At 58.6% G+C, this 85,194-nt stretch carries 73 protein-coding genes; 28 read left to right on the top strand and 45 right to left on the bottom strand.

What is annotated here, in order from left to right; translation table 11 throughout:
• Nucleotides 1-477: 477 nt before the first annotated feature.
• From GTU76_RS26510 to galE, 6 genes are all read right to left on the bottom strand, one after another.
• Nucleotides 478-2,556 (bottom strand): YjbH domain-containing protein, encoded by a 2,079-nt coding sequence (locus tag GTU76_RS26510; protein ID WP_180699974.1) that lies wholly within the window; start codon nt 2,554-2,556, stop codon nt 478-480.
• Nucleotides 2,553-3,311 carry a capsule biosynthesis GfcC family protein gene (locus GTU76_RS26505; RefSeq protein ID WP_180699973.1) on the bottom strand — a complete coding sequence of 253 codons (759 nt, stop codon included), beginning with the start codon at nt 3,309-3,311 and terminating at the stop codon, nt 2,553-2,555. Before GTU76_RS26505 ends, GTU76_RS26510 begins: the two co-directional genes overlap by 4 nt.
• Nucleotides 3,311-3,976: a YjbF family lipoprotein gene (locus GTU76_RS26500; RefSeq protein WP_180699972.1), complete on the bottom strand. Its 666-nt coding sequence runs from the start codon at nt 3,974-3,976 to the stop codon at nt 3,311-3,313. Before GTU76_RS26500 ends, GTU76_RS26505 begins: the two co-directional genes overlap by 1 nt.
• An 11-nt stretch (nt 3,977-3,987) precedes the next feature.
• Nucleotides 3,988-5,103 (bottom strand): polysaccharide biosynthesis/export family protein, encoded by a 1,116-nt coding sequence (locus GTU76_RS26495; protein WP_174244467.1) that lies wholly within the window; start codon nt 5,101-5,103, stop codon nt 3,988-3,990.
• A 90-nt stretch (nt 5,104-5,193) separates the two neighbouring features.
• Complete coding sequence (locus tag GTU76_RS26490) at nt 5,194-5,430, bottom strand: hypothetical protein (RefSeq protein ID WP_007910552.1); 237 nt, start codon at nt 5,428-5,430, stop codon at nt 5,194-5,196.
• 230 nt (nt 5,431-5,660) lie between these two features.
• Nucleotides 5,661-6,677, bottom strand: coding sequence for a UDP-glucose 4-epimerase GalE (galE, locus tag GTU76_RS26485; RefSeq protein ID WP_175553691.1), 1,017 nt, complete (start codon nt 6,675-6,677; stop codon nt 5,661-5,663).
• A 390-nt stretch (nt 6,678-7,067) separates the two neighbouring features.
• On the opposite strand from galE, the gene galU reads away from it, so the two are divergent.
• Nucleotides 7,068-7,901, top strand: coding sequence for a UTP--glucose-1-phosphate uridylyltransferase GalU (gene galU / locus GTU76_RS26480; protein WP_007910549.1), 834 nt, complete (start codon nt 7,068-7,070; stop codon nt 7,899-7,901).
• Nucleotides 7,902-7,948: 47 nt separating this feature from the next.
• On the top strand, nt 7,949-8,362 hold the full coding sequence (locus GTU76_RS26475) for a phosphohexomutase domain-containing protein (protein WP_016985644.1): 414 nt from the start codon (nt 7,949-7,951) through the stop codon (nt 8,360-8,362).
• Between the two features lie 114 nt (nt 8,363-8,476).
• Here GTU76_RS26475 and GTU76_RS26470 read toward each other — a convergent pair whose 3' ends face one another.
• The 8 genes from GTU76_RS26470 to GTU76_RS26435 form a co-directional block, all read right to left on the bottom strand.
• Nucleotides 8,477-9,607: an SGNH/GDSL hydrolase family protein gene (locus GTU76_RS26470; protein WP_180699971.1), complete on the bottom strand. Its 1,131-nt coding sequence runs from the start codon at nt 9,605-9,607 to the stop codon at nt 8,477-8,479.
• Nucleotides 9,608-9,825: 218 nt separating this feature from the next.
• On the bottom strand, nt 9,826-10,872 hold the full coding sequence (locus tag GTU76_RS26465; protein ID WP_016986716.1) for an acyltransferase family protein: 1,047 nt from the start codon (nt 10,870-10,872) through the stop codon (nt 9,826-9,828).
• Between the two features lie 12 nt (nt 10,873-10,884).
• Nucleotides 10,885-11,988 (bottom strand): hypothetical protein, encoded by a 1,104-nt coding sequence (locus GTU76_RS26460; protein ID WP_064117878.1) that lies wholly within the window; start codon nt 11,986-11,988, stop codon nt 10,885-10,887.
• The gene (locus GTU76_RS26455; RefSeq protein WP_180699970.1) at nt 11,979-13,211 is read right to left on the bottom strand and encodes an MATE family efflux transporter; all 1,233 of its coding nucleotides are present in this window, start codon (nt 13,209-13,211) and stop codon (nt 11,979-11,981) included. The genes GTU76_RS26460 and GTU76_RS26455 overlap by 10 nt, the downstream gene beginning before the upstream one ends.
• The gene (locus tag GTU76_RS26450) at nt 13,208-14,320 is read right to left on the bottom strand and encodes a polysaccharide pyruvyl transferase family protein (protein WP_016986719.1); all 1,113 of its coding nucleotides are present in this window, start codon (nt 14,318-14,320) and stop codon (nt 13,208-13,210) included. Before GTU76_RS26450 ends, GTU76_RS26455 begins: the two co-directional genes overlap by 4 nt.
• 15 nt (nt 14,321-14,335) lie before the next feature.
• On the bottom strand, nt 14,336-15,418 hold the full coding sequence (locus GTU76_RS26445; RefSeq protein WP_175553687.1) for a glycosyltransferase: 1,083 nt from the start codon (nt 15,416-15,418) through the stop codon (nt 14,336-14,338).
• A gap of 40 nt (nt 15,419-15,458) precedes the next feature.
• The gene (locus tag GTU76_RS26440) at nt 15,459-17,687 is read right to left on the bottom strand and encodes a polysaccharide biosynthesis tyrosine autokinase (protein ID WP_180699969.1); all 2,229 of its coding nucleotides are present in this window, start codon (nt 17,685-17,687) and stop codon (nt 15,459-15,461) included.
• 39 nt (nt 17,688-17,726) lie between these two features.
• Complete coding sequence (locus GTU76_RS26435) at nt 17,727-18,167, bottom strand: low molecular weight protein-tyrosine-phosphatase (RefSeq protein ID WP_180699968.1); 441 nt, start codon at nt 18,165-18,167, stop codon at nt 17,727-17,729.
• A 293-nt stretch (nt 18,168-18,460) separates the two neighbouring features.
• Between GTU76_RS26435 and GTU76_RS26430 the strand changes: the two genes are divergently transcribed.
• Nucleotides 18,461-19,417, top strand: a complete 957-nt coding sequence (locus GTU76_RS26430) for a cellulase family glycosylhydrolase (protein WP_180699967.1) — start codon at nt 18,461-18,463, stop codon at nt 19,415-19,417.
• Nucleotides 19,418-19,619: 202 nt separating this feature from the next.
• Complete coding sequence (gene tal, locus GTU76_RS26425; protein WP_180699966.1) at nt 19,620-20,546, top strand: transaldolase; 927 nt, start codon at nt 19,620-19,622, stop codon at nt 20,544-20,546.
• 203 nt (nt 20,547-20,749) lie between these two features.
• On the opposite strand, the gene rssC is transcribed toward tal, so the two are convergent.
• The gene (gene rssC / locus GTU76_RS26420; RefSeq protein WP_003226553.1) at nt 20,750-21,232 is read right to left on the bottom strand and encodes an anti-sigma factor antagonist RssC; all 483 of its coding nucleotides are present in this window, start codon (nt 21,230-21,232) and stop codon (nt 20,750-20,752) included.
• Nucleotides 21,232-22,413 carry a two-component system response regulator RssB gene (rssB, locus tag GTU76_RS26415; protein WP_016986724.1) on the bottom strand — a complete coding sequence of 394 codons (1,182 nt, stop codon included), beginning with the start codon at nt 22,411-22,413 and terminating at the stop codon, nt 21,232-21,234. Before rssB ends, rssC begins: the two co-directional genes overlap by 1 nt.
• A gap of 275 nt (nt 22,414-22,688) precedes the next feature.
• On the opposite strand from rssB, the gene GTU76_RS26410 reads away from it, so the two are divergent.
• Nucleotides 22,689-22,988: a PilZ domain-containing protein gene (locus GTU76_RS26410; protein ID WP_016986725.1), complete on the top strand. Its 300-nt coding sequence runs from the start codon at nt 22,689-22,691 to the stop codon at nt 22,986-22,988.
• Nucleotides 22,989-23,040: 52 nt separating this feature from the next.
• On the opposite strand, the gene GTU76_RS26405 is transcribed toward GTU76_RS26410, so the two are convergent.
• Nucleotides 23,041-23,730 (bottom strand): MlaA family lipoprotein, encoded by a 690-nt coding sequence (locus tag GTU76_RS26405; RefSeq protein ID WP_064117869.1) that lies wholly within the window; start codon nt 23,728-23,730, stop codon nt 23,041-23,043.
• Nucleotides 23,731-23,928: 198 nt separating this feature from the next.
• Between GTU76_RS26405 and pcrP the strand changes: the two genes are divergently transcribed.
• Entirely contained in the window at nt 23,929-24,549 is a 621-nt protein-coding gene (gene pcrP / locus GTU76_RS26400; RefSeq protein WP_180699965.1) for an HAD superfamily inactivated hydrolase PcrP, read from the top strand.
• A gap of 108 nt (nt 24,550-24,657) precedes the next feature.
• The gene (locus GTU76_RS26395) at nt 24,658-24,921 is read left to right on the top strand and encodes a DUF4404 family protein (RefSeq protein WP_180699964.1); all 264 of its coding nucleotides are present in this window, start codon (nt 24,658-24,660) and stop codon (nt 24,919-24,921) included.
• Between the two features lie 187 nt (nt 24,922-25,108).
• Here GTU76_RS26395 and queF read toward each other — a convergent pair whose 3' ends face one another.
• Complete coding sequence (gene queF, locus GTU76_RS26390) at nt 25,109-25,939, bottom strand: NADPH-dependent 7-cyano-7-deazaguanine reductase QueF (protein ID WP_016986729.1); 831 nt, start codon at nt 25,937-25,939, stop codon at nt 25,109-25,111.
• A gap of 61 nt (nt 25,940-26,000) precedes the next feature.
• Nucleotides 26,001-26,534, bottom strand: coding sequence for a copper-resistant cuproprotein CopI (gene copI, locus GTU76_RS26385; RefSeq protein WP_180699963.1), 534 nt, complete (start codon nt 26,532-26,534; stop codon nt 26,001-26,003).
• A 164-nt stretch (nt 26,535-26,698) separates the two neighbouring features.
• On the opposite strand from copI, the gene GTU76_RS26380 reads away from it, so the two are divergent.
• Entirely contained in the window at nt 26,699-27,379 is a 681-nt protein-coding gene (locus GTU76_RS26380) for a heavy metal response regulator transcription factor (RefSeq protein ID WP_016986731.1), read from the top strand.
• The gene (locus tag GTU76_RS26375; RefSeq protein ID WP_180699962.1) at nt 27,379-28,728 is read left to right on the top strand and encodes a heavy metal sensor histidine kinase; all 1,350 of its coding nucleotides are present in this window, start codon (nt 27,379-27,381) and stop codon (nt 28,726-28,728) included. The genes GTU76_RS26380 and GTU76_RS26375 overlap by 1 nt, the downstream gene beginning before the upstream one ends.
• Nucleotides 28,729-28,850: 122 nt before the next feature.
• Here GTU76_RS26375 and GTU76_RS26370 read toward each other — a convergent pair whose 3' ends face one another.
• The 3 genes from GTU76_RS26370 to GTU76_RS26360 form a co-directional block, all read right to left on the bottom strand.
• The gene (locus tag GTU76_RS26370) at nt 28,851-30,095 is read right to left on the bottom strand and encodes a lipoprotein-releasing ABC transporter permease subunit (RefSeq protein ID WP_016986733.1); all 1,245 of its coding nucleotides are present in this window, start codon (nt 30,093-30,095) and stop codon (nt 28,851-28,853) included.
• A gap of 63 nt (nt 30,096-30,158) precedes the next feature.
• Nucleotides 30,159-30,857: a lipoprotein-releasing ABC transporter ATP-binding protein LolD gene (gene lolD / locus GTU76_RS26365; RefSeq protein ID WP_016986734.1), complete on the bottom strand. Its 699-nt coding sequence runs from the start codon at nt 30,855-30,857 to the stop codon at nt 30,159-30,161.
• On the bottom strand, nt 30,850-32,100 hold the full coding sequence (locus tag GTU76_RS26360; RefSeq protein ID WP_077573829.1) for a lipoprotein-releasing ABC transporter permease subunit: 1,251 nt from the start codon (nt 32,098-32,100) through the stop codon (nt 30,850-30,852). Before GTU76_RS26360 ends, lolD begins: the two co-directional genes overlap by 8 nt.
• A 94-nt stretch (nt 32,101-32,194) precedes the next feature.
• Here GTU76_RS26360 and GTU76_RS26355 point away from each other — a divergent pair, with 94 nt between their 5' ends.
• Together GTU76_RS26355 and GTU76_RS26350 are read left to right on the top strand one after the other, a co-directional pair.
• On the top strand, nt 32,195-32,776 hold the full coding sequence (locus GTU76_RS26355) for a PilZ domain-containing protein (RefSeq protein WP_016986736.1): 582 nt from the start codon (nt 32,195-32,197) through the stop codon (nt 32,774-32,776).
• A gap of 14 nt (nt 32,777-32,790) precedes the next feature.
• Nucleotides 32,791-33,513: a glycerophosphodiester phosphodiesterase gene (locus tag GTU76_RS26350; RefSeq protein ID WP_007910500.1), complete on the top strand. Its 723-nt coding sequence runs from the start codon at nt 32,791-32,793 to the stop codon at nt 33,511-33,513.
• A gap of 42 nt (nt 33,514-33,555) precedes the next feature.
• Here the strand turns inward: GTU76_RS26350 and sthA are convergent, their stop codons facing one another.
• Nucleotides 33,556-34,950 carry a Si-specific NAD(P)(+) transhydrogenase gene (sthA, locus tag GTU76_RS26345; RefSeq protein ID WP_016986738.1) on the bottom strand — a complete coding sequence of 465 codons (1,395 nt, stop codon included), beginning with the start codon at nt 34,948-34,950 and terminating at the stop codon, nt 33,556-33,558.
• A 197-nt stretch (nt 34,951-35,147) separates the two neighbouring features.
• Nucleotides 35,148-36,092, bottom strand: coding sequence for an FAD:protein FMN transferase (locus GTU76_RS26340; RefSeq protein ID WP_246376152.1), 945 nt, complete (start codon nt 36,090-36,092; stop codon nt 35,148-35,150).
• 162 nt (nt 36,093-36,254) lie between these two features.
• Here GTU76_RS26340 and tcuC point away from each other — a divergent pair, with 162 nt between their 5' ends.
• Complete coding sequence (tcuC, locus tag GTU76_RS26335; RefSeq protein WP_016986740.1) at nt 36,255-37,556, top strand: MFS transporter; 1,302 nt, start codon at nt 36,255-36,257, stop codon at nt 37,554-37,556.
• 169 nt (nt 37,557-37,725) lie between these two features.
• On the opposite strand, the gene GTU76_RS26330 is transcribed toward tcuC, so the two are convergent.
• Entirely contained in the window at nt 37,726-39,189 is a 1,464-nt protein-coding gene (locus tag GTU76_RS26330; RefSeq protein ID WP_016986741.1) for a glyceraldehyde-3-phosphate dehydrogenase, read from the bottom strand.
• 354 nt (nt 39,190-39,543) lie between these two features.
• Between GTU76_RS26330 and mfd the strand changes: the two genes are divergently transcribed.
• The 3 genes from mfd to GTU76_RS26315 are packed head-to-tail and all read left to right on the top strand — an operon-like array spanning nt 39,544 to nt 46,272.
• Entirely contained in the window at nt 39,544-42,993 is a 3,450-nt protein-coding gene (gene mfd, locus GTU76_RS26325; RefSeq protein ID WP_016986742.1) for a transcription-repair coupling factor, read from the top strand.
• A gap of 10 nt (nt 42,994-43,003) precedes the next feature.
• Nucleotides 43,004-43,570: a CsiV family protein gene (locus GTU76_RS26320; RefSeq protein ID WP_016986743.1), complete on the top strand. Its 567-nt coding sequence runs from the start codon at nt 43,004-43,006 to the stop codon at nt 43,568-43,570.
• Nucleotides 43,571-43,581: 11 nt separating this feature from the next.
• On the top strand, nt 43,582-46,272 hold the full coding sequence (locus GTU76_RS26315) for a DEAD/DEAH box helicase (RefSeq protein WP_180699961.1): 2,691 nt from the start codon (nt 43,582-43,584) through the stop codon (nt 46,270-46,272).
• A 78-nt stretch (nt 46,273-46,350) separates the two neighbouring features.
• Here the strand turns inward: GTU76_RS26315 and GTU76_RS26310 are convergent, their stop codons facing one another.
• The 4 genes from GTU76_RS26310 to GTU76_RS26295 form a co-directional block, all read right to left on the bottom strand.
• Nucleotides 46,351-49,644 (bottom strand): DEAD/DEAH box helicase, encoded by a 3,294-nt coding sequence (locus tag GTU76_RS26310; protein ID WP_180699960.1) that lies wholly within the window; start codon nt 49,642-49,644, stop codon nt 46,351-46,353.
• Between the two features lie 9 nt (nt 49,645-49,653).
• Nucleotides 49,654-50,391, bottom strand: a complete 738-nt coding sequence (locus GTU76_RS26305; RefSeq protein ID WP_016986745.1) for an S-methyl-5'-thioinosine phosphorylase — start codon at nt 50,389-50,391, stop codon at nt 49,654-49,656.
• Nucleotides 50,392-50,403: 12 nt separating this feature from the next.
• Nucleotides 50,404-51,414 carry a beta-N-acetylhexosaminidase gene (gene nagZ / locus GTU76_RS26300; protein ID WP_016986746.1) on the bottom strand — a complete coding sequence of 337 codons (1,011 nt, stop codon included), beginning with the start codon at nt 51,412-51,414 and terminating at the stop codon, nt 50,404-50,406.
• Nucleotides 51,415-51,572: 158 nt separating this feature from the next.
• Nucleotides 51,573-52,280, bottom strand: a complete 708-nt coding sequence (locus GTU76_RS26295) for a TetR/AcrR family transcriptional regulator (RefSeq protein WP_016986747.1) — start codon at nt 52,278-52,280, stop codon at nt 51,573-51,575.
• Between the two features lie 229 nt (nt 52,281-52,509).
• On the opposite strand from GTU76_RS26295, the gene lexA reads away from it, so the two are divergent.
• Together lexA and sulA are read left to right on the top strand one after the other, a co-directional pair.
• On the top strand, nt 52,510-53,118 hold the full coding sequence (gene lexA / locus GTU76_RS26290) for a transcriptional repressor LexA (RefSeq protein WP_180699959.1): 609 nt from the start codon (nt 52,510-52,512) through the stop codon (nt 53,116-53,118).
• A 10-nt stretch (nt 53,119-53,128) separates the two neighbouring features.
• The gene (sulA, locus tag GTU76_RS26285) at nt 53,129-53,602 is read left to right on the top strand and encodes an SOS-induced cell division inhibitor SulA (protein WP_116030904.1); all 474 of its coding nucleotides are present in this window, start codon (nt 53,129-53,131) and stop codon (nt 53,600-53,602) included.
• 96 nt (nt 53,603-53,698) lie between these two features.
• Here the strand turns inward: sulA and GTU76_RS26280 are convergent, their stop codons facing one another.
• The 7 genes from GTU76_RS26280 to GTU76_RS26250 all read right to left on the bottom strand — a co-directional run bounded on the left by GTU76_RS26280 (nt 53,699) and on the right by GTU76_RS26250 (nt 62,097).
• Nucleotides 53,699-53,932: a hypothetical protein gene (locus tag GTU76_RS26280; RefSeq protein WP_003226592.1), complete on the bottom strand. Its 234-nt coding sequence runs from the start codon at nt 53,930-53,932 to the stop codon at nt 53,699-53,701.
• Between the two features lie 106 nt (nt 53,933-54,038).
• Nucleotides 54,039-54,563 (bottom strand): DUF6586 family protein, encoded by a 525-nt coding sequence (locus GTU76_RS26275; protein ID WP_007910470.1) that lies wholly within the window; start codon nt 54,561-54,563, stop codon nt 54,039-54,041.
• Nucleotides 54,564-54,706: 143 nt separating this feature from the next.
• Entirely contained in the window at nt 54,707-57,337 is a 2,631-nt protein-coding gene (gene topA, locus GTU76_RS26270) for a type I DNA topoisomerase (protein WP_180699958.1), read from the bottom strand.
• 114 nt (nt 57,338-57,451) lie between these two features.
• Nucleotides 57,452-57,688 carry a DUF1653 domain-containing protein gene (locus GTU76_RS26265; protein ID WP_007910467.1) on the bottom strand — a complete coding sequence of 79 codons (237 nt, stop codon included), beginning with the start codon at nt 57,686-57,688 and terminating at the stop codon, nt 57,452-57,454.
• Nucleotides 57,689-57,786: 98 nt separating this feature from the next.
• Nucleotides 57,787-58,962, bottom strand: a complete 1,176-nt coding sequence (gene fadA / locus GTU76_RS26260; RefSeq protein WP_007910465.1) for an acetyl-CoA C-acyltransferase FadA — start codon at nt 58,960-58,962, stop codon at nt 57,787-57,789.
• Between the two features lie 32 nt (nt 58,963-58,994).
• Nucleotides 58,995-61,142 carry a fatty acid oxidation complex subunit alpha FadB gene (gene fadB, locus GTU76_RS26255; RefSeq protein ID WP_016986751.1) on the bottom strand — a complete coding sequence of 716 codons (2,148 nt, stop codon included), beginning with the start codon at nt 61,140-61,142 and terminating at the stop codon, nt 58,995-58,997.
• Nucleotides 61,143-61,659: 517 nt separating this feature from the next.
• On the bottom strand, nt 61,660-62,097 hold the full coding sequence (locus GTU76_RS26250; protein ID WP_175553675.1) for a hypothetical protein: 438 nt from the start codon (nt 62,095-62,097) through the stop codon (nt 61,660-61,662).
• A 103-nt stretch (nt 62,098-62,200) separates the two neighbouring features.
• Here GTU76_RS26250 and GTU76_RS26245 point away from each other — a divergent pair, with 103 nt between their 5' ends.
• A complete protein-coding gene (locus tag GTU76_RS26245) occupies nt 62,201-62,638 on the top strand; it encodes a universal stress protein (protein WP_016986753.1) in 438 nt (145 codons plus the stop codon).
• 174 nt (nt 62,639-62,812) lie between these two features.
• On the opposite strand, the gene GTU76_RS26240 is transcribed toward GTU76_RS26245, so the two are convergent.
• Nucleotides 62,813-64,735, bottom strand: a complete 1,923-nt coding sequence (locus GTU76_RS26240) for an ATP-binding cassette domain-containing protein (protein ID WP_016986754.1) — start codon at nt 64,733-64,735, stop codon at nt 62,813-62,815.
• 214 nt (nt 64,736-64,949) lie between these two features.
• Between GTU76_RS26240 and GTU76_RS26235 the strand changes: the two genes are divergently transcribed.
• Nucleotides 64,950-66,878 carry a transglycosylase SLT domain-containing protein gene (locus GTU76_RS26235; RefSeq protein WP_180699957.1) on the top strand — a complete coding sequence of 643 codons (1,929 nt, stop codon included), beginning with the start codon at nt 64,950-64,952 and terminating at the stop codon, nt 66,876-66,878.
• Between the two features lie 82 nt (nt 66,879-66,960).
• On the opposite strand, the gene GTU76_RS26230 is transcribed toward GTU76_RS26235, so the two are convergent.
• A complete protein-coding gene (locus GTU76_RS26230) occupies nt 66,961-68,766 on the bottom strand; it encodes an ABC transporter transmembrane domain-containing protein (protein ID WP_180699956.1) in 1,806 nt (601 codons plus the stop codon).
• Between the two features lie 255 nt (nt 68,767-69,021).
• Here GTU76_RS26230 and GTU76_RS26225 point away from each other — a divergent pair, with 255 nt between their 5' ends.
• The gene (locus GTU76_RS26225) at nt 69,022-69,201 is read left to right on the top strand and encodes a PA1571 family protein (protein WP_038369402.1); all 180 of its coding nucleotides are present in this window, start codon (nt 69,022-69,024) and stop codon (nt 69,199-69,201) included.
• A gap of 168 nt (nt 69,202-69,369) precedes the next feature.
• Here the strand turns inward: GTU76_RS26225 and pdxB are convergent, their stop codons facing one another.
• A complete protein-coding gene (gene pdxB, locus GTU76_RS26220; protein WP_016983725.1) occupies nt 69,370-70,512 on the bottom strand; it encodes a 4-phosphoerythronate dehydrogenase PdxB in 1,143 nt (380 codons plus the stop codon).
• A gap of 159 nt (nt 70,513-70,671) precedes the next feature.
• Between pdxB and GTU76_RS26215 the strand changes: the two genes are divergently transcribed.
• Nucleotides 70,672-72,081, top strand: coding sequence for an MATE family efflux transporter (locus GTU76_RS26215; RefSeq protein ID WP_180699955.1), 1,410 nt, complete (start codon nt 70,672-70,674; stop codon nt 72,079-72,081).
• A 133-nt stretch (nt 72,082-72,214) separates the two neighbouring features.
• Here GTU76_RS26215 and tusA read toward each other — a convergent pair whose 3' ends face one another.
• Both tusA and rlmM read right to left on the bottom strand, forming a co-directional pair.
• A complete protein-coding gene (tusA, locus tag GTU76_RS26210; RefSeq protein WP_007910424.1) occupies nt 72,215-72,466 on the bottom strand; it encodes a sulfurtransferase TusA in 252 nt (83 codons plus the stop codon).
• A gap of 163 nt (nt 72,467-72,629) precedes the next feature.
• Nucleotides 72,630-73,703, bottom strand: a complete 1,074-nt coding sequence (rlmM, locus tag GTU76_RS26205; protein ID WP_038369412.1) for a 23S rRNA (cytidine(2498)-2'-O)-methyltransferase RlmM — start codon at nt 73,701-73,703, stop codon at nt 72,630-72,632.
• 222 nt (nt 73,704-73,925) lie between these two features.
• Between rlmM and acnA the strand changes: the two genes are divergently transcribed.
• On the top strand, nt 73,926-76,667 hold the full coding sequence (gene acnA, locus GTU76_RS26200; protein WP_180699954.1) for an aconitate hydratase AcnA: 2,742 nt from the start codon (nt 73,926-73,928) through the stop codon (nt 76,665-76,667).
• Between the two features lie 289 nt (nt 76,668-76,956).
• Here acnA and GTU76_RS26195 read toward each other — a convergent pair whose 3' ends face one another.
• Entirely contained in the window at nt 76,957-77,772 is an 816-nt protein-coding gene (locus GTU76_RS26195; protein WP_180699953.1) for an aminoglycoside phosphotransferase family protein, read from the bottom strand.
• On the bottom strand, nt 77,759-78,247 hold the full coding sequence (locus tag GTU76_RS26190; protein ID WP_016983720.1) for an SRPBCC family protein: 489 nt from the start codon (nt 78,245-78,247) through the stop codon (nt 77,759-77,761). Before GTU76_RS26190 ends, GTU76_RS26195 begins: the two co-directional genes overlap by 14 nt.
• Nucleotides 78,248-78,444: 197 nt before the next feature.
• On the opposite strand from GTU76_RS26190, the gene GTU76_RS26185 reads away from it, so the two are divergent.
• A complete protein-coding gene (locus tag GTU76_RS26185) occupies nt 78,445-79,365 on the top strand; it encodes an ADP-ribosylglycohydrolase family protein (RefSeq protein WP_016983719.1) in 921 nt (306 codons plus the stop codon).
• A gap of 56 nt (nt 79,366-79,421) precedes the next feature.
• On the top strand, nt 79,422-79,826 hold the full coding sequence (locus tag GTU76_RS26180; protein ID WP_016983718.1) for a lysozyme inhibitor LprI family protein: 405 nt from the start codon (nt 79,422-79,424) through the stop codon (nt 79,824-79,826).
• A 73-nt stretch (nt 79,827-79,899) separates the two neighbouring features.
• Here the strand turns inward: GTU76_RS26180 and GTU76_RS26175 are convergent, their stop codons facing one another.
• Nucleotides 79,900-80,340, bottom strand: coding sequence for a MerR family transcriptional regulator (locus GTU76_RS26175; protein ID WP_016983717.1), 441 nt, complete (start codon nt 80,338-80,340; stop codon nt 79,900-79,902).
• Nucleotides 80,341-80,454: 114 nt separating this feature from the next.
• On the opposite strand from GTU76_RS26175, the gene GTU76_RS26170 reads away from it, so the two are divergent.
• From GTU76_RS26170 to GTU76_RS26155, 4 genes are all read left to right on the top strand, one after another.
• The gene (locus GTU76_RS26170) at nt 80,455-81,093 is read left to right on the top strand and encodes an NAD(P)H-dependent oxidoreductase (protein WP_016983716.1); all 639 of its coding nucleotides are present in this window, start codon (nt 80,455-80,457) and stop codon (nt 81,091-81,093) included.
• 300 nt (nt 81,094-81,393) lie between these two features.
• Nucleotides 81,394-81,999 (top strand): hypothetical protein, encoded by a 606-nt coding sequence (locus GTU76_RS26165; protein ID WP_175553669.1) that lies wholly within the window; start codon nt 81,394-81,396, stop codon nt 81,997-81,999.
• A gap of 9 nt (nt 82,000-82,008) precedes the next feature.
• Complete coding sequence (locus GTU76_RS26160; RefSeq protein WP_016983714.1) at nt 82,009-82,215, top strand: helix-turn-helix domain-containing protein; 207 nt, start codon at nt 82,009-82,011, stop codon at nt 82,213-82,215.
• A gap of 85 nt (nt 82,216-82,300) precedes the next feature.
• The gene (locus GTU76_RS26155) at nt 82,301-82,972 is read left to right on the top strand and encodes a hypothetical protein (protein ID WP_180699952.1); all 672 of its coding nucleotides are present in this window, start codon (nt 82,301-82,303) and stop codon (nt 82,970-82,972) included.
• A gap of 58 nt (nt 82,973-83,030) precedes the next feature.
• Here the strand turns inward: GTU76_RS26155 and mrdA are convergent, their stop codons facing one another.
• Complete coding sequence (gene mrdA, locus GTU76_RS26150) at nt 83,031-84,923, bottom strand: penicillin-binding protein 2 (protein ID WP_180699951.1); 1,893 nt, start codon at nt 84,921-84,923, stop codon at nt 83,031-83,033.
• Nucleotides 84,924-85,194: the final 271 nt, after the last annotated feature.

Here is an 85,194-nt window from a genome sequence, read left to right as displayed (position 1 = left end):
AAAGGAGGAGGGTGAAAATCTCCCACGGTCTGTACTGCGCTAACAGTCAGAATCGAGCCTTGTACCTCCTCCTCCCTTCAAGTCCTACCATACAAGCGAGCCTGCTCGCGATGGCGGTGTGTCAGGCAATGGGGATGTCGACTGAACGGACGCTATCGCGAGCAGGCGAAGGCCTACAGGGGATTTGTGGTTGGCTCGGGAGCTGTGGTGTGACAAATAGCCAATGTGGGAGCGAGCCTGCTCGCGATGGCGGTGTGTCAGGCAATGGGGATGTCGACTGAACGGACGCTATCGCGAGCAGGCGAAGGCCCACAGGGGATTTGTGGTTGGCTTGGGATTTGTGGTGTGACAAATAGCCAATGTAGGCCTTCGCCTGCTCGCGATGGCGGTGGGTCAGGCAACAGGGATGTCGACTGGTCGAACGCTATCGCGAGCAGGCTCACTCCTACAGGTTTTCGGGTGTTCGGAGATCCGCGCTTACTCCGTGATCTTCTCGAAATTCCGATAAAACATGTCCCCTTCCCGGCTATCGGTCATCGAGTGCAATTGGTAGCTGCGGCTCAGTCGCGCGCCACCGTCACGGGTCAGCGGGGCCCAGACCAGGTTGGCGCGACGCATGGTCGACATGCTCATCATTTCGTCGAACGGGATCGACAGGTAGATGCCTTTGTCGAAACTACCTTCGCCATACTCCGCACTGCCCGCCGTGGTGATCGTCGCCCACGCACCAAAACGCACGCCATTGAAGAATTCGCGCGAGATGTCCAGCGTGCCGCCCCAGTCTCCGGCCAGATAACGCCCGACGCTCACCGCCGCCAACGTATCGAACGGCAGATCGGTATACGCCGTGACATGCCCGGTCACCACCGAGTAATCACGCAGCGCAAAGCCTTGATCGAAATCACGCTGACGCACCCAGTTCAGATCCGCCCCCACCGACCAGCGCTCACCGGTCGGGCGGAACAACACTTCACCGCCGACACCGGCAAACATCGACTCCAGATAACCGCCATACACCATGCCATACCAGTCTTTATCCAACTGCTCGGCATGGCTGACCTGGAACAACGGCATGGTGGTGTTGGACGTGGTCAGGTACTGACGCAAATCCGTGCGCACACGCGGCAAACCGCTCGGCGCGTCGTAGCTGAATTTATCGAAGTTGTTGGCCAGGTTGGCGCTGAGCAACCCGCTCCACCAAGTGTTGCGGTTGAAGCGGTATTCAGCGTCGGCATCGGCACTCAATTGATAGAGCAAACCATCCGGACCGCCGACGTTCTGCTTGAAGCCCAACCCCACGCCATAGCTGAAATGCTGCGGCGCTTCGGTGTAGAGGGTCTTCTCGTTGTGCGGCATCGCCGGGTTGATCTCGGTGGTGCGGTGCAGCGACTCCAGTGGCTCTTCGTTGTTGATCACTTCGCGGAAGGTCTGGCGCGGCAAACTGGTTTCTTCCAGCGGCAAGTCGTAGCGCTTGTTGACCACGGTGAACCAGTCGATGTCGTCGTTAACGCTGTTGTCAAGAATCCGGCTCGCCCGCCCGACAGCCTTGGAGGAATGGAAGTAACGCTGCTGCTCGCCGTAGACGATCAGCTCGGAATCACGCTGGGTGATGCGCTCGACCTTGTAGCCGGCATTCTGCTGCAAGCGTTGCGAAACGTTGGCCCAGTTGACCTGATCCATCGCCGTGGTCGGCGCTTTCGCCGGCAGCGGTTCCGGGGTCGGATCGTAGGTCTTCGCCGGTGCTTTGCGGCTGACGAAATTGGTGTGGAAAGTCACGCCGAACATCGCCGTATTACCGCGCTCCCACGCCGCGCTGACATCGACCGAATCGGTCACCTTGAATACCGCGCCGAGGTTGATCGGCGAGTCCTGCTTGATCTCGTTGTCCTTCGGTTCGTTTTTGTAATCGTTGCCTTCATATTCGAGTTTCAGGCTGAGACGATCCCACGGCGTCTGATAGCTCACGCCACCGAAGAACGACGGCCGGCCACGAAAGTACGAACCCGAGTTGACGTCACCGGTGCCTTCCAGGGCCGGCCGGGTATCGAAGCGATCGCTGACGTAGCCCAACGGGTTGTCCATGTCGCCGCGATTACCGAGGTAACCCCAGGCAATACCGGCGCTGAAATCGAAGTTGTCGTAACGCTTGTTGGCGACGAAAAATTCACTGGAGAACAAACCGGTACCACCGATATCTCGGAAGCCCAGCGCCACGTCGGGCAGCCAGTGACTTTCCTGCCACAGCCGGACTTTGACGTCGACCGCCTTGTCCTTATAGCTTTGACTACCGCTGAGGGCCTCCGAGCCGTACGGCCGGTTGGTGATCGCGGTGTAGCGAAACGAGCCTTCAAGCCAGTCCAGCGGCTGCAACGACACGCTGTAGCGGCTGTACGGATCGGTGCGGTTGGCGTTGACGCTCAACTCGCCGGCCGGCGCCATGCGCGCGGTCGGCGTCTGCAACAGACCGGTGCCACCGAAGTCATTCTGGGTAATACGCGGCTCGGCATGAGCCAGACCGCAGGGCAATAACAACACAGCTGCAAAACGTAACTTCAACGAACCACCTCGGCCAGCTGCGTGGCAATGAATTCGGCCAACTGCTGATTCAGTTCAGGTAGAGGCGGATCAAGATCATCATTTTTCACCGGCACCAGAATCTTGCTGCCGGCCACCGGGAATTGCCCGGACTCACGATTCCAGTGGGCGATGCCGACGCGCCGCGACACACCGTTGGGCTGGATCAGCCACAGGTAATCGGCTTCGGCATCGGCCAGAATCGAACAGCCTTGCAGGTATTCACGGGCCTCCTGCAACGGCTGATACGGCAAGTGGCACGGCTCGGCGACCGCGCCCAACACTTGCACCTCGTCGACGCGCTTCGGATAAACCAGGCGATCACCGTCATCGAGACGAATGTTGCGCGCGAAGCCAACCTCCAACGCGACCGGATCGAGATCGGCAATTTGCCGTCCGGTCACCGGCATCCGCCGCACTTCTTCGGCAATGCGCTGCGCCAGTGCCGCCCGACTCGGCAGATCGAACAGCATCGACATGCGTTGCAGCACATCCAGATCAAACAGCACACCGACCTTGAGCCGCGTCTGCTCCTCAATCAGCGACTGCCGCAACAACCCGCCCGCCAGCCAATAGCCTTCGGCATTCGGTACGGCTTCGCTGATCACATCGAGCAAGCGCCCGCCGGGTGGCAACTTGACCGGCCCGGGATTGGCGACATCGCCCGACACCGTGACAGCAGCCTGACTCAGACTCGCGACCAGCAATAAGCTCGCCGACAACATTTTCAGGCGCATCACGGCAGGTGCCTGCGATCAGGGGTGAGCTGCACAACCTTGACGCGCAACTGCGTCGTCAGTTGCTGCTCGCTCTGCAAGATGAAGCCGTCACGCGGGTCGACCCAGTAACGATTGGTCGCGCTCAGGCCGATGGCCGGGACGTCAATGTGTTCATCGACACGCAGCACGGTGTATTCCTTGTCGAGAATCTTCAGGGTCTGTTCGGAGCGGCGGGAGAAGCGGCTGTTGACGATCACCCCGACTTCCTGCCCCTTGTAGAGGTCGATCCAGCGCCGCGTGGTGAAACCGTCCGCAACCTGATGCAGGCCTTGTTTGAACGGCGCGTCATCGGCCAGCCGCGTGCCATCGAGATCGCCTTCCAGGCCCAGGCCAATGGTGCGCACGGCGAGGCCATTGCGCAGCAGCAGCACTTGCTTGCCGGAGGCGACCCAGAACTGCAGGTCTTCGCGCTCGCGCACCAGCGCCAGCACCCCGGAGCCGGACGGCGTGGTCAGTTTCAGTTGCGGATAATTGACCCCGGCCACTTCAGCCGCCGACACGTCGACTTCATCCGGGCCGACGACTGCCGCTTTAAGGTTATTCAACGAAGCGCTCATCAGCGGGTTACAGCCGCACAGCAACGAGGCCGCCATCAGGCACAGGCCAACTTTCAAAATGTTCAAAGTCGGCGACCTTATTTGCTGTTGTTACTGTATTCGCTCCAGTTCTTCGCAGCGGAAGCGCCAGTGCCGACAATCGATGCCGACGGCACCAATTGGCTGATCAAACGGTTCCAGCGAGTCACGTTGGCAGGCCCGACATACACCACGTCCTGAGGACGCACTTCGAAGTGCGAAGCGAGCGCCATGGCGGTCGGCGATTCGGCTTCCAGCTGGTAGATCTTGGCCGGTTCGACATCGAGGTTTTCCACGCCACGAATGACATAGACCGCGTTGCCATTGGAGGTGGTCTGGGCCAGGCCGCCGACCGAACCGAGCACGTCGGTGAGGTTCATCGTCGCGGTCTTGAAACTCAGTGCACGCGGTTGGTTGACCTCGCCCATCACGTAGATGCGCTTGTTGTCGTTGTACGGCAGATACAGCTGATCGCCACCCTTGAGGTAGACGTTCTGCAACTCGGAATCCTGCTGATTGAGCGAGTCGAGATTGAGCGGATAAGTGCGCCCCTTGCGCGTCAGCAACAGCCCGGACAGATCCGCATTGTTGGTATCGATACCGGCCGAACCGAGGGCTTCGACCACGCTCAGCGGATTGGTGGAAATCGCTTGCGGTCCAGCCTTGGTTACCGCGCCGGTGACCACGACTTTCTGGCTGGCGAAACGCAACACCGCGACATCGACCTGCGGCTCGGCGATGAATGCCGACAGCCGTTGTTCAATGTCCGAGCGCAGTTGCTGGATAGTCCGGCCGGTGGCCTGGACTTCCTTGATGAACGGGTAGTAGAGCGTGCCGTCGGAACGCACCAGTCGGCCGTTGGCATCGATCTGTTGTTGCGCGCCGGACGGGGCCGTCAGCTCAGGGTGATCCCATACGGTGATGTACAGAACATCGTTGTTGCCGATGCGGTATTCGGCCGGGGTCGCCAACAGTTCCGGCGGCAGCGACTCACGCTTTTGCGTGGCGCGGTTCATGGCAATCAGCTTGGGCGTGATCGGGATCAGCTCGACCCGGCTGCTTTCACTGGCACCCTGGCGGGTGATGTCACTGGTGCTGAGGTATTGACCGGGGGAAAACATGCAACCTTGCAAAGCGAGACTTGCCAACATTAAAAGATAAACACTACGAGTCATAATGGCACTACGCTATTCAAGGGCGAATCCAAAAACAAAGTCACCCGACTTGCGTCGGGCGACCTTGTACTGCACTAACAGAACTTCCTGTTAGTTATGCGTGCCGGTTGTACCGGTGGTACCCGTCGTACCGGTGGTACCGCCGTTGGCACTGCCACCGCTGTTAGACGCCGCTACAGCACTGGCAACCATTGCAGTACTGGCTGCGGGCGCTTGAGAAGCCGCCACGTTGCCACCTACATTGGTTACCGCTGTCAGCGGTGCTTCAGCGGCGGCAGCCCAGTTGCTCAACATCGTCAACAGGGCAACTGCCATCACTTTTTTCATATCAACTCCTTTCTAACATTCGACCTGTTATAAAACTGGCCTGAGTTAGCGGTGGTGAGTTCAAGTCCGCAAAAAGCGCGAACAAGATCCGTTGTTCTTTCACAGTCTTACCCAACTGATAAAAGTCGAACGGCAGGTTTATATCTACGGACTTGCAAAAGGCATTGCCAGTGTAATTTCCCGACGTTATCTAACAAGCTGACTGAAAATAACATTGGACTAAATGGCCATCATCGCAAGTAGCCTTTGGGATGGTTCGATTGCCAGCGCCAAGTGTCAGTGACCATGTCCTGCAAGTTGCGCGTGGCTTTCCAGCCAAGTTCCTTCGCAGCCTTGGAGGCGTCGGCCCAACTCTCGGCGATATCCCCGGAGCGACGCGGCATCATCCGATACGGCACCGGTTGCCCACAGGCCTGCTCGAAGGCGTGGAGCACCTGCAGCACGCTGTAGCCATCGCCGGTGCCGAGGTTCCACGTATGAATGCCAGTGCGCTCGGAGATCGACTGCAAGGCCTTCAAATGCCCGTCCGCCAGATCGACGACGTGGATGTAATCGCGCACGCCGGTGCCGTCGACCGTCGGGTAATCGTTACCGAAGATCGACAGCTCTTGCAGGCTGCCGACCGCGACCTGGCTGATGTAAGGCACCAGATTATTCGGGATGCCGTTGGGGTCTTCGCCCATATCGCCGCTATGGTGGGCGCCGATCGGGTTGAAGTAGCGCAGCAAGGCGATGCTCCAGCGCGGCTCGGCCAGGCTCAGATCACGCAGGACATTCTCGACGATGAGCTTGGACTGGCCGTAGGGATTGGTCGGGTTGCCGGTGGGGAAATCCTCGCGGATCGGCATCTGCTCAGGCTCGCCGTACACCGTGGCTGACGAACTGAACACCAGCCGGAACACCCCCGCCGCCGCCATCGCCTGGCACAGATTGATGCTGCCGCTGACGTTGGTCTCGTAGTACTCGAGCGGCTTGCGCACGCTCTCGCCGACCGCTTTCAGGCCGGCAAAATGCAGCACCGCTTCGATGTTGTGTTCGCGGAAAATCCGGTCGAGCAGTGCCCGGTCACAGACATCGCCGCGGATCATCCAGGCACTCTTGCCGCAAATGCCCTCAACGGCGTGCAACGCGGCTTCACTGCTGTTGCAAAGATTATCCAGTACGACAACTTCATAACCTGCTTCAAGCAATGCAAGTGTGGTATGCGAGCCGATATAGCCGGCACCACCCGTTACCAGAATCTTCATAGTGCTATCCGTCTTTGGATGAGTGACAAGTAGCGTGTCAAGCCTGATTTATTGAAGATGTGTCACAATCCACACAAACAGGCGACAACAACCGAAAACAAAACTAGTTCAATGACTGGCAATAAATATTTTTGCAGGTCACACTGTATTGCTTGGTACTTATTAGCACTCCCTGTGCACTCATCACTATCAACAGATACCGACTAAAAATAACTAATAACGCACTTACCGACATCTCATAACATTGTCGTGTTTTACCGTCACTCGCATTTGCCATTAATAACCTGACTCAGGTATTAAAGTAAGCCTTCAATCCAACATTGAACTTGCACGCCCTTTATTAGTGCGCGCATCTGTCGCCTGTGTTCCATGACTGTCCAGGATACTTTTATGATTCGTAAATGTTTGTTCCCCGCTGCCGGCTATGGCACGCGTTTCCTGCCGGCGACCAAAGCCATGCCGAAAGAGATGCTGCCGATCGTCAACAAGCCGTTGATCGAGTACGCCGTCGAAGAAGCGCGGGACGCCGGTCTGCAACACATGGCCATCGTCACCGGTCGCGGCAAGCGTGCACTGGAAGACCATTTCGACATCAGTTACGAACTCGAACACCAGATCCGCGGTACCGAGAAAGAGAAGTTCCTCGCCGGCACCCGCGAGCTGATCGACACCTGCACCTTCTCCTACACCCGTCAGGTGGAAATGAAAGGTCTGGGCCACGCGATTCTCAGCGGTCGTCCGCTGATCGGCGACGAACCCTTCGCCGTGGTGCTGGCTGATGACCTGTGCCTGAACCTCGAAGGTGACGGCGTGCTCACCCAGATGATTGAGCTGTACAAGAAATTCCGCTGCTCGATCGTCGCCATCCAGGAAGTCCCGGCCGACCAGACCCACAAGTACGGGGTGATTGCCGGCGAGCTGATGTCCGACGGCATTTACCGGGTCAACAACATGGTGGAAAAACCGGCCCCGCAAGATGCGCCGTCGAACCTGGCGATCATTGGCCGCTACATCCTCACCCCGGACATTTTCGACCTGATCGCCGACACCCAACCGGGCAAGGGCGGCGAGATCCAGATCACTGACGCGCTGATGAAACAGGCGCAGAACGGTTGCGTGCTGGCCTACAAGTTCAAAGGTCTGCGCTTTGACTGCGGTGACGCCGAGGGTTACTTGCAGGCAACCAATTTCTGCTACGAAAACGTTTACCTCAAGGGCCGCTGAGACGGCTCCAAAACCCCACGCCCACTCTTCATTTCAGGCAGGCCACCATGAACATTGCACAACATTCCGTAGAGATTGAACGCGAGGTGGGTAACCTCGGGGTGATGAGCTGGTTGTCACGCCATCAGCCGTTGCCCAGCGCCAACGAGTCCTGGCTGGGCACGATTCTGCTGGTGGAGCGGATTGGTGTGTTTCCGGCGTCCGGTGATATCCGCCGGCCGCTGCGCGATCCCTATCCGCTGCTCGCACATTTGAAAAAGCTGTATGGCGAGCAGGCGCTGGAAATGGATGACCAGGATGGTCTGAAGGTGATCTTCAGCGACTGGCGTTTTCGCGTGCGGATTTGCTGCAACGACCCGGCGATCATCATCAACGTTGAGACTCGGTGCGATACGCGGCTGATGCCGCAGAAGATTGCGGAATTGCTCGAGCAGGTCGACGCCTTCACGCAAGACGTCTAATGCCTGACACATCCCCAATGTAGGAGCTGCCGAAGGCTGCGATCTTTTGATCTTGATCTTAAAAAAAGATCAAAAGATCGCAGCCTTCGGCAGCTCCTACAGTGGGTCTGGTGGTTATTTCGGGAGGGTGTCGCAACGATCCTTGGCGCCCATGATCCAGCCATAGAAGTAATCAGCAATCACCTTCCCGCCCGTGGTCGGCACCGGGTGAATCTTGTCCGGGCCAATCATTGCCGCCGCGTAGCGTTTAACGTCCGGCCCGAACGCACACTGAAGATTGGCGTACCCCAGATGCTGCTCCCGCGCCCACGGTTCAAGCACCTGCGCATACGCCGACATCGGGTAAGCGCTGGAGCGTGTGGTGTCCTGGCGCATGATCAAGTTAATGCTCGCCTGCGGCTGAATTTCGCGGAGCATGCCCACCAGACCCTGAACATTCTGCAAGTACTGTGCGGGCTTCACGCCAAAACCCTGATCGTTACCGCCGAGCATGATCAAGTAAACATCAGCCGGGATCTTCGACACGGCAGCTTTCCACTGCACTTGCCATTGCGGGTCCTTGTGATAGAAGTCCGCAGAGGCCGCGCCGGAGGCCGCCAGTTTCGAGACGCGAACGCCGTTCTGATCGTTGCTCATCCACACGCCGAATAACGTCGGTGCGCCCTTTACCACTTCCAGTTTGAAGGACCAGTCTTTCGCTGCCGAGAGACCTGTCAGCGGTACTTCCTGAACGCCAGAACCTTGAAGTTTCAACGGTTGCCATTCTTGTGCGGGCGTCCAGCGGTAGCGGATTTCGCTGGATTCGCCATTACCCAGATAAAGAAGTTTCGCCTGAGTGACAGCGGTATCGATGCGCGGCGTCGGACTCGCATCCACTTGCAACCATGCACCGGGCCGGCCTGTCACCGTGCGGCTGTCCGGGCTGGCTTGCCCCAGGTTTGAAACCTTCCAGTCGCCGCCAAAGTATTTGTCACTGCTGCGGGTGTATTTGAAATGTGTGCCGCCCAGCGCCGCGCCGTGGTTGAAACCGACATAACCCGGCCCGGCAAAACCCACCTCCCCGGCCACGCGCTGCACCAGTTTGTTCAGGTAGAAATCCTGCCCGGCGCTGTAGCTGTCGCCGATCACCGAGACCGACAACACCTTGCCCGCATTGCCTTCACGCCACTGCGCAAAACGCTCGCGGGCATCGCCTACCTGAACCACCGACGCTGCCACGGGTTGCGCGTCATCTACTGCCAACATGCAAAATTTCCTTCAGTCTGGAATGGCCCACTGAATGCTTGGGTGTACAGAGATCAACTGTAGGCCTTCGCCTGCTCGCGATAGCGGTCTATCCAATACAAATGCATTGACTGACACAACGCTATCGCGAGCAGACGAAGGCCTACATTTATCGCGGTCATCCGCTAAATCTGTGTACACCAAGAAAATTTGTGGGAGTGAGCCTGCTCGCGAAGCTTTTAGCTGTTTTGCGTCTGCACCACAGGGACGATGGGCGCCACCGGTTTCTTCTTCGCCACGCGCTCGCCGAGGAACAGCACCGAAGTGAAATTGAACCGACTGAAAACCATCGACAACACCACCGGCCCCAGCAAGCCAAAGCTCAGCCCACCGAGCACCAGCAAGCTCTCATCCTTCACCCCCAACCGCCCCAGCACAAATCGCGACGTCGCCGCGAACAACACATGAAACAGGAAAATCGCATAGGAATAACCGCCCAACCAGGTGAGCGCCTTCGAACGCATGTCACTCGACAGCAACGCGATACAAGACACACAACCCACGGTCAGACCGATCAGACTGCGACGATCGACTATCAACTCACGATCAATCGCCGCGACGTACAGCAACGTCAACGAGATCAACACAAACACCAACGGCCCGATCACCTTGAAGCGCTGTTTCAACGCGTCGACGTTCTCCTGGCCAATCATCCCCGCCACGAAAAACGGCAGCAGGTAAATCGCGCCGTTGATCCCGAACGCATCGAACTTGAACGGCGGCAACAGAAATAACACAGCCGCAAACGCAAACAACCCATACAACCGCGTCGCCGAACGCAACATCCCGCGCCACTCCAGCAGCCCGACGAACATGAAAATGATGAACACCGCCTGCAAGAACCAGAAGTGGTTGATCGGCACCCAGAACGACAACAACGCGTCGATCACGCCGACGTCCTTGTTCACCCCCGGCCCGACAGCCTGCAACACCGAGAACGGCACGCCGACGCAAAACAGCGGCACGATCAAGCGCCGCACCTTGCCGCTGAAGAACGCGGAAAAGTCATTGCCACGGATTTTGTAGATCGAATAGATGTACCCGGAAATAAACGTGAACAACGGCATGCGCACGTACACCATCGAATCGGCGATCACCCGGAACGGCGAGCCGATGTCGATCTTCAACCCGCCACCCAACGGCCCGATGACGTGATAGAGCACCAGCAACAGGCACGCCAGGCCACGCAGGGTTTCAATCTCCAGGGACTTTTTCTTGCTCGACATAAAGCACCTGCCTCAATTCAGAATTCTTGATTCAACCTGCACCGGTTTGTTCGCCCGCAGCATCAAGCCCAGGCCAACGAACAACACCGGCACCACCATCGAGAAGTGCCGGGCGAAGGAGCCGAAGTCCGGCTCGAACAGGCCTTGCACCAGCAGAAACGCCAGCGGGATCGCGATCAGTTCCTTGGGTTTGGTCTGGATCGGCGCGCCTTTGTAATCGGTCGAGGTGATGACTTTGAACAGCAGCAACGCGGTCATGATCATCAACGCGACAAAGATCACCTGCCCCGGCCCGGACAGCAGAATCAGTTCCACCGGGAACGACAGCCGGAAGAAGATGATCATCGAGTCCAGCGCCTGCGAAACGAAATCGCTGCCCGTCAGCCACGAGACGATCAACGATTTCGAGCCCTCCTCGCCCGCCGTGCGCAGTTCGTTGTTACTGGCGCGAATCGACGACACCGGAAAGCCCAGAGCGAGCTGAATCGACATCGCCACCGCGAGGTAGAACAAAAACAACATCAGGAAAAACGTCGTGCGCGACACGTACTTTTTCATCACGCAGACGCCAACCCACGACAGCGAAAACAGAATCCAGTACGGCCGGATCAGCACGCCGTAAATCACCGCCGAGAGAAAGAAGCCGCCGCGATATTTGCGCGTCAGCGAGCTGAGCAGAATGCTCAACACCGCCACTGACACAATGATTTCCTTGGTCAGGTTCTCCAGGAAGAACGAGCGCACAATCCCCCACAGACACAGGGTGCCGAAGATCGCCAACGGCATGCGCCGAAACACCACCACCGGGATCGCCGTGAGGAAAAAATTACAGAACATGCCGTAGGCCCAGGCATTGGTCAGGTTGATCCCGGTGGGCCGCAGCAGGAACGCCGAACACTCGTAGGACGAGCGATCGGGCGAGAATGGGTTCCAGAAATTGCAGTTGTCGGCGCGGGCGTAGGAGGACCACAAGGTCATCGCATCGGGGCCCGGATCACGGGGGATCAGCAGCGGCATCGCCACCGAGAGAAACAGCCCGGTGAAGAGGATCAGGAACGAGACATACGAATCGAGTCGCTTGCCGCGAAACTCGATGCACGGCAGTTTCAGGCCCATGACAACGCAGCCTTTTTCGCACCGGTTGCGCGGGTCAGCACGGCAATCACCACGAGCTGCACGATGATCGCGAAGACGTTGCCCCACGCCGCGCCGTAGATCGAATAGTGCTTGATCAACAGATAGCTGACCGGCACCGAAATCAACAAGCAAATGGCAGCGCTTGCCAGTGACACCCGACTGTTTTTCGAGGCAATCAGACCGCCCCAGACGATGTCGCCAATCGCACGCAAGGCGAAGGAGAAAATCAGCACGCCGAGGATTGCATTGTCCGGACGCGGCACGCTGGTGGCGACGTAATCGAGCACCACGTTGAAGAACACATAGATCGCCACCGCCACCGCCGCCGACACCAGCAGCGAGCGCATCACCCACTTGTTAATGAACAGTTGCTTGACCGTGAACGCCTGCTGATCGGCCTGAAACCGCTTGGCCAACACCGGAATCCCGACCACCGCCACCACCGCGTACGACAACGCCTGCAAAGTGTTCGCCGCCGACCATGCGTACACGTATTTACCGAGGCTGGCATAAGGTTCCAGATCGATGATCAGAAAGCGCTCGGCGTACTGACTCAATGCGATCAATCCAGTGCCGAGGTAAAACGGCAACCCGGCCTTCCACACCGTGGCCGTGGCCAACGTGCCGGCGACTCGTCCCTTGTGCACGTTCACCACGATCAGGTAACCGGCGATGATCACCAGCACGTTGGCGGCGACCCACAACCACAACACACTGGCGATTCCCGCGACCCAACCGAGCATCATCCCGCCCACGGCCAACACGGCCCAGAGGCCGGTCTTGATGAAAAATAGCAGCGCGCCCGCCGTGGCTTTCTGCGCGGAAAACACGAACGAGTTGATCTCGAACGACAGGTGTTCGGTAAGCAACACCAGCGTCACACAAAGGATCAGCGCGGCACCCGCTTCAACTGTCTGGAACAGTGAATAGATCAGCACTGTCGCTACCGACAACAACAGCCCCACCGCCAGATACAGCAACAGGACCTTGTCGACCACGCGGCGCGAACTGCCGCCGACGCTGATCAACCGATTGATCTCGGAACTGAAACCGACGCTGTAGAACTTCGACGCAATCAGCGACGCTGCGACCACCACGCCGTAAAAACCCAGCGCCTCATACCCGAGGTAATGGGTGATCGCCAACACCAGCAAAAACTTCGCGCCCAAGGCTCCGCCGCGAAGCAGCAGCCGAAATATCATCGAATGACACCCTTGATGATGTCGTCCATGGCCACGGTTTTCGCTTCGATTTCACGGCAAGTGTCGGTCAGGCGCTTGCCGAAATTCGACAACGCATTCGGCGCGTAAACCGTGTCGATGATGGTGTCGACATTGATGTCGCCGCCGTTGATCACCCAGTCGTCCACGCCCATGTCCTGATAGGCGCCGAAGCCTTTGCGCTCGTAGCTGATGTGGTACGCCGGCACGCCGGAAAGCAGCGATTCGATGGCGCCGTGCAGACGCACGGAAATCACCAGGTCCGGTTGGTATTTGGCAATCGTCGCTTTCAACGACAACAAGTCTTCGGTGATGCCCAGTTCGCGATAGAACGCACCGTCATCGTTACCGCGCACCGCGCTCTGTACCGCACAGACGACTTTGCTTTTGTTCTTCAGGCGCTGCAGCAGCAACTTCAAGTTGGCCACGTAAGCGACCTTTTTTTCCTTGCTCCACTCCGGCGGCTTGCGCAGCACCACGCAGACCGTGGCTGGCGACGACGCGCAGCGGGTGAACTTCGCTTGCTGAAGGATTTTGCTCGCCAGCGACTGCACCGCCAGATCCGGTGCGCGGTAGACGTTGGCGCAGGCATCGAAAATCGCCGAGGAGCGGTTGTCACGCACGAACACCGCGTCGGCGCTGGCGTAGTGCTCGACGATCTTGCTGCTTTCGCCATGGAACGGGCCAATGCTTTGCGGCAGGTACACCGACGGCACTTTGCTGAGAATCGCGGTTTCCAGTTGCTTGGCGTGGCCAAGTTTCAGCTTGATGTGTTCGAAGGCACTTTTCGAGCGCATGTAGCCGCCACCGACGCCGACAATCAGGTCGGTTTTCTTCAGCAGATCCGCCAGCCCCGCATAGGACTGATTAAGGAACACCGCTTGCTTGACCCGACCCAAACCCTTGGCCGCCATCACCGGCGCATCGAAACGCGGGTGCGGCAGATAGCTGAAAGAGTCCGGATCGGACGCTACCACACTGATCGCGGTGTCTTCGCCAAAGTTGCGTTGCACCAGGGCGATGGCCAGATCGACGAGCAGGCCGTCACCGGAGTTGGACGCACTGTAGCCATGCAGAATCGTTACGTTCATATGCTTGAGTTCTACTTAAAAAGTGGGAGCGCGATACAGGTCGTAGGTCTGACGAATCATCAACGCGGCGCTGAAACGCTCGCGGACGATGCTCCGTCCTTGGTTGCCGAGATCGAGCAGGCGAGGCTTCTGGATAATCGTCAGCACATCGGCCAGCGCCTGGTGATCACCGGACGGAAAGACGTAGCCAGACACTTCGTTGGTGACCAGTTCAGGCAGTGACGTGCAATTGCTGGCGATTACCGGCAAGCCCATGGCCATGCCTTCCAGCGGCACCATGGCGAAACCTTCCCAGCGGCTCGGCACGATCAGCGCATCGGATTGTTGATACAGCGCCTGCACTTCGCTCGGGGTGACCCAAGGCAGGTACTCGACGCCGTCCATCGGTGGGCACTCGACCGCGTCCTCGTTGACGGCACTGCCGACCACGGTCAGCTTCATGTCGCTGCGCTGCACCTTGGCGTAAGCCTTGAGCAGCACATCGAAGCCCTTTTGATAGTCGAGGCGGCCAACGAACAGCAGCTGAATCGGCTCGTTGCCAACCGCTTTCTGTGCGTCTTCCTTGCGATGAATGCCGTTGTAGATCAGCGTCATGCGCTTGCGCTCGATACCGAAGCGCGCGGCTTTGTCGAGTTCGTACTGGCTGACGCAAATGATCACGTCGGTGACTTTCTGCAGCACCCGCTCGATCCACGCATAGACTTTCTGCTTGGTCGGCGAGCTTTCCATCAAGAATGAAAACGCGTGCGGGCAGTAGACGATTTTCGGCTTGCGCCACGGTCGCAACAGCACACACACGCACCGGCCGATCACCCCGGAAAAGGTGCTGTGCAAATGCACCACATCGGGTTTTTCCTTGAGCATTACCTGAGTCAGGCGCCAGGCAAAACGCAGCAACGACGGTACATTGCGCCCGGTGCGGGGAAAGGTGCGGATCTGCTGCGCGCCGATGCCGTGCAACTCTTTGGCCTGATCCTCCGGAACCAGATACACCAGCTCGTAGTTCGCCGCATCGCCTTCAGGCGAAGCCGAAATCGTCCGGATCACCGTCGCGACGCCACCTTTGATCGTCTCTGCCACGTGCAGTATTTTTTTCACAAATCACCCACTTCAAAGAGGAAAAAACAGTCGCTGACAGTCAGGATTTGTCGGACGCGTATTCGTAGTTGTAATAGCCGTAGCCGCCATTGCCGTAGTAGCTGGCGGCGCGCTTCTCGACGCCGTTGAACACCGCGCCTTTCAACTCGATACCGTTCTGCGCGAAGCGGCGAATGGTCAGTTCAATCTCTTTGGCCGGGTTCACCCCGAAGCGCGTAACGATCAGGCTGATCCCCGCTTCACGACCGACAATCGCCGCATCGGTCACCGCCAGCAGCGGCGGCGTATCGATGATCACCAGGTCGTAGCGCTCGCTCAGTTCCGCCAGCAGCTCGCGGAAGTTGGCGTGCATCAACAGCTCGGACGGATTCGGTGGCACCTGGCCACGGCTGATGAAGTGCAGGTTGTCGATTTCGACTTTGTTGATCGCCTGATCGATGCTGCAGCGCTTGACCAGCAGGTCGGACAAACCGTTGGTGATCGGCGTGTTGAGGGTTTTGTGCAGGTGACCTTTGCGCATGTCGGCATCGATCAGCACCACGCGCTGACCGCTCAACGCCATGACCGCGGCGAGGTTGGACGAGACGAAGGTCTTGCCGACCTGCGGGCTCGGCCCGGAAATCATGATGCGGTTGTTGGTCGAATCGAGCCCGGCGAAGTGCAGGCAGGTGCGCAGGCTGCGGATCGATTCGATCGACAGATCCGTCGGGTTACGCAGGGCCAACAGGTACGCCGGCTTGTCGACACCATCGCGGGCGCGGCCTTTTTTGTTGTCTTCTTCATCCTGCAAGGCGCTGTACGGAATCGACGCGTACACCGGCAAGCCGAGTTGCTCGATAGCTTCCGGGCCTTCGAGGCCACGGCTCAAGGATTTGCGCAGCAGCACCAGCGCTACACCAACGAAGGCACCGAGGAATGTGGCGATGATAACGATCAGCGCTTTTTTCGGTTTGACCGGGCTGGTCAGGTCGACATCCGCCGCATCGACCAGACGCACATTACCCACGGCGCCGGCGCGGACGATGTCCAGCTCCTGGGATTTGTTCAGCAACTGCGTGTAGATCTGCGAGGCCACTTCGACATCGCGGGTCAGGTTGAGCAGCTCTTGTTGCGTGGCAGGCAGATCGCCGACTTTGCCTTCCAGCGACTTCTGTTGCTGGGTCAATTCGCCGATCTGGCTCATCAACGCGCGATAGGCCGGGTGCTGTTTGGTGAACTTGCGGTCCATCTCCGCTTGCTGCATTTTCAGCTCGGAAATCCGCGTTTCCAGCGCCACCGACTGACCGAGCACCGACTGGGTTTCCAGCGAGATGTTCACGGTTTTGCCGTGAGTCTGATAGGCGTTCAGCGCATCGCTGGCCTTGGCCAGATCACGCTTGACCTGCGGCAGCTGGCTTTGCAGGAAAGCCAGACTTTGCGCCGCTTCCGCCGAGGTGCGGCGCACGTTCTGATCGACGTAAAGCGCGGCGATCTTGTTGAGGATCTTCACTGCCTCAGCGGCGTCGCTGCTGGCCAGCGCCAGTTTGATAATCCCCGATTCCTTGCCCTGCTCGGAGATATCCAGCGCGTCCTGATAGCCCTGAATGGTCACGATTCGCGGGTTGCGCACCACCTCGAAACGCGTGCCAGGGTTGGCCAGCAGCTGGGTGATCTGCCCTTCTACGCCGTCCTGCGCGAAGGCTTCGCCGGCGATGCCTTCGACCAGCAGGTTGTCGTTGTCATCGAGTAACTGGAAGTGCTTCTGCTCACCGGCGATCAGGGTGAGCTTCTTGCCGAGCAGTTCTTTCGGCAGATTGAGCCGGGCAAACTCCAGACGCTCGCCGCCCCAGGCGTAACTGTTCAGGCCGAAACGCGGCGCAGCAACGCTGGTTTCGGTCTCACCGCGATAACGCCGGGCGAGAAAGCCGCCAATCATCGGGAAGGTGTTGGGGGTGACATCGATGTCCAGACGCAGGTCGTCGACGGTTTTGCCGATCACCGCGCGGGATTTGATGATGCCGATTTCGGTCACCGACGGCGATTGCCCACCGAGCATGCTGTTGAGGTCGGAGAAGCCGAGCATGTCGTTCTTCTTCGGCTCGACCTGCACCAGCGCATTGGCCAGGTACACGGGCGTGGCCAACACTGCGTAGGCCACGCCGGTGACCATGAAGGCGCCGGTGAGCGCGCCGATCAACCATTTCTGGTCGATCAAACTGCCGAATATGCCGAGAAGATCAATACTGTCTTGATCATTGTCGCGGGTGCCGATGACGGACGGTAACTGCATAAGTCTGTTCTTACCATTCATTGATCTGAAGAATATTCATCAACGCGCGAGGCGTTGTGCCCATGAGCTGACAGCATCTTCAATCAATGCATGGGCATGAATAAAAGCGGCCTTGCCTTGACGATACGGATCTTGTATTTCGCGCTCGCTCTGCCACTTGCCGAGCAGAAATACTTTGCCCCTCGCATGAGAGGCAATCTTCAATACTTGATTAACATGCTGTTTTTCCATGACCAGAATCAGGTCTGAGTCATTGACGATGTCCGCGGTCAATTGCCGTGCCGTGAAGCCTTCGGCGCTATGCCCATGGTCTTCGAGCACCTGCCGTGCGGAAGTTTCGACGCCCTCGCCCACCCGCGCCGACAGGCCTGCGGAGGAAACGGTGATCGCTGAAGGCGCTAGCGCGTTGCGCAGCATCAGTTCTGCCGTCGGACTTCGGCATATGTTGCCCACGCAAACAACAAGGATCTTTCTGAACAAGGTTTTACTTTCCTGTGTAATGTCAAACGGCCAACATCCCGAGAGCAATTGAATGAACCCTCAAGATCTTCCTGCACTCAGAAATAGATTCGCCCTGTTAGTACTGGAGCATTAAGTACCACAGCGTCTAAAAGTCCCCCAACCACAATTAGCGGACTAAAAATAACTGTGATTTTCGGCTGTTTTATTTCCGACAAAAAATAACATTCGCGCACTAAGTGCCATCATCTTGTTCGAAAACCGAGTAACGAGATCAATATTCGTAGTTGTCACTTCTCTTCGGGAGAGCAGACATGAAATCAACACATCTCAAACGACTCGGCGCGCTGGCGCTGATGACACTGGGTGCAACGACCGCGCTGCACGCCAGCGAAACGTTCCCCAACCTTCCGGCGAAGAACATCGGTGTTCAGGTGAAGATTCAGAACTTCACGGCTGCGGACGCCGCGCAGATCAAATCGGCCGGCTTCGGTTTTGTTCGCTTCGGCGTGTGGAGCGACAGCCTGACGGCCAAGGCTTATCAGCAACAAGTCAGCGATGCTTTTGCGGCGGCCAGATCCGCCGGGCTGCCGGTTCTGCTGACGGTTCGCGCCATCAAACCGTTGCCCGCCGGGTCTTCCGCCGATCTGGCCACGGCCGGTGAAGGCTTTGCCAAAGCGGTGACCGGATTGCAACAGTCGTACAGCACACAACTGGTCGCGATCGAACTATGGAATGAACCCGATCTGGAAACCTATTGGCCGACAGGCAAGTTCGACACCACGTTTGTGCCGTTCATGAGTGCGGTGTGCAAGACGCTGCAAGGACAACCGCAATCGACGCCGGTGGTTGGGTACGGTTTCGCCCGGCCACCCAGCGCAGGCTCGGCTTCAACCGTGGCGCTGAACCGCATTGTCAGCGAATACCCCAAATGCCTTAACGCCGTGTCCTATCACCCCTACGGCATGACAGCCACGCAGATCAGCAACGCACAAAACTTCATTCAGCAGAACTTCCATCTGCCGGGGGTCATCAGTGAATGGGGCATCTCGGCGCTCGCCTCCAATGGCGGGCCTGAAGGGCAAGCGAGCAAGATCAACGCGTTTATTGGCGATGTTAAAAAGCTCAATATTCCGCTGACCTCCATTTACGAATGGAAGAACAGTGATTCGGGCAGTAACGACCGCGAGAAGAACTTCGGCCTGCTGACCTCTGACGGCCAGCCAAAACCGGCGCGAATGTCGGTCGAAACCCTGTTGAATGCCCAGTAGCGCATACACAACCGACCTGTACGCAGGTCGGTTGCTTTGAACCTGTTGGCTGTTTTGGCATCGTATTCATCGATACCGCGCCCCGCCTTTCAAACAATCGTTTTCAGGTTGTTGCCGCAGGGGCCATCGATACACGCACCTACCCTTGAGTGGCCGTCAGCGCTCGGGTAATGTCATCAGACCCATAGGACAGAGCACGCCCATGACTTCCAAGCTGGAACAACTCAAACAAATGACCACCGTTGTTGCCGACACCGGCGACTTCGAAGCGATCGCCCGAGTCAAACCGGTCGACGCCACCACCAACCCTTCCCTGCTGCTCAAAGCTGCGGCCATTCCCGCTTATGCCGAATTGCTGAACGCTTGCGTCAGCGACTGCAAGGGCGATGTCGGCCTGGCCAGCGACCGTTTCGGCGTCGCGGTCGGCCAGGAAATTCTCAAAGTCATTCCGGGCCGTATCTCCACTGAAGTGGATGCGCGCCTTTCGTTCGACAAGGACGCCGTGCTGAAACGCGCGCATCGCTTGATCGAGCTGTACGACAAGGCCGGCATTGGCCGTGATCGCGTACTGATCAAGATCGCCTCGACCTGGGAAGGCATTCGCGCCGCCGAAGTGCTGGAGAAGGAAGGCATCCAGACCAACCTGACCCTGCTGTTCTCCTTCGCTCAGGCGGCCGCTTGCGCCGACGCTGGCGTGTTCCTGATTTCGCCATTCGTGGGCCGCATCTACGACTGGTACAAGAAGGCCAACGGCAACGACTACACCGGCGCCGATGATCCGGGCGTGCAGTCGGTCACCCGCATCTACAACTACTACAAGTCCAATGACTACAAGACCGTGGTCATGGGCGCGAGCTTCCGTAACCTCAATCAGATCGAGCAACTGGCCGGCTGTGACCGTCTGACCATCAGCCCGGACCTGATCGATAAGCTGGCAGCCGACACCGGCAAGCTGGAGCGCAAACTGGCCCCGGGCAACGCCGGTGAAGCCCGTCTGAGCCTCAACGAAGCGCAATTCCGCTGGTTGTCCAACGAAGACGCAATGGCCACCGAGAAACTGGCCGAGGGCATCCGTCAGTTTGCCCGCGACCAGGAGAAGCTTGAGGCGCTGTTGCAGGCCAAGCTGTGATTTGAGTGGGTGAAATGCAAAAAGGGCGAACCCGTTAAGGTTCGCCCTTTTTTATTCAGTCAGCCATGGAAAATGTAACAGTCTGATCTGACGCCTTCGCGAGCAAGCTCGCTCCCACAAGGGGATTTGTGAACGACGCTGATCCAGTGTGGGAGCGAGCTTGCTCGCGAAGGGGCCAGCCCAGACAACATCACTTCATGAGATCAATGCCGCTCGAGGGCATTCACCAGATCATGGAACGCTTCACGATTGGAGTCGTTGAGGCCCATGAGGATCTTGTGCGCTTCGAGCACCTTGATCCGTACCACTTCTTCCGACTGGTCCTGATCTGGCAGGTCGTCCAGGCACTCCGGGCATGGCACCGGGTGGTTGACGATGTTGAACACCTGCTCGAACCCCATCGACTGCAGCAGACGGGTGATGTCTTCGTGGGTGGTGACGACAGTCGGCAGCAGGCCGACCTTCTGCCGCGACAGGATCGACAGTTTGGCCAGCAGGCCCAACGTCGTGCTGTCGATGCTGCGGGTTTCGGTCAAATCGATCACGATCGCGTTGAAATTCAGCGCGGTGAAGATTTTCTCAATAGTCGCATCCAACGCCGAACACAGGGTCAGGCGAACTTCACCGACGAATTTCAGGACGAAAGTGCCGTCCTGCTCGGCGAACTGGATTCTACCGGTACTCATTAAAGATTCCTGCTCAACACCAACAGGGCGATATCATCCGGCATCTCCCCTAGCGTGGCCAATCCAAACACTTGCCGCAGACCATCCAGGCTGCCGCCCGCCGACTTCACCCGTTGAGGCAAAGCGGCTTCTTTTTCCTTGAGCGTAGGTTCTGGCAAAAGATCCAGAATGCCATCCGACATCAGCGTCAGGCTGAACGTCGGCGGCAGCTCAAGCACGTGATCTTCGTAGGTGGCTTCATTGAAGAGGCCCACCGGCAGACCACGCCCTTCGAGATAACGAACACTGTCAGGCGTGTACAACACAGGCAACGGCAGATGGCCGCCGATGCTATAGGTCAACAAACCGGTCTCCTCGTCGATGACTCCACCGACCATTGTGACGTGTTTACCCAGCTTACAACTGATCAGCCCCCGGTTGATATGACCAAGGACTTCGGAAGGCTTGAATTCCGGCAAGGTGCCGTTGCGCTTGGATTCGAACAGCAAGCGTGTGGTCATGAACTTCAGCAGCACGGTGACGAAGGCTGAAGAGGCGCCATGACCGGATACATCCGCCAGATAAAACGCGACCCGGCGCTCGTCGACACGGAAATAGTCGACAAAATCACCCGACAGGTACAACGACGGGATGATCTGGTGGGCAAACTTGAACTCGTCGATGCTCCACGGGCTTTCCGGCAGCATGTTCATCTGCACCTGGCGACCGGCGTTCTGGTCTTCCTGGAGCAGGTTCAGGCTGGCCTCGAGCTCGCGGTTGGCCTTTTCCAGCTTCTCGCGGTAGCGCTGGTTTTCCAGCAGCAGGCGCGCACGATCCAGGGCCCGGCGCACAGAGTGCTCGAGCACAGCCAGATCTTCGAGAGGCTTGATCAGGTAATCCGCCGCGCCCAGGCGCAAAGCCTCGACCGCGTCGTTCATCACGCCGGCACCCGACACCACGATCACTGGCGTCTGCGGCGACCGCTCGGTGACCTGACGGATCAGTTCGAGACCGCCCATCTGCGGCATGCGCAGATCGCAGATGACCAGGTCGGGCGTGTCTTGCTCGAATACCTGAAGACCCTGCTGGCCATTGCTGGCCTGCAGGACGCTGAAACCACTGTCTTCCAAATAGGCCGCGAGGCTCGCGCGCACTACTTCGTCATCATCGATTATCAGCAGCGTGGCACTGGTTTTTGGCATGTGGGCAAACGGCGCCAGAATTAGGTTGGCGTAGTTGGCGAGGCATTTGGCCCTGCGCAGACTACTGGATTCGCTTTCTAGCCTCTCTGCTGCACCGCTTTCGAGCATTGGCTGCAAACGCGGTTACACCAGAGGTGCCCTTCTAAGGCGCAGACGGTACTCCCATCCGCAGAGCGTTTCAAGCATGCGCCGATGGTCGCTTGACGACTTTACTTGTCAAATCACCGAGAGTTATAAGAACAGCTCAAACCGTAACCCAATGGAAGGACGAAGCCATGAGTCAAACCGGTCGGGACTACAGCGAAAAGCGCGATTTCATCCGCATGCGGGTCGATGCCGATGTCGTGTTGATTCATGAAGGGGATGAGGTTTCAGGCGTTTGCATCGACCTCTCCAGCAGTGGCATGCAGGTCGAAGCGCCGCGCCAGTTCGCAGTCGGCGACCGTTTGAGCGTGCGTATCGACTCCGATCACGCCGCACTCAGCGGCCTTGAGGCCGACACTGAAGTAGTCTGGATCAGACCGCAGGATGGTGGCGGTCAGAAGCTCGGCCTGACCATCCTGAAGATGAAATAGCTACACACAAAAAAGGCGACCCTGAGGTCGCCTTTGTTTTTACCGGTCGAGATTAAAAATCGTCTTCGACCTGGCCATCCTTCACCTTGAACTCGCGGTTCTGTAAGTAGGCATTGCGGATGAAGGTGTACTTGTCGCCACTGATCAGCTTCTCGCTCGACAGCAGGCTGGCGCGGGTGTCGACGATGTTCAGACCAAAGATCGAGTTACGCACCGGCACATCGTTGATGTAGCGATACATACCGGTGTAGCTGTCGACGTACTTCGAAGGCGCATCACGCAAGGTGCTTGGGCCCATCAGCGGCAGCATCACGTACGGACCACTGCCCACGCCCCAGTAACCAAGAGTCTGACCGAAGTCTTCATCACTGCGATTCAAGCCCATCTTGGTGCCGACATCGAAGAAACCGAGCAGACCGAAGGTGGTGTTGAAAATCAGGCGGGCGGTGTCGACACCCGCAGCAGCCGGTTTTGCCTGCAGGATGTTGTTGGCAAGGTTGGTGACGTCACCGACGTTGCGGAACATGTTGTGGATGCCGTCTTCAAGGAACTGCGGCGTAACGAACTCATAGCCCTGCGCCAATGGCTTCAGCGCGTAAGTGTCAACAAAGTCGTTGAACTGGAAAATCGGGCGGTTGACGCTTTCCCAAGGGTCTTCTTCCGTTGCGGCCTGAGTGGCGAACGGCGCCAGCAACAGGCCGGCACATACACTTAGCTGAGCGAGCGGATAGCTCCAGCGCATAGAAAAACTCCTTGGATGTGTACTGTCGCGGACATCGGGGCCCGGGCATTAAGGCCGCTAGTATAAGCGCAAAAGCCCGTTTGGGCAGTCAGCCAATTGTGCAAAGTTGTAGGACGCCTCCCACACCGCGTTTCACATAGCCGTCACGCAACTGTCACTTGGAATGACTAGCCTTAACGCTATTTCAGGGACGCTGCCATGACTCATGCCGAAACCTTGCCCGTCGCCGCGTCCAGCCTGACGGCCGTACTGTTTGGACTCAGCGGTTGTCTGGTGGATTTCGGTGCTCGCGCCCGCCAACAGGCGATCGCCCTGCCCGAGCATGCCGAAGCCACACCGGGCGCGCTCGACAGTCTGCACAATTTGCAGCGCCAGCAGATTCCCTGCGCCTGGCTGGATGAACTGCCCCCTGCCCTCGCCCAATCGTTGTCGGCCTCACTGCCGGCGTCGATCAAACCTGCGCAACATTCGGCAACACTCAATCCGTGGCCTGCGCCAAATGCCTGCTGGCAAGCCTTGATGGACTTGAACGTCGCCAGTCTGGACGGTTGCGTGCTGGTCAGCGGTGAGCCGCGTCTGCTGCAGGCCGGCCTGAATGCCGGGCTGTGGACCATCGGCCTCGCTTCCTGCGGTTCGCTGTGCGGCTTGGCGCCGGAGGAATGGCAAGCCTTGAGCCAGAAACAACGCGAACAACTGCGTGGCAAGGCCACTGTGAAGTTATTCGGCCTGGGCGTGCACTCGGTGATCGATCATCTGGGCGAACTCGACACTTGTCTGGCCGACATCAACCTGCGCCGCCTCAAAGGCGAAAAGCCCTGATCGGGATCATGCAGGTTTGCCGGGAGTGGATTAATCTAAAGGTCAGCCATAGACCTTTGGCGCGCGGCTGCGGTCAATGCCAGTGCCTATTGATAAAAGGAAACCACCATGCCCGCCCAAGAACTGCAAAAACAGCTCGATACCCTGCGCGAGCAGCTGGAGCAGAATCCGCCGCTGTCGGAAGCCGAGCGTGAGGATTTGCATGCGCTGATGGCGCAGATTGAACTGGAACTTGAACTCGAAACCAAGACCAAAGATTCGAACATTGCCGACGGCGTGAATCTGGCCGTTGAACGCTTTGAAGTTGCCCATCCCACCATCGCGGGCACCCTGCGCAACATTGTGCAGTCGCTGGTCAGCATGGGAATTTAAGATTTTCGAAATACAAAAAAGCCCTGCCATCACTGGCAGGGCTTTTTCATTTCCGGACTTGAAACTCAGTCCCTGTGGGAGCGAGCTTGCTCGCGAAGGCGTCGTGTCAGTCGACATCTTCCTTGAATGACACACCGTATTCGCGAGCAAGCTCGCTCCCACATTGGATATCGCACATTCTGGAACTTTATTGACGCACGAGGCGGTGGTTCGGCAGCTGTACGTTTTCGGTGCTGCGATACGGATTGATATCCAGACCACCGCGACGCACGTAGCGCGCAAACACCGTGAGTTTCTCCGGTTTCAGCAAGCGCTGCAGATCAAGAAAGATCCGCTCCACACACTGCTCATGGAAGTCCGAGTGCTGACGGAAGCTGACGATATATTCCAGCAAGCTCGCGTGATCCAGCGCCGAACCACGGTACTCCACCACCACGCTGCCCCAGTCTGGCTGGCTGGTCACCGGGCAATTGGATTTGAGCAGATGGCTGTGCACGCTCTCTTCAACAATCCGCGAATCATCGCAACGCAGCAGTTCCGGGCGCGGATGCTCATAGTTGCTGACGCTGATATCCAGATCGTCGATGCACAGGCCCGGCAACGCCACAACACCTTCCGCTTCCACGTCTTTCAGACTTCGAACCCGCACTCCCACCGGTTTGCCGGCAGCGGCCGACAAATCCTTGACCAGCGTCGCTTCCAATGCGGCAACGTCGGCAAACGCCGTCTGGTTCAGCGAATTCAAATACAGCTTGAACGACTTCGATTCGATGATGTTCGGCGAATCCGCCGGAATGCTGAATTCGCCGATCGCCACCACCGGCTTACCCGACGGCAGCAGCCACGACAGTTCAAAGCAGTTCCAGAAATCCACACCTTTATACGGTAGGGTTTCGGCGGTCAGGCCCAACTCAGCCCATTTCGCGGTGCGCGGAATCGGGAACAGCAGGGACGGTGTGTACGTGGCGATGTATTCGCTGGATTTGCCCAGCGGCGAATGTTCGGCTGCGGGATGCATGGCGGAAACCTGACTGAATAATCAGCGGATTCTACCAGCCTTTGCCCGCGCCTTTGAGTGCTTACTGACTGACAGTCAGTTTGCCGACCATACCCGCCTGATAATGCCCGGGAATATTGCAGGCAAATTCCAGACTGGTGGCCTTGCTGAAGGTCCAGGTCAGTTCGGCTGTCTTGCCCGGTTCGACCAGCACACTGTTCGGGTCGTCATGCTTCATGCCATGGCCCATCGCGGCGTGATCCATGCCGGCCATGTCGTGGGACATTTCCTTCATGCCGGTAGGCGTAAGCATGCCGCTTTGCTGCATCTGCAACATTTCCTGCTGGTGTTTGGCGTGCATCGACGCGTCACCGAGGTTGAATTCGTGCAACAACTGGCCTTTATTCACCAGCACAAAGCGAACGGTCTCACCGGCCTTGATCTGAATGGTCTTGGGATCGAACGACATGTCGTTCAACACCACCTCAATGCTGCGCGTGGCTTTGGCGGCCGGTGCAGGCTGGCCAAAATCGTAAGTGTGTGCCGGCGCGGCCCACACTGGCGAACTCAGCGCCAACAGGCAGGCAGCCAACGTCAGGGATTGGCGTAAAAACATGGTCGTTCTCCAACAAGATAAGGTTCAGCCTGTGGGAAACTCTAGCCGGCCTGCGCTGGCATCTAGCTGACAGGCAGATTACAACTTTGTCAGGTTGGCGCTTGCCGCGTGCTCTCACGGTATAAAGCTTTCAATCGAATCCCCCCGAATAACCCGAGTCGCCCATGAAACTGTTGATCGTCGAAGACCAAGCGAAAACCGGCCAATACCTGCGCCAGGGCCTGACCGAGGCCGGGTTCAATACGGAACTGGTGGCCGACGGCAACAGCGGTCAGCAACTGGCACTGACCGGTGATTATGCGCTGTTGATCCTCGACGTGATGCTGCCCGGTCGCAGTGGCTGGCAGATTCTGCAAGCGGTGCGCAGTGCCGGGCTGGATACGCCGGTACTTTTTCTCACGGCCAAAGACGCCGTGGAAGACAGGGTTCACGGCCTCGAACTGGGCGCTGATGATTATCTGGTCAAACCCTTCGCCTTCTCCGAGTTACTGGCGCGGGTGCGCAGTCTATTGCGTCGTGGCAGCGCCACGCCGCAGGAAACCAGTCTGCAAATGGCCGATTTGCGTCTGGATCTGATTCGCCGCCGGGTCGAACGCAGTGGCCAACGCATTGATCTCACCGCCAAGGAATTCGCGCTATTGGAAATGCTCCTCCGCCGTCAGGGTGAGGTGCTGCCAAAATCGCTGATCGCCTCACAAGTCTGGGACATGAACTTCGACAGCGACACCAATGTCATCGAAGTGGCAATCCGCCGTTTGCGCCTGAAGATCGACGACGAATTCCCCAACAAACTGATCCACACCGTGCGCGGCATGGGTTACGTGCTCGAAGAGCGTGGCGCCTGATGCGTCGGTTGTCCCTGAGTTCGCGCCTGGCCTTGTTGTTTGCCGCGTGCACCGCCGTGGTTTCACTGTTCGCCGGCGTGTTGTTCGACCGCGCCAGCGAGGCGCACTTCATCGAACTCGACCAACAGCAACTGGACGGTAAGCTGATTGGCCTGCGCCGCGCCTTGCAGGATGTTCAACCCGCTCAACGTGAGGCGCGGCTGGCGGATGAGCTGAGTCGTCAGGCCGATCTGTCGCTGCGCATTACCGGCACTGACGGCCAGCGCTGGTATGACAGTTCGACGCAAATCCCCAAGGATTTGCCGCAACAATCCGGCCTGTCGACCATAAGCCATGACGGCACCGATTACCGCGTGCTTAACGCCCAGCTCTACCCGGACAAAGCCGATTCACCGCAACTGTCCTTGTTGCTGGACATCACCCATCACCAACACTTCCTGCAACGCATGCAGCATTTGATCTGGCTGACCGTCGGCCTCTCGGCGCTGGCCACCGCTTTGCTCGGTGCCTGGGCCGCACGCAGCGGCTTGCGTCCGTTGCGGCGCATGAGCGCGGTAGCGCGTGGGATTTCCGCACAATCGCTCAACGCCCGACTGCCGGAAGCGCAAATGCCACCCGAGCTTGCGGAAATGGCCCACAGCTTCAACGCCATGCTCGCACGCCTCGACGACTCGTTTCAGCGGCTCTCGGCGTTTTCCGCCGACATCGCCCATGAACTGCGCACACCGCTGTCGAACCTGCTCACTCACACCCAAGTCACCCTCACCCGCCCACGGCCGATCGAGGATTACCGCGAAGCACTGCACAGCAACCTCGAAGAGCTGCAATGGATGGCGCAACTGGTCAACGACATGTTGTATCTGGCCAAGGCTGACCATGGCTTGCTGATGCCCAAGCGTGAACCGCTGGAGCTGGCGGATGAGAGCGACGTGTTGCTGGAATTTTTTGCACCATTGGCGGAGGACGCCGGGGTCAAACTGAGCCGCGCGGGCAATGCGCGGATTGAAGGTGACCGCAGTATGTTGCGCCGGGCCTTGTCGAATTTGCTGGATAACGCGCTGCGCTTTACCCCGATTGAGGGTTATGTGAGCTTGCGGATCGTTGATCAACCGAACGCCGTGGGCATTTCAGTCGAGAACAGTGGCGAAGGGATTTCTGCAGAGTTGTTGCCGCGGCTGTTTGACCGGTTTTACCGGGCCGATCCGGCGCGGCAGGAAGGCAGCAGTGAGCATGCGGGGTTGGGGCTGGCGATTACTCAATCCATCGTCCGTGCCCACGGTGGGCAGATTCGTTGCGAATCGGAGGCGAAATGGACGCGGTTTGTGATTGAGCTGCCCAAGCAGAATTGAGGCCAGCCATTCAGGCCCCTTCGCGAGCAAGCTCGCTCCCACAGGTATCGAGTTGAATCACAATTGGTGAACGACCCAAAACCCTGTGGGAGCGAGCTTGCTCGCGAAGACGGACTTGAAACTCAGGAATATCTCAGCGCATGAGCCGGCTCGATCTTCGCCGCCCGCCACGCCGGATACACCGTCGCCAAAAAGCTCAGAATAAAGCCCGCCGAGCAGATCAACAGCACATCCCCACCCTGCAATTCCGACGGCAGATTGCTGACGAAATACACGTCCGAGCTGAAAATATGCTGCCCGCTCACACGCTCGACCCAGCCGACCAACTCACTGACATTCAGCGCGGCGATCACGCCCAACACACCGCCAATGATGGTGCCGACAATCCCGATCACCGTGCCTTGCACCATGAAGATCGCCATGATCTGCCGTGGCGTGGCGCCGATGGTGCGCAGGATGGCGATGTCCGCACCCTTGTCGTTCACCACCATGATCAGGGTCGCGATGATATTGAACGCCGCCACCGCGACGATCATCAGCAACAACAGGCCGATCATGGTTTTTTCCATTTTCATCGCGCTGAACAGGCTGCCCTGGGTGTGGGTCCAGTCATCAGCCTTGAAATCGGCGCCCAGGCCGGCGGCGATATCCGAGGAGACTTTCGGTGCGGCGTACAGGTCTTTCACCGCCAGACGCACGCTCTGTACCTGATTCGGCTCCCAGTGCTGCATGGTTGCGGCGTCAGCCACATGGATCAGGCCCATCGAGCCGTCCAGTTCAGCGCCAACCTTGAACACGCCGACCACGTTCAGACGCTGCATACGCGGGGTGATGCCACCCGGTGCGGTGCTGACTTCCGGCACGATCAGGGTGATTTTGTCGCCGACGTTGAGGCGGAAGCGTCGCGCGGTGATTTCACCAATCACCACGCCAAACTCGCCCGGTTTCAAGGCATCAAGACGACCCTGCACAATGTGCTGGGCAACAATCGACACTTTGCCTTCCTGCGCCGGATCAACGCCGCTGATCTGGATCGGCTGCATCAGGCCCTTGTAGGACAGCATGCCTTCCATCTCAGTGAACGGCACGGCCGCAGTCACTTCAGGATTCTTCATCGCGGCAGCAGCCACAGGCTGCCAGTCATCAATAGGCTTGACGCCAACGATGGTCGCGTGCGGCACCATGCCGAGGATGCGCGAGCTCATTTCGCGCTGGAAGCCGTTCATCACCGACAACACCACGATCATCGCCAGCACGCCGAGGGCGAGGCCGATCATCGAGGTCATCGAAATGAACGAAACAAAGCGATTGCGGCGCTTGGCGCGGGTATAGCGCGTGCCGATAAAGATCGATAACGGTCTGAACATTCGCTGGGGCACCGTATAAAAATAAAAGACCCGACGCCGTTTCCGGCGTCGGGTTTCAGCCAATCAGATAGGCGTGAGGCGACCTTCTTGCAGGTGCAGTACGCGATCCATCTGGCGGGCCAGGTTCATGTCGTGGGTCACCACCAGGAACGCCGTGCGCATCGAGGTGCTGAGTTCCAGCATCAAATCCTGAATGCCTTGCGCGGTGTGGGAGTCGAGGTTGCCGGTTGGCTCATCGAGCATCACCAGACCCGGCTTGTTCACCAAAGCACGGGCGATGGCCACACGTTGACGTTCACCACCGGACAGTTCCGCCGGTTTGTGCTCCAGGCGATGACCGAGGCCGACGCGCTCCAGCAGTGCCGTGGCACGCTGACGGGCTTCCGGAATCGGTGTCTTGCCGATCAGCAGCGGCATGCAGACGTTTTCCAGCGCAGTGAATTCCGGCAGCAAGTGGTGGAACTGGTAGACGAAACCGAGCGAACGGTTACGCAGCAGGCCACGTTTCTTCTCGCTCAGCGCCGACAGTTCTTCACCGTCGAGCCAGACGCTGCCCTTGGTTGGCGTATCGAGGCCGCCGAGCAGGTTGAGCAAAGTACTTTTGCCCGAACCCGAAGTGCCGACGATCGCGACACGCTCGCCCGGGTGCAACTCCAGTTGCAGGCCGGCGAGTACTTCTACCGATTCCGGGCCTTCCTCGTAGGATTTGCCCAGGTTGCGGCAGCTCAAGATTGCTTGTTCACTCATGCCCGACTCACTCATAACGTAGCGCCTCCGCCGGCTGGGTGCGCGCGGCACGCCAGGCGGGATACAGGGTGGCGAGGAAACTCAGAACCAACGCCGCCGCACAGACCATGACCACATCCTGGCTCTGCACCTGCGACGGAAGATAATCAATGAAATACACGTCAGCATTAAGGAATTTGTGGCCGATCAGGCCTTCCAGTGCCGAAATCGCCGCGCTGACGTTAAGCGCGGCGAGAATCCCGAGCACCGCGCCAATCGCCGTACCGACCACGCCGATCACCGTGCCTTGCACCATGAACGTGCGCATGATCGTGCCCGGCGTCGCGCCCAAGGTGCGCAAAATGGCGATGTCGCCCTTCTTGTCGTTGACCACCATCACCAGCGTGGAAATGATGTTGAACGCTGCGACGGCGACGATCAGCAGCAACAGCAGGCCGATCATGGCTTTTTCCATACGGATTGCCTGATACAGATTGCCGTGGGTGCGCGTCCAGTCACGGGCGTAGTAATGGTCTTCGCCGAGTTGCTGGGCAATGTTCCATGCCACACGCGGCGCCTGGAACAGGTCGTCGAACTTCAGGCGGATGCCCTGCACCTGATCAGGCTTCCAGCGGTGCATCTTCGCCAGATCCTGCAGGTTGGTCACACCCAGATAACCATCGAGCTCGCCGGCGCCGACATGGAAAATGCCCACAACGGTGAAGCGCTTCATGCGCGGGAACATCCCGGCCGGGGTCACACTGACCTCCGGCGCAACAAAGGTGACTTTGTCACCGATGCCCACGCCGAGCTTGGTCGCGGCCTTGTCGCCAATCACGATACCGAAGCTGCCCGGCGTCAGATCGTCGAGTTTGCCCTGCTTCATGAAGTTGTCGATGATCGACACATTGCGCTCGAGCGCAGGGTCGATGGCGTTGAGCAACACCTTGGACACCTGACCGTTATTGGTCAGCAGGCCCTGCATTTGCGTGAACGGCGCTACCGCCGTCACCTGCGGGTTCTGTTTGACCTGGGTCGCCAGGCTTTGCCAATCGTTGATCGGCTCAGTGGATTCAATGGTCGCGTGGGGCACCATGCCCAGCACGCGGGTGCGCATCTCATGATCGAAGCCATTCATCACCGACAGCACGACGATCATCACGACCACGCCAAGGGCGAGCCCGATCATCGAAGTCAGGGAAATGAATGACACAAAATGATTGCGACGCTTTGCACGGGTATAACGCGTGCCGATAAATACGAAGAGAGGTCTGAACATGTCGGGGCTTGTTCGGAGGGAAAAGGAACGTCCTTGTGGCGGGGGTCGATAACCAGCTTTACACTCAGACCACCGCCGCTACCATGGGTTCGCCATGTCGACATTAGATGAAGAAGATCGCCGCGAATACTACCGTATCGAGGACACGATCGCACTGGAAATTCGGCCCCTGTCCGCTCCCGAAGCCGCAGGCCAGGAAGTGTTGCAGGATGCTTCCCCACTCTTCAATCTGCTCAGCGAACTGCACCTGAGCGAATTCGAGTCGCAGCACTTGTTGCGCCAGATCAGCGAGCGCGATCGGGCCATCGCCGCGTTCCTGAAATCCCAGAACAAGCGCATTGACCTGCTCAGTCAGGTGGTCGCCCTGACCGTGCTCGGCCATATCGGCGAGCCGCAACCGGTGATCATCTCCGAGGGTGGAATCGACTTTCAGTACCCGACGCCGATTGCCACTGGCGCACACCTGTCGGTGAAACTGGTATTGATGCCGCAAGCGCTGGGCCTGCTGCTGCGCGCCCGCGTCACCCATTGCGACCGCAAGGGCGAGGGTTATGACGTCGGCACCGAGTTCGAACACTTGACCGATGCCCAGCGCCAGTTGCTCGCCCGCTATATCTTGCAGAAGCAGGCTCAGGAACGACGTCTGGCCCGCGAACAGAACGAATCAGGCATTTAATTTAAGGAAGAACCGTGACCCTCATCTACGGCCACCGCGGCGCCAAGGGCGAAGCACCGGAAAACACCCTGAGCAGTTTTCAGGAATGTCTCAAGCACGGCGTGCGCCGCTGCGAACTCGATCTGCACCTGTCCAAGGACGGCGAGTTGATGGTCATCCACGACCCGACCCTCAAACGCACCACGGAACGCCGCGGCAAAGTCGTTGAACACACCGCCGCCGAACTGGTGACGTACGACGCGCGCAAGGGTGGTCCGGGCTGGATCAAGCCGTGCCCGATTCCGACGCTGGAAGAACTGTTCGAGAAATGTGATTTCGAGCATTGGCAGCTGGAGGTCAAAAGCGCTTCACGCACCCGCGCGGCAACCACCGTGCTGGCGATTCGTGAAATGGCCCAGCGCCATGGTCTGCTCGACAAGGTGACGATCACCTCGAGTTCGCGGGAAGTGTTGAAAGCGGCGCTGGATCTGGTGCCGGACGTGTCGCGCGGACTGGTCGCCGAATACGCCTGGCTCGACCCGTTGAAGGTCGCGGCGAGCTATGGCTGTGAGATTCTTGCGCTGAACTGGACCCTGTGTACGCCGGAACGCCTGCAGAAGGCGCAGCGTCAAGGGCTGCATGTGTCGGTGTGGACCGTCAACGAACCTGCGCTGATGCGCAGGCTCGCCGACTTCGGCGTTGACAGCCTGATTACAGACTTTCCCGGTTTGGCCACTGCCACGCTCGAGAATTGCTGAAATCGGTCTCCCCGGCCGGCTCAGGCCACCGGCCGGAGCCCGTCAAAAAAGCCGGTTGAGGCCGTCGTACGCCGCTACCCGATAGGCTTCGGCCATGGTCGGGTAGTTGAACGTGGTGTTGACGAAGTACTTCAGCGTGTTCAACTCGCCCGGCTGGCTCATGATCGCCTGACCGATGTGGACGATCTCCGACGCCTGATAACCGAAGCAGTGAACGCCCAGCACTTCCAGGGTTTCACGGTGGAACAGAATCTTCAGCATGCCTTGCGGCTCGCCGGCGATCTGTGCACGCGCCATGCTCTTGAAGAACGCCTTGCCGACTTCGTAAGGCACTTTGGCCTGAGTCAGTTCCTGCTCGTTCTTGCCGATCGAGCTGATCTCCGGAATGGTGTAAATGCCGGTCGGCACGTCATTCACAAAGCGCCAGCTACCGTTATCAACGATGCTGCCAGCGGCCGAACGGCCCTGGTCGTGGGCGGCACTGGCCAGGCTCGGCCAGCCGATCACGTCACCGGCACCGTAGATGTTCGGCACGCAGGTGCGGTAAGCCTCGTCGACCTCGATCTGACCACGGCTGTTGACCTTGACGCCGATGTTTTCCAGACCCAACTGATCGGTGTTACCGGTGCGGCCGTTGCACCAGAGCAAGGCGTCGGCCTTGATCTTCTTGCCGGACTTGAGGTGCAGGATCACGCCGTTATCGACGCCTTCAACGCGATCATAATCTTCGTTGTGGCGCACGGTGATGTTGTTGTTGCTGAAGTGGTAGCTCAACGCCTGGGAGATTTCCGAGTCGAGGAAGCTCAGCAACTGACCACGGTTGTCGACCAGCTCAACCAATACACCCAGACCGCTGAAAATCGAGGCGTATTCGCAACCGATCACGCCGGCGCCGTAAACGATCAGTTTGCGCGGGGTGTGATTGAGGCTGAGGATGGTGTCGCTATCGTAGATACGCGGGTGGTGGAAATCGATGTCCGCCGGGCGATACGGGCGCGAGCCGGTGGCGATGATGATGTGCTTGGCCACCAGTTTCTCGACCACGCCGTTGGCGCAGACCACTTCGATGGTTTGCTCGTCGGCGAAGCTGCCGGTGCCGAAGAACACGTCGACGCGGTTACGGGCGTAGTAGCCGGTACGCGAAGCGACTTGTTTGGAAATAACCTTTTCGGCGCTTTTCAACACGTCCGGGAAGGAGAACCAGCGTGGCTCGCCGATCGCCCGGAACATGGGATTGGTGTTGAACTGCATGATCTGCCGCACCGAATGACGCAGTGCCTTGGACGGGATGGTGCCGAGGTGGGTGCAGTTGCCGCCGACCTGGCGACGGCTGTCGACCATCGCGACCTTGCGCCCTGCTTTGGCGGCGTTCATTGCCGCGCCTTCTCCCGCCGGGCCGGAACCCAGTACCACCACGTCGTAGTTGTAGACAGCCATGCGTACTCCTCAGAACAGGCCGCGGTGCCAGCAGCACCGGCGGCTAAATCACGCCGAACGGCGGCGCGAAGGAACAATTGGGGGTCAATCAAGAACCCGGACACAGTCTATAGAAGCGTCAACGCCGCGCACATTAACCCTTGGTCGCGTCGTAGGCTACTTTTGCCTGCACTACAACGCCAGCTTTCGTATTGTTCTCAGTCAGTTTTCTTGCCACTGAGGCGTTCGAAAGCCGTGTTGGTGCGGACGACAAAACCTGTATCGGCACGAATCACAAAGAATGCACCAATCTCATGTTTTTCGGCATAGTCCCACGCCCTTTCCGGGCCAAGAATCAGCAACAACGTCGATAGTCCATCGGCCATCAGCGCTGAAGGATGAATCACCGTGACTGACGCCAGGCTGTGTAGGACCGGTGCCCCCGTGCGGGCATCAAAGGTGTGGGAATAGCGCCGACCGTCCTGCAGGAAATAGTTGCGGTAGTCGCCGGAGGTGGAAACGCCGTAGCCGTCGACATTGATGATGCGCTCGGCGACCTGTTGATCATCACGGGGTTCTTCCAAAGCGATGCGCCAGGGTGAGCCGTCGAGTTTTCTGCCTTTGGCCTTTAATTCACCTGTGGCTTCAGCCAAGTAGTCTTGAATGCCCATGGCGTCGAGCCTCGCCGCGATAGTGTCGACGGCATAACCGGCAGCGATGCTGTTGAAATCGACTTCGACGGCGGCGTCTTTGCACAACTGATCGCCATTGATGCGCAAGTGCTGATGACCGACGCGCGACATCGCCTCGGCGAGTGCGGCGGCGCCAGGGACTTTCTCTTCGCGCCCCTGCGGGCCGAATCCCCAGAGATTCATCAGCGGTTCGACAGTGAGGTCGTAGGAGCCTTCGCTTTGCACTGACAGCTGTTCGCCTGTGCGGACCAATTCGAGTACCGACCCAGGCATTTTCTGACAGCTGTTGGCGGGCAAAGCGTTGAAGCGCTCGATGTCCGAATCATTGCGATAGGTGGATAACTGCCGATCGACTTCGCCGAGGATACCCTCCACTTCACTGCGAACATGCGCTGATTCAGGCATGCCGGCGTGGCGCACGTACTTGAGCGAATACGTGCTGCCCATGGTCGGCCCGCCGAAGCTTTCCATGGAGTCGCCATTGCCGCAGCCAGCCAATAGGCCAGCCAAAATCACAAGCCCAAGCAACCGTCCAGTGAACAATTATTCATCTCTCCGTAAAACCACGGCGGCCATTATGAATTAAAGGATCTGCAACATCTTTATACAAAATCCAATAGTGAGTACCTGAACATGTCCTCCACCACGGGCAAAGGCAAAGCGATCTTTCGCGTTGTCAGCGGCAACTTTCTCGAAATGTTCGACTTCATGGTCTATGGCTTCTACGCCACAGCCATCGCCAAGACCTTCTTCCCCACTGACAGCGCTTTCGCGTCGTTGATGTTGTCGCTGGCGACTTTTGGCGCCGGCTTCCTGATGCGACCGCTCGGGGCAATCTTCCTCGGCGCCTACATCGACCGTCATGGCCGTCGTCAGGGACTGATCATCACCTTGGCGCTGATGGCTGCCGGTACGGTGCTGATTGCCTGCGTACCGGGCTATGCCACCCTTGGTGTCGCTGCGCCGCTGATCGTACTGTTCGGTCGCTTGCTGCAAGGCTTTTCGGCTGGCGTGGAGCTGGGCGGTGTCTCTGTCTATCTGGCAGAAATCGCCACACCAGGCCGCAAGGGCTTCTTTGTCAGCTGGCAGTCTGCGAGCCAGCAAGCAGCGGTGGTCTTCGCCGGTTTGCTCGGCGTCGGCCTCAATCATTGGCTGAGTCCGGAACAGATGGGTGACTGGGGCTGGCGCGTGCCGTTCCTGATCGGCTGCATGATTGTGCCAGTCATCTTCGTCATTCGCCGCTCGCTGGAGGAAACACCAGAGTTCCAGGCCAGAAAACACCGCCCTACCCTGCGGGAAATTGTCCGCTCGATTGGTCAGAACTTTGGCATCGTCATCGCTGGCATGGCGCTGGTAGTGATGACCACGGTGTCTTTCTACCTGATCACCGCGTACACCCCGACCTTCGGCAAGGCTGAGCTGCACTTGTCGGACTTCGATGCGTTGCTGGTGACGGTGTGTATCGGTCTGTCGAACTTCTTCTGGTTGCCGGTGATGGGTTCGGTGTCTGACAAGATCGGACGTAAACCCCTACTGCTGGCGGCGACGATTCTGGCGATTCTCACCGCATATCCGGCGCTGTCGTGGCTGGTGGCGAACCCGAGTTTCAGCCATTTGCTGATCGTCGAGTTGTGGCTGTCGTTCCTGTATGGCTCGTACAACGGCGCGATGGTGGTGGCGCTGACCGAGATCATGCCGGTGGAAGTGCGTACGACCGGGTTCTCGCTGGCCTATAGCCTGGCGACGGCGACGTTTGGCGGGTTTACCCCGGCGGCGTGTACGTATCTGATTCATGTGCTGGATAACAAGGCTGCGCCGGGGATCTGGCTGAGTGGCGCGGCGGTGTTGGGGCTGATTGCGACGCTGGTGTTGTTCCGTGGCAATAAACATGAACTGCGCACGGCGCAGGCGGCCATACCCGGCGGCGCTCGATAGGACGCTTTCGCGAGCAAGCTCGCTCCCACAGGGGATTTTCTAAGCGCCACAGATCCAGTGTGGGAGCGAGCTTGCTCGCGAAGGGTCAGCACTGACAACACAGCTCTAAAAGGCACACAAACAAAAACGCCCCGACCTAGGTCGGGGCGTTTTCATGTGCAGCTATCGCTTAGCGCGGGAACGCTGGCGGATTCACATCAGCCATATCTTCCATCACGCGGATAACCTGGCAGCTGTAACCGAACTCGTTGTCGTACCAGACGTACAGAACAACGCGGTTGTCCTGCACGATGGTCGCTTCAGCGTCGACCACACCGGCGTGGCGCGAGCCAACGAAGTCGGTCGAAACCACTTCCTGCGAATTGACGAAGTCGATTTGCTTGTGCAGATCAGAGTGCAGCGCCATGTAGCGCAGGTACTCGTTCATCTCTTCACGGGTGGCGGCTTTCTCAAGGTTCAGGTTGAGAATGGCCATCGACACGTTTGGCGTTGGAACACGGATCGCGTTACCGGTCAGTTTGCCGGCCAGCTCAGGCAGGGCCTTGGCAGCAGCGGTGGCAGCACCGGTCTCGGTGATGACCATGTTCAGCGCGGCGCTACGACCACGGCGATCGCCCTTGTGGAAGTTGTCGATCAGGTTCTGGTCGTTGGTGTACGAGTGAACGGTTTCGACGTGACCATTGATGATGCCGAACTTGTCATTCACAGCTTTGAGCACCGGCACGATGGCGTTGGTGGTGCAGGAAGCGGCGGAGACGATCTTGTCGTCAGCGGTGATTTCACCGTGGTTGATGCCGTGAACGATGTTCTTCAGCTTGCCTTTGCCAGGCGCGGTCAGAACGACGCGGTCGATACCCGGGCACTGCAAGTGCTGGCCCAGGCCATCGGCGTCACGCCATACACCGGTGTTGTCCACCAGCAGCGCGTCTTTGATGCCGTACTGGGTGTAATCCACTTCAGTCGGGTTCTTCGCGTAGATCACCTGGATCAGGTTACCGTTGGCGGTGATGGTGTTGTTTTCTTCGTCGATGGTAATGGTGCCGTTGAACGAACCATGTACCGAGTCGCGACGCAGCAGGCTGGCGCGTTTGGTCAGGTCGTTTTCGGCGCCTTTGCGCACGACGATGGCGCGCAGACGCAGGCCGTCGCCACCACCGGTTTTTTCGATCAGGATGCGCGCCAGCAGACGGCCGATACGACCGAAGCCGTACAGCACAACGTCGGTGCCTTTACGTGCGGAAGCGTTTTGCTGGCCAACCACGTCAGCCATTTCTTCACGAACGAACTGCTCGGCGCTGCGGCCATTGCCTTCGTTGCGGAATTTGAACGCCAACTTGCCCAGATCTACCGAAGCCGCGCCGAGCTTGAGCTCGCTCATGGCTTTGAGCAGCGGGAATGTTTCGTGGACGGAGAGTTCGCTGTCATCGGAAGAACGGTGGCGCGCAAAGCGGTGAGCTTTGAGAATCGCGATGACAGACTGGTTGATCAGGCTGCGGCCATAGATCGAGCTCACCACGTTGTTATTGCGGTAGAGCTGACCGATAAGCGGAATCATCGCTTCTGCGAGTGCTTCACGGTCGATCCATTCACCAAGACACTGGTCGGGCTTCTGAGTCACGGTAACCTTCCACATGTAGGGGCAGAAAAAAGGGGCTACATTATGCCGCCGACAACCTCCTGTAGCAATGCGCGCTTGTCGCGAAATCGGTAACAAAATTCCGTTCAAAAAAATTACGCCTCTCTCAAGCCCAGTAAATCCGGGGCTTTCAGCGCAGTCAATTTTTCGACGACTGTTAGACGATGTCTGTAACCCTCCGTAACACCACCGCGTTTCGGCACTACATAACCACAAAAAAACGGCTGGTTTTTATGGTTACCACTACATTTCGTCCAAACGGCGAAGATAGACGTAGTCTGCAACTGACAGGCGGCACCTGACGCCGCTACAATTACCGACTTTGTCGCAAAGCCTGGAGCTCAACCTTCCGTGCCCGTTCTGCGTCTACCGCTACTCCCTGCCGAGGCAGGTAAACAGCATTGGGGCAATTTGCCCGGTGCTGCCCTCAGTCTGGCGATTGCCGAGGCTGCCAGCGCTGCCAAGCGCTTCACCCTGCTACTGACCGCCGACAGCCAGAGCGCTGAACGACTGGAACAGGAGCTGAGTTTCTTCGCCCCGGATTTGCCCGTTCTGCATTTCCCCGACTGGGAAACCCTGCCCTACGACCTGTTCTCGCCGCACCAGGACATCATTTCCCAGCGCATCGCCAGCTTATATAGGCTGCCGGAGCTGGAACATGGCGTGCTGGTGGTGCCGATCACCACGGCGTTGCACCGCTTGGCGCCGACCAAATTCCTGCTCGGCAGCAGCCTGGTGCTGGATGTCGGCCAGAAACTCGATGTCGAGCAGATGCGCTCACGGCTCGAAGCCAGCGGCTATCGCTATGTCGACACCGTCTACGAACACGGCGAATTCACCGTGCGTGGCGCGCTGATCGACTTGTTCCCGATGGGCAGCAAGCTGCCGTATCGCATCGACCTGTTCGATGACGAAATCGAGACCCTGCGCACCTTCGACCCGGAAAACCAGCGCTCCATCGACAAAGTCGACTCGGTCAAGCTGCTGCCGGCCCGTGAGTTTCCGCTGCAAAAAGACGCGGTCACCCGCTTCAAGGCGCGCTTCCGTGAGCGCTTTGACGTCGACTTCCGGCGCTGCCCGATCTTTCAGGATCTGAGCAGCGGGATTACTCCGGCCGGTATCGAGTACTACCTGCCGCTGTTCTTCGACGAAACCTCGACCCTGTTCGATTACCTGCCGCAAGACACGCAAGTGTTCTCGCTGCCGGGCATCGAGCAAGCGGCGGAGAATTTCTGGAACGACGTGCGTAATCGTTATGAAGAGCGCCGCGTCGATCCATCGCGTCCTTTATTGCCACCCGCCGAATTGTTCCTGCCGGTGGAAGATTGTTTCGCCCGCCTGAAGAGTTGGCCGCGTGTGGTCGCCAGCCAACAAGACGTCGAAAGCGGCGTCGGCCGCGAGCGCTTCCCCGCGCAGGCACTGCCGAATCTGGCGATCGAAGCCAAAGCCACGCAACCGCTGGCGGCGCTGTCGGCATTTCTCGATGAATTCCCCGGCCGCGTGCTGTTCACCGCTGAATCCGCCGGCCGTCGCGAAGTCCTGCTGGAGTTGCTTGAGCGTCTGAAGCTGCGACCGAAAACCGTCGACAGCTGGCCGGACTTCGTCGCGAGCAAGGATCGCCTGGCGATCACCATTGCCCCGCTCGATGAAGGTCTGATGCTGGATGACCCGGCGCTGGCACTGGTCGCGGAAAGCCCGCTGTTCGGCCAACGCGTGATGCAACGTCGCCGCCGCGAGAAACGTGCCGACGGCAACAACGATGCAGTAATCAAGAACCTCACCGAGCTGCGTGAAGGCGCCCCGGTGGTGCACATCGATCACGGTGTCGGCCGCTATCTGGGCCTGACGATTCTGGAAATCGACAATCAGGCGGCCGAATTCCTCACCCTCGAATACGCCGAGAACGCCAAACTCTATGTGCCGGTGGCCAACCTGCATTTGATTGCGCGCTACACCGGCAGCGACGATGCGCTGGCCCCGCTGCACCGCCTCGGCTCCGAGGTTTGGCAGAAAGCCAAACGCAAAGCCGCCGAACAGGTGCGTGATGTCGCCGCTGAATTGCTCGATATTTACGCCCGTCGCGCCGCTCGCGAGGGTTACGCATTTGCCGACCCGAAAGCTGATTACGCGACGTTCAGCGCTGGTTTCCCGTTCGAAGAAACCCCGGATCAGCAGTCGACCATCGAAGCCGTGCGTGAAGACATGCTCGCGCCGAAACCGATGGATCGACTGGTCTGCGGCGACGTCGGCTTCGGCAAGACCGAAGTGGCGATGCGTGCGGCGTTCATCGCCGTGCACGGCGGCCGTCAGGTGGCGATTCTGGTACCGACCACCCTGCTCGCCCAGCAGCACTACAACAGCTTCCGCGACCGCTTCGCCGATTGGCCGGTGACCGTGGAAGTGATGAGCCGCTTCAAGTCGGCCAAGGAAGTGAACGCGGCGATCGCCGATCTGGCGGAAGGCAAGATCGACATCGTCATCGGTACGCACAAGCTGCTGTCCGACGACGTCAAAATCAAAAATCTCGGGCTGGTGATCATCGACGAAGAACACCGCTTCGGTGTGCGCCAGAAAGAACAGCTCAAGGCCCTGCGCAGCGAAGTCGACATTCTCACGCTGACCGCCACGCCAATTCCGCGCACGCTGAACATGGCGGTGTCGGGCATGCGCGATCTGTCGATCATCGCTACACCGCCAGCGCGACGCCTGTCGGTGCGCACCTTCGTCATGGAGCAGAACAAGAGCACGGTCAAAGAGGCCCTGCTCCGCGAACTGCTGCGTGGCGGTCAGGTGTACTACCTGCACAACGATGTGAAAACCATCGAGAAGTGCGCCGCCGATCTCGCCGAACTGGTACCGGAAGCGCGTATCGGTATCGGTCACGGACAGATGCGCGAACGCGAACTCGAACAGGTGATGAGCGACTTTTATCACAAGCGCTTCAACGTGCTGATCGCCTCGACCATCATCGAGACCGGCATTGACGTGCCGAGCGCCAACACCATCATCATCGAACGCGCTGACAAGTTCGGCCTGGCACAACTGCACCAGTTGCGCGGTCGCGTTGGCCGTAGTCACCACCAGGCTTACGCTTACCTGCTGACGCCGCCGCGCCAGCAAATCACCTCGGACGCGGAAAAGCGTCTAGAGGCGATCGCCAATACTCAGGATCTCGGCGCCGGTTTCGTACTGGCCACCAACGACCTGGAAATCCGTGGCGCCGGTGAACTGCTCGGCGATGGCCAGAGCGGGCAGATTCAAGCCGTCGGTTTCACGCTGTATATGGAAATGCTTGAGCGCGCTGTGAAGTCGATCCGCAAGGGCGAGCAACCGAACCTTGATCAACCGCTGGGCGGTGGCCCGGAGGTCAATCTGCGCGTACCGGCGCTGATACCGGAAGACTATCTGCCGGATGTCCACGCACGCCTGATTCTGTACAAGCGCATCGCGTCGGCGACCGATGAGGAAGGCCTGAAGGATCTGCAAGTCGAGATGATCGACCGTTTCGGCTTGTTGCCGGAACCGACGAAGAATCTGGTGCGGATCACGGCGTTGAAGTTGCAGGCCGAACAATTGGGCATCAAGAAAGTCGATGGCGGGCCGCAAGGTGGACGTATCGAGTTCGAAGCGCAGACGCCGGTCGATCCGATGACGCTGATCAAGCTGATCCAGAGCCAGCCAAAACGCTACAAATTCGAAGGCGCCACAATGTTCAAGTTCCAGGTGCCGATGGAACGCCCGGAAGAGCGCTTTAATACTGTAGAGGCGCTGTTTGAGCGCCTCCTCCCGAAATCTGTTTAAAGGACGCCGCATGCGCCTGTTTCGCTCGCTGACTTTGCTACTCACCCTGGTAGCACCTTCGGTTTTTGCCGATGACCTGTATCAGGTCGAAATGATTCTGGTGCGCCAGAACGCTGTGCCGGCCATCGTCAGCCGTGCCGCGCCGGAAGACTGGGCCGCTGGCGCTCAGCGCCTGGGCGATGACAGCAAACGCACACCTGCGCTGAATGACGTGGTGACCAAACTCACCGCCAGCGGCGATTACAGCGTGCTGATGCACAAGGCCTGGCAGCAAACCCTCGGTGAAGCGCCGGCGAAAGTCGCGGTCAGCGACGGCCAGGAGCAGTTCGGCCAGTTCCCGATCGAAGGCACGCTGGAGATGAAGCTCGGGCGCTTCACCGACGTGACTGCCGACTTCTGGGTCAATCAGATCGACGCCAATGGCCTGGTCACTGCCAGCGAGCGCCTGAAACAGGACAGCCACACCAAGAATGGCCAGCTCAACTATCTCGACAACGGCCATCTGGCCCTGCTGATCAAGATCACTTCCCTGACCGCGCCTGCGCCACGGGAAGCGCCTGAAGCGATTCCGGACTGATCGAAGTCCTTATGAACCCGCCGCTGAGCAAACCGTTGGCGCCCTCTTGGGTCAGCCGATTCAAGGAACAGAGCCTGGAGCGTGGCCGCCGCTACGCCGTGGAAAACCGGGTACGCATCGCCCAGGTCGGCGATGCAACGATTACCGCCAGTTGCGAAGGCTCTGGCGGTAACGTTTACCGTCAGACGATTCATCTTCGCGAGTCAGCCAAAGGCACCTTGCTGCTGGTGGACGCCGGCTGCACCTGCCCGGTTCGCACCAACTGCAAACATTGCGCAGCGGTGTTGCTGAAAGTGCAGGAAACCCTCGACTACCCCGCCGCCGCCAAAGACGCCGAACTCTTGGAAAAGCTGCAAGCCGTGCTGGAAAACCGCAGCCCGAAAGCGCCGCCGCAAGTGCTGGTCGATAATGTTCAGCCGATGCCGCGCCTGTGGCTGGCCAGCGTCGAGTTCAGCGCTTTCGAACCGCGTAACGGCAAAATGCAGCGCTATATTCAGCACCGCGCGGCGTTGTCGTTCAGTTATCTGGATGAGTACGTCAGCGGGCAGAAGCACAGCGACATCCTGATCCGTCAGGAAACCCAGACGCTGCGGATAAAACGTCACCCGGAAGTCGAACAGTCCTACCGCGAACAGTTAAGAATCCTCGGCTTTCGCATCGCCACGCGGCAGAGCAAAGCGCTGCCGGAAAGCGCCGGCGAGCTGTACGAGATGGTCAATGACAGCGCCTGGCTGACGTTTACCCTCAACGATCTGCCAAAACTACGCAGCCAAGGTTGGGAGCTGCAGATCGATGAGGAATTCGGCTTCGATCTGACCGCCGTGGATGACTGGTACGCCACGGTCGAACAGGCGCCGGAGCGTGACTGGTTTGATCTGGAACTGGGCATCATCGTCAACGGTGAGCGCCTGAGCCTGTTGCCGATCCTGCTCAACCTGATGCGCTCGCACGCGGAAATCCTCAATCCGGAACGTCTTGCGCGCCGTCGCGATGACGAGCTGATTCTGGTCAACGTGCCGCAACGCAATATTGAGCACGGGCCGCTGCAAGTTGCTTTACCGTTGGGCCGGTTGAAACCGGTATTGATGACGCTCGGCGAGTTTTATTTGCAGGAACCGGGCGAAACCACCCTGCGCCTGAGCAAGGCCGACGCAACACGACTTAATTCTCTGGAAGGCCTCCCGCTGCTTTGGGAGGGTGGCGAGCAGATCCGCACGTTCGCTCAACGCCTGCGCGACATTCGTGATTTCAGTGCAGAAGCCCCTGAGGGCTTGAATGCGACACTGCGCCCGTATCAGCTCGAAGGCTTGAGCTGGATGCAATCGCTACGGCAACTGGAAGTCGGCGGAATTCTTGCGGACGACATGGGTTTAGGCAAAACCCTACAGACTCTGGCGCATATTCTCAGCGAGAAGAACGCCGGACGCCTGGATCGGCCGTGCATGGTGGTGATGCCGACCAGCCTGATTCCGAACTGGCTCGATGAGGCGGCGCACTTCACGCCGCAGCTGAAAGTGGTCGCGCTGTACGGTGCCACGCGCAAGAAGCACTTCGACAATCTGGGCGATTTTGACCTGATCCTCACCACCTACGCGCTGCTGCCCAAAGACGTCGAACGTCTGGCCAAACAGCCGCTGCATGTGCTGGTGCTGGATGAAGCGCAGTACATCAAGAATCCGAACAGCAAAGCCGCTCAGGCAGCGCGCGAGCTCAATGCACGTCAGCGTCTGTGCCTGAGCGGTACGCCGCTGGAAAACCACTTGGGCGAGTTGTGGTCACTGTTCCATTTCCTGCTGCCGGGCTGGCTCGGCGACGTAAAAAGCTTCAACGCCGATTACCGGGTGCCGATTGAAAAGCGCGGTAGCGAAGTCAGACTTCAGCACCTGAACGGTCGGATAAAACCATTCTTGCTGCGCCGCACTAAGGAACAGGTCGCCACCGAACTGCCGCCAAAAACCGAGATCATCCATTGGGTTGATCTCAACGAAGCGCAGCGCGATGTGTATGAAACCATGCGTTTGGCGATGGACAAGAAAGTCCGCGACGAGATCACCCGCAAAGGCGTGGCGCGCAGTCAGATCATCATTCTTGAGGCGCTGCTCAAGCTGCGCCAGGTCTGCTGCGATCTGCGCCTGGTCAACGACGTTACCCCACCCGCTCGCGGCAGCACCTCGGGCAAGCTCGACAGCCTGATGGAAATGCTTGAAGAATTGTTCGAAGAAGGACGGCGGATTCTGCTGTTCTCGCAATTCACCTCGATGCTGTCGTTGATCGAGGAAGAGCTGAAAAAACGCAACGTGTCCTACGCGCTACTGACCGGCCAGACCCGTGATCGACGTACGCCGGTGAAGGAATTCCAGAGCGGCAAGCGTCAGATCTTTCTTATCAGCCTGAAGGCTGGTGGCGTCGGCTTGAACCTGACTGAGGCGGATACGGTGATTCACTACGATCCGTGGTGGAACCCGGCAACCGAGAATCAGGCAACCGACCGCGCGTATCGAATCGGCCAGGAGAAACCGGTGTTCGTCTACAAGATGATTGCCCGGGGCACGGTGGAAGAAAAGATTCAGCACCTGCAGAAGGAAAAATCCGACTTGGCGGCCGGCGTACTGGATGGGCGCAAGGCCGGGGACTGGAAGTTGCAGAGTGATGATATCGAAGCGTTGTTTGCGCCGTTGCCGGACAAGCTCGATAAGCGTTGAAATCTTTTTCGTCTGTTAAATAGCTTTCGCGAGCAGGCTCGCGAATGGCTCACCTCGGTCTAACGGTTAAAACCCGGCTCAATCCTTGGAAACCGGCAACGGTGCAAACAGCGCCTCAATGTCAGTCTGCTCCAGCTTCCAGCCACCTGTCGTCCCGCCTTCAAGCACCGCCCCGGCCAACGCTGCTTTCTCCTGCTGCAACGCCTGTATCTTTTCCTCTACTGTGCCGCGAGCGATCAGCTTGTAAACGAACACCGGGTTGTTTTGCCCGATTCGATACGCACGATCGGTTGCCTGATTTTCCACCGCGGGGTTCCACCAAGGGTCAAAGTGGATCACCGTATCCGCAGCGGTCAGGTTCAAACCGGTACCCCCGGCCTTCAGACTGATTAGAAACAACGGCACCTTGCCGCCCTGAAAATCCTTCACCGGTGTGCGACGGTCCGTGGTATCACCGGTCAGCAGCGAATAGGCAATGTCACGTTGCTGCAACTCTTGCTCGATCAACGCGAGCATCGAGGTGAACTGCGAAAACAACAGGATCCGACGACCTTCGCCGAGCAGCTCTTCAAGCATCTCCATCAAGCTGACCAACTTGCCACTGCCGGAACGCAGTGCCTTTGCTGTCATCGGCATCTTGATCAGGCGCAAATCGCAACAGACCTGCCGCAGCTTGAGCAAGGCATCGAGAATGATGATCTGACTGCGAGCCACGCCACTGCGGGCAATTTCGTCGCGGACTTTTTTGTCCATCGCCACGCGAACCGTTTCATAGACATCGCGCTGGCCGTCGCTGAGATCCACCCAATGGATGATTTCGGTTTTCGGCGGCAGTTCGGTGGCCACCTGATCCTTTTTGCGGCGCAGCAAAAACGGCTTGATGCGCGCTGTCAGGTGCTGCATGCGCTGAACATTGCCGTGCTTCTCGATTGGCGTGCGGTAATCGCGATTGAAGGACTTGCTATCGCCAAGCCAACCGGGCATGAGGAAATGAAACTGCGACCAAAGCTCGCCCAAGTGGTTTTCCAATGGCGTGCCGCTCAGGCACAAGCGCTGGCGGGCCTGCAAGTCGCGTGCGGCCTGCGCGGCTTTGCTGAGCGGGTTCTTGATGTTCTGCGCTTCGTCGAGAATCAGCACGCTCCACGTCTGCGGCTGCAAGGTCTCCAGATCCCTCGGCAGCAACGCGTAAGTGGTCAGCACCAGATCGTACTCAGCCAGATCAGCGAAATCCTTTTGCCGACCCGAGCCGTGCAGCGCCAATACTTTCAACTGGGGAGTGAAACGCTCGGCCTCGTCGAGCCAGTTGGGAATCAGGCTGGTCGGCATCACCGCCAGAGCCGGACAATCAAGGCGACCGGCGTGTTTTTCCGTGAGCAGGTGCGCCAAGGTCTGCAGCGTTTTGCCCAGCCCCATGTCATCGCCCAGAATGCCGCCGACCTCAAGCTCGCGCAGGGTCTGCATCCAGTTCAGGCCTTCGAGCTGATAGGGGCGCAGTTGCGCGTTAAGGCCGGCCGGCGCAACGACCTGGGTGTGAATGGAATTCTGCAAGCGCTTGGCGAAGGTGCGCAGCCGCTCGCCACCCTGCCAATCCAGCGGCACGCCATCGAGCATACTCAAGCGCGCGGCATCCGGGACACTCAAGCGCAGTGCATCGCCCTGATGACCGCCCAGGTACAACTCGCCCAGCGTGGCCATCAGCGGTTTGACCCGACTCAGCGGCAGCGCGACCTTGGCGCCTGAAGGGTCGCCAAAACCGCTGGGTTTGAGTTCGATCAGGAGTTTTTCGTCATCGCCGCGTTGTGCCAGATCGACCGGGTCAAGCAAGCGCGGCTGCGTGCGCAACAAGTGCAGAAGGATCGGCAGCAAGCTGTAGCGCTGGCCATTGACGACGATACCCAACTGCAAATCAAACCACTGATGCCCAGCCTCTTCTTCGACCTCGGCGTACCAATGCTCAACCGGTTGCACATTGAAATGAAAGCCGGGACTCATCTCCACTTCCCAGTTCGATGCGCGCAACGTGGCAAGTCCTTCGTGCATAAACCCGAGCCAGGCGGAATCATCCGGCAACGTGAACATCTCGCCGGGACGATCCAGCGAGCTCTTGCGCGTGGCTTTTTTAAAGCCGAACTTTTGCAGGAACTGGCGCAGTTTCTTTTCCACCGCAGGCTGGCGTTGAATGCGCTGGGTTTCGGTGCCGTTGAGGATCATCACTTCCGGGTTGCGATCCACCGTCGGCTGGCCGTTGTAGGTAAACACCAGTGCGGCGCGGTGCTCAAGAATGTATTCCCAGCGCGAGCGCTCCCGACCACTGACGAGGGTCAGTTGCGGCTGCGGAAGTACGTCGTCGATGACTCGTTCGGTCAGTTGGTGGGGCGGCGGAATTCTCGTCGCGGCGCTCATGCGATGGCTGAACTGCATGGCCTGACGCGCCGGAATGTCCGGCGCCAGAGTCAAGTGGCTGGCCAGTTTTTTTTCCAGCTCATTGAACAGAGGGCCAATCTGCCGCTGTTCACGATCCAGGTAATAAAGCGGCTCCAGCGCCAGCACAGTTTCCTGCGCAGCCTCGGCACTGCTCCACTGCGCGCGGAAACCGCCGTCGGCCTGCTCGGCCCAGGCGAACTGGCCGATGCGCTTCGCGCCCGGCACCAACGGTCGCAGATCCTCGAAATCGAGGAACAGCCGCGAGGTGCGCAGGAGCATTTCCAGCAGTTCGGCGCCGCTGCTGCCTTCCAGCGGATAGCCGCTGTAATAGGCGTGGTGGGAGTGCATGGCAACCAGCAGCCTGGCAACGCGCAAATCCAGCTCGGACAGGTAGCCGGGCTGACGCATGAGCATTTCCGCCAGCGAATACATCGGTTTGACTTCGCGTAACTCGCCGTTCTTGAGCTGGGAGACCTTGAAAATATCAAGCAGCCACTTGCCGCTCACAGGCGTTGGCTTGAGCTTGTAAAACAGACGCGTGCCTGCGGTTTGCGCGCCTTCTTCGGCGGGCTTGGCCGGCACGGGAATGGTCGAAAGCCAATGCTCCAGCGCCCGCCCCAAAGGGATTTGTGCGTCACTTTCAGACGCATCATCAGCACTGCCCTGCAGGTGATAGAGCACCGCAGCGCAGTGCTTGCAGTCGATGACGACAGGACAGCTGCACAGGCAACGCAAGTTGACGGAACCCAGGCGATCTTCGGACAGGTAAATGCTTTGTTCATACGCCTGACTTTCCGAGCCAACGCAGAACGCCTCGATCTTTTTGTCATTGATCTCGATGATCTCTACCCGGTCATCGGCGGCATAAGCGCGAGCCTTGGCCAGCGCCTTGCTACTGAATGCCTGAGTCCAAGCCAACGACTTGAGCCGTTCGATGAGAATGCTCATGGGCAGTCCTTAGCCGGCCAACACCCGCGCCAACGCCGACTTCACCTTGCCCATGCCATCGTGCAATGCCTGCTCGATCTCGGCCATGGTGATCACTTCGGTGGTCTTGCCCGCCGCCGGGTTAACCACCAGTGCCAGACAGGCGTAATCCAGATCCAGCTCGCGGGCCAGTGCCGCTTCCGGCATACCGGTCATGCCGACGATGTCGCAGCCATCCCGCTCCAAACGCACAATCTCCGCCACGGTTTCCAGACGCGGGCCTTGGGTGCAGGCATACACACCCTGATCGCTGTACTCGCAACCTTCGGCAGCCACAGCGGCGATCAATTGCTGACGCAGCGGCTCGCTGTAGGGAAAGCTGAAGTCGATGTGGGTGACGTGCTCCAGATCATCGGCGAAAAAGGTGTGCTCGCGCCCGCTGGTGTAGTCGACGATCTGGTGCGGCACGCAGAAATGCCCGGTGCCCATGGCTGGGTGAATACCGCCCACCGCGTTAACGGCAATGATCGCTTCGGCACCGGCCTGCTTCAGCGCCCACAGATTGGCGCGGTAGTTGACCTTGTGCGGCGGGAAGCGATGCGGGTGGCCGTGACGGGCGAGGAACAGCACTTCCTTGCCGGCGTATTCGCCAATTTGCACGTCGGCCGATGGCGCGCCGTAGGGCGTATCCACTGCCAGTGACTGGCGAATGGTCAGGCCTTCGAGTTGGGTCAGGCCAGTGCCACCGATGATTGCGTAAACCGTCATAGCGAAAAATCCTTAATCGATCAGTTGAGCGTCTTTGAGCGCGCCGATGGCGGTGAGCCAGCGCGGATCCTGACGGTAATCGGTGCTGGCGTATGCCTGACCGCGCATGCGGGCGATGCGCGCGGACGGCTTGACCTTCATGCGTTGCGCGGCGCTCAGGGCCAGTTCGGCAGCGGCGCGGTCGTTGCACACCAGGCCCATGTCACAACCGGCAGTCAAAGCGGCTTCGATGCGGCTGGCGGCGTCGCCGACCACGTGGGCGCCGGCCATCGACAGGTCGTCGCTGAAGATCACCCCGTCGAACTGCAATTCGCCGCGCAGGATGTCCTGCAACCAGCGGCGGGAGAAGCCGGCAGGCTGCGAATCGACCTGCGGATAGATGACGTGCGCCGGCATGATCGCGGCCAGTTGCTTGCTGAGTTTGGCGAAGGGTACGAGGTCGTTGGCGCGGATCTCTTCGAGGCTGCGCTCGTCGTTGGGGATCGCGACGTGGGAATCCGCTTCTGCCCAGCCGTGGCCAGGGAAGTGCTTGCCGGTGGCCGCCATGCCGGCGCTGTTCATGCCGCGAATGAACGCTCCGGCGAGTAGTGCCGCGCGCTCGGGATCACCTTCGAACGAGCGGGTCCCAACCACGGCGCTGCGCTGGTAATCCAGGTCGAGTACCGGGGCGAAACTCAGGTCAAGTCCGACCGCTAGCACTTCGGTGGCCATGATCCAGCCGCATTGCTCGGCGAGGTATTCGGCGTTCGGGTTATCGGCGATGGCGCGCATGGCCGGCAGGCGCACGAAGCCCTGACGCAGACGCTGCACACGACCGCCCTCTTGATCCACCGCCAACAGCAGATCCGGGCGAACCGCGCGAATCGACGCACTGAGTTCACGCACTTGGCGCGGATGCTCGATGTTGCGCGCGAAAATGATCAGGCCGCCCACTTCGGGCTGACGCAACAATTGGCGATCTTCGGCCGTCAGCCAGGTACCGGCGACGTCCACCATCAACGAGCCTTGCAGGCCAGCAGTCATAGAGATTCCTTGAAAACGAAAAACCCGATCCACAACAAATCGCTGCCGTGAGCAATGCTCGGCAGGTCGGCAATATCTATGGATTTCGGGTTCAGAACGAGAGTCGGCATGGGCGGCTAGCTTAGCGGATACAAGCTGCCGCGCCCACCCGTGCGCGGTTAAACCTTGGCGGCGACCGGCGTTGATTTGCTGCGCGGACGCAGTTGTGCGGTGGCCATGGCAGTGTCGGTGACGCCGGTTTCGGCCCGCATGCCTGCAGCGAGGAATGGCACCATCAGGCGCATCACTTGCTCAATGGAGGTGTTGACGCCGAAATCGGTCTCGGCGATTGCGCGCAAAGCCTTGATGCCGGACATGCTGAACGCGGCGGCGCCGAGCATGAAGTGCACGCGCCAGAACAGCTCGATCGGCGGAATGCGTGGTGCGGCTTCGTTGACCAGCAGCATGTAGCGACGGAACACTTTGCCGTACATGTCCTCCAGATAACGACGCAAGTGGCCCTGGCTCTGGCTGAACGCGAGGCCGAGCAGGCGCATGAAGATCGACAGGTCATTGCCGCTGCGTGGCTGGACCACCAAAGCTTGCTCGACGAGGATTTCCAACAGCTCTTCAAGCGTCGGCTTGTTTTCAGGCTTGGCCTGACGCCGCTCCAACTCTTTATCGAGACTGATGCAGAACGGGCCGAGAAACCGCGAGAAAACCGCCTGGATCAGCGCTTTTTTCGAGCCGAAGTGATAGTTCACCGCTGCCAGGTTGACGCCAGCCTTGCTGGTAATCAAACGCAATGAGGTTTCAGCGAAACCTTTCTCCGCGAACAACTGCTCGGCAGCATCAAGAATGCGTTCAACGGTTTCCGACTGGGCCATGGCTACTCCGCCTGACAAACACTTGTTTGAAACATACGTTTCAGCCAGTGCCTTGTCAAGCCTGCCGGTTCGTTTTGGGAATGGTCGGTCAGCTATTTAACCACACAAGACCGATGCATTAATAAGCAAGGCTGCCGACCGTCTGGCGGCCTGCAAAAAAACGGGCATTGCCAAGGACGCTTCACTGTATATAATCCCAGTCACTGTATAAAAAGACAGAGCGATCAATATGCTAAAGCTGACGCCACGCCAAGCCGAGATTCTGGCCTTTATCAAACGCTGCCTCGAAGACAACGGCTACCCGCCAACCCGTGCGGAAATCGCTCAGGAACTGGGCTTCAAGTCGCCGAACGCGGCTGAAGAACATCTCAAGGCACTGGCTCGCAAGGGTGCCATCGAGATGACTCCCGGCGCCTCTCGCGGCATTCGCATCCCTGGCTTCGAAGCCAAGGCTGACGACTCCACCCTGCCGATCATTGGCCGGGTTGCTGCCGGCGCGCCAATCCTCGCCCAGCAGCATATCGAGGAATCCTGCAACATCAATCCAACCTTCTTTCAACCTCGTGCCGACTACCTGTTGCGGGTGCAAGGCATGAGCATGAAGGACATCGGCATTTTCGACGGCGACCTCCTCGCGGTGCACACCACCCGCGAAGCGCGTAACGGTCAGGTTGTCGTCGCACGCATCGGCGATGAAGTGACGGTCAAACGCTTCAAGCGTGAAGGCAGCAAGGTCTGGCTGATTGCCGAAAACCCCGAGTTCGCCCCTATCGAAGTCGACCTGAAAGATCAGGAACTGGTGATCGAAGGCTTGAGTGTCGGCGTCATTCGCCGCTAAAGGAGGCTTTATGCAGTTCCCACACACCCCTCAGCAAACACAACTGCCTTTATTCGAAGCGTTTCTGGCACAACCGATGGCGCCGATCCTCAAAGAGGTCGTCGAGCGCCCGTGGATTGCCGAACCTGAAGTATTCAGCGAGCTGTCACTGCGCGGTGCTACCGGGAACTGTCTGAACCTTCTTGCCCCGATCCTTCGCGAACTCAGTGAGGATCAGGACGCGCGCTGGCTGACGCTGATAGCGCCTCCTGCGAGCCTGACCCAGACATGGCTGCGGGATGCCGGCTTGAATCGCGAGCGTATTCTGCTGCTGCAACCAAGAGGCGCTCAAAGCGCTCAGCAACTGGCATGCGAAGCCCTGAAACTGGGTCGCAGTCACACCGTAGTCACTTGGCTCAACCCATTGAACGCAAATTCACGGCAACAACTGATCAACGCCGCACGCACGGGCGATGCTCAGAGCCTGAATATTCGTTTGGGTTGATTGGTGCTTATACGCGCTGTGTGAAGCGCAGGGCTTCTCCAGGGACAGAGAAGCCGATCTGAAGCGGTAACGTCAAAAAGTAAAAAGACGCCAGGATCAATGAAGAACCCGCGGTCCTTCTTCCTTATCAAACTCGCCTTCGACCATGCGACCGGCCATTTGCACGCCGACGCTTAACATCGCCTTGGCGATTTCCACATGCTGACCTTGCAGGAAAGCCTTGGCATCCTCGGAGAAATCCAGCGTCACCAGAGAACCCTCGTCCTCAGCCCTGCGCAGTTCGATTCGGCCGTCTGGTAACTCGACAATTTCTAGAAAGGACGTTGGCATAAAGGTCTGTTCTCCACGAAAGGCAGGGATTATATAGACATCATTCAGGCTTCGCTCGGGATCTTGACCAGCAGCATGTTTCAGATTGCCACCGTGTCAATCGCCCTCAGCACTCGTTCAAGCCTTCGCGGAAACGTATCGCCAGACCTTTCAAGTTCTGCCGCCAGCTCTCCAGCTCCTCTCGACTCAACTCTTCTGGCGCTTCTTCTTCGTCCAGATTAATCGCCTGAATCAACGGTTGCGTCACATCACCCTTCGGCTTGTGCGGCACTCGTGGCGGTTGAAACAGCGCCGAATGCGCTGCCAGCAGTTTTGCCAACCAGGTTTCAGAATTGCCAGCCAACTCAACCATTTCGGCCAGTTCGGGAATTGCGATCGACTCCAGCACTTCACGCGTCAGCAGCATCTCGGCCCGCGGCGCATTGGCCTGCGGCAGACGATAGAAACCCGCGATCTCATGACAAAGCCCCAGCAAGGCGCCGTACAGGTGAAACAAGGCCGATTCACGACCGGCCTGAATCAGCGCCAGAGAGTTCATCGCCCGGCCTTCTTCAGCGCGAGCCAGAGCTTCCAGCGACAGGCCGGCGAAATAGATCTTTTGATTGGTACGGGTATAGAGTTCGTGAGCCATGACGGCGCTCTCCACAACGAAATAATTGCTTCACACAGGCCGGACAGTGTCGTGGATCAGCCGATCCCACCGCAAGCACAAAACAAAAAGGCCGCATGAAAACCCAAGGGTTCTCATGCGGCCTTTCAGTATCAGGCTAATGCTTATTCAGCTTTGGCCTTCGTACGCTTGTCTTCAACCGTCCACTTGCCGCCGTCGAAGTACGCCTTCCAACCGGTAGGCTTGCCATCGACTTCGGTCTGCACGTATTGCTCCTTGGTCTTGCGGCTGTAGCGGATCACCGCTGGCAGACCATCAGGATCCTTCTTCGGCGCGTCGCAGAGGAAGTGATACTTCGGATCGATCTCATCCTTGTGCGGCAGGATCTCGATCACCAGCGGAGCACGGGTCTCACGGTTTTTCGGGAACTGACTGGCGGCCAGGAACAGACCCGAGGCACCGTCACGGAGGATGTAGGTGTCGTTGACCTTTTCGCATTTCAGCTCAGGCATCTTCACCGGATCCATCTTCGGCGGCGCTGCATCACCGCTTTTCAACAGTTTGCGGGTGTTCTTGCACTCAGGATTGGTGCAACCGAAGAACTTGCCGAAACGGCCAGTCTTGAGCTGCATCTCGCTGCCACATTTGTCGCATTCCAGGCTCGGACCTTCGTAGCCCTTGATGCGATAGCTGCCTTCTTCGATTTCGTAGCCAGCACAATCCGGATTGTTACCGCAGATGTGCAGCTTGCGCTTCTCGTCGAGCAGGTAAGCGTCCATCGCCGTGCTGCAGATCGGGCAGCGATGCTTGCCACGCAACACCAGCGATTCCGATTCGCCCTCGTCGTCCGCAGCAATCTCGTCGCCCGGCACCAGGTTGACGGTGGCCTTGCAGCGCTCTTTCGGCGGCAGGCTGTAGCCCGAGCAACCGAGGAACACGCCGGTCGACGCAGTACGAATCTGCATCGGACGACCACAGGTCGTGCACGGAATATCGGTCATCACCGGCTGGTTGGCACGCATGCCGCTGTCCGGATTTTCGGCCACTTCGAGTTTCTTTTTGAAGTCGCCATAGAACTCGTCCAGCACGCTTTTCCAGTCACGCTCGCCCTGCGCCACGTCATCGAGGTTCTCTTCCATGCCGGCGGTGAAGCCGTAGTCCATGAGATTGGAGAAGCTTTCCGACAGACGCTCGGTGACGATGTCGCCCATCTTTTCCGAGTAGAAACGACGGTTATGCAGGGTCACGTAGCCACGATCCTGAATGGTCGAAATGATCGCAGCGTAAGTCGAAGGACGACCGATGCCACGTTTTTCCATTTCTTTAACCAGGCTGGCTTCCGAGTAACGCGCCGGCGGCTTGGTGAAGTGCTGCGACGGATCGAGCTTGATCAGCTTCATCACGTCGCCCTGCGCCATATCAGGCAGCACGTCGTCATCGCCCGGCTTGGCAATCTGTGGCATGACACGGGTGTAGCCGTCGAACTTGAGGATACGGCCCTTGGCGCGCAGCTCGAAGTCACCAGCACCTACGCTGACGGTGGTCGACAGGTATTGCGCTGGCAGCATCTGGCAAGCGAGGAACTGGCGCCAGATCAGCTCGTAGAGGCGCTCAGCGTCACGCTCCATGCCCGTCAGCTTGCTCGGAATGGTGTTGGCGTCGGACGGACGAATCGCTTCGTGAGCCTCTTGAGCGCCTTCCTTGCTGCTGTAGACATTTGGCGTTTCCGGCAGGTACTTCTTGCCGAATTCGTCTTCGATGTAAGTGCGTGCCATCGCCACGGCGTCAGCCGAGAGGTTGGTCGAGTCGGTACGCATATAAGTGATGTAGCCGGCTTCGTACAGACGCTGGGCCATCATCATGGTTTTCTTCACGCCGAAGCCCAGGCGGTTACTCGCTGCCTGTTGCAAGGTGGACGTGATGAACGGCGCCGACGGCTTGCTGCTGGTCGGCTTGTCTTCGCGTTTGACGATGCTGTAGCTGGAAGACTTGAGTTTCTCCAGCGCGGCCATGGCCTGCGCTTCGTTGAGCGGCTTGAACGCTTCGCCTTTCTCACGAGCTACTTCGAAACGCACGGTCGAGCCTTTGGTGGTGCCGAGATCGGCATGCACTTCCCAGTACTCTTCCGGGTTGAACGCACGGATTTCACGCTCACGCTCAACCACCAGCTTCACGGCAACCGATTGCACACGACCGGCGGACAGGCCACGGGCGATTTTCGCCCACAGCAGCGGCGAAACCATGTAACCCACAACGCGGTCGAGGAAACGGCGGGCCTGTTGAGCGTTGACACGATCGATGTCCAGCTCGCCCGGTTCCGAGAAGGCTTCCTGAATCGCCTTTTTGGTAATTTCGTTGAACACCACGCGCTTGTAGCGGCTGTCATCACCACCGATGGCTTCGCGCAGGTGCCAGGCAATGGCTTCCCCCTCGCGATCCAAGTCGGTTGCGAGATAGATGGTGTCAGCATCTTTGGCGAGCCGACGCAGCTCCTCGATGACCTTCTCTTTACCCGGAAGGATCTCGTACTTGGCTTTCCAGCCATGATCGGGATCGACACCCATACGCGAGACCAGCTGCTTGCGCGCTTTCTCTTTCGGCGAGAGCACCGGACCTTCGCCCGCAGCAGCCTTGCCGCGCTTGGCGGCTGGCTCTTTGCTGGCGCTAGCCGAACCGCTGGTGGGCAGGTCTCGGATATGGCCGATACTCGACTTCACCACGTATTGGTTACCCAGATACTTGTTGATGGTCTTGGCCTTAGCCGGGGATTCCACAATGACCAGCGATTTGCCCATGGATCAGAAAATTCCTGAATTCTAGAAGTGAAAGGCGGTTGGCGCCTGACGCGGCACCGCTATATATAGTTGATACAAGGTGAGGTCAAGCACAGGGTTCTGTGCACACTCGCCTCATGCCTTGGAAAAAAGGCTCGGTTCGGCTTGCACCAAAGCAAAGCGTGGCACCTGCTCGCCGTCAACCTCGACTGACTCGAGAAACATGCTCAGAGGGCGTACCCAAAAGCCGTAATCGCCATACAGGGCTTGGTAAAAGACCACTTCTTCTTCGGTCTCGGAATGCCGCGCAACACTGAATACGCGGTACTGCGGACCTTTGTAATGTTGGTAGAGCCCAGGTTGTATCGGCATGCTTTGGCCCTCACTCAAATTTTTTCAAAATAAAAACAAAATAAATCCGCAAAAACAAAAACCGGGGCACTTGGCCCCGGCTTCCATCGACGAGACGCTTAAACGCGTTCGAAGACGGTGGAGATGCCTTGGCCGAGACCAATGCACATAGTGGCCACCCCGAAGGTGCCGCTATTCTGCTTCATCACGTTCAGCAAGGTGCCGGAAATACGAGCACCGGAGCAACCGAACGGGTGACCCAGGGCGATTGCACCGCCGTGCAGGTTAACCTTCTCGTTCATCTTGTCGAGTACTTTCAGATCTTTCAGCACTGGCAGGGCCTGTGCGGCGAAAGCTTCGTTGAGCTCGAAGAAGTCGATATCGTTGATGCCAAGGCCCGCACGCTTCAGGGCTTTCTGTGTCGCCGGAACTGGACCATAGCCCATGATCGCCGGATCCACACCCGCCACTGCCATCGAACGGATAACCGCCATTGGCTGGATACCCAGGTCCTGTGCACGCTGCGCCGACATCACGATCATGCACGAAGCACCATCAGTGATCTGCGACGAAGTACCGGCAGTCACGGTGCCGCCCTTTGGATTGAAGGCAGGCTTGAGGGCCGCCAGACTTTCCAGGGTGGTTTCCGGACGAATGGTTTCGTCGTAGTCGAACAGTTTCAGGAAACCGTTCTCGTCGTAGCCCTGCATCGGGATGATTTCGTCTTTGAACTTGCCTTCCACGGTGGCCTTGTGGGCCAACTGGTGGGAACGCACGCCGAAGGCGTCTTGCTGCTCGCGAGTGATGCCGTGCATTTTGCCGAGCATTTCCGCGGTCAGGCCCATCATGCCCGAGGCTTTCGCCGCGTACAGCGACATGTGCGGGTTCGGATCGACACCGTGCATCATGCTCACGTGGCCCATATGCTCGACGCCGCCAACCACGAACACGTCACCGTTGCCGGTCATGATCGCTTGCGCAGCGGTGTGCAGCGCGCTCATCGACGAGCCACACAGACGGCTGACGGTCTGGCCGGCCGAAGTGTGCGGGATCTGGGTCATCAGCGACGCCATGCGCGCGATGTTCCAGCCCTGCTCCAGGGTCTGGTTGACGCAGCCCCAGATCACGTCCTCGACTTCGGCAGGATCGACCTTGGCGTTGCGTTCCAGCAATTTGCTGATCAGGTGCGCCGACATGTCTTCGGCACGGGTGTTGCGGTGCATGCCGCCCTTGGAGCGGCCCATCGGAGTACGACCGAAGTCGACAATCACGACGTCTCTTGGATTCAAGCTCATAAAATTTCACTCTCGCTCAAAAGTTGGGACGCTTAACCGAAGAACCGTTGGCCGGTTTTGGCCATTTCACGCAGTTTCGCGGTCGGGTGGTACAGCGCGCCCAAATCAGCGTACTGGTCAGCCAGGGCAACGAACTCGGCAACACCGATCGAATCGATGTAGCGCAGCGCACCGCCACGGAATGGAGGGAAACCGATACCGTAGACCAGACCCATGTCGGCTTCGGCGGCGGTTTCAACGATGCCGTCTTCCAGGCAACGCACGGTTTCCAGGCACAGCGGGATCATCATCCAGTTGATGATGTCTTCGTCAGTGACTTCGCGCTGCTCGTAAACGATCGGCTTGAGCACTTCCAGTACCGACGGATCGGCAACTTTCTTCTGCTTGCCTTTCTTGTCGGCCTCGTAGGCGTAGAAGCCCTTGCCGTTCTTCTGACCCAGGCGCTTGGCTTCGTACAGCACATCGATGGCCGAACGACGGTCATCCTTCATGCGATCCGGGAAGCCTTCAGCCATTACGTCACGACCATGGTGACCGGTGTCGATACCGACCACGTCCATCAGGTATGCCGGGCCCATCGGCCAGCCGAATTTTTCCATGACCTTGTCGATACGGACGAAGTCCACACCGGCGCTGACCAGTTTGGCGAAACCGCCGAAGTACGGGAACAGGACGCGGTTGACCAGGAAGCCCGGGCAGTCGTTGACGACGATCGGGTTCTTGCCCATTTTCTTGGCGTAGGCAACGGTGGTGGCAACCGCCAGCTCACTCGACTTCTCGCCACGGATCACTTCCACCAGCGGCATCATGTGCACCGGGTTGAAGAAGTGCATGCCGACGAAGTTTTCCGGACGCTTGAGAGCCTTGGCCAGCAGGCTGATGGAAATAGTCGAAGTGTTGGACGCGAGGATGGTGTCCTCTTTGACCTGCGCTTCGACTTCAGCCAACACGGCTTGCTTGACCTTAGGGTTCTCGACCACAGCTTCAACAACCAGATCCACGTGACCGAAGTCGCCGTAGGACAGGGTTGGCCGAATGGCGTTGAGTACTTCAGCCATTTTCGCAGCGGTCATGCGACCTTTATCAACGCGGCCAACCAGCAGTTTGGCGGCTTCGGCCAGACCCTGCTCGATACCGTGCTCGTTGATGTCCTTCATCAGGATCGGCGTACCTTTGGAGGCCGACTGATAGGCGATACCGCCACCCATGATGCCGGCGCCGAGTACAGCGGCCTGCTTCACGTCTTTGGCGATTTCGTCGTAGGCCTTGGCCTTTTTCTTCAGCTCCTGATCGTTCAGGAACAGACCGATCAAGCTCTGCGCGGCAGAGGTCTTGGCCAGTTTGACGAAACCGGCGGCTTCAACTTCCAGCGCCTTGTCACGACCGAAGTTCGCAGCTTTCTGGATGGTCTTGATCGCTTCAACCGGCGCCGGGTAATTCGGGCCAGCCTGACCGGCAACGAAACCTTTGGCGGTTTCGAAAGCCATCATCTGTTCAATGGCGTTCAGCTTGAGTTTTTCAAGTTTCGGCTGACGCTTGGCCTTGAAGTCGAACTCGCCGGAGATGGCGCGCTTGATCAGTTCAAGGGCGGCTTCCTGCAGCTTTTCAGGAGCAACCACGGCGTCGACGGCGCTGACTTTCAGAGCGTCTTCAGGGCGGTTTTCCTTGCCGGCGGCAATCCACTCGATTGCGTTGTCGACACCGATCAGGCGCGGCAGACGCACGGTGCCGCCGAAGCCTGGGTAGATGCCCAGTTTGACTTCCGGCAGGCCGATCTTGGCTTTGGTGGACATGACGCGATAGTCAGCTGCCAGGCACATTTCCAGGCCGCCGCCCAGCGCGATGCCATTGATGGCCGCGACGGTCGGAACGTTGAGGTCTTCGAAATCGCTGAAGATCTTGTTGGCTTCGAGATTGCCAGCAACCAGCTCGGCATCCGGCAGCTTGAAGTTGTCGACAAATTCGGTGATGTCGGCGCCGACGATGAACACGTCCTTGCCACTGCTGACGATCACGCCCTTGATCGAAGCATCTGCCTTGATGACGTCTACGGCCTGACGCAATTCGTTCAGGGTTAGACGGTTGAACTTGTTGACGGACTCACCCTTGAGGTCGAATTTCAATTCGACGATGCCACTTTCAAGAGCTTTAACCGTGATGGCTTTACCTTCGTAAATCATCAACTGATCTCCACGATATGGAAGCTGAACAGTACACGTCGGACGCAGGCGAATGGCTCGGCAGGACGCTTTTTCGTCGATGCTGACGCCAATCCACCCGGCACACCCGCCAACGCGATAGTCGGGATTCTGTAGGAGCAGTCTGTAAGACAAACGCTCAATTCATACGCCCGTTTGATTTGGGTACGTCACCTTCACGGAATTTCCGACAATTGTCAATCGCCCAAAATACGGGTTGAAATGCGACTTTGCGGTCATTTCTGTAAGACGAAGACCCGCAACACGCGTCTGCATGTGAAGCCATTCATAGAATCAATAGTTAGAAAAGTCGCCCTAATTCGCAGCAGCCCTTGTTTAAAGGGCTACGCTGGGTGGACGACAGGGAAATGCGCTGACTGACCCAGCATCAAAAAGATTTCCGGCCTGCCTGGCCAACTCCGCCCGATGAATCATGTCGGGCTTTTTATTGCGCGTCTGCCGGACGTTTCACACCGTTGCAGTGCGAAAAGTCCGCGCGTCACGCCAGCGCTTTCAGGGTGGCGTCGATATCCTGCAAAACAGATGCTTCGCCCTTCTCCCCCCAATACAAAGCGATCATCTGCTTGTCTGCCTCGACTTTGAAAACGTTGCCCGGCAATTTTTCGAAATGATTAAGCAGCGCAGGGTCCTCGCAGACTTCCTGCCACTGATTGACCCACACACCCGGCGACTTCTGCCAGTAAGTCCAGCAGGCAGGCGACTTGCCACGGCGCGGCCGATGATACTGCGCGCACGGGTTTGGTGGCTCTTGCGCCAGCCAGTGTGGCCATTCCTGAGGTGCCAGTTGCATGGCCAGACCGATGCGTCGTGCCTCCATACGCAGGGCGATGCGACCGCTTTGCGCGCGCGATGGGCGTAACCACGCCAGCGGACTTAAAACCACCAGCAGGATTGACACCACCAACCAGACCGTCATATCTCTATTCCCAATTCTTGGTGAGCGCATTGTGTCACTTTGGAACCATTGCGCTTGAAACCAGCCATACTTAACAATATTGAAATCCCACGAGGAGCACCTCATGCCCTACCACCACATCCTGGTCGCCGTAGATCTGACCGAAGAGTGCGACCCTGTGATTCACCGCGCCCGCGAGCTGTCGGTGAGCAATAACGCCAAGCTGTCGCTGGTGCATATTGTCGAGCCGATGGCCATGGCGTTCGGCGGCGACGTGCCAATGGATCTGTCACAACTGCAACAACAGCAGTTTGATCAGGCCAAGGAGCGTCTTGAGCGTCTGAAGCTCAAGTATTCCGAACTCGAAGGCGCCAACTGCCACCTGACCTATGGCCAGCCACGCCAGGAAATCCATCATTTCGCCAAGGAACAAACGTGCGATCTGATCGTGGTCGGCAGTCATGGCCGACATGGTCTGGCGCTGTTGCTGGGTTCGACCGCCAATGACGTGCTGCACGGCGCGCCATGCGACGTCCTCGCCGTCCACTTGGTCAAACGCTGAAATACCATTCCATGTAGGAGTGAGCCTGCTCGCGATAACGTTCTGACAGTCGACGAGTTCGTTGAATGCTAAACCGCTATCGCGAGCAGGCTCACTCCTACAAGGGAACTGCGTTTACATATGAAAAGCCCGGCGTTCATCACTGAACGCCGGGCTTTTTCACATCAGGATCAATCAGGCATCCAGCTCGGCCCAACGCTCCATCAACGCATCCAGCTCAGCCTGCAACTGCTCCAGCGAAGCAATCACCTTGGCCGTTTCAGCCGCAGGACGCTGATAGAAGCCAGCTTCAGCCATTTCGGCTTCCACGACAGCAATCTGCTGTTCCTTGGCATCGATATCGCCCGGCAATGCTTCCAGCTCACGCTGCACCTTGTAGCTCAGCTTCTTCTTGGCCGCCGGGGCAGCAGCGGCAGGCGCTGCGACCACAGCAGGCTCAGCGGTCACCACGGCGGAGTTCAAGTCAGCCTTGCCCGACTTGCTTTCGGTTACGCCCAGCAGACGCGGCGAACCACCCTGACGGATCCAGTCCTGATAGCCGCCGACGTATTCACGCACCTTGCCTTCGCCTTCGAAGACCAGGGTGCTGGTGACCACGTTGTCGAGGAATGCCCGGTCGTGGCTGACCATCAGCACGGTGCCATTGAAAGTCAGCAGCACTTCTTCAAGCAGCTCGAGGGTTTCCACGTCGAGGTCGTTGGTCGGTTCGTCGAGGACCAGCAGGTTCGCCGGTTTGCTGAACAGCTTGGCCAGCAACAGACGCGCACGCTCACCACCCGACAGCGCCTTGACCGGCGTGCGGGCACGCTGCGGGCTGAACAGGAAGTCGCCGAGGTAGCTCAGCACGTGACGGCTCTGGCCGTCGATATCGATGAAGTCGCGCCCCTCGGCGACGTTGTCGATCACGGTTTTTTCCAGATCCAGCTGATGGCGCAACTGGTCGAAGTAGGCCACGTCGATCCGCGTGCCTTCTTCCACTTTGCCGCTGGTCGGTTGCAGACCGCTGAGCATCAGTTTCAGCAGAGTGGTCTTGCCGGTACCGTTGGCGCCGAGCAGACCAATACGGTCGCCGCGCGTCAGCACCATCGAGAAGTCCTTGATCAGGAACGGGCCACCCGGATGAGCGAAACTCACGTTCTCGAGGACCATCACCTGCTTGCCGGACTTGTCGGCAGTGTCCAACTGAATGTTGGCCTTGCCGGTGCGCTCACGACGTTCGCTACGCTCAACGCGCAGGGCTTTCAGGGCGCGGACGCGGCCTTCGTTGCGGGTGCGGCGAGCCTTGATGCCCTGGCGGATCCAGACTTCTTCCTGGGCCAGTTTCTTGTCGAACAGCGCGTTGGCGGTTTCTTCAGCCGCCAGCGCGGCTTCTTTGTGCACAAGGAAACTGGCGTAGTCGCCGTTCCAGTCGATCAGGCCACCGCGATCCAGTTCGAGGATGCGCGTGGCGAGGTTTTGCAGGAAGGAACGGTCGTGCGTGATGAACAGCACGGCGCCCTGGAAATCTTTCAGCGCTTCTTCGAGCCAGGCAATCGCACCGATGTCCAGGTGGTTGGTCGGTTCGTCGAGCAGCAGCAGATCCGGCTCGGACACCAGCGCCTGTGCCAGCAGCACGCGACGACGCCAGCCGCCGGACAACTGGGCGAGGGTCTTGTCGGCCGGCAGTTGCAGGCGGCTCAAAGTGCTCTCGACCAGCGTCTGCAAGCGCCAGCCATCACGGGCTTCGAGGTCTTGCTGAACGTGCATCAGCTTGTTCAGGTCTTCTTCAGTGACGCAGTTCTGCGCAAGGTGATGGTATTCGGCGAGCAACGCGCCCACGCCATCAAGGCCTTCAGCGACCACGTCGAACACCGTCCGATCGTCGGCCACCGGCAATTCTTGCGGCAATTCGCCGATTTTCAGACCGGGGGCACGCCACACCGAGCCTTCATCGGGCTTCTGGTCGCCCTTGACCAGTTTCATCATGCTGGACTTGCCAGTGCCGTTGCGGCCGATGATGCACACCCGCTCACCACGGGCGATCTGCCAGGACACCTTGTCCAACAACGGCATAGCGCCGAACGCAAGGGACACATCGCTGAATTTGAGCAGGGTCATGAGCTTCTCCAAAAACCGGGCGCGCATTCTACCTGAATTAGGGCTTCAGCAGGCCGGCAATTTGTCTGTCGAAGCACTCTGCACAACATTTGTTGCGAACTTGTGCTGCGAGGCCGGCAAAGCTTTCGCCGCTTGCTGGCAAAAGGCTAAGCTACAGACAATTCAGTGCTGACCGAGGTCGGCACTTGTCATGATTTCTCTGCCCGGATGTCTCATGCGCAGTCGCCTTTTCAGTGTCTTGTCCTGCTTGCTACTTACCGCCGCTGCCGCTCAATCCGCTCAGGCGGTGGACCTGTCCACCCAACGCCAGTATTACGATGAAGCCAAGCGCGCCTTGGCCAAGGGTGATACCGGCCCGTATTTCCGTTACAGCCAAGCGCTGGCCGATTATCCGCTGGAACCGTATCTGGCTTACGACGAACTGACCGCGCGCCTGAAAACCGCGAGCAATGCGGAAATCGAGAAATTCCTCGCCGAACACGGTGACCTGCCCCAGGCCAACTGGATGAAACTGCGCTGGTTGCGCTGGCTCGCCGACCGTGGTGACTGGGCAACCTTCGTCAAATATTACGACCCGAAACTCAACTTCACTGAACTGGACTGCCTCAACGCGCAGTACCAGATCAGCAGCGGTCACAAGGCCGAGGGTTACGCCAACGCCGACAAGCTCTGGCTGACCGGTAAATCACAACCCGCTGCGTGTGACGCACTGTTCGGCCTCTGGGCCGCCGATGGTCAGCTCACCGAACAGAAACGCTGGGAGCGCACCAAACTCGCCGCTCAGACGCGTAACTATCCACTGGCCAACAGCCTGGTCAACGGCTTGACCACCCTCGCCCCACGCGGTCGCCTGCTGGTGGATGTGGCGCAGAAACCCGAGCTGCTCAATCAGCCTTCACGCTTCACCCCGGCCGACGAGCCGATGTCCGACGTGGTCAGCCTCGGCCTGCGTCGCCTCGCGCGTCAGGATCCGGACAAGGCCATGGCGCTGCTCGACGGCTACGCCAGCAGCATGCATTTCTCCCGCGATGAAAAAGTCGCGATCGCCCGGGAAATCGGCCTGACTCTCGCCCGCCGCTTCGACAGCCGCGCGCTGGACGTGATGACCAAGTACGACCCGGAGTTGCGCGACAACACTGTCTCGGAATGGCGTTTGCGCCTGCTGTTGCGTCTGGCCCGTTGGGACGACGCCTATCAGTTGACCCGCCGTCTGCCGCAGGATCTGGCCACCACCAACCGCTGGCGCTACTGGCAGGCACGCAGTCTGGAACTGGCCCAGCCGCAGAACCCGGAAGCGCAAACGCTGTACAAAAACCTTGCGCGCGAACGTGACTTCTACGGTTTCCTCGCCGCCGACCGCTCGCAATCGCCGTACTCGCTGAACAACAAGCCACTGGTGCTCAGCCAGGCGCTGATCAACAAGGTGCGCAACACCCCGGGCGTGCGCCGCGCGCTGGAATTCCATGCTCGCGGGCAGATCGTCGACGGTCGTCGCGAGTGGTATCACGTCAGCCGCCATTTCAACCGCGATGAAATGGTTGCCCAGGCGAAACTCGCCTATGACTTGAAATGGTACTTTCCGGCGATCCGCACCATCAGCCAGGCGCAGTACTGGGATGATCTGGACATCCGCTTCCCGATGGCCCACCGCGAAACCCTCGTGCGTGAAGCCAAGGTGCGTGGCCTGCATTCGAGCTGGGTGTTTGCCATTACTCGCCAGGAAAGTGCCTTCATGGACGACGCCCGTTCCGGCGTCGGCGCCAGCGGCCTGATGCAACTGATGCCCGGCACCGCCAAGGAAACCGCGCGCAAGTTCAGCATACCGCTGGCCTCGCCGCAGCAGGTGCTGGATCCGGACAAGAACATCCAGCTCGGCGCCGCTTACCTGAGCCAGGTGCACAGCCAGTTCAACGGCAACCGCGTCCTCGCCTCCGCCGCCTACAACGCCGGACCGGGTCGCGTACGCCAATGGCTGCGCGGCGCCGATCACCTGAGTTTCGACGTCTGGGTGGAAAGCATCCCGTTCGACGAAACCCGTCAATACGTGCAGAACGTGCTGTCGTACTCGGTGATTTACGGCCAGAAGCTCAATTCACCGCAGCCGCTGGTGGATTGGCATGAGCGGTATTTTGATGATCAGTGATCACGCGGCTGACGCCCAGTAACAAAAAATGCCCGTATCGCGAGATACGGGCATTTTTTATAGGTACAACCTGAGCGGTTACTTAGTGAATGGCAGGATCGGTGACAGGATTCGTTGAAGCGCTCTTGCCATCATTGAACTGCAACGCCGCCAACCGTGCATACAGCGGATTGCTGGCAATCAGTTCCTGATGAGTACCAATGGCCACAAGTTTGCCCTGATCCATCACTGCAATCCGGTCAGCGTTTTTCACCGTGGCCAGTCGATGCGCGATCACCAGCGTGGTGCGGTTCTGCATCAGACTCGGCAGCGCTTCCTGAATCAAATGTTCGCTCTGCGCATCGAGGGCGCTAGTGGCCTCGTCCAGCAGCAGGATCGGTGCGTCGACCAGCAACGCCCGGGCGATCGCCAGGCGCTGACGCTGGCCACCGGAAAGACCGAGGCCACCATCGCCAAGATGGGTCTGGTAACCGTTGGGCATTTTCTCGATGAAGTCGTGAGCGTGAGCAATTTTTGCCGCGTCCATGACTTGTTCCAGTGTCGCCCCCGGATTGCCGTAACGAATATTCTCTTCAACGCTGCCAAAGAACAGCGCCGGCGACTGCGAGACCAGGGCGAAGTGGCGACGCAGGTCCAGCGGATCAAGGCTGGTCAGCGGCACGCCATCGATGAGGATCTGCCCTTCCAGCGGATCATAAAAACGCAAGAGCAAGTCGTACACGGTGGACTTGCCCGCACCGGACGGCCCCACCAGCGCCAGCGTCTCTCCAGCCCGAATGGTCAGATTCAAGCCGTTGACGGCGTAGCTTTCAGGACGCGAAGGGTAGGAAAACCGCACTTCCTGCAATTGCAGCTCGCCGCGCACGCGCTGGGGCAAGGTCACCAGCCCGGTGGTGGGCGGCTGGATGATGTTTTCCGACCCCAGCAGTTCGGCGATGCGCTCTGCGGCACCTGCCGCGCGTTGCAGTTCGCCAATCACCTCACTCAAGGTGCCGATCGCACTGCCGACAATCAGACTGTAGAAAACAAACGCCGCCAGTTCACCACCGGTGATGCGCCCGGCAATCACGTCCATGCCGCCGACCCACAACATGACCGCCACCGCGCCGAGCACCAGCACGATCACCATGGTGATCATCCACGAGCGCTGGAAGATGCGTTTGCGCGCCGTGTCGAAGGCATCCTCTACGGTTGTCGCAAAACGGCGCTCATCCTGGACTTGGTGGTTGTAGGCCTGCACGGTTTTGATCTGGCCGAGGGTTTCCGACACATAGCTGCCGATATCGGCCACCCGGTCCTGGCTCAATCGCGACAGATTGCGTACGCGCCGACCGAAAATCAGGATCGGTGCGACCACGAACGGTAAAGCAATCACCACGATGCTGGTGAGTTTGGCATTGGTCACGAACAGCAGGATGACACCGCCAATCACCATCAACAGGTTACGCAGGAACATCGACAGCGACGAGCCGATCACTGATTGCAGCAGCGTTGTGTCGGCAGTCAGCCGCGACTGGATCTCCGAACTGCGGTTGTTCTCGTAGAAGCCGGGGTGCAAATAGACCAGATGGTTGAATACCTCACGGCGGATATCGGCCACGCAACGCTCGCCGATCCACGACACCCAGTAAAACCGCGCGAACGTGCCGACCGCCAACCCCAACACCATCAGCATGAAGATGCCGATGCTCTGGTTGAGCTGATGCGGCGACTGGGTCATGAAGCCACGGTCGACCAACAGTTTGATCCCCTGCCCCATCGACAGCGTGACGGCGGCGGTGACGATCAACGCCAGCAGCGCAGCAATGACCTGCCAGCGGTAAGGGGCCAGAAATCGACGGGTCAAACGCAAAGCGCGACGGTGTCGTGAAGAAAGCTTCGGGGTCATTCAGGTACACATCCGTGTTGGTGAAAGGGCTAGCCTAAACCTTCTTGGGGCGGAACTCTGTAAATCACAATGAGTCAGGTTAAATATGCCCCCAAAGACTAGGCCATAGTTACTATTGGTCTAAAGTCCCGGTTGAGACGAGCGGTCGTTTCTGTTTGAGTGGAGATGCCTCCACTGACAGACCGCAGGGAGTTGTCACAGCCCGGTCACGTGGCGGTTTTACCCTAGGCGCACAACCTGATGAGGAGACAGGCCATGTCCTTGCAACACAGCAGCGAAGACAAAATTGAAGTGATCCGCACCAAGCCCGGCCAATCTCTGGGTTGCTCGATACTGGATAAGGATGGGCGCGAAGTACCGATCACTGAAGAAATGATCCAGCAAGCGTGCAGCGAGCTGGAGAAGCGATTGGTCAAGCCTGCCGAACAAGAGTGATATAGCCACCGTCTTCCTGACCCGGCCCCTTTGGCCGGGTTTTTTCTGTCTGCAGATCCGGCACTTGTGGCGCGGCCTTCGCGAGCAGGCTCGCTCCCACAGCAGATCTTCAGTGCATGACAGATCCATGTGGGAGCGAGCCTGCTCGCGAAAGGGCCGACTCGGTTTCTAGACAGCCACCGCCCCCAGCGCCGCCACGATCCTCGCCAACTCTGGCGACGCCCCTTCAATCCGCACCTTTAGCCCTTCAATCTCACGCCGCACGGGATACTGCTTGCGCAACACATCGAACGCCGCACGCTGCTCGCCGACATTGCCTACAAGGCTGCGGCGAAAATCCGCGTCATCGCGGCGTGGGTCGTACACCCCACGGCATAACATCGCCAGCGCCCAAGCCGGATCGCTGTCAGCGTGCAGGGTGACTTCTGACAACCACGGAGCCGGCAACAAATCACTGAGCTGAATGCTCGCCGCTTGACCGAGGAATGTGCAGTAAGCCTGATAGATCTGCGCCGTACCGCGCTGCTTGCCATCAAGGCTGTAACCGGCAATGTGCGGCGTGGCCAATACGCAAAGCTCGGCCAACGCCACGTCAACTTCGGGCTCGGCTTCCCAGACATCGAGAACGGCTTGCAGGTCTTCACGATCCAGCAGCACGTTGCGCAGTGCGGCATTATCCACCACCGGGCCACGCGCTGCGTTGATCAGCCACGCGCCGGGCTTGAGTTGCTGCAAACGCGACTGATCGAACAAATGCCAGGTCGCGCCATCGCCGCTGCGAGTCAGCGGCGTGTGCAGACTGATCACGTCGCACTGCTCAATGATCGCTTCAAGGCTGACGTAATCGCCGCCCTCGGCAGCCTGACGCGGTGGATCGCAGACTTTGACGTTCCAGCCCAAGCCCTTCAGGACCTTGATCAGACGCCCGCCCACTTCACCGGCGCCGACGACACCGTAAATCCGCTGAGTGAGATCGACACCTTCGATTTCGGCGAGCGTCATCAGACTGCCCAGCACGTAATCGACCACACCGCGGGCATTGCAGCCGGGGGCGCTCGACCAGGTGATGCCGACCTCATTGAAGTAATCGAGATCCAGATGATCCGTACCGATGGTGCAAGTGCCGACAAAACGGACCTTGCTGCCTTCAAGCAACGCGCGGTTGACGTTGGTCACCGAGCGCACAAGCAATACGTCAGCCTGCTCGACCGTCGCACGGTCGATGGAACGGCCCGGCACCCGGCGGATCTCGCCGAAACCGGCAAAAAAGGCATCGAGCAGCGGGATATTTTCGTCGGCAACAATCAGCATGGCGGGCTCCTTTGGCGGATCGGCAGTTTAGGTGCAGATCGGTCGCCCGGCCAGCAGGCTTTGCGCTTACAAATCCGCAACAGAGGATTTTTCCTGACCAAGGCGTCAGCGGCGTAGAATGCGGCGCCTTGCGCATCAACACCTGTGGACGCTTTGCCCGTGAACTCTGTAACTGATCAACCTGTCGCTGTTTCCCTCACCCGCCCCGCGCGTATTCGCCTGGAGTTCAAGAACCTGCTCGCCCTGGCGTTGCCGATCATCATCGCGCAACTGGCAACCACGGCCATGGGCTTCGTCGATGCGGTGATGGCCGGCCGCGTCGGGCCCAAGGATCTGGCGGCCGTGGCGCTGGGCAACTCGATCTGGGTGCCGGTGTTTCTGCTGATGACCGGCACGCTGCTGGCAACCACGCCGAAAGTCGCCCAGCGCTTTGGCGCCGGCACCCACAGCGAGATCGGCCCGATCGTCCGTCAGGCGTTGTGGCTGGCGCTGGTGGTCGGGCTGATCGCGACCGCGATGCTGGTTGCCGCCGAACCGGTGTTGCACCTGATGAAGGTCGACCCGGAGCTGATCGGTCCGTGCATGCAATACCTGCACGGCATCGCCAGCGGTCTGCCGGCCGTGGCGTTCTATCACGTGCTGCGTTGCACCAGTGACGGCATCGGCCGTACCCGTCCGGCGATGGTGCTGGGTCTGTGCGGTCTGGCACTAAACATTCCGCTGAACTACATCTTCATCTACGGCCACTTCGGTGTGCCGGCGATGGGCGGCGTCGGCTGCGGCTGGGCCACGGCGATCGTGATGTGGGTGATGGCGCTGGGGCTGGCCGGGTATGAGCGCTGGGCCCCGGCCTATCTTTCGAGCGAAATCTTCAGTCGTTTCGACTGGCCGCAATGGGCGGTGATCAAACGTCTGCTGGGGATTGGTCTGCCGATTGGCATCGCGGTGTTTGCCGAGTCGAGCATTTTTGCCGTGATCGCCCTGCTGATCGGCAGCCTCGGCGCCACCGTGGTAGCCGGACACCAGATTGCGCTGAACGTCAGCTCGCTGGTGTTCATGATTCCGTACTCGCTGGGCATGGCCGTTACCGTGCGCGTCGGTCAGGCGCTGGGCCGCGAAGAACCACGCGAGGCACGGTTTGCCGCGGGTGTCGGCATGGGCACTGCGCTGGCCTACGCCTGCCTGTCGGCGAGCATGATGTTGCTGCTGCGTGAACCGATTGCAGCGATCTACACCGCTGACCCGACGGTGATTCACATTGCGGCGATGCTGATCGTGTACTCGGCGCTGTTCCAGTTTTCCGACGCCATCCAGGTCACCGCTGCCGGCGCACTGCGCGGTTATCAGGACACTCGGGTGACGATGATCCTGACCCTGTTCGCTTATTGGGGCATTGGTTTGCCGGTGGGTTATGCCCTCGGCCTGACCGACTGGCTCGGTGAGCCACGCGGCCCGAGCGGTTTGTGGCAGGGTCTGATCGTGGGCTTGAGCTGTGCGGCGTTGATGTTGTCGATCCGTTTGACGCGCAGTGCGCGCAAGCGTATTCGGATCAGTCGTAGCGCAGGCTAAGCCATTAACACAGGACAAAAAAGTGGGAGCGAGCTTGCTCGCGAATGCGGTGATCCAGTCGACATTTACAGTGACTGACACTCCGCTTTCGCGAGCAAGCTCGCTCCCACAGTTGTTTTATGTGTAGCTGCTGTTAAGCGTGTTTCTTGCGGATCCAGTACAGGTAAGTACCGGCCTCTTCGTGCTGGCTCACCAGTTCATGGTCGAGAAACACGCAGAATTTGGGGATGTCGCGTTTGGTCGAGGGGTCGGTGGCGATCACCTTGAGCAGGCCGCCGGGCACCAGATCACGGATGTGCTGGTGCAGCATCATCACCGGTTCCGGGCAATTGAGGCCGGTAGCGTCGAGGGTGCCGTCGACCGGGGTATCGATCATTTCACTCATGATTCACTCCTGAAACTGGCCGGCATTGTCGCGCATTGCCGGGTATTCGGTCATCTGTGGCGTTACGCCACACCTCTGTAGGAGCTGCCGAAGGCTGCGATCTTTGCTTTTCAAGATCAAAAGATCGCAGCCTGCGGCAGCTCCTACAGGGTTTTGTGTTGTTTCAGCGAGATTTGGCTTTCTTGGTGTCATGCCGGCGCAAGTGGCAGGTCACTTCTTCGCGGTCGTGATACAGCTGCTTACAGCCGATATCGACCTTGATCCCGCGCGCCTTGAAACCATCGGCAATCCGTTCGAGCAAACGCTTCACTTCGGCATAGCGCTGCTTCATCGGCAATTTCAGGTTGACCACGGCCTCTCGGCAATGCCCCTCGCCGATCCACTCTTCGAGCATCGCGGCGTTGCGCGCCGGTTTCTCGACGATGTCGCAGACCATCCAGTCCACCGGTTGCTTAGGCTTGAAGGTGAAACCGTCGGCCATCAAGTGCTGCACCAGACCGGTATCCATCAGGCTTTCGGCCATCGGGCCATTGTCGATGGCGGTCACCAGCATGCCGCGATTGACCAGTTGCCAGGTCCAGCCACCCGGCGCGGCGCCGAGGTCAACGCCAGTCATGTCGCTGTGCAGGCGATCTTCCCACTGATCACGCGGAATGAAGTGGTGCCACGCCTCTTCCAGCTTCAGCGTCGAGCGGCTTGGCGCTTCACGCGGGAACTTCAGGCGCGGAATGCCCATTGGCCACATCGCCGAGTTACCGGCATCGGCCATCCCCAGAAACACTTCACGACCGCTCTTGAAGGTCAGCAGCAGACGCGGCTTGCTGGCGTCCTCCACCAGTTTACCGGCGCCGGTCAGCGCCTTGCGCAGCGGGCCTTCAAATTTCTTGCAGAAATTCGACAGCTCTTTGCCGTCATTGGTGTCGACGACTTCCAGCCACAGGCTGCCGCACACCGGGAAGTCAGCCATGTGCGCGAGGATCACGCTGATACGGTCGTTTTCCGGCAGATCGATGAAAACCCCGCGCGCCCATTGGCGCGGGAAGATCAATTCGGCGAAACGCTGACCGCGCATCAGACGCTCGGCGCCGTCTTCTTCGGTGCAGACGAATTCGGCGCACGCGGTGGCCGCTTTGGCCTTGGCGTAGCCGGCCACATTGAGTTGGGCGGCGAGGTCGGAAATCTCCGAACAGACTTCGCCTTCGAAGCCTGGCCGGCAATGCATGAATAGGGTGTTCATTCTTACTCCTGGGCAGAGGGCGGTGATTCGGCCCCTGCGCGATGCTCAGGCCTTGCGCTGAAGCAAAGCCTGTCACGAAAACCGGCGCATGATAGCCGATGTCGGAACCTTGGACTTGCCCATAGAGTCCAGTTATTAGCCAGCTAATGAAAACAGGGCTACGTTGATAGCTCTGCCCGTCCCCTCAATCCGTAGCCGTGCGGATTCAAAGGAGTGATTGTAATGCCGTCCCTCGATAGCCTGAAAACGCTCAAAACCCTGCAAATCGACGACAAGACCTACCACTATTTCAGTTTGCCGGATGCCGCCAAAAGCCTGGGCGACCTCGACAAGCTGCCGATGTCGCTGAAAGTCCTGCTGGAAAACCTGCTGCGCTGGGAAGATGAAAAAACTGTCACCGGCGCCGATCTCAAAGCGATTGCCGCGTGGCTCAAGGAGCGTCGCTCCGATCGCGAAATTCAGTACCGCCCTGCCCGCGTCCTGATGCAGGATTTTACCGGCGTACCCGCCGTGGTCGACCTTGCCGCCATGCGCGCAGCGATGGCCAAGGCCGGCGGCGATCCACAGCGAATCAATCCGTTATCGCCGGTGGACCTGGTGATCGACCACTCGGTAATGGTCGACAAGTTCGCCACCGCCAGCGCGTTCGAGCAGAACGTCGACATCGAAATGCAGCGCAACGGCGAACGTTATGCCTTCCTCCGTTGGGGCCAGAGCGCTTTCGACAATTTCAGCGTGGTGCCGCCGGGCACCGGCATCTGCCACCAGGTCAACCTCGAATACCTCGGCCGCACCGTGTGGACCAAGGATGAGGACGGCCGCACCTATGCGTTCCCCGACACCCTGGTCGGTACCGATTCGCACACAACGATGATCAACGGCCTCGGCGTACTCGGCTGGGGCGTCGGCGGGATCGAAGCCGAAGCGGCGATGCTTGGGCAACCGGTATCGATGCTGATTCCGGAAGTGATCGGCTTCCAACTGACCGGCAAACTCAAGGAAGGCATCACCGCCACCGACCTGGTGCTGACCGTCACGCAGATGCTGCGCAAGAAAGGCGTAGTGGGCAAATTCGTCGAATTCTACGGCGACGGTCTCGCTGATCTGCCGCTGGCCGACCGTGCGACCATCGCCAACATGGCCCCGGAATATGGCGCGACGTGCGGCTTCTTCCCGGTTGATGACGTGACTTTGGAATACCTGCGCCTGTCGGGGCGGCCGCCAGAAACGGTGAAACTGGTCGAGGCCTACACCAAGGCCCAGGGCCTGTGGCGCCTGCCCGGTCAGGAACCGGTGTTCACCGACAGCCTCGCGCTGGACATGGGCAGTGTCGAAGCGAGTCTGGCCGGACCGAAACGCCCGCAGGATCGCGTGTCGCTGCCGAATGTGCCGCAAGCCTTCAGCGACTTCATCGATCTGCAATTCAAACCCACCAGTAAAGAAGAAGGACGTCTGGAAAGCGAGGGCGGTGGAGGGGTCGCGGTGGGCAATGCCGATCTGGTCGGCGAAGCCGAATACGAGTACGAAGGCCACACTTATCGCCTGAAAAACGGCGCAGTCGTCATCGCCGCGATCACCTCTTGCACCAACACCTCCAACCCGAGCGTGATGATGGCCGCCGGGCTGCTGGCGAAAAAAGCCGTGGAGAAAGGGCTGACCCGCAAACCGTGGGTGAAGAGTTCGCTGGCTCCGGGCTCGAAAGTGGTCACCGACTACTACAAGGCTGCGGGGCTGACGCAATACCTCGACCAGCTCGGGTTTTCACTGGTCGGCTATGGCTGCACCACGTGTATCGGCAACTCCGGGCCGCTGCCGGAGCCGATCGAGAAAGCCATCCAGAAAGCCGACCTCACCGTCGCTTCGGTGCTCTCCGGCAACCGCAACTTCGAAGGCCGCGTGCATCCGCTGGTGAAAACCAATTGGCTGGCCTCCCCGCCGCTGGTGGTCGCCTATGCCTTGGCTGGCAGCGTGCGCAGCGACATCAGCAGCGAACCGCTGGGCGAAGATCAGCAAGGCAATCCGGTGTACCTGCGCGACATTTGGCCATCGAGTAAAGAGATCGCCGATGCGGTGAATCAGGTCAGCACGGCAATGTTCCACAAGGAATACGCCGAAGTATTTGCCGGTGATGAACAGTGGCAAGCTATCGAGGTGCCGCAAGCGGCGACTTACGTGTGGCAGGACGATTCGACCTACATCCAGCATCCGCCGTTCTTCGACGATATTTCCGGGCCGTTGCCGGAAATCAAGGATGTCAAAGGTGCGCGGGTGCTGGCCCTGCTCGGCGATTCGGTGACCACCGACCACATCTCCCCTGCCGGCAACATCAAGGCTGACAGCCCGGCCGGGCGTTATCTGCGCGAAAAAGGCGTCGAGCCGCGGGACTTCAACTCTTACGGTTCACGGCGTGGCAACCATGAAGTGATGATGCGCGGCACCTTCGCCAATATCCGTATCCGCAATGAAATGCTCGGCGGTGAAGAAGGTGGCAACACGATCTACATTCCGAGCGGCGAGAAACTGGCGATTTACGACGCGGCCATGAAGTATCAGGCTTCGGGCACGCCGCTGGTGGTGGTTGCCGGGCAAGAATACGGCACCGGTTCCAGCCGTGACTGGGCAGCCAAGGGCACCAATCTGCTGGGTGTCAAAGCGGTGATCGCGGAAAGCTTCGAGCGGATTCACCGTTCCAACCTGGTGGGCATGGGTGTGCTGCCGCTGCAGTTCAAGCTTGATCAGAACCGCAAGAGCCTCAATCTCACCGGCAAGGAAACCTTCGAAATCCAGGGTCTGACCGGCGTCGAGTTGACACCGCGAATGAACTTGCCGTTGGTGATCACTCGTGAGGATGGGCGTCAGGAAAAAATCGAAGTGCTGTGCCGGATCGATACGTTGAATGAGGTCGAGTACTTCAAATCGGGCGGGATTTTGCATTACGTCTTGCGCCAGTTGATCGCTTCGTAAGATCTGCTGATATAGAAACACCGCCATTCGGCGGTGTTTCCGTTAGAGCAATGCACTTTTCCATGGACGAAAAAAAACCCGCCGAAGCGGGTTTTTCCCAAGACCATTATCGACTCCCTGTCGGCAGCGATCCTTGCAAATGGTCGATCATCCATGATCCTGAAACACTCCCTGTGTCTCAGTTGATGTGTGTAGATTACGCAGTGGATCCAATCGGCAATAGTCGTAAAAGCTACCAATGCGTGTAAGACATTCGCCATAGCAACCCTTCCGAAAACCCTTAGCCCTGTCAGGCATCGAGCATTGAAGCCGCGATCTGCGCGACTTTCAGCTGCCCTGAGGCCTGCTCCAGTGCGTCATCCTCGAGAAACCACGCCGCCGACAAACCGGCGAACGCCAGCACCCATTGCAGCAGCCTGCGGCGATCTAGCCCGGCAGCCTCGACAATCACATCCAGCTGCCGGCGAAAACGCGCGGGATCCGTGGCCGTCGGCAAGTCCGGATTGCACATCAGGTTGGCGTAATCAAAACCACGCTCGCCCCTGACCCGCTTCGGATCGATTGCCAGCCAGCCACGCTCGCCGAAATCCAGAACGTTGTCGTGATGCATGTCGCCGTGCAGCACCACCTCATCCTGTGGATCGGCGAGCAGGGTTGCGGCGGTTTGCAGGCTCAGGCTATAGAGACCGTCGTGTTGGGCAGCAGCGACTCGCAGCGATGCAAACCATGGCCCCAACTCCACCAGCGGCGGCGGTGGTGTCACGCGCGGTGCATGCAATCGTGCCAGCGCCGAACAGAGAATCCGGCTCGCCCCGTCGTCTTCGCCATTCACTGCCATGTGCATCAGCGAGCGTCGGCCCATGGCGCGCTCCATCAACAGCCCATCCTGGTGATGCGCCAGTACTTGCGCCGCACCGTCACCGTCCCACCAGGTCATCAGCTGATTGCCGTACTTTTCGTCGACATCCAGCGCAACCTTGAGCATCACCGGCCTATTGTTCACGCGTACCGGCAGCAGACGGCTGCCGGGCGTAATAATCGGCGCGCCATCCCGCACCAGCGCCCAGCGTTTCAGCCAAGGTTCGAAAATGTCAGCCACCGTCACGCTCGCGGGCCTTGGCGCTCTCGGCAAGAAACTGTTCGAGTCGGCTCAACTGCTCTTCCCAGCCACGGCTGTCCATGAAATAAGCCTCTTTCTGGCGAACATCCGGGATATGCGCGAAACCCGACTCGGAAACCTTGAGCAGCGTGCCGTCCTCATAATCCTGCAGCTCGAATTTGACCAGCGTGGTCGGCTCCTGGGAATAGTCGATTTTCGGGTTCACCGCATACGGATGCCAACGAAACGAAAACAACTGCTGTGGCTCGACCCGCTCGATCAGCACGTTCCATAACACGTGTTCATAACCCGGATACGTGACCTGCCCTTGCGTCCATTCACCGGCAATAAACCGCCGGCCCTCCAGCGCCACCCCAAACCACTGGCCAAACGCCTCGGCATCGACCAATGCACGCCAGACATGCGAACGCGTCGCCTTGAGCGTGATTTTGCGTTCGAAACTATTGGGTACTGGTTTCATACGTCACCTCCTGTTCTGAACACTAGGCTTGTATGACCACATGTCCAATGTGAAGTTGTATCAGAGCGGTGCAGTCATTCATCAGCAAGGAAACATCAAGCTGCAGTTTTCTGACCGGTTCAGTGATGGATCCACGCACCCTTCGCCCAATGAAACTGTTACCTTTTCCAGCGAATTTGAAATAACAAGGACGAATCATGCCGCCATCCCTCGCCGAACGTTACCGCGGTGCCCTGCTTGGTCTGGCATGCGGCGACGCTGTCGGTACTACGGTTGAGTTCAAACCACGGAGATCATTCCAACCGTTGACCGATATGGTCGGCGGTGGCCCGTTCCACCTCAAGCCAGGACAATGGACCGATGACACCTCCATGGCCCTGTGTCTGGCAGAAAGCCTGCTGAACAAGAATGGATTCAATGCTGCCGATCAAATGGGCCGCTACCTCAACTGGTGGCAATGGGGTTATCTGAGTTCGACCGGTGAGTGTTTCGATATCGGCATGACCGTCAGTCAGGCGCTGGCGCAATATCAACAAACCGCTGATCCCTTCGCCGGCTCGACCGACCCGTACAGTGCCGGCAACGGTTCGCTGATGCGTCTGGTGCCGGTGGTGCTGTTCTACTTTCCCGACGCCCGGCAAATCCAGAGCTTTGCCGCCGACAGTTCGCGAACCACCCACGCAGCACCTGAAGCCATCGAATGCTGCCAATTGTTGGCCGGGTTGATTGCCTGCGCGCTTGAAGGCGCGAGCAAGGCAGAACTGCGTCAGCTGCCACTCGTCAGCTTCTCGCAACCCAAGGTCGCTTCAATTGGGCGTGGCGATTTCCTCGGTCTGTCCGAGGCAGAGATCAAAGGTAGTGGCTACAGCGTGCAGTCGCTGGAAGCGGCGTTGTGGTGCTTTCACCACACGGACAGCTTCGAAGCGGCCATTTTGCGGGCGGCCAACCTGGGCGATGACGCCGATACCACCGCCGCGATTACCGGTCAGTTGGCCGGTGCCTATTACGGCGTACGGGGGATTCCTGAACACTGGCTGGAAAAGCTGCACGACGGTGAAGAGATTGCGGCGACCGCCGACCGTTTGCTCTCGGCTTCCCGAATGCGCCCGCCTGAATAAGCGCGACGCAGCCGCTACACTGCTCGGCACTTACTTCGATACAGCGAGATTTGACCATGTCCCCACGCCTGCTTCTGGCTCTCACGCCCTTCCTGTTCACTCCCCTCGCCCACGCCGCCGTCGACTGCGCCAATGCCAGCGATCAGGCGACGATGAATCAGTGCGCCGGGCAGGACTTCAAAGCAGCGGACAAGGAGTTGAACGCGGTGTATCAGCAGATCACCGGGCGTTTGAAGGACAACCCGGATGGCAAGAAGCTGTTGGTCAGTGCGCAACGGGCGTGGCTGGGGTTTCGGGACGCCGAGTGCAAGTTCTCATCGTCCGGGGTAACGGGCGGGAGCGTTTATCCGTGGGTTTACAGCAGTTGTCTGACTGGAGTGACCAAAGTGCGGGTCGAGGCGCTGAAACAGTATTTGAAGTGTGAAGAAGGTGACATGAGCTGCCCGGTGCCCGGGGCCTGATTTTTTGCGGCGGTTTTGAGTGATCTTTCGCGAGCAGGCTCGTTCCCACATTGGAATGCATTTCAAATGTGGGTCAACGCCCGTGCAATGCGTTGCGCGTGATCATGTTCTGCTCAGGCCGATACGACTCGGCCCGGTGCACACTCGCGCACACGACAGGAGCACCACTGCGCAAACTTTCCTCAAGCACATGCCGTAGCCGCAACAAGCCCTCCCGCTGTAGCGCCAGGTTGGCCTCGATCTGGCGTATCTCATCCATACGGATATCGATTTGCTCGATGGTCAGCGATTTCGAACAACTGCCATCCTGCAAGAAAAGACCGCGTATGGTATCGAGAGAAAATCCCAGCCTCTGAGCATCGCGCACCAGAATCAATCGCGCGACAGCCGCCTCGACATAGTGGCGATATCCGTTGGCGTCACGGGTAGAAGGCTCCAGCAAACCTTGCTCCTCGTAATAGCGAATGGCCGAAGCGGCAACACCGGTGCGCTTGGAAACTTCTCCAATCTTCATAAAAACTGCTTGACCTTCAAGTTGGCTTTAATCGTTAGCATAAGCCCAGGTTCAGCACGACAGCCAGTCGTTATTGACCCACCTGAACATCTTTCACCTTTATGGAATTTGATGATGAGTACACTGACAGACCTGCTGAAATGGCGCTACGCAACGAAAAAGTACGACCCTTCCCGGACGGTGTCCGATGAAAAAATCGAGCGCATTCTGGAAGCGGTGCGGTTAACGCCGACATCAAGTGGACTGCAGCCCTTTGAATTGCTCGTAGTGACCAATGCAGAGGTTCGCGAAAAGATCAAAGCCGTCAGCTGGAATCAGCAGCAGGTTACCGACTGTTCTCATTTGTTGGTGTTTGCCGCGTGGGACGACATCACTGCCGAGCGGGTCAACATGATGTTTGACCTGACTAACGAAGTACGCGGGACCATTAACGAAGGTTGGGAAAATTACCGTCAGATGCTCTTGGGCATTGTTGCTGGACGTGGCAAGGAGGCTAATTATCAGGCGGCTGCGCGTCAGGCTTATATCGGTTTGGGCTCGGCTTTGATCGCCGCAGCGTTTGAAGAAGTCGATGCCACACCGATGGAAGGATTCGACCCGGCAGCCATCGATGAAATCCTCGGACTCGCGGCCCGCAACCTGCGCAGTGTGGTAATTCTGCCGCTGGGGCATAGAGCCACTGAGGGAGACTGGTTGGTCAACTTGAAAAAGGTTCGCCGCTCGCGGGAAAACTTCATTACCGAGATCAAGTAAGCCCTGTGAGAGCGGGCGACTGAAACATGCCTATGGCGTGTGTCCCCGCTCTAATCAATTCCTGCCATACCAGCGGCCACCGAGTGGATCGCGCCCCTCCCCTGCTCTCGACTTGTTTGGAACTCGAGAGCCCATCGACCTTGAAATTCTCCCCATAGCGAATGAACCGAGAATGATGCTGTGGCCCCCGGCATCTCGATGCCAAGAGCGACCTTCACAAAAGAAGAACAATTTATTATTGCCATTCGATAATTTAACATCGAGAATTAGTCATTCCCAATGACACCGCAAGGATTTTTCATGAGTACTCGTAACAACGGATTGGCACTGCAGCGCATGCATTGGGTCGGACTACTGGCAGCGATTCTTGTCTGGGTCTTAGGGGTGACCGAGGTTGGTGGCAACGCTTCGATCTGGTTCTTCAAAACCGATGAAATGCTCGCGGCTCTACTCTACGCCTTCGCCGAAAACTCGCCGCAATTGCTTGATCCGTTTGTCGAAGGAGCGCTGCTTGCCCCCGACACATGGCTCTCGCCACTGGTCACTGCGCTGCTCGTCGTTCTGGATTTCCTGCCCGTTCTGCTTTCGACCTACGTACTTTGGCTGACAGGGTTGTTTTTCCTGCGCTTGTCCCGCGGTGAAACCTGGACCGAGCGCAACATCACGGTGTTATGGCGAGTGGGAATTCTGTGCATCATTTCTCCGGCCGCCTACCCGCTGGTAGAGACCCTGCAAGGTTTAGCCCTGTCTATTGATCTGCCGCCAGGGGATCGTATTTTTCAGTTCTCGGTCGGTCTGTCTTCCACTTCTGCCTACGAGATTGTCAAAGGCGTATTGCTCTGTTTGTTTTCAATTATCATGCGCGATGCAAAAGTACTCAGCGATGAGCAAAGCCAATACATATAGAACAATACAATGACCATTATCGTCCGCCTTGACGTTGTCATGGCCACGCAAAAAATTCGCTCGAAAGAATTGGCCAGCCTGCTGGGCATTACCGAGGCCAACCTGTCATTACTGAAAAATGGCAAGGTCAAGGGCGTGAAAATGGCCACCCTGGACAAGCTCTGCGCAGCACTCGATTGCCAGCCAGGCGATTTGCTGGAATTTCAGAAGGACTGAGCCTTGCGCATCAGCGCGAGTTAATTGTCGCCAGTCCACAGCGTTTGACTCTTATTCAATCCTTAGTTTGTAAGGCGGCTTTGTCATGACCCGGTTTTTATTCTGCACGCTGTTTTTACTGACAGCGTTGATCAGCGGCTGCGCCACGCAAATGGACGTGGCGCTAAATGCCACACCTGATCCGGATTATCATTTTGATCGAAAGGCGACTGTACTGGTGACGTCTGCGACTGGCAGCGACGAAAACGCTCTTAATGCCCGCTACTATCTTCGCGACATGGTTAATGCGTTGAAAGACAGGGGCTTCCAGGAGGTTTATACCGACGCCAGTCTGCCGAAGAAACATGCACCGATAAAAATGACCATCAGCCTCGATGTCGGCAGCCGACAGGTGACTTACCGTTATACCGCCACCGAGTACGGGCAAGTGCCGACCAGCACCTCTACCGTGTGCAAGACCAGCAAGAAAAAAGACGACCGGCTGACGTGCACGAGTAAACCGAACACGACCTATGGCCCGGTAGGGACGTCGGAGCGCACCGGTTACACCACGCTCAGCACCTTCGTTGCCACTGCACGCGATGAAGTCAGTAAGCGCCCGGTCTACCTGCTTCGCGCTTCGTCCTATAACGAAGACTGCCAGTCCTCCAGGGTCGAAGACTTTCTAGTGGAGCAAGGCTTGCAGAACCTGAACTTCGAGGACCGTGTACAACGCAACTACACCGTCACGATGCCCGAGGGTTACCGCTGCAAATAGGCTTTGCAGGGCAACTCACAGCCTCGGCTCAACCAGCATGAGCCGAGGCTGCGAACCGTTAGACATGCGGGTCTCCAGGCGCCCTGGTCGGCGCCGCGTATTGCGGCTTGAGATGGCCGTCCTGATCAAGTAGCCAGGCATCCATGATCTGCCGCACCACAGGGCCGGCGACACGACCACCGGCCTCGCCGTTCTCGATCATCACCGAAATCGCAATCTTCGGATGCTCGGCCGGCGCAAAGCCAACGAACAAGGCGTTATCGCGGTGGCGTTCAAGGGTTTTCTCGCGGTTGTAGCGTTCGCCTTGCTTGATCGCCACCACCTGCGCCGTACCACTCTTGCCAGCGATACGGTATTGCGCACCGGCCGCGGCCGCACGAGCGATGCCTCGGGCATCGTGCATCACCATCTGCATGCCGTGATTGACCTGTTCCCAATCTCGCGGATCCTTGAGCAGGATGTTCGGCATCGGATGCTCATCGACCGGGGCAACGCCATCGACGGTTTTGGCAAGGTGCGGCCGGTTCCATACACCTTTGTTGGCGATCAATGCCGTGGCCTGAGCCAGTTGCAGTGGCGTGACCTGCATGTAGCCCTGGCCGATGCCGAGGATGACCGTTTCGCCCGGGTACCAGGCTTGCCGGCGAGTCGCGCGCTTCCACGCTTGCGATGGCATCAGACCGGGAGACTCTTCGAACATGTCCAGAGAGACTTTCTCGCCGAGGCCGAACATCGCCATGTAATCGTGCAGACGATCAATACCGAGCTTGTGTGCCAGGTCATAGAAGTAGGTGTCGTTGGAACGCATGATCGCCGCGTCCATGTCCACCCAGCCGTCGCCGCTGTGGTTCCAGTTGCGGTACTTGTGATCGAAGTCCGGGAGCTGGTAATAACCGGGGTCGAAGACGCGCGTCTGCGGCGTCACCACACCGGCATCGAGGCCAGCGATGGCCACCTCTGGCTTGATCGTCGAGCCCGGTGCGTAGAGCCCGCGCAGTACGCGGTTGAACAGTGGCCGGTCGATCGAGTCTCGTAGTGCCGAGTATTCCTTGGAGCTGATGCCAGTGACGAACAGATTCGGGTCGAAGCTCGGATTGCTGACCATGGCCAACACTTCGCCGGTCGACGGATCAAGCGCTACGACAGAACCACGGCGGTCACCCAGTGCGGCTTCGGCAGCTTCCTGCAGCTTGATGTCGAGGCTCAGGACGATGTTCTGGCCGGGAACCGGGTCGGTGTGTTTAAGCACTCGGAGTACGCGTCCTTGGGCGTTGGTTTCCACCTCTTCATAACCGACGTGGCCGTGTAGCTGCGCTTCATAGAAACGTTCGATGCCGGTTTTGCCAATGGATTGAGTACCGCGATACTCGACCGAGTCGAGGGTTTTGGATTCTTTTTCGTTGATCCGGCCAACGTAACCGATCGAGTGGGCGAAGTGCGCGCCGAGTGGGTAATTGCGGACAAACTGCGGCTCGACATCCAGGCCCGGGAGGCGGAACTCGTTAACGGCCAGTACGGCAATTTGCTCCTCCGTCAGCTCATAGAACAGCGTCACCGGCGTAAACGGGTGGCGGGACTGCTTCATGGCTTTATCGAAGACTGTGCGATCTTCTGCAGGCAGGTGCAGGAGATTGATGACTTCGTCCAGTTCTTGATTGACGTCGGTCGCGCGTTCGCGGGTGATGGTCAGGTTGAAACTGGGACGGTTATCCGCGAGCAGCACACCATTGCGATCGTAGATCAAGCCGCGTGTCGGCGGGATCGGCAAGACGTGGACGCGATTGTTTTCCGAGATGGTCGAGTGGTAGTCGAATTCCACCACTTGCAGGATGTACAGGCGCACGACCAGGGCGCAACTGATGGCGAAGACGAACATGGCGCAGGCGATCAACCGTTTGTTGACCAGACGCGTCTCTTTTTCGTGGTCCTTGATCGGGATAGGTTCAGGCATTTCTACAGCAACTCTTTGACATAAATGAGTGCCGATCCGTGGGCATGACATCAGTCCGTTAAAAAACGAGCTGCACCATACCAAAAACTGCCCGGTCACTCAGAAGGAATTTCCCCAATGGCCATTTCTTGCGACGGTTGGGACAGCGGTGTCCCACGAAAACTTTCCTGCGGACAAAACAAAACCCCAACTGCTTTCGCAATTGGGGTTTCGGAATTTAATCTTGACGATGACCTACTCTCACATGGGGAAACCCCACACTACCATCGGC

The organism is Pseudomonas crudilactis (genome assembly GCF_013433315.1).
Classification (GTDB): Bacteria; Pseudomonadota; Gammaproteobacteria; order Pseudomonadales; family Pseudomonadaceae; genus Aquipseudomonas; species Aquipseudomonas crudilactis.
This window is presented reverse-complemented; position numbering and strand designations above follow the sequence as displayed.

Excerpts from the sequence above, each read along its gene's own strand:
- GTU76_RS26505 (WP_180699973.1), bottom strand. The coding sequence starts at position 3,311 with ATGCGCCTGAAAATGTTGTCGGCGAGCTTATTGCTGGTCGCGAGTCTG.
- GTU76_RS26495 (WP_174244467.1), bottom strand. The coding sequence starts at position 5,103 with ATGACTCGTAGTGTTTATCTTTTAATGTTGGCAAGTCTCGCTTTGCAA.
- GTU76_RS26490 (WP_007910552.1), bottom strand. The coding sequence starts at position 5,430 with ATGAAAAAAGTGATGGCAGTTGCCCTGTTGACGATGTTGAGCAACTGG.
- galE (WP_175553691.1), bottom strand. The coding sequence starts at position 6,677 with ATGAAGATTCTGGTAACGGGTGGTGCCGGCTATATCGGCTCGCATACC.
- galU (WP_007910549.1), top strand. The coding sequence starts at position 7,068 with ATGATTCGTAAATGTTTGTTCCCCGCTGCCGGCTATGGCACGCGTTTC.
- GTU76_RS26475 (WP_016985644.1), top strand. The coding sequence starts at position 7,949 with ATGAACATTGCACAACATTCCGTAGAGATTGAACGCGAGGTGGGTAAC.
- GTU76_RS26470 (WP_180699971.1), bottom strand. The coding sequence starts at position 9,607 with ATGTTGGCAGTAGATGACGCGCAACCCGTGGCAGCGTCGGTGGTTCAG.
- GTU76_RS26465 (WP_016986716.1), bottom strand. The coding sequence starts at position 10,872 with ATGTCGAGCAAGAAAAAGTCCCTGGAGATTGAAACCCTGCGTGGCCTG.
- GTU76_RS26460 (WP_064117878.1), bottom strand. The coding sequence starts at position 11,988 with ATGGGCCTGAAACTGCCGTGCATCGAGTTTCGCGGCAAGCGACTCGAT.
- GTU76_RS26455 (WP_180699970.1), bottom strand. The coding sequence starts at position 13,211 with ATGATATTTCGGCTGCTGCTTCGCGGCGGAGCCTTGGGCGCGAAGTTT.
- GTU76_RS26450 (WP_016986719.1), bottom strand. The coding sequence starts at position 14,320 with ATGAACGTAACGATTCTGCATGGCTACAGTGCGTCCAACTCCGGTGAC.
- GTU76_RS26440 (WP_180699969.1), bottom strand. The coding sequence starts at position 17,687 with ATGCAGTTACCGTCCGTCATCGGCACCCGCGACAATGATCAAGACAGT.
- GTU76_RS26430 (WP_180699967.1), top strand. The coding sequence starts at position 18,461 with ATGAAATCAACACATCTCAAACGACTCGGCGCGCTGGCGCTGATGACA.
- tal (WP_180699966.1), top strand. The coding sequence starts at position 19,620 with ATGACTTCCAAGCTGGAACAACTCAAACAAATGACCACCGTTGTTGCC.
- rssC (WP_003226553.1), bottom strand. The coding sequence starts at position 21,232 with ATGAGTACCGGTAGAATCCAGTTCGCCGAGCAGGACGGCACTTTCGTC.
- rssB (WP_016986724.1), bottom strand. The coding sequence starts at position 22,413 with ATGCCAAAAACCAGTGCCACGCTGCTGATAATCGATGATGACGAAGTA.
- GTU76_RS26410 (WP_016986725.1), top strand. The coding sequence starts at position 22,689 with ATGAGTCAAACCGGTCGGGACTACAGCGAAAAGCGCGATTTCATCCGC.
- GTU76_RS26405 (WP_064117869.1), bottom strand. The coding sequence starts at position 23,730 with ATGCGCTGGAGCTATCCGCTCGCTCAGCTAAGTGTATGTGCCGGCCTG.
- pcrP (WP_180699965.1), top strand. The coding sequence starts at position 23,929 with ATGACTCATGCCGAAACCTTGCCCGTCGCCGCGTCCAGCCTGACGGCC.
- GTU76_RS26395 (WP_180699964.1), top strand. The coding sequence starts at position 24,658 with ATGCCCGCCCAAGAACTGCAAAAACAGCTCGATACCCTGCGCGAGCAG.
- queF (WP_016986729.1), bottom strand. The coding sequence starts at position 25,939 with ATGCATCCCGCAGCCGAACATTCGCCGCTGGGCAAATCCAGCGAATAC.
- copI (WP_180699963.1), bottom strand. The coding sequence starts at position 26,534 with ATGTTTTTACGCCAATCCCTGACGTTGGCTGCCTGCCTGTTGGCGCTG.
- GTU76_RS26380 (WP_016986731.1), top strand. The coding sequence starts at position 26,699 with ATGAAACTGTTGATCGTCGAAGACCAAGCGAAAACCGGCCAATACCTG.
- GTU76_RS26375 (WP_180699962.1), top strand. The coding sequence starts at position 27,379 with ATGCGTCGGTTGTCCCTGAGTTCGCGCCTGGCCTTGTTGTTTGCCGCG.
- GTU76_RS26370 (WP_016986733.1), bottom strand. The coding sequence starts at position 30,095 with ATGTTCAGACCGTTATCGATCTTTATCGGCACGCGCTATACCCGCGCC.
- lolD (WP_016986734.1), bottom strand. The coding sequence starts at position 30,857 with ATGAGTGAGTCGGGCATGAGTGAACAAGCAATCTTGAGCTGCCGCAAC.
- GTU76_RS26360 (WP_077573829.1), bottom strand. The coding sequence starts at position 32,100 with ATGTTCAGACCTCTCTTCGTATTTATCGGCACGCGTTATACCCGTGCA.
- GTU76_RS26355 (WP_016986736.1), top strand. The coding sequence starts at position 32,195 with ATGTCGACATTAGATGAAGAAGATCGCCGCGAATACTACCGTATCGAG.
- sthA (WP_016986738.1), bottom strand. The coding sequence starts at position 34,950 with ATGGCTGTCTACAACTACGACGTGGTGGTACTGGGTTCCGGCCCGGCG.
- GTU76_RS26340 (WP_246376152.1), bottom strand. The coding sequence starts at position 36,092 with ATGGAAAGCTTCGGCGGGCCGACCATGGGCAGCACGTATTCGCTCAAG.
- tcuC (WP_016986740.1), top strand. The coding sequence starts at position 36,255 with ATGTCCTCCACCACGGGCAAAGGCAAAGCGATCTTTCGCGTTGTCAGC.
- GTU76_RS26330 (WP_016986741.1), bottom strand. The coding sequence starts at position 39,189 with ATGTGGAAGGTTACCGTGACTCAGAAGCCCGACCAGTGTCTTGGTGAA.
- GTU76_RS26320 (WP_016986743.1), top strand. The coding sequence starts at position 43,004 with ATGCGCCTGTTTCGCTCGCTGACTTTGCTACTCACCCTGGTAGCACCT.
- GTU76_RS26315 (WP_180699961.1), top strand. The coding sequence starts at position 43,582 with ATGAACCCGCCGCTGAGCAAACCGTTGGCGCCCTCTTGGGTCAGCCGA.
- GTU76_RS26310 (WP_180699960.1), bottom strand. The coding sequence starts at position 49,644 with ATGAGCATTCTCATCGAACGGCTCAAGTCGTTGGCTTGGACTCAGGCA.
- GTU76_RS26305 (WP_016986745.1), bottom strand. The coding sequence starts at position 50,391 with ATGACGGTTTACGCAATCATCGGTGGCACTGGCCTGACCCAACTCGAA.
- nagZ (WP_016986746.1), bottom strand. The coding sequence starts at position 51,414 with ATGACTGCTGGCCTGCAAGGCTCGTTGATGGTGGACGTCGCCGGTACC.
- GTU76_RS26295 (WP_016986747.1), bottom strand. The coding sequence starts at position 52,280 with ATGGCCCAGTCGGAAACCGTTGAACGCATTCTTGATGCTGCCGAGCAG.
- lexA (WP_180699959.1), top strand. The coding sequence starts at position 52,510 with ATGCTAAAGCTGACGCCACGCCAAGCCGAGATTCTGGCCTTTATCAAA.
- sulA (WP_116030904.1), top strand. The coding sequence starts at position 53,129 with ATGCAGTTCCCACACACCCCTCAGCAAACACAACTGCCTTTATTCGAA.
- GTU76_RS26280 (WP_003226592.1), bottom strand. The coding sequence starts at position 53,932 with ATGCCAACGTCCTTTCTAGAAATTGTCGAGTTACCAGACGGCCGAATC.
- GTU76_RS26275 (WP_007910470.1), bottom strand. The coding sequence starts at position 54,563 with ATGGCTCACGAACTCTATACCCGTACCAATCAAAAGATCTATTTCGCC.
- topA (WP_180699958.1), bottom strand. The coding sequence starts at position 57,337 with ATGGGCAAATCGCTGGTCATTGTGGAATCCCCGGCTAAGGCCAAGACC.
- GTU76_RS26265 (WP_007910467.1), bottom strand. The coding sequence starts at position 57,688 with ATGCCGATACAACCTGGGCTCTACCAACATTACAAAGGTCCGCAGTAC.
- fadA (WP_007910465.1), bottom strand. The coding sequence starts at position 58,962 with ATGAGCTTGAATCCAAGAGACGTCGTGATTGTCGACTTCGGTCGTACT.
- fadB (WP_016986751.1), bottom strand. The coding sequence starts at position 61,142 with ATGATTTACGAAGGTAAAGCCATCACGGTTAAAGCTCTTGAAAGTGGC.
- GTU76_RS26250 (WP_175553675.1), bottom strand. The coding sequence starts at position 62,097 with ATGACGGTCTGGTTGGTGGTGTCAATCCTGCTGGTGGTTTTAAGTCCG.
- GTU76_RS26245 (WP_016986753.1), top strand. The coding sequence starts at position 62,201 with ATGCCCTACCACCACATCCTGGTCGCCGTAGATCTGACCGAAGAGTGC.
- GTU76_RS26240 (WP_016986754.1), bottom strand. The coding sequence starts at position 64,735 with ATGACCCTGCTCAAATTCAGCGATGTGTCCCTTGCGTTCGGCGCTATG.
- GTU76_RS26235 (WP_180699957.1), top strand. The coding sequence starts at position 64,950 with ATGCGCAGTCGCCTTTTCAGTGTCTTGTCCTGCTTGCTACTTACCGCC.
- GTU76_RS26230 (WP_180699956.1), bottom strand. The coding sequence starts at position 68,766 with ATGACCCCGAAGCTTTCTTCACGACACCGTCGCGCTTTGCGTTTGACC.
- GTU76_RS26225 (WP_038369402.1), top strand. The coding sequence starts at position 69,022 with ATGTCCTTGCAACACAGCAGCGAAGACAAAATTGAAGTGATCCGCACC.
- pdxB (WP_016983725.1), bottom strand. The coding sequence starts at position 70,512 with ATGCTGATTGTTGCCGACGAAAATATCCCGCTGCTCGATGCCTTTTTT.
- tusA (WP_007910424.1), bottom strand. The coding sequence starts at position 72,466 with ATGAGTGAAATGATCGATACCCCGGTCGACGGCACCCTCGACGCTACC.
- rlmM (WP_038369412.1), bottom strand. The coding sequence starts at position 73,703 with ATGAACACCCTATTCATGCATTGCCGGCCAGGCTTCGAAGGCGAAGTC.
- acnA (WP_180699954.1), top strand. The coding sequence starts at position 73,926 with ATGCCGTCCCTCGATAGCCTGAAAACGCTCAAAACCCTGCAAATCGAC.
- GTU76_RS26190 (WP_016983720.1), bottom strand. The coding sequence starts at position 78,247 with ATGAAACCAGTACCCAATAGTTTCGAACGCAAAATCACGCTCAAGGCG.
- GTU76_RS26185 (WP_016983719.1), top strand. The coding sequence starts at position 78,445 with ATGCCGCCATCCCTCGCCGAACGTTACCGCGGTGCCCTGCTTGGTCTG.
- GTU76_RS26180 (WP_016983718.1), top strand. The coding sequence starts at position 79,422 with ATGTCCCCACGCCTGCTTCTGGCTCTCACGCCCTTCCTGTTCACTCCC.
- GTU76_RS26175 (WP_016983717.1), bottom strand. The coding sequence starts at position 80,340 with ATGAAGATTGGAGAAGTTTCCAAGCGCACCGGTGTTGCCGCTTCGGCC.
- GTU76_RS26170 (WP_016983716.1), top strand. The coding sequence starts at position 80,455 with ATGAGTACACTGACAGACCTGCTGAAATGGCGCTACGCAACGAAAAAG.
- GTU76_RS26165 (WP_175553669.1), top strand. The coding sequence starts at position 81,394 with ATGAGTACTCGTAACAACGGATTGGCACTGCAGCGCATGCATTGGGTC.
- GTU76_RS26160 (WP_016983714.1), top strand. The coding sequence starts at position 82,009 with ATGACCATTATCGTCCGCCTTGACGTTGTCATGGCCACGCAAAAAATT.
- GTU76_RS26155 (WP_180699952.1), top strand. The coding sequence starts at position 82,301 with ATGACCCGGTTTTTATTCTGCACGCTGTTTTTACTGACAGCGTTGATC.
- mrdA (WP_180699951.1), bottom strand. The coding sequence starts at position 84,923 with ATGCCTGAACCTATCCCGATCAAGGACCACGAAAAAGAGACGCGTCTG.